Origin of the sequence: Flavobacterium sp. CF108, from assembly GCF_900129795.1 — a bacterium.
Lineage (GTDB): Bacteria > Bacteroidota > Bacteroidia > Flavobacteriales > Flavobacteriaceae > Flavobacterium.
On record NZ_FQWW01000001.1, the window covers coordinates 403700 to 519042 of the forward strand.

98 protein-coding genes (2 of these 98 running past the window's edge) are annotated in these 115343 nt (G+C 34.8%); 55 read left to right on the plus strand and 43 right to left on the minus strand.

Annotated elements, in window-relative coordinates; translation table 11 throughout:
* From BUE10_RS01820 to BUE10_RS01840, 5 genes are all read right to left on the minus strand, one after another.
* A protein-coding gene (locus tag BUE10_RS01820) for a TolC family protein (protein WP_073481674.1) crosses the window boundary here: on the minus strand, positions 1–1172 show its 5' portion. Its footprint begins 82 nt before the window's first position; the window shows 1172 of its 1254 coding nt (coding positions 1–1172); its start codon is at positions 1170–1172; its stop codon lies beyond the left edge, outside the window.
* 102 nt (positions 1173–1274) lie between these two features.
* Positions 1275–2642: a HAMP domain-containing sensor histidine kinase gene (locus tag BUE10_RS01825; RefSeq protein WP_073481677.1), complete on the minus strand. Its 1368-nt coding sequence runs from the start codon at positions 2640–2642 to the stop codon at positions 1275–1277.
* Positions 2632–3318 (minus strand): response regulator transcription factor, encoded by a 687-nt coding sequence (locus tag BUE10_RS01830; RefSeq protein WP_073481679.1) that lies wholly within the window; start codon positions 3316–3318, stop codon positions 2632–2634. Before BUE10_RS01830 ends, BUE10_RS01825 begins: the two co-directional genes overlap by 11 nt.
* A 121-nt stretch (positions 3319–3439) precedes the next feature.
* Positions 3440–3961, minus strand: coding sequence for a hypothetical protein (locus BUE10_RS01835; protein ID WP_073481682.1), 522 nt, complete (start codon positions 3959–3961; stop codon positions 3440–3442).
* A gap of 268 nt (positions 3962–4229) precedes the next feature.
* The gene (locus BUE10_RS01840; RefSeq protein ID WP_073481685.1) at positions 4230–5354 is read right to left on the minus strand and encodes a LytTR family DNA-binding domain-containing protein; all 1125 of its coding nucleotides are present in this window, start codon (positions 5352–5354) and stop codon (positions 4230–4232) included.
* Between the two features lie 190 nt (positions 5355–5544).
* Between BUE10_RS01840 and BUE10_RS01845 the strand changes: the two genes are divergently transcribed.
* Together BUE10_RS01845 and BUE10_RS01850 are read left to right on the plus strand one after the other, a co-directional pair.
* On the plus strand, positions 5545–6525 hold the full coding sequence (locus tag BUE10_RS01845) for a cytochrome P460 family protein (protein WP_073481688.1): 981 nt from the start codon (positions 5545–5547) through the stop codon (positions 6523–6525).
* Between the two features lie 2 nt (positions 6526–6527).
* Positions 6528–6998, plus strand: coding sequence for a hypothetical protein (locus BUE10_RS01850; RefSeq protein WP_073481691.1), 471 nt, complete (start codon positions 6528–6530; stop codon positions 6996–6998).
* Positions 6999–7006: 8 nt separating this feature from the next.
* Here BUE10_RS01850 and BUE10_RS01855 read toward each other — a convergent pair whose 3' ends face one another.
* A complete protein-coding gene (locus BUE10_RS01855; RefSeq protein ID WP_073481695.1) occupies positions 7007–7387 on the minus strand; it encodes a winged helix-turn-helix transcriptional regulator in 381 nt (126 codons plus the stop codon).
* 123 nt (positions 7388–7510) lie between these two features.
* On the opposite strand from BUE10_RS01855, the gene BUE10_RS01860 reads away from it, so the two are divergent.
* Complete coding sequence (locus tag BUE10_RS01860) at positions 7511–8305, plus strand: SDR family oxidoreductase (RefSeq protein ID WP_073481698.1); 795 nt, start codon at positions 7511–7513, stop codon at positions 8303–8305.
* A 495-nt stretch (positions 8306–8800) separates the two neighbouring features.
* Here BUE10_RS01860 and BUE10_RS01870 read toward each other — a convergent pair whose 3' ends face one another.
* Positions 8801–9889 carry an NADH:flavin oxidoreductase gene (locus BUE10_RS01870; protein ID WP_073481705.1) on the minus strand — a complete coding sequence of 363 codons (1089 nt, stop codon included), beginning with the start codon at positions 9887–9889 and terminating at the stop codon, positions 8801–8803.
* A 261-nt stretch (positions 9890–10150) separates the two neighbouring features.
* Between BUE10_RS01870 and BUE10_RS01875 the strand changes: the two genes are divergently transcribed.
* From BUE10_RS01875 to msrA, 4 genes are all read left to right on the plus strand, one after another.
* Positions 10151–10516, plus strand: a complete 366-nt coding sequence (locus BUE10_RS01875; RefSeq protein ID WP_073481708.1) for a DsrE family protein — start codon at positions 10151–10153, stop codon at positions 10514–10516.
* Positions 10517–10660: 144 nt separating this feature from the next.
* Positions 10661–11128, plus strand: a complete 468-nt coding sequence (locus BUE10_RS01880) for a nucleoside deaminase (RefSeq protein WP_073481712.1) — start codon at positions 10661–10663, stop codon at positions 11126–11128.
* A 5-nt stretch (positions 11129–11133) separates the two neighbouring features.
* The gene (locus BUE10_RS01885; RefSeq protein WP_073481713.1) at positions 11134–12015 is read left to right on the plus strand and encodes a helix-turn-helix domain-containing protein; all 882 of its coding nucleotides are present in this window, start codon (positions 11134–11136) and stop codon (positions 12013–12015) included.
* Between the two features lie 134 nt (positions 12016–12149).
* A complete protein-coding gene (gene msrA / locus BUE10_RS01890) occupies positions 12150–12641 on the plus strand; it encodes a peptide-methionine (S)-S-oxide reductase MsrA (RefSeq protein ID WP_073481716.1) in 492 nt (163 codons plus the stop codon).
* A 182-nt stretch (positions 12642–12823) separates the two neighbouring features.
* On the opposite strand, the gene BUE10_RS01895 is transcribed toward msrA, so the two are convergent.
* The 3 genes from BUE10_RS01895 to BUE10_RS01905 all read right to left on the minus strand — a co-directional run bounded on the left by BUE10_RS01895 (position 12824) and on the right by BUE10_RS01905 (position 18427).
* A complete protein-coding gene (locus BUE10_RS01895; RefSeq protein WP_073481719.1) occupies positions 12824–13426 on the minus strand; it encodes a murein L,D-transpeptidase catalytic domain-containing protein in 603 nt (200 codons plus the stop codon).
* A 381-nt stretch (positions 13427–13807) separates the two neighbouring features.
* Entirely contained in the window at positions 13808–15232 is a 1425-nt protein-coding gene (locus tag BUE10_RS01900; RefSeq protein WP_073481721.1) for a SusD/RagB family nutrient-binding outer membrane lipoprotein, read from the minus strand.
* A gap of 12 nt (positions 15233–15244) precedes the next feature.
* Complete coding sequence (locus tag BUE10_RS01905) at positions 15245–18427, minus strand: SusC/RagA family TonB-linked outer membrane protein (protein WP_073481724.1); 3183 nt, start codon at positions 18425–18427, stop codon at positions 15245–15247.
* A gap of 594 nt (positions 18428–19021) precedes the next feature.
* On the opposite strand from BUE10_RS01905, the gene BUE10_RS01910 reads away from it, so the two are divergent.
* From BUE10_RS01910 to BUE10_RS01955, 10 genes are all read left to right on the plus strand, one after another.
* Positions 19022–19714: a response regulator transcription factor gene (locus tag BUE10_RS01910; RefSeq protein ID WP_073481727.1), complete on the plus strand. Its 693-nt coding sequence runs from the start codon at positions 19022–19024 to the stop codon at positions 19712–19714.
* Entirely contained in the window at positions 19704–21071 is a 1368-nt protein-coding gene (locus BUE10_RS01915) for a sensor histidine kinase (RefSeq protein WP_234984695.1), read from the plus strand. The genes BUE10_RS01910 and BUE10_RS01915 overlap by 11 nt, the downstream gene beginning before the upstream one ends.
* A 741-nt stretch (positions 21072–21812) precedes the next feature.
* Positions 21813–25028, plus strand: coding sequence for a TonB-dependent receptor (locus BUE10_RS01920; protein ID WP_073481730.1), 3216 nt, complete (start codon positions 21813–21815; stop codon positions 25026–25028).
* 139 nt (positions 25029–25167) lie between these two features.
* Complete coding sequence (locus tag BUE10_RS01925) at positions 25168–26775, plus strand: class I SAM-dependent methyltransferase (RefSeq protein ID WP_073481732.1); 1608 nt, start codon at positions 25168–25170, stop codon at positions 26773–26775.
* A gap of 40 nt (positions 26776–26815) precedes the next feature.
* Positions 26816–27580 (plus strand): phosphatase PAP2 family protein, encoded by a 765-nt coding sequence (locus tag BUE10_RS01930; RefSeq protein WP_369826608.1) that lies wholly within the window; start codon positions 26816–26818, stop codon positions 27578–27580.
* 55 nt (positions 27581–27635) lie between these two features.
* On the plus strand, positions 27636–28313 hold the full coding sequence (locus BUE10_RS01935) for a response regulator transcription factor (RefSeq protein WP_057119489.1): 678 nt from the start codon (positions 27636–27638) through the stop codon (positions 28311–28313).
* Positions 28306–29571 carry a sensor histidine kinase gene (locus tag BUE10_RS01940; RefSeq protein ID WP_073481735.1) on the plus strand — a complete coding sequence of 422 codons (1266 nt, stop codon included), beginning with the start codon at positions 28306–28308 and terminating at the stop codon, positions 29569–29571. The genes BUE10_RS01935 and BUE10_RS01940 overlap by 8 nt, the downstream gene beginning before the upstream one ends.
* Positions 29572–29634: 63 nt before the next feature.
* The gene (locus BUE10_RS01945) at positions 29635–32046 is read left to right on the plus strand and encodes a TonB-dependent receptor (protein ID WP_073481738.1); all 2412 of its coding nucleotides are present in this window, start codon (positions 29635–29637) and stop codon (positions 32044–32046) included.
* A 75-nt stretch (positions 32047–32121) separates the two neighbouring features.
* Entirely contained in the window at positions 32122–34080 is a 1959-nt protein-coding gene (locus BUE10_RS01950; RefSeq protein ID WP_073481741.1) for an LTA synthase family protein, read from the plus strand.
* Entirely contained in the window at positions 34080–34964 is an 885-nt protein-coding gene (locus BUE10_RS01955) for a diacylglycerol/lipid kinase family protein (protein ID WP_073481744.1), read from the plus strand. The genes BUE10_RS01950 and BUE10_RS01955 overlap by 1 nt, the downstream gene beginning before the upstream one ends.
* A 68-nt stretch (positions 34965–35032) precedes the next feature.
* On the opposite strand, the gene BUE10_RS01960 is transcribed toward BUE10_RS01955, so the two are convergent.
* Both BUE10_RS01960 and BUE10_RS01965 read right to left on the minus strand, forming a co-directional pair.
* Positions 35033–35791 carry a phosphatase PAP2 family protein gene (locus tag BUE10_RS01960; RefSeq protein WP_073481747.1) on the minus strand — a complete coding sequence of 253 codons (759 nt, stop codon included), beginning with the start codon at positions 35789–35791 and terminating at the stop codon, positions 35033–35035.
* A gap of 250 nt (positions 35792–36041) precedes the next feature.
* Positions 36042–38987: an Ig-like domain-containing protein gene (locus BUE10_RS01965; protein WP_073481749.1), complete on the minus strand. Its 2946-nt coding sequence runs from the start codon at positions 38985–38987 to the stop codon at positions 36042–36044.
* Between the two features lie 402 nt (positions 38988–39389).
* Here BUE10_RS01965 and BUE10_RS01970 point away from each other — a divergent pair, with 402 nt between their 5' ends.
* Positions 39390–39947: a GNAT family N-acetyltransferase gene (locus BUE10_RS01970; protein ID WP_073481752.1), complete on the plus strand. Its 558-nt coding sequence runs from the start codon at positions 39390–39392 to the stop codon at positions 39945–39947.
* 98 nt (positions 39948–40045) lie between these two features.
* Here the strand turns inward: BUE10_RS01970 and BUE10_RS01975 are convergent, their stop codons facing one another.
* The 4 genes from BUE10_RS01975 to BUE10_RS01990 form a co-directional block, all read right to left on the minus strand.
* On the minus strand, positions 40046–40498 hold the full coding sequence (locus BUE10_RS01975) for a hypothetical protein (protein ID WP_053470390.1): 453 nt from the start codon (positions 40496–40498) through the stop codon (positions 40046–40048).
* A 108-nt stretch (positions 40499–40606) separates the two neighbouring features.
* Positions 40607–41254 carry a hypothetical protein gene (locus BUE10_RS01980; RefSeq protein ID WP_234984696.1) on the minus strand — a complete coding sequence of 216 codons (648 nt, stop codon included), beginning with the start codon at positions 41252–41254 and terminating at the stop codon, positions 40607–40609.
* A 261-nt stretch (positions 41255–41515) separates the two neighbouring features.
* On the minus strand, positions 41516–41737 hold the full coding sequence (locus tag BUE10_RS01985) for a hypothetical protein (protein ID WP_073481755.1): 222 nt from the start codon (positions 41735–41737) through the stop codon (positions 41516–41518).
* Positions 41738–41809: 72 nt separating this feature from the next.
* Entirely contained in the window at positions 41810–42463 is a 654-nt protein-coding gene (locus BUE10_RS01990) for a GNAT family protein (RefSeq protein ID WP_073481758.1), read from the minus strand.
* A 451-nt stretch (positions 42464–42914) separates the two neighbouring features.
* On the opposite strand from BUE10_RS01990, the gene BUE10_RS01995 reads away from it, so the two are divergent.
* From BUE10_RS01995 to BUE10_RS02005, 3 genes are all read left to right on the plus strand, one after another.
* Complete coding sequence (locus BUE10_RS01995; protein ID WP_073481761.1) at positions 42915–43523, plus strand: Crp/Fnr family transcriptional regulator; 609 nt, start codon at positions 42915–42917, stop codon at positions 43521–43523.
* Positions 43524–43639: 116 nt separating this feature from the next.
* Positions 43640–44239, plus strand: coding sequence for an NADPH-dependent F420 reductase (locus BUE10_RS02000; protein WP_073481762.1), 600 nt, complete (start codon positions 43640–43642; stop codon positions 44237–44239).
* A gap of 45 nt (positions 44240–44284) precedes the next feature.
* Positions 44285–45031, plus strand: coding sequence for an SDR family oxidoreductase (locus BUE10_RS02005; RefSeq protein WP_073481765.1), 747 nt, complete (start codon positions 44285–44287; stop codon positions 45029–45031).
* Between the two features lie 98 nt (positions 45032–45129).
* Here BUE10_RS02005 and BUE10_RS24185 read toward each other — a convergent pair whose 3' ends face one another.
* From BUE10_RS24185 to BUE10_RS02015, 3 genes are all read right to left on the minus strand, one after another.
* Positions 45130–45243 (minus strand): helix-turn-helix domain-containing protein, encoded by a 114-nt coding sequence (locus BUE10_RS24185; RefSeq protein ID WP_234984697.1) that lies wholly within the window; start codon positions 45241–45243, stop codon positions 45130–45132.
* 84 nt (positions 45244–45327) lie between these two features.
* On the minus strand, positions 45328–45708 hold the full coding sequence (locus tag BUE10_RS02010; RefSeq protein WP_234984698.1) for a Crp/Fnr family transcriptional regulator: 381 nt from the start codon (positions 45706–45708) through the stop codon (positions 45328–45330).
* Between the two features lie 72 nt (positions 45709–45780).
* Entirely contained in the window at positions 45781–47415 is a 1635-nt protein-coding gene (locus BUE10_RS02015) for an NADP-dependent glyceraldehyde-3-phosphate dehydrogenase (protein ID WP_073481768.1), read from the minus strand.
* A 355-nt stretch (positions 47416–47770) separates the two neighbouring features.
* Here BUE10_RS02015 and BUE10_RS02020 point away from each other — a divergent pair, with 355 nt between their 5' ends.
* The 3 genes from BUE10_RS02020 to BUE10_RS02030 all read left to right on the plus strand — a co-directional run bounded on the left by BUE10_RS02020 (position 47771) and on the right by BUE10_RS02030 (position 51333).
* Positions 47771–49210 carry an FAD-dependent oxidoreductase gene (locus BUE10_RS02020; protein WP_073481770.1) on the plus strand — a complete coding sequence of 480 codons (1440 nt, stop codon included), beginning with the start codon at positions 47771–47773 and terminating at the stop codon, positions 49208–49210.
* 114 nt (positions 49211–49324) lie between these two features.
* Positions 49325–50104, plus strand: a complete 780-nt coding sequence (locus BUE10_RS02025) for a bestrophin-like domain (protein ID WP_073481773.1) — start codon at positions 49325–49327, stop codon at positions 50102–50104.
* 134 nt (positions 50105–50238) lie between these two features.
* On the plus strand, positions 50239–51333 hold the full coding sequence (locus BUE10_RS02030; RefSeq protein ID WP_073481776.1) for an acyltransferase family protein: 1095 nt from the start codon (positions 50239–50241) through the stop codon (positions 51331–51333).
* A 38-nt stretch (positions 51334–51371) separates the two neighbouring features.
* On the opposite strand, the gene BUE10_RS02035 is transcribed toward BUE10_RS02030, so the two are convergent.
* From BUE10_RS02035 to BUE10_RS02080, 10 genes are all read right to left on the minus strand, one after another.
* On the minus strand, positions 51372–52091 hold the full coding sequence (locus BUE10_RS02035; protein WP_073481779.1) for a hypothetical protein: 720 nt from the start codon (positions 52089–52091) through the stop codon (positions 51372–51374).
* A 45-nt stretch (positions 52092–52136) separates the two neighbouring features.
* A complete protein-coding gene (locus tag BUE10_RS02040; protein WP_073481781.1) occupies positions 52137–52361 on the minus strand; it encodes a DUF2798 domain-containing protein in 225 nt (74 codons plus the stop codon).
* Positions 52362–52416: 55 nt separating this feature from the next.
* The gene (locus BUE10_RS02045; protein ID WP_073481784.1) at positions 52417–53703 is read right to left on the minus strand and encodes an epoxide hydrolase family protein; all 1287 of its coding nucleotides are present in this window, start codon (positions 53701–53703) and stop codon (positions 52417–52419) included.
* A gap of 14 nt (positions 53704–53717) precedes the next feature.
* Positions 53718–54716 carry a nitrilase-related carbon-nitrogen hydrolase gene (locus BUE10_RS02050; RefSeq protein ID WP_073481787.1) on the minus strand — a complete coding sequence of 333 codons (999 nt, stop codon included), beginning with the start codon at positions 54714–54716 and terminating at the stop codon, positions 53718–53720.
* A gap of 122 nt (positions 54717–54838) precedes the next feature.
* Positions 54839–55267 carry an Ohr family peroxiredoxin gene (locus BUE10_RS02055; RefSeq protein ID WP_073481788.1) on the minus strand — a complete coding sequence of 143 codons (429 nt, stop codon included), beginning with the start codon at positions 55265–55267 and terminating at the stop codon, positions 54839–54841.
* 473 nt (positions 55268–55740) lie between these two features.
* Positions 55741–56580, minus strand: coding sequence for a DUF4249 domain-containing protein (locus tag BUE10_RS02060; RefSeq protein WP_073483002.1), 840 nt, complete (start codon positions 56578–56580; stop codon positions 55741–55743).
* Between the two features lie 5 nt (positions 56581–56585).
* On the minus strand, positions 56586–59198 hold the full coding sequence (locus BUE10_RS02065; RefSeq protein WP_073481791.1) for a TonB-dependent receptor: 2613 nt from the start codon (positions 59196–59198) through the stop codon (positions 56586–56588).
* Positions 59199–59300: 102 nt separating this feature from the next.
* The gene (locus BUE10_RS02070) at positions 59301–60149 is read right to left on the minus strand and encodes a FecR family protein (RefSeq protein ID WP_073481794.1); all 849 of its coding nucleotides are present in this window, start codon (positions 60147–60149) and stop codon (positions 59301–59303) included.
* 12 nt (positions 60150–60161) lie between these two features.
* Positions 60162–60371 carry a hypothetical protein gene (locus BUE10_RS02075; protein WP_073481796.1) on the minus strand — a complete coding sequence of 70 codons (210 nt, stop codon included), beginning with the start codon at positions 60369–60371 and terminating at the stop codon, positions 60162–60164.
* Positions 60372–60417: 46 nt separating this feature from the next.
* Positions 60418–60939 carry an RNA polymerase sigma factor gene (locus tag BUE10_RS02080; protein ID WP_073481799.1) on the minus strand — a complete coding sequence of 174 codons (522 nt, stop codon included), beginning with the start codon at positions 60937–60939 and terminating at the stop codon, positions 60418–60420.
* Between the two features lie 507 nt (positions 60940–61446).
* Here BUE10_RS02080 and BUE10_RS02085 point away from each other — a divergent pair.
* Positions 61447–61998 carry a hypothetical protein gene (locus BUE10_RS02085; protein ID WP_073481802.1) on the plus strand — a complete coding sequence of 184 codons (552 nt, stop codon included), beginning with the start codon at positions 61447–61449 and terminating at the stop codon, positions 61996–61998.
* 3 nt (positions 61999–62001) lie between these two features.
* Positions 62002–62910, plus strand: coding sequence for a phytanoyl-CoA dioxygenase family protein (locus BUE10_RS02090; protein WP_073481804.1), 909 nt, complete (start codon positions 62002–62004; stop codon positions 62908–62910).
* 4 nt (positions 62911–62914) lie between these two features.
* Here the strand turns inward: BUE10_RS02090 and BUE10_RS02095 are convergent, their stop codons facing one another.
* Entirely contained in the window at positions 62915–63553 is a 639-nt protein-coding gene (locus tag BUE10_RS02095) for an NAD(P)H-binding protein (RefSeq protein ID WP_073481807.1), read from the minus strand.
* Between the two features lie 158 nt (positions 63554–63711).
* Between BUE10_RS02095 and BUE10_RS02100 the strand changes: the two genes are divergently transcribed.
* The 3 genes from BUE10_RS02100 (at position 63712) to BUE10_RS02110 (ending at position 66429) form a co-directional block, all read left to right on the plus strand.
* A complete protein-coding gene (locus BUE10_RS02100; RefSeq protein WP_073481810.1) occupies positions 63712–64731 on the plus strand; it encodes an SDR family NAD(P)-dependent oxidoreductase in 1020 nt (339 codons plus the stop codon).
* Positions 64732–64812: 81 nt separating this feature from the next.
* Positions 64813–65625: a helix-turn-helix domain-containing protein gene (locus BUE10_RS02105; protein WP_073481812.1), complete on the plus strand. Its 813-nt coding sequence runs from the start codon at positions 64813–64815 to the stop codon at positions 65623–65625.
* A 213-nt stretch (positions 65626–65838) separates the two neighbouring features.
* A complete protein-coding gene (locus BUE10_RS02110) occupies positions 65839–66429 on the plus strand; it encodes a hypothetical protein (protein ID WP_073481815.1) in 591 nt (196 codons plus the stop codon).
* Between the two features lie 97 nt (positions 66430–66526).
* On the opposite strand, the gene BUE10_RS02115 is transcribed toward BUE10_RS02110, so the two are convergent.
* On the minus strand, positions 66527–67294 hold the full coding sequence (locus BUE10_RS02115) for a methyltransferase domain-containing protein (RefSeq protein WP_073481818.1): 768 nt from the start codon (positions 67292–67294) through the stop codon (positions 66527–66529).
* 186 nt (positions 67295–67480) lie between these two features.
* Here BUE10_RS02115 and BUE10_RS02120 point away from each other — a divergent pair, with 186 nt between their 5' ends.
* From BUE10_RS02120 to BUE10_RS02135, 4 genes are all read left to right on the plus strand, one after another.
* Positions 67481–68071, plus strand: a complete 591-nt coding sequence (locus BUE10_RS02120) for a TetR/AcrR family transcriptional regulator (RefSeq protein WP_073481820.1) — start codon at positions 67481–67483, stop codon at positions 68069–68071.
* Between the two features lie 77 nt (positions 68072–68148).
* Entirely contained in the window at positions 68149–68598 is a 450-nt protein-coding gene (locus BUE10_RS02125; RefSeq protein ID WP_073481823.1) for a PaaI family thioesterase, read from the plus strand.
* Between the two features lie 345 nt (positions 68599–68943).
* Entirely contained in the window at positions 68944–70746 is a 1803-nt protein-coding gene (locus tag BUE10_RS02130) for a T9SS type A sorting domain-containing protein (RefSeq protein ID WP_073481826.1), read from the plus strand.
* A gap of 42 nt (positions 70747–70788) precedes the next feature.
* Positions 70789–72279 (plus strand): hypothetical protein, encoded by a 1491-nt coding sequence (locus BUE10_RS02135; RefSeq protein ID WP_073481829.1) that lies wholly within the window; start codon positions 70789–70791, stop codon positions 72277–72279.
* Positions 72280–72412: 133 nt separating this feature from the next.
* Here BUE10_RS02135 and BUE10_RS02140 read toward each other — a convergent pair whose 3' ends face one another.
* The 5 genes from BUE10_RS02140 to BUE10_RS02160 form a co-directional block, all read right to left on the minus strand.
* Entirely contained in the window at positions 72413–73897 is a 1485-nt protein-coding gene (locus BUE10_RS02140; RefSeq protein WP_073481831.1) for a DUF1254 domain-containing protein, read from the minus strand.
* 18 nt (positions 73898–73915) lie between these two features.
* Complete coding sequence (locus BUE10_RS02145; RefSeq protein WP_073481834.1) at positions 73916–76348, minus strand: arylsulfatase; 2433 nt, start codon at positions 76346–76348, stop codon at positions 73916–73918.
* Between the two features lie 157 nt (positions 76349–76505).
* Positions 76506–77735 (minus strand): PQQ-dependent sugar dehydrogenase, encoded by a 1230-nt coding sequence (locus BUE10_RS02150; protein ID WP_073481836.1) that lies wholly within the window; start codon positions 77733–77735, stop codon positions 76506–76508.
* Positions 77736–78114: 379 nt separating this feature from the next.
* The gene (locus BUE10_RS02155; RefSeq protein ID WP_073481839.1) at positions 78115–80319 is read right to left on the minus strand and encodes a TonB-dependent receptor; all 2205 of its coding nucleotides are present in this window, start codon (positions 80317–80319) and stop codon (positions 78115–78117) included.
* 183 nt (positions 80320–80502) lie between these two features.
* Positions 80503–81516: a zinc-binding alcohol dehydrogenase family protein gene (locus BUE10_RS02160; RefSeq protein ID WP_073481841.1), complete on the minus strand. Its 1014-nt coding sequence runs from the start codon at positions 81514–81516 to the stop codon at positions 80503–80505.
* Between the two features lie 256 nt (positions 81517–81772).
* On the opposite strand from BUE10_RS02160, the gene BUE10_RS02165 reads away from it, so the two are divergent.
* The 7 genes from BUE10_RS02165 to BUE10_RS02195 all read left to right on the plus strand — a co-directional run bounded on the left by BUE10_RS02165 (position 81773) and on the right by BUE10_RS02195 (position 87534).
* Positions 81773–82333, plus strand: coding sequence for a GNAT family N-acetyltransferase (locus BUE10_RS02165; RefSeq protein WP_073481844.1), 561 nt, complete (start codon positions 81773–81775; stop codon positions 82331–82333).
* Positions 82334–82384: 51 nt separating this feature from the next.
* Positions 82385–83254 carry a helix-turn-helix domain-containing protein gene (locus BUE10_RS02170; RefSeq protein ID WP_073481847.1) on the plus strand — a complete coding sequence of 290 codons (870 nt, stop codon included), beginning with the start codon at positions 82385–82387 and terminating at the stop codon, positions 83252–83254.
* Positions 83255–83333: 79 nt separating this feature from the next.
* Entirely contained in the window at positions 83334–84383 is a 1050-nt protein-coding gene (locus BUE10_RS02175) for an alpha/beta hydrolase (protein ID WP_091290596.1), read from the plus strand.
* A gap of 182 nt (positions 84384–84565) precedes the next feature.
* Positions 84566–85000, plus strand: a complete 435-nt coding sequence (locus BUE10_RS02180; protein ID WP_073481849.1) for a DoxX family membrane protein — start codon at positions 84566–84568, stop codon at positions 84998–85000.
* 188 nt (positions 85001–85188) lie between these two features.
* Positions 85189–86025 carry a sulfite exporter TauE/SafE family protein gene (locus BUE10_RS02185; RefSeq protein ID WP_073481851.1) on the plus strand — a complete coding sequence of 279 codons (837 nt, stop codon included), beginning with the start codon at positions 85189–85191 and terminating at the stop codon, positions 86023–86025.
* Entirely contained in the window at positions 86012–86419 is a 408-nt protein-coding gene (locus BUE10_RS02190; protein ID WP_083597930.1) for a DUF1634 domain-containing protein, read from the plus strand. Before BUE10_RS02185 ends, BUE10_RS02190 begins: the two co-directional genes overlap by 14 nt.
* A 92-nt stretch (positions 86420–86511) precedes the next feature.
* Positions 86512–87534: an LLM class flavin-dependent oxidoreductase gene (locus BUE10_RS02195; protein WP_073481854.1), complete on the plus strand. Its 1023-nt coding sequence runs from the start codon at positions 86512–86514 to the stop codon at positions 87532–87534.
* A gap of 287 nt (positions 87535–87821) precedes the next feature.
* On the opposite strand, the gene BUE10_RS02200 is transcribed toward BUE10_RS02195, so the two are convergent.
* Complete coding sequence (locus BUE10_RS02200) at positions 87822–90245, minus strand: TonB-dependent receptor (RefSeq protein WP_073481856.1); 2424 nt, start codon at positions 90243–90245, stop codon at positions 87822–87824.
* A gap of 217 nt (positions 90246–90462) precedes the next feature.
* Between BUE10_RS02200 and BUE10_RS02205 the strand changes: the two genes are divergently transcribed.
* Positions 90463–91743, plus strand: coding sequence for an acetyl-CoA C-acetyltransferase (locus BUE10_RS02205; RefSeq protein WP_073481858.1), 1281 nt, complete (start codon positions 90463–90465; stop codon positions 91741–91743).
* A gap of 292 nt (positions 91744–92035) precedes the next feature.
* On the opposite strand, the gene BUE10_RS02210 is transcribed toward BUE10_RS02205, so the two are convergent.
* Positions 92036–92644: an FMN-dependent NADH-azoreductase gene (locus BUE10_RS02210; protein WP_073481861.1), complete on the minus strand. Its 609-nt coding sequence runs from the start codon at positions 92642–92644 to the stop codon at positions 92036–92038.
* A 107-nt stretch (positions 92645–92751) separates the two neighbouring features.
* On the opposite strand from BUE10_RS02210, the gene BUE10_RS02215 reads away from it, so the two are divergent.
* Together BUE10_RS02215 and BUE10_RS02220 are read left to right on the plus strand one after the other, a co-directional pair.
* On the plus strand, positions 92752–93141 hold the full coding sequence (locus tag BUE10_RS02215) for a winged helix-turn-helix transcriptional regulator (protein WP_083597932.1): 390 nt from the start codon (positions 92752–92754) through the stop codon (positions 93139–93141).
* Between the two features lie 468 nt (positions 93142–93609).
* Positions 93610–96528 (plus strand): PQQ-dependent sugar dehydrogenase, encoded by a 2919-nt coding sequence (locus BUE10_RS02220; RefSeq protein WP_073481863.1) that lies wholly within the window; start codon positions 93610–93612, stop codon positions 96526–96528.
* Positions 96529–96634: 106 nt separating this feature from the next.
* Here BUE10_RS02220 and BUE10_RS02225 read toward each other — a convergent pair whose 3' ends face one another.
* Together BUE10_RS02225 and BUE10_RS02230 are read right to left on the minus strand one after the other, a co-directional pair.
* On the minus strand, positions 96635–97954 hold the full coding sequence (locus BUE10_RS02225) for a S41 family peptidase (protein ID WP_073481866.1): 1320 nt from the start codon (positions 97952–97954) through the stop codon (positions 96635–96637).
* A 5-nt stretch (positions 97955–97959) separates the two neighbouring features.
* A complete protein-coding gene (locus BUE10_RS02230; RefSeq protein ID WP_073483010.1) occupies positions 97960–98397 on the minus strand; it encodes a MarR family winged helix-turn-helix transcriptional regulator in 438 nt (145 codons plus the stop codon).
* Between the two features lie 221 nt (positions 98398–98618).
* Here BUE10_RS02230 and BUE10_RS02235 point away from each other — a divergent pair, with 221 nt between their 5' ends.
* From BUE10_RS02235 to BUE10_RS02285, 12 genes are all read left to right on the plus strand, one after another.
* Positions 98619–100076 carry a sulfatase family protein gene (locus BUE10_RS02235; RefSeq protein WP_073481869.1) on the plus strand — a complete coding sequence of 486 codons (1458 nt, stop codon included), beginning with the start codon at positions 98619–98621 and terminating at the stop codon, positions 100074–100076.
* 477 nt (positions 100077–100553) lie between these two features.
* A complete protein-coding gene (locus BUE10_RS02240; protein ID WP_073481871.1) occupies positions 100554–100988 on the plus strand; it encodes a DUF1810 domain-containing protein in 435 nt (144 codons plus the stop codon).
* Positions 100989–101139: 151 nt separating this feature from the next.
* Positions 101140–101490: a hypothetical protein gene (locus BUE10_RS02245; protein WP_073481874.1), complete on the plus strand. Its 351-nt coding sequence runs from the start codon at positions 101140–101142 to the stop codon at positions 101488–101490.
* A 242-nt stretch (positions 101491–101732) separates the two neighbouring features.
* A complete protein-coding gene (locus tag BUE10_RS02250; RefSeq protein ID WP_073481877.1) occupies positions 101733–102428 on the plus strand; it encodes an ABC transporter ATP-binding protein in 696 nt (231 codons plus the stop codon).
* Between the two features lie 30 nt (positions 102429–102458).
* Entirely contained in the window at positions 102459–104750 is a 2292-nt protein-coding gene (locus BUE10_RS02255; protein ID WP_073481879.1) for a TonB-dependent siderophore receptor, read from the plus strand.
* Positions 104751–104755: 5 nt separating this feature from the next.
* On the plus strand, positions 104756–106207 hold the full coding sequence (locus BUE10_RS02260) for an ABC transporter permease (RefSeq protein WP_073481882.1): 1452 nt from the start codon (positions 104756–104758) through the stop codon (positions 106205–106207).
* Position 106208: 1 nt separating this feature from the next.
* Positions 106209–107546 (plus strand): DUF3526 domain-containing protein, encoded by a 1338-nt coding sequence (locus BUE10_RS02265; protein WP_073481884.1) that lies wholly within the window; start codon positions 106209–106211, stop codon positions 107544–107546.
* Between the two features lie 357 nt (positions 107547–107903).
* The gene (locus BUE10_RS02270) at positions 107904–108524 is read left to right on the plus strand and encodes a hypothetical protein (protein WP_143055967.1); all 621 of its coding nucleotides are present in this window, start codon (positions 107904–107906) and stop codon (positions 108522–108524) included.
* 266 nt (positions 108525–108790) lie between these two features.
* Positions 108791–109117, plus strand: coding sequence for an ArsR/SmtB family transcription factor (locus BUE10_RS02275; protein WP_073481890.1), 327 nt, complete (start codon positions 108791–108793; stop codon positions 109115–109117).
* Positions 109118–109173: 56 nt separating this feature from the next.
* Complete coding sequence (locus BUE10_RS02280; protein ID WP_073481892.1) at positions 109174–109647, plus strand: DUF6428 family protein; 474 nt, start codon at positions 109174–109176, stop codon at positions 109645–109647.
* Between the two features lie 2 nt (positions 109648–109649).
* Complete coding sequence (locus tag BUE10_RS24335; protein WP_255369095.1) at positions 109650–109775, plus strand: hypothetical protein; 126 nt, start codon at positions 109650–109652, stop codon at positions 109773–109775.
* Between the two features lie 3 nt (positions 109776–109778).
* On the plus strand, positions 109779–110195 hold the full coding sequence (locus tag BUE10_RS02285) for an arsenate reductase ArsC (protein WP_073481894.1): 417 nt from the start codon (positions 109779–109781) through the stop codon (positions 110193–110195).
* Positions 110196–110597: 402 nt separating this feature from the next.
* On the opposite strand, the gene BUE10_RS02290 is transcribed toward BUE10_RS02285, so the two are convergent.
* The 3 genes from BUE10_RS02290 to BUE10_RS02300 all read right to left on the minus strand — a co-directional run.
* Positions 110598–112673 carry a beta-galactosidase gene (locus BUE10_RS02290; protein ID WP_083597936.1) on the minus strand — a complete coding sequence of 692 codons (2076 nt, stop codon included), beginning with the start codon at positions 112671–112673 and terminating at the stop codon, positions 110598–110600.
* 122 nt (positions 112674–112795) lie between these two features.
* Entirely contained in the window at positions 112796–114787 is a 1992-nt protein-coding gene (locus tag BUE10_RS02295) for a heavy metal translocating P-type ATPase (RefSeq protein ID WP_073481897.1), read from the minus strand.
* A 480-nt stretch (positions 114788–115267) separates the two neighbouring features.
* A protein-coding gene (locus tag BUE10_RS02300) for an efflux RND transporter periplasmic adaptor subunit (RefSeq protein WP_073483013.1) crosses the window boundary here: on the minus strand, positions 115268–115343 show its 3' portion. The gene runs 1166 nt beyond the window's last position; the window shows 76 of its 1242 coding nt (coding positions 1167–1242); its start codon lies off the right edge, out of view — the gene reads right to left on this strand; it ends in the stop codon at positions 115268–115270.

Genomic DNA, 115343 nt, shown 5'->3' on the forward strand with positions numbered 1-115343 from the left:
TATTGCTGCTGTATATCTAACCAGCTTCGTTGTGCTTCCAGAAAATCAATAATTGTGGTTCCGCCTCTCAAATAGGAATATTTTACGCTTTTTAAAATATTTTCGGATTGAGAGAGTAAACTATCAAAATTTTGAACATTCTTCTTTTGAGTTTCAAAAGCATTAAAAGCATTGGTAACTTCGGTTTGAACTTGAAGATTTGTTGTCTGCAGGCTTTGTTCGGCCTGTTGTTTTATGTAATTAGATTTTTTAATTTCTCCCTGGTTCCTTGAAAAAAAAGGCAGTTCTATTGTACCGTACACTCCAACATACGGAATCATGTTTTGCGGATTATAAATAACTCCTAATTCAGGCTGAGGGTATGCTAAAGATTTTTGGAGTTTAATATTTGCATTGGAAGTTTCAATAATGGATTTGGCAGTTAAAACATCACTTCGTTCGATTAAACCTTTCTGTAGAAAAGCTTCTAAATCAGCCGGTATAATAAAAGAAAAATCATCATTTGCATCAATATTTATTTCTTCCTGAGTACCCAGCAGATATTTAAGATTTACTAATTCATTTTTCAAATTTTGTTCTAATGATCTTATTTGTAATCCATATTGATTGGATAATAAAGAAGTACGATTAAAATCGGTTTGTGAAATAACCTGATTTTTAAGACGGACTTTATTGATTATTAGTAGACTATCAATGTTATTATTGGCTTTTTTAATTATTTCTAATTGCTTTTGGGCTGCCCAGACATCAACCCATTTCAAACCTACATCCTGAAAAAGAGTACGTTCTGCTTCTGTATAACTTTTCTGTGCTGCTGTTGTGTTTTGACTGGCAAACTCAATTTTGTTTTTGCGGGTTCCGAAAAGCTGAAAAACTTTACCTACCTGCAAATTCGCCTGAGTATTAGCATTATTAAAAAAACCTGTATTTGGAGCATAATTTTTCTGCCCCGCAATGCCTATATAATTAAATCCAAAAATTGGATTAGGTCTTAATTTTGCCGTTTCAATATCGCTTGCTGCAATAGCAACAGCATAATACTCGCTTTTTAGGGCTTGATTATTTTTTCTTGCGGTCTGCAAGGCGTTTTGAAGATTGTAAGTGGTTTGCGAAATTCCTTTTGCCGAAACCAAAACCAATAAAACATATAAAAAAAAGGGATGTCTTTGCATAACGTTGTTCCATATTTATTGTTATGCAAAAATAGAACAAGCCTGCCGGCGAAGCCATTAGAGACCTTTTAGAAAAAAATTAGAATTTCATTAGAGAAAAATTCAGATGTGTGGTATCTCAACTAAAAAAGTAGATCCGGCATTTATTTTTGATGAAACGGAAATAGTTCCTTTGTGCAGTAAAATGATTTTTTTTGTCAATGAGAGGCCAATACCATTTCCATCTGCGTAAACCCTATTTGCACCTCTATAAAAAGGTGTAAAAATATGTTTTAAATCTTCGGGCAAAATACCAATTCCGTTGTCAGAAAAATTTAAAGCAATTCTATTTTCAATAAATGATATTGAAACCCGGCTCTGATGGTTTTCTGAAAATTTACAGCCATTCTCAAATAAATTAGCAAAGGCTACTTTTAAAAGGTATTCGTTGCCATTTACTAAAATCTGATTGTCATTTTCAAAATCATTTTCAAAATGAATTGCTATATTATAATCGGGATTTGATTTTTGGATTTGCTGTCTTGCATCTAATAATACTTCATCTATGCGGACTGATTTAAAAGCTATTTCTGAAAGATCATAACTTGCTTTAGCAAAATCAAGTAAACTATTAGATAATTTAGCTAGTTTTTTAGCGTCATCCAAGGCATATTGAATAGCTCTTTTATATTCTTCAACGCTGCGGTCTTTATTGGTTGACAATTCTAATTCTGCAATTATTGCAGAAAGCGGCGTTCTTAATTCATGTGAAATATTTGAAACAAAATGCTTTTGAGCATCAAATGAATTTTCTAAACGGTTCAGCATTTCATTAATAGTATTGGCCATCTCAGAAAGTTCATCTTTGCTTTCATTAGTACTTATTCTTAAATCAAGATTAGTAGCTGAAATTTTTTTTGCCTTATTGGTCATTTCAACAATGGGTTCGAATGCTTTTTTTGAGAAAAAACGACCGGCAATATATATAAAGAGAATAGATATTATAAAAACTATAATAATGCTTTGAAGCAGATTCTGCAATTTTTTATATCCATATTCATCATACGCTGCTGCGGTGATAACATAATTTTTTTCCTGAAATTTATACTTTAAACCAACTACCTGCCAGTCTTTTTGATAAAATTGCAATTCTTCTTGCTGAATAATTTTATCAAGCATGGGTTTAGTTTCTTTAACCACGTCAATATTTACCGCATCATGATATAGCAGGTTAAATGATGTGTTATAAATAGCAACTTCAACCTCATTCAAAGTGGCTCTGTTGTTTTTATAGATGTTTTGTAATGTTTTGGAATTAACTTTTGCATTAAGAAACAAATTAGCTTTAGTAATTGCTTCTTTTTTTAAGGAAGCATAAAATTCTTTTTCTCTGTTTTCTTTTGCCGAAAGATAAATTACTGAAGCAAATGCCAATAAAATAGAGGCCGTAATAAAAGTAAATAACAGAGTAAGCTGATTTCTAATTTTCATCTGTTTTTAAAATAAACCCCATTCCTGACTTGGTATGAATAAGTTTTTTATCGAAATTTTTATCAATTTTTTTTCGCAGATAATTGATGTATACATCGATGAAATTTGTTCCGGTGTCAAAGTTTGTATCCCAGACTTTTTCTGCAATTTCTGTTCGGGACAAAACACGCTCCGTATTTTGAAGCATATATTCTAAAAGTTTAAACTCTTTTGGTGTAAGACTTATGTCCAAATTATTTCTTTTTACATCTTTAGTTTGAAGGTTCATTTCAAGATCAGAATATTTTAGAATAAATCCAATGTTATGGATTGTGTTATTGCTTCGTTTCAACAGCGCTCTTATGCGAACCAAAAGTTCTCTCATTTCAAAAGGTTTTGTCAGGTAATCATCTGCACCGGCATCAAATCCTTCCACTTTATCATCTGTTGTACCAAGAGCGGTCAGCATAATGATAGGCAGCTCAGGTTTAATTCTGCTAATTTCTTTGCAGAGATCTAATCCATCAAGCTTAGGTAAAATAATATCTGTGATTATCAAATCATAGTCATTATTAAATGCCAGCTTCTTTCCCGAAAGGCCATCATAAGCTAGTGTAACTATAAATCCCTGCTCTTCAAGTCCTCTTTGAATTAATTCAGCTACTCTTTGGTCGTCTTCTATTACTAAAATTTTCATCTGTGTAAAGTTACAATAATGAAAGTAGAATAGATATTTTTTTTATGCGCTGGAAAATTAAGTTCTAATACGGTAATTAAGTATACCTGTCTTTTTTTGTGAATTCCATTTAATACTTACACTAAGATCCTTTCCTATTAGTAATACGATTAGATAAATTTAAAAGAAGATTAAAAGCAATAAGGAAACAAAGTATACCTAAAATAGCAATCCACAAATTAGCAGTTTCTGTTTTATGTTTCACAATATCATTTTTATTTTTGGCCGCAGTCATATTCAATTCCATAATCTGAAAAATATCCTGACGAATTTGGCTTTTTAAAGCTTCATCTGTCCAGTTCTTTTTTAAAGAATCAAAATTTTTCTGCAGGTTGTTTGTTACTACATCTTCACCAACTTCTGTAATATTTCCTTTTTGTCTGGTAAGATTATCTTGAAATACTGCTATTGTTTTTTCTTTATCCAAATTAGTTTTATCTAACGAAAGAAGCATGTTTCTGGAATATTCGAGAGTGTTATAATTAGCTTTCAAAATATCCTCGGTATCATTTTCGATCGAAAAATTATAGTATGCACTCACCAATGAAAGAAAAATAATCATTAGAAAAAGCAAACCGGCTCTTAAATTAAATATTATTTTCATTTTTAGAATTATTTTAAATCATCCTTTACTGCCTTGTTATTACCTTTTAAATCAGTATAAAAAACTGGATTTCAATAAATTATTAACAAATTCTAATTTACAACTCTTAAATTTTAAATCCTAATTTAAAACTTCTAACTTTTTCTTCTCTATTTTATTTTTACCTGCACTATTTGAGAGATTAGCAAAAGTGTACTATAAAAAACAATGCTAAAAACCATTAAGCAAATGTCCCTCGCTTTTTTACATGTAATTTATGAAGTCTTTTTTACTGGTCAAGCCAGCTCTTAAACTCTGCTACTTTATTCTTACTGATAATAATATCAATCTTGGGATCAGGTTTTATAATTAGTTTCAACTGGTTTTTCCCGTAAAGCAATATACTGCTGATAGAGTTGATATTAATTATAAACTGCCTGTTTGCTCTGTAAAAAGTAGTTGGATCAAGCCATTTCATAACCTCATCAAGGCTGTTATTGCTGTTAAACTGTCGATTGTCAAAAGTATAGATATAAGTAATTCCGGTATCCAGCAAAATATAAGCAATCTCTTCTATATCTAATTTTATGAGTTCATCTTTATGATACGTAAGTATTCTTTTCTTTGGTGTTTCAGACTCTTTTGATGTATCATTTAGAATAGTGCTATCTGTCACATTTTGTAATTTCTGCTGATTTGAATTCAACTGTAAATTCAAGATCTGTAATTCATTTACCCTGTAATTTAAATCCTCTTTTTCAAGATCAAAAACCTTCTCATATTTTCGATAAATAAGACGTATCATTAAGTAACAGCAAACACTTATGAAAACTGTACTTAAAAACAGACTCACAATAAACTGCAGATACAAATCTGATAATTCTTCTTCTAAAACAGCTAAATTAGCATGCGAAGCGACCATCCAGTCTGTTCCTGCAACGGGATTTATATTTATTATTTCTGATTTTCTTTTTGGGTCATTAGGAAATGTTCGCATCCCTCCTATTTTTTCTCCCTGTTCTAAAACGGTGCTTAAAGGTTTAAACTCTTTATTTCCTATTCCGTTGACCTGAGAATTACCTTCTTGAATTTTAAGTCCAATTAAAGCCGGATTAGGATGGCAGAGTTCAATTCCTTTTTGGTTGTACATACAGATAAAATCACTTTTTATATCTGTATTTTCAATACTTACCTGAAGATTATGAATTACCTGATCTTTAGATAATCCGCTGCGAAGCTGTTGTTCCAAAAGACGGGAAATTTCGCGAACTTCCCTCTCGCCCGATTCTAATTTACTATTGCACAACTTTTCTTTGGCAGACAAATAAAGATAACTGGAAGAAATCAAACTAATAATTAGAACAACAATACTAATGCCCGTAAGTGTCAAAGTATAAAGGCGTGCTTTTTTCATGTAAATTTATAGTCCTTAAAATGAAACCCGTTTAGAAAATTTTGCTTAGGCTAAAATAAGCAATTTATTTGGCTTTAAATATTTCGGCTTCAAGGTCAAAAAATCCCCTTTGAACCAATTAAATCTTTTAAACACTGGGATTAGACCTAATTTTGAATTGATTATTTATTTCATCTAAAAAATAAAACAAATGAAAAAAGGACTTAAAATCTTCGCAATATTACTGGTTGTATTTATTGCTTTACAATTTTGGAAACCTGAAGAAATTGAATATAGTACACCAACAAAGGACTTAACAAACGTTCCTGCAGAAGTAAATACTATTTTAAGAAACTCTTGTTTTGACTGTCACTCTAATACTGCAAATCTGGCGTGGTTTGACAAAATAACGCCTGCCAATTTTATAGTAACTTCTCATATTACGGATGGCCGAAAAGCATTGAATTTTTCTGATTGGGATAAATTAGAAAAGCCAAAACAAAGTGCGACACTTTTTTATGCTTTCAATAAAATACTATCGGGCGAAATGCCGCTTAAAAGTTATACAGCCCTTCATCCTTCTGCCCAATTAGACGATCGTTCCATAGGTGTTTTAAAGAATTATTTAACAACAATAGCAGTCCGAAAACCAAATCAGGAAATACCGTCTATTTCTACTGCGAAGGATGTTGAAAAAGTACTTCCAAATAAAAAAATAACAGATTACTCTAAAGTTAAACCTACACTAAATAATATTGCATACATCCCCGATTTTAGAAACTGGAAAGCGGTTAGTACATCAGATCGTTTTGACAATGGCAGTATGCGTATCATTTATGGAAACGAAATCGCCGTAAAAGCTATAGCAGAACATCAAACTAATCCTTGGCCAGATGGTGCTATTTTTGCCAAAACAGCCTGGAAACAAAAAACAGAAGCTGATGGAACTGTATCTGCCGGAGCATTTATTCAGGTTGAATTTATGATAAAAGATTCCAAAAAATATGAAGCTTCAAAAGGATGGGGATGGGCAAGATGGAAAGGAAATGACTTAAAACCATACGGCGATAACGCCAACTTTGATCAGGAATGTATTTCTTGTCATAATCCTGTCAAAAACAATGATTACGTTTTTACTACTCCACTCCATCTTGACATCAATAAATTTAATATCTACAATAAAACCAAATAAATATGAAACCACTTCACTCAATCATAATCGTACTTATCATTTTACTTTCTGGATGTAACGGAAATAATAAAGATAATCTTAATGAAAATGCTTCTGTATCTGCATTAGATGCGCTGCCTGAAAACCCTTTATTATTATCCCCTATCACGTTTTCCATTAATCCAAATAAAGCTGTTATGTCCACTTTATATGGTAATAAAATTGCTTATCAGCACGCCAAAACAAATGCGGATAGTTCTTATCCTAATGGAGCTGTTTTATACGAAGTTAACTGGAAACAAAAAGCAGATTCACTATGGTATGGCGCTAACATTCCTGATCAGATTATTAGTGTAGAAAAAGTGCAATTTACCGGAAATTCTGTTCCGAAATATGAATTGTATGCCGGACATCCGTTAAAAAAAGTTTCTTCTAATGATGAAACCAAAAAAACAGCTTTAATACTATCTAAACGTATGGTAGAAACGCCTTAAAAACAATCTTATTTATCTTCGGGATCGGTTAGTCCAGAGAATTTTTTAATAATTAACTTCTTTAACCGCTCCTGATGTTCATCTCCCCAGCTTCCTAATGTACCTATTACAGGAATCAGGGTTTTCCCAAATTCCGTAAGGCTGTATTCTACTTTTGGCGGTACTACGGGATATATTTTCCTTACAACAAGTTCATGTTCTTCTAATTCGTTCAACTGGATATTCAAAACCCTGCGTGAAGCATCTGGTATTTTTCGCTGCAATTCGCTTGGTCTTTTATGGCCTTCATTAATAAACCAAAGCAAGCGTATTTTCCATTTGCCATACAGTACTTCGCCTATCAGGTCAAGTCCGCAGTTTAAATTTGGTATTGTTTTTCTTTCATACATATTACAAAAGTAAACCTATGTCCTGATTTGTACAATAGGGGAAAAATTTATCCCTATCTGAATCGTAATTCCGTACTTGTGAGAAAGTTACATACTTCTGAAATTTGTACAAAAGAAATCACAATGAAACAACAATTCGATTATCAGAACGAACTATCAGGCAAAATTGCGCTGGTAACAGGAGGAACAAAAGGAGCTGGAAAAGCCATTGCCGAACGTTTAAAAAATGCAGGTGCTAAAGTAATTATCAGTGCCAGAAACCAACCCGAAATACCCAATGAAGATTTATATTTCATTTCGGCAGATTTAAGCAAACCCGAAGGTGTCCATAAAATTGCTGCTGAAATATTGGAAAAATTCAGTAAAGTAGATATTCTCGTAAATAATCTTGGAGGTTCTGAAACTCCGGGCGGAGGATTTGCGGTATTAACTAACATAGATTGGGAAGAAACCATACAAACTAATTTATTAGCTCCCGTCAGACTAGATAAAGCTTTTCTCCCGCAAATGCTTGAAAACAAAAGCGGTGTAATTATTCATATTGCCTCTATTCAGGGAAAACTGCCTTTGTATGATTCTACTCTGCCCTATGCTGCCGCAAAAGCCGGACTGATTAATTACAGTAAAGGTTTATCTAAAGAAATATCTCCAAAAGGCGTTCGTGTGTTAACCGTTTCTCCTGGCTGGATTATGACCGAAGCATCTAAAAGAATGATGGAACGCATTTCTGAAAGCAGCAATATATCTGTCGAAGAAGCGGAGAAAAGTGTAATGAATGCCTTAGGCGGAATTCCTTATGGAAGACCTGCAATGCCAGAGGAAGTTGCCGAACTCGTCGGGTTTCTTGTTTCGCCCAGAGCAGGCTATTTAACAGGAACAGAGTATATAATTGATGGAGGAACAGTTCCAACAATTTAATTTTGATGAAGAACATATAGGATCGCTAAAAATTAGCTGATTTACTAAACATGATTGTATTCCTTTCTTATACTTTTTTAGCATTATACAATAAATGATAAAATTTTATCATTTATTGTATAACCAAAATTTAATATAATCTACACTATTTGAGAGATTAGCAAAAGAGCAATAAAGAAAACAATTGTAAACACCATTAAGTTGATGGTTCTGTCTTTATTCTGCAGGGATTTATTTGACATATATAATTTTGTAATCTCCTTTTTTCTTGTTTTATTTTCTTTCATATTTGTTTTAAATTGGCTGTGTTTTACTTGAATGTTATTGTTATTACGGCAGTAGCGTTCGCAATAAAAACAAACGGTATGCCAAAACATTTAAAAACACTTCAAAACATTGGCTGACAATTAAATACAAAACAGAGTTATTATTTCATTTACAAATACTTATCAAAATGATAGGATTAGCCATTCAAAATGAAAGGCATATAATCTTTTACAGCGAGCCCGCCTTTACAAAAGTCTGCCATCCCCGCATGGTATCGATAAAGCGTTCGCTTAGCCCGCCTTGACGCAGGTAATCTGCCATTACGGGAAGCTGTGGGCTTTCGTACATTGGGTTTGCTTTTACCTGATAAGGAAAGTCTCGTTGAAGAATGGCTGCCCTTGCTATAAGTACAAAATCACAGCCTTCATCGAGAAGTTCTCCGGCGCGCTGGGCGGTCATAATTTTTCCTGCGGTACCTAAACGCACTCCTTTACGCGGAAGTTCGGTAAATACACTTAGCATAGTTTTTCCTTGAAAAGTTCCTTCACGAACAATTTGAGCCGAGTCCCATAAAGCAAGATCCAAATAATCTATCAATTCACGGTCAAAAATATCAGCTGTAACTTCACGTAATTCTTCCAAAAGCAATCCATATCGTTCAATAGATAATCGCCAGCCAATTTGGAAATTAGTACCACAAGCTTTACGAATTCCTTCGATAACTTCAATTGTGAAACGCGCACGGTTTTCTAAGCTTCCTCCATATTTATCCGTTCTATCGTTCAAATTTGAAGACATGAATTCTGAAAGAATCCATCCAAAAGCACCGTGAACGGAGATTCCGTCAAATCCTGCCAATTGTGCTCTTTTTGCTGCAGCGATGAAACTGTCGCGAATTCGTTCGACTTCCTCAGTTGTAATTGCTTTAATTCCTTCTAATGTTTTACTCGAAGCTGGAGACGGTATTCCTCCTATTAATAGCTTTGCACGGTGTCCGGCATGATGCAATTGTACAGCCGACAAGGCACCGCCATCACGAATCGCTGACACCATTTTAGTCAGTCCAGGCAAATGACTATCACTATGAATTCCTAATTGGCGTTCAAATGCTATCCCTCCTGCTTCAACTGTTGAAGCACTGGTTTGGATTAATCCGTAACCACTTTGAGCAAGCTGTTCCATCCAATATTGGTCGTATTCGGATGCAGTGCCGTCAAATTCACTTTGCTGGCTGGTTAATGGTGCCAGCATGAAACGATTTCTCATTGCCGGGCCATGCAGTAACGTAAGGGGTTTAAATAAATCAGAAACAGACATATTGTTTATTTTTTTAAAGTTCTACTTTATGTGAATTATTATTGAATGCAAAATTGCCGAGATAATCAATCGAAAAAAATGGATGATTTTTACTTTATGATGGATGTTTTATTTCTAATACTTCAAGGCACTTTCAATAAGGCTGAATTCAAAAAAGCAGGCAGATTACCCTGAGTAAAATCCTCCATCATAAAGTAAAAATGTTCCATTCTCTGCCAGTCATTACCGTCTGATCTTTGCAGTGTTAATAAATTATTTAAAATGAAAAAAACAGCTATTATTATTCTTTCTGATCCCAAAGCTGGTTCAGAAGAAGCTCTAGGGCGTGTATTCAATGCTTTAGCATCAGCATATGAATTCAAACATGCAAATGAAGATGTAAAAATTATTTTTCAGGGTGCAGGTATAAGATGGCCAGAGCAGCTTGAAAAAGAAGATCATCCGGTTAACGGACTTTATAAAGAAGTAAAAGATCATGTTCATGGCCTTTCTAAAGGTTGTGTTGCTGTATTCGGTACCGAAATATCCGGTTATGATCTTTTAAACGACAATGAAGTACCTGGAACTCCCGGTCTGCCAAGTTTCCTTAATCTTAGAAACGAAGGTTACGATCTTTTGATTTTCTAAACCCGTTTTCAACTGCCCTCATGTTTTCATGTTGGGCAGTTTTTTTAACCTTAAAATCATGAATTTTGAGTATTTTAGCGTAATTCTTAAGACGGAATCTGCTTATAAAAATCAAAAGTAAAAATGAAGATTAATATATAATTTATGCAAGAGAAACCTGAAAATTATATGCACCAATGCCTGAGCCTTGCCAAAGATGCTTTGGAAGCAGGCAACCCGCCTGTAGGCGCGCTACATGTTTTAGATGGAAAAGTAATTGGTACAGGTATTGAATCGGGAAAATCAACTGGAGATATTACCAATCATGCCGAAATAATGGCCGTTAGAGATGCTCTAAAAAATGGTTATTCGGATAAACTCCATCTGGCATCTATGTACACTACTCACGAACCTTGTATTATGTGTTCGTATATAATACGTCATCACAAAATAGCTGAAATTATTTATGGCACATCTGTTCCCTATATTGGAGGATTTACCTCAAAATTTAATCTGCTTGCTACTGAAGATGTACCAAAATGGGGAAATAAACCAAAAGTGACCAGCGGTATCTGTTTTGATGAATGTAATGCGCTTAATGCACAATTTTTAGAACGCTTAAGTAAATCATAAACACAATGTTAGCACAGTCCGTTTACACACTTGTTAATCAGCAGAACGGGAATTTGTCATTCAAAGTTTTTGAATTCGACAACAGCAGTTATTTTGATCATATTCAGCGAAATAATTATTTCACTATAATCATTATTACCGCTGGTGAAGGATTGGCAAAAGTGGATCTTGGTGAGTATAGTTTCCAAGAAAATACCTTATTTGCTTTTTATCCTTATCAGCCATTTATGCTCGCTTCAGAAGGGCCATTATTAGGCGTATGTATTCAGTTTCATCATGATTTTTTCTGTATTTACAGACATCATAAAGAAATTGCGGCCAATGGTATTTTGTTTAATAATATCTATCAGCAGCCTTTTATCTTGCTTGAGGATAGTACAAAAAAATCACTGCTGCACATTGTCATTGAAATAGTCAACGAATTGAAAATGGAGGCTTTAAGAAAAGATGAAGTTATTGTTTCTTACTTAAAGATATTTTTAGTACTCGCCACCAGAATAAAACTTGAGCAGCAAACTATTGATGAAACGAAAACACTTAACGGCAAACAAAAGGCTATTGTACAAAATTTGAGAAATGCAATTGAAGAAAATTTCCGTTTGAAGCATTCTGCAAGTGATTATGCCGATATGCTGCATGTAACGCCAATTGCTCTAGCAAGAATTACAAAAAGCCATTTCAACAAAACGCTTTCGGATCTAATTACAGAGCGTATTATTGTTGAAGCCAAAAGGGAATTATATCTTACCGATAAAACAATCAAAGAAATTGCTTATGAACTTGGCTATGATGACGAATACTATTTTAGCAGGGTATTTAAAGGCAAAGCCGATATATCGCCACAGTTTTACAGAGATACGATAGGTTTTAATCGAGGGGCTTCCTGATTTAATTTATCTTTTGGATTTCAATTTTAGTGTCAATATTTATTAACTTTATCTGGAATTAGTGGTTTATCTTTATACGTATTTTTAAAGAGAAATAACCGCACAGACTAATAACATTATTTGATATATAAAATATGGAAAATTTAAAAAAAGCCTATATCGCAGGAGGTTGCTTTTGGGGAATGGAAGATTTATTTCGAGTACGTCCCGGCGTTAAAGATACTCAGGTTGGCTATTTGGGAGGAAATAATGAAAATCCAACATACGCTAATCATCCCGGACATGCAGAAGGTCTGGAAATTGTATACGATCCAGCCGAAACATCATACAGTGAACTTTTAGATTATTTTTACAGAGTGCATGATCCCAGAACTATGAATCAGCAGGGAAATGACATTGGAGAAAGTTACAGGTCTGCTATATTTATTCAGGACAAGCAGGAAGAAGAAGCTGCGAAAGACATGATTAAAATAGTTGAAGATTCGGGAAGATGGCAGGGAAAAGTCGTTACTACGCTTGAACCTTTTACAAAATTCTGGCCTGCAGAAGAATATCATCAGGATTATTTAGTAAAAAAACCTAATGGCTACACTTGTCATTTTGAAAGGTTTGGTACTTTTTTGTAATAAATAAACAAAAAAAAGGAGGCTGTCTCAAAAGTAAAATCAAGCTGTTGAGAATCGCGTAAATGGAAAATTTCTCCGATAGATATCCGAATAAAAAAGAGGTTGTCTCGACTTTTGAGACAGCCTCCTTTTTTTATTTACGTACTGCAAAACTATGCAGTTCAAAGTTTTATGTTTTTCAATTAATAATAAACGGAAAGCATGATTTTAGAATCAGAACTGTCTATTATTTTTTCAAGTCTTTTAAAGAAAACTTCGCTTACCATTGGGCAGCCGTGGCTGTTTATAATGTAATATTCTTTCTCTTCATCTGGGACTTCTTTATAGCAGTGTAATACAATTGCTCTTTTTAGAGCGTTGCTGTTAGTTTCATCTAAACCAGCAAGTCTGAAAGCTTTTCCAAAAACTCCCTTATAAGGCTTCTCTACAGAATATCGTCCAAGTGAAGTACAGTTAGAATTTGGCATATTACTAAATTGCAGTATATCGCCTTTAATTCCTGTTTCTGAGCCGGAGCCATGTGCAACAAGCCCCTGATCAATGATCTTTTCGTTTTCAAGATCATAAACAAAAAAACGGTTTTTTCCGGATTTGATTTTCATGTCTACAAGGAAAGCTATTTTCCTGCTGTAACCGTAGTTCGAAGCTGTAAAAGATTTAACTTCTTTTACATGATCATTAAGCCTTATTAGTTCAAGCTCTGTTAAAATGTCTTTCTTATCCGTTACGTTGTAGGTAGTAAAGGAACTTAAAGAAAGAAGAAGTGCCACAAAAAATATTCTCATAAACAACAATAAAGTTAGGTTAACAGCAAATTTGGGATTTGTGTTGTCAAAAATTATATTCTTCCTTTTGATTTTTGACTTTACAAAATTATGTACAAATTTTATATAATTCCCATGTTTTGAATGTTAAATATATTATAATTACCTGAAATAATGACACTTATAATAAAAAATTTGATAAAAATATTTCCTTAAAGCACCATTTTAAGAAAACCTATTTTGCCTAAACCTCCCATTTTTACTGCTTTTTTAATGCTTTTTTTGTTTTTCATCATTATTAAAAAATAAAAAACGATTGTAAAGAAAAACTTTACAACCGTTTTATTTTTTTTCAATTTTTATTGAAAATTATTTTTAAAGAATCACTTTTCGTTATTCAGTTTACTTCACATCAAACCAAAGTTTCGTAGTCAATAAGTCTTTTCCTTGTACAGCAATTGCAGCTTGGTAACTAGCACCATTCAATGATTGCTCTGTTCCGGGATAGAAGAAACGAGAAGGAATTTTTCCGTCTAAAACCGTAGCCGGACCAGCAGTTAATACTGGGAAATCCAATCTTCTCCACTCTGTAAAGGCATCAAGACCTTGTCCATAGAACGCAATCCATTTTTGTGTACCTATTGATTTTGCATAATTTGATGCATCGTATTTTACAACCGCCTGATTAAGGTAAGTAGAAATAGTCGCTGCATTTGTAATTCCAAATTGGTTGAACGATGCTGTAATCGCATCATTATAAAGCTGTTCTGCATTTCCTGAAATATATCCACGAGCTACAGCTTCTGCAAGATTAAATAATGTTTCAGAATAAGAAGCAATTACTGCCGGAGATGATGAAGTTAGGAAGTAAGTTCCCGGTTTTGATGTTTTAGCAAAACCCTGGCTGTTAGCATCACTGTTTGATAATCCGTTAGCGCCTCCAACATATTTACCCACAGTTGCATCAGATGGTAATTGAGCATAAACTGGCAAACGCGGATCTGCTAATTCATTTAATTTATCAACTAATGTTTTTGAAATACGGTAATCATCACGAGTTTCAAACCAAGCCGACGCTGGATTTTGCTGCGGCGAACTTATATAAGTAAACTTAAAAGTATCGCTGTTACTGCTTAAAACTCCTGCAGCATCGCTTGTTGCGTCAATTGCAGCTTGTTTTGCTAAAGCAGGTTCTCTGTCTGAAATTCTCAAGGCGATACGCAAACGAAGTGAATTTACCAGTTTTTTCCATTTTGTAATGTCACCTTTGTAAACTAAATCACCTGTTACAGTACCATTTGCAGTATTTAGTAAAGTCTGTGCTTGTTTCAAATCTGCTAGTAATCCTGTGTAAACCTCTTTTTGAGTATCATATGCCGGAGTCACTTTTTGACCTGCTTCTTTATAAGGAATATTTCCGTAAGCATCTGTCAACAATAAAAAGGTCCATGAACGTAACGTCAAAGCAATTCCTTTGTAGTTTGAATTTGCCTGATCTGCCGGGAAATTCAAAATAGTGTTCAAATCTGTAATTAAAGTGGCATAACCAGTATTCCACAAAGTAGTGAAAGAAGCATTAGACACATCATATCTGTCCGGTTCTGTATATTGGATTTTAGCCCAATGCTGCACAAATAATAATGATGAGTCAAAGTTATTTGTTGATCCCCAATATAAGTCAGCTCCCTGCTTTAATGTTCCTGTTAACAAGTAAGGTGCTAGCGGCGTTTCTGTTGCATTTGGATTTTTGTTAATCTCATCCAAATCATCACTGCATGAGGTCAGTGTCAATGCAAATAGAGTTATATAAGCTATTCTTTTTAGCATGATTTCGTGTTTTTAAAATTTAAGATTTAAATTAAGGCTGAAATTTCTGGTTGTTGGCAGCGCTAAACTTTCCAATCCTTGAGCATTTCCTGTATTGAAAGCCGTTTCAGGATCAATATTTGGTGCATCTTTGTAAATAAAAAACAAGTTACGACCTGCAGCAGTAATACTTGCTCCGTCAAATCCAATTTTTCTAGCCAGTTTTTTATCAAGAGTGTAAGTCAATTTTACTTCTCTTAATTTTACAAAAGTTGAACTGTAGATGTAAGCTTCACTGATATTGTATGATGCTTTGTAATATTCCTGTGCACTAAGTACCTGAGTATTTGGAGTTCCGTCAGCATAAACACCGTTAAAAATCATACCATCATCATAAACTTGAGATCCACCCGGAGCAGCTGTACCTGCCGGCAATAAAGTTTTAGTAGTACCTGCTAAATAGTAATTTAATCCGCCATTTGCAGCATCACGTCCCGGAAGCGTTTGAGCTAATACTCCTGTATAATTACCCGTTCTGTTTGTTCCAGAGAAAAGCTCTCCTCCTACACTTGCATCAACCAAGAAAGATAATTCAAGATTTTTATACGTTAATGTATTTGTAATACCACCAATCCAGTCTGGAGTATAATGTCCTAATACTCTTTTTTGCGGATCAGCTTTTGGTAATCCGTTTGCACCAACTACAATATTTCCGTTTGCGTCACGTAAATAAGCAGTTCCATAAAGTGCTCCGTAAGCTTGTCCAACTGATGCTAATACATCAACACCTCCAGAAGAACCAATGGTGTAGTTTTGAATTTGTCTGTCGTAGTCCAAAATCTTTACTTCACTTTTATTCTTAGAATAATTTAAAGCTACATTCCATTTGAAATTTTCAGTTTGAATTGGGTTTCCATCCAATTGAACCTCGATACCACGGTTGTTTATTTTTCCTGCATTGATTAATTGCGTATTATAACCGCTTGAAGTAGTTGTTTTTATCTCTAAAATCTGGTCAAAACTATTTGTGTTATAATAAGCAGCATCAAAGTGAAGTCTGTTTTTCCAGAAAGAAGCCTCTAAACCAACTTCTGTAGAACGAGTAGTTTCTGGTTTCAGGTTCTCATTCAATTTTTTCTGTGAAGAAGTTTGGATTGGATTTCCGTCAAATGCAGTTTGGAAATTGTAAACTGTAGACAATTGATACGGATCTGCATCGTTACCTACTTCAGACCAGCCTCCACGTACTTTTAAGAAATCAAGCGTATTGCTTTTTAAATTTAAAGCCTCAGATAAAATCAAACTTCCGTTAACAGAAGGATAAAAATAAGAACGGTTACTGCTTGGTAATGTAGATGACCAGTCATTACGAGCTGTAAGGTTTAAATAAGCATAGTTTTTATAACCAAACTGAGCCGATGCATAAGCACTGTATACTTTCAATCTTGAATAAGAGTTTGATGCAGTCAACGGATCTCTTGAGTTTGTTATAGTATACAAATCCGGTACCGCTAAACGTGGTGCTTTTTGATAGTTGTTTGCATCACTGTGTGTACGAACGTTGAATCCTCCAAGAGCATCTACAGTAAAGTCATCACCTAGTTTTTTAGTATAAGTAAAAATACCTTCTGTATTTTGTTCGCTTACCGTGTAAGCATCTTCAGCATACGATCCAAAAGGAGTTCCGTTTGTACCATATTTAATCTTGTATTTTCTACGATCGTTATAGTAATCAATTCCGGTACGGAATCTAAAATTAAGTCCTTCCGCAAGCTTCGCATCTAAATGGATATCTCCAATTAAACGGTTACGCTGCTGGCTTGTAGTATTATAATAAGCATTCCAGTAAGGGTTGCTATAGTAACTGTTATTCCAGTTTACGTTTCTGTTATTTTGAAGCTGATTGATATCAACCTGACGTCCGAACCAGATAAACTGCAGCATTACACCAGCAGCACGGTTACCAGATGGACCTCCCGGTAAAGCCGGAGCATCTGTAACAATATAGTTACCCGTTACTCCTACCTTTATACCTTTAGAAATTTGGTAATTAGAATTAATACTAACGTTTGTTTTATTTACTTCACTGTTAGGTACTGTTCCTAATTGTTTTTGATTGTTTACTCCTAAACGAAAATCTGATTTTTCATCTGATTTTGCAACCGAAACACTATTGTCATAAGTAACACCAGTATTAAAGAAATTCTTAACGTTATCAGGATGAGCTACAAAAGGAACTGCTTCTCCATTTGAATAAAATTGAGGAATAAGACGTCCGTCTAGTTTTGGTCCCCAGCTTTCATCAACACCATCATTAATTCCGCCTCCTTTACCATCTACAAAACTGAATTTTCCGTTTGAACCTTGTCCAAATGAATTTTGAAAACGAGGTAAAGTAGTAACCTGAGAAATCGTGATACCAGTACTAAAGCTGATACCAAGTCCTTTTTGATTTTTACCAGATTTTGTAGTGATAAGTACAACACCATGCGCCGCACGAGATCCGTAAAGTGCCGCAGCATTAGGGCCTTTCAACACCGTTAATGATTCAATATCCTGCGGATTTAAATCGGCAATTGCATTTTTAAAATCACGGGTTGCTCCACCAACACTTCCTAACTGAGAGTTATCTACCGGAACTCCATCCACCACAAATAATGGCTGGTTATTTCCTGCAATAGAAGTTTCTCCACGAATAATAATACGTGAAGATCCCATATCTCCTTGTGAATTGGTGATACGCACACCTGCCAGTTTACCTGTAAGGTTGTTTAAAAAGTTAGTTTCTTTAGTATCTACAATTTCCTTATTTTTAAGGGATTGTGTAGTATATCCTAAAGATTTTTTTTCTTTAGAAATACCTAAAGCCGTAACTACAACTTCTGATAATTGATTTTGTTCCTGTTCAAGACCAATCACAACTGCGTTTTGAGTAACTACAGTTTCTGCTTTTTTATATCCAAGGAAACTTACTACTAATGTATAAGGAAATTTTTGTCCGGTTTGGAAGAAGAACTTTCCATCAAAATCTGTCAAAACACCATGTGTAGTACCTTTAATATTTACCGAAGCCCCAATAACAGGCTCCTTTGTAACAGCATCTATTACTGTTCCTTCAAGTTTTGACTGAATTAAAGGTTTCGTTTCCTGAGCCTTAATCCCTATGGAAATCAACAAAATACATATCCATGTATATCTATTTAATTTTTTTTTCATTACTTTGTTTTGGTTTAAAAAATAAGGCGAGCCGAAAACAGATTTATTCTACTTTCGCTTTCCTTATAGAGATGTACAATTTCTTTAAGCTTCACCATTTCTGCTGCAACAGAGATGGTTTTTTTTTATCTGCAACGCATTCGTTTTTTCATTTTTATTTTTTTTGATTATTATTATTTTTAATTGGCCTGTATCGTATTTTGGTTCAACCTTTTAGGTTTCATCTTATAGAAAATTTATGTTAATTTGAGATGAAAATATTTGAAACATCAACAAATACAATAAACTCTACTAATTCGATAGAACAAAAGTAAATTAAAAATTTTAACTGTTCTTTTTGCAAAAAAAATGTTAATTAAATTTTCACATATTTTTAAATACCTAAAAACAAGACAGTTAATAGTTTGAAGTATTTTTTTACCGTGTAAGATTTTTTCTAAATTAATATGGCATTTATTTACATTATGGCATTTTTTAACTCTGGAAATACTAAAACGTTTTACCAAACAGTCAGAAAGGAATAAAAACCCAATGCTGTTTTGCGTGATCTATTATTTTATTACTTTTATGACATAGGTAAGCACATCAATTTGTATGAATAAAATATTATTAGTGGAAGACGATCCAAGAGTTGCTTCTTTCATTACAAGAGGACTTGAAGAACATCTTTATGAAATTAAAACAATTACAAAAGGTTTTGATGCCATAAAAGAAGTTATGGAGAATGAATATAATATTATTATTCTCGATATTATGCTTCCCGATATTACAGGTTTTGAAGTTTGTGAAGTTTTAAGAAGCCGAAAAATAATAGTCCCAATTCTTATTTTGAGCGCGCTCGATACGCCGCAGGAAAAAGTAAAAGGATTACAAGCCGGAGCCGACGATTATCTGGCCAAACCTTTTTTGTTTGAAGAATTACTGGCGAGAATAAATGCGCAGCTTCGTCGTACAGAATTCAGTTCTGGAATTTTAGATTTTCAATCGTATGCCGGAGTCGAAATTAATATGAAAGAACAAAGCGCAACAAGGGACGGAAAAGAATTGAATTTGTCTTCAAGAGAATTAAAGCTTTTGATCTTTTTTATGAAAAACAGAGAAAGGGCTTTATCCCGAATTGCAATTGCACAAGCCGTTTGGAATATTGATTTTGATACAACCTCAAATACCGTAGATGTTTATATTAATTATCTGCGAAATAAATTAGATAAAAACTTCCCTACTCCATTGATTCATACGGTAAAAGGAACGGGTTATATGCTCAAACAAAAGAGTCATGAATCTTAAAAATAAATTAGCCGTAAACTCTACTCTGCTTTTTGCTTTTATAGTCGGGCTTCTTATGGCTGGCGCATTTCTCTTGTTCAAAAGCCACATGAAAGATCTTTACATTGATAATCTTGAAGATCATGCGATGACATCGGCTTTATTTTATTTTGAAAAAGACGAAATCAATGCAATTAACAGCGAACGTTATCGCCAAATTGAAATTCAATATAACAGAATTAACAATGAATCGATACGGGTTTATAATGCTAAAACCAAAAAACTTTTTATACAAGATAATATTGATATCAATTTAAGTGATCAATATTTAGATGCCATTAAAAAAAATAAGATTGAACATTTTACAATAAACAACAGGCAGTTTGTTGGCTTATTTTACAAAGACAATCAGGGAGATTTTATTATTGTAGTTTCCGGAATCGATCGCGCCGGGAATCATCAATTAGAAATTCTGGGTTTAATGTTTATTTTGTTTTATTTGATCGGAATTCCGTTAAATTATCTTTTAGGAACATTTTTAGCCAAGCAGACTTTTCGTCCTTTTACAGATGTTATTGCCAAAGTAAATACGATAACAACCGAAAATCTTCATTCGAGATTAGACGTTCCGCAGACTAAAAGTAAAGATGAAATTAAAGAATTGGTTACTACTTTTAATTATCTTTTGGAAAGACTCGAAAGTGGTATCATGATTCAGAATAATTTTCTAAAAAATGCTTCGCACGAATTAAAAACGCCGCTTACTATTATTATTGGAGATATTGATGTTTCGCTGCGGCAACCGAGAACAAATGAGCAATACGAAGAAATCTTAAAATCCCTTCGAAAAGATACTTTACATCTTAAAGCTACTCTCGAAGGACTTTTAGTTTTATCAGGATTAGAACTTTCTGAACCACAGCAAATGGAAACGGTTAGAATTGATGAAATTCTATGGAATGTTCTCGAAAAGAAAGCTATTGAATATCCGGAATCTAAAATTGCCGTAAATCTGGATGCCATTGCAGATTATGAAGATTTACTTTCTGTTTACGCCAATAAACATATGCTTTTTATTGCGCTATACAATATTTTAGATAATGCGGTTAAATTTTCATTTCCGGCACAAGTTGATGTTTTTGCGCTTTCAAAAAATAATAAACTTGTAATCAAAATCATAGACCAAGGCCCCGGAATTTCAGATGCTGATAAAGATTCTATTTTTGATCTCTTTTTTAGAAGTGATAATACACGTCATATTCAGGGACAAGGATTGGGGCTTTTTATTACCATGCAAATTCTCAAACTTCATAATATTGAATTGATTGTAGATTCTGAACTTGAAAAAGGTACTTCTTTTTCTTTGGTATTTCCTTAAAATGTTTTTTCACGCAGATTTGGCAGATTTATGCAGATTTAAATGGATTTTTATTTTTTGTATGTGTTGAATTTTTCTCTCGCAGATTGAGCAGATATAATTTTGAATTCGTTGGTATTGTTGTTGACGTTTTTATTGTACCGTTAGGTACAAAATATCGGTAGCATTTAATTTTAGATTTCATTTGCGTGCCGTAGGTACGCCACAAATAAGACACGTTATATTTATTCCCGTTATAATTTTGTACCTAACGGCACAAACTCAGCGTGGTATCATTTTTTCTACCGATATATAGTACCTAGCGGTACTCGTTTTTTTTACGCAGATTTGGCAGATTTATGCAGATTTTTTTCTAATTAATTTTATGAAGATTAAAATTTGATCAGCTCAATCTCCAAAATCTGCTAGAGAAAAATTCAACACATACAAAAAATAAAAATCCATTTAAATCTGCATAAATCTGCAAAATCTGCGTGAAACCAAAAACGCTCTTTTTCCAATCGGTAACATTCACTTAACACTCTAATCTTTTTCTAATCTACTTTAAATCCACTTCTAATCCACTATTTTAAAGTATTTTACACAAACAATTGATTTTAAAGGCTTAAATCATTTTTAAGAAAATAACATGCTCATAATTGTACCTTAACAATAAATTGTTTTATGATTTTAAGTTAACAAAAGCATTAAATCTGATCGAAACAAACCGAGTTACTTTGTCAAATAAAAACTAAAAACAACATGACAAAACTCAAACTCTTTTTTTCGGCATTTATGCTTCTTGTTATGGGAAACATTTTTGCTCAAATTACAACCTCCTCATTATCTGCCAAAGTTAGTGATGGTACAAGCCCGGTTACAAACGCAGAAGTTACCTTAACACATTTACCAACAAATGCTGTTTACAGAGCTGTAACAGATAAACAAGGTCGGTTTAGTTTCGAAAATCTAAATGCAGGCGGGCCTTATGAACTAGAAATTAAAAGTGCAGACACTAAAGATTATTCTAACGCACAAATACATTTAGCACTTGGCGATAATGATTTACCTACAATTGTGGTTGGAAAAGCAGACAATACTGTACTAGAAGAAGTTGTAATTACAAGTTCTAAACCATCTTCTAAAAACAACGGAACTAATATTAACGAGAAACAAGTAAATGGACTTCCGTTAATCAACAGAGGAATTCAGGATGTTACAAAACTAGTTCCGCAGAGTTCAAATAACTCTTTTGCAGGAACCAATTTCAGATACAACAACGTAACTATCGATGGTTCTATAAACAATGACGCCATTGGTTTCAGCCCATCTTTAGGAGGACAATCCGGAACCTCAGGAATGCCGGGAAGCAGTACGCGCTCTAACTCTATCAGTTTAGATGCGATACAAGATATTCAGGTTTATATTGCTCCTTATGATATTAAATTAGGAAACTTTTTAGGAGGAAGCGTAAATGCTGTAACTCGCAGCGGTACAAATACAGTAAGCGGATCTATTTACAGCTACGGAAGAAGCGCAGCTATTACAGGCCCAAATAATGCCGGTGATGGTTCAAAAATGCCAAGTTCTTTTGGTGATTATCAAGTAGGTTTCAGGTTGGGATTACCAATTGTAAAAGACAAATTATTCTTCTTTACCAATATGGAATATGCAGAACGAACTGATCCTTTATTTTACAATGCAGGAGAAACTAATTCTGCCGGAAAATTAACTTCATTAGTAGATAACGCTACAGCAGAACAAATTTCGAATTTCGTAAAAACAAACTACGGATTTGATCCTGGAAGCTACGGTTCGTACAACAACTTTTCAAAAAGCCAGAAATTCTTCAATAAATTAGATTGGAAAATTAATGACAAACACTCTCTTTCGTTAAGAAACAACACTGTTATTTCTCAAGCTTCAAATTTGGAACGCGATGCTGCAAATTTCAGGTTTTCAAGTATGGATTTTACGCAAAAAAATCAATCTATTAGTACTGTTTTAGAATTAAAAAGTCATTTTAACAGCCAGTGGTCTAACTCATTTATTGCCAGTTATTCAGCCATTAAAGATTATCGTGATCCAAAATCGAGCAATGTTATGTTTCCCCAAACAGAAATTGGTTATAACGGAGGAACTATTTTCTTAGGAAATGATCGTGAAGCAACTGTTTTCAATATGAAACAGAATACTGCTGAAATCACAGACAACCTTACTTACAAAACAGGAAATCATACTTTATTGTTTGGTACACACAACGAATTCTACGACATTAATTACGGTTTTGTAAACGCTCTTAACGGAAGAGTTGCGTATAAATCTCTTGCTGATTTTTACAACAAACTTCCTACTCGTGTTCGTGGAACGTATCCTTTTGATGGTTCTACAAGAGATGAGATTTTCAATAATCCGTATGCACAATTCAAAGTAAACCTTTACAGCGTTTATGCACAGGACGAAATTAGAATTGGAAGCAAATTGAAAGTTACGCCAGGTGTGAGAGTTGATTATACTGATTTGCCAACAAAACCAAACTTAAGCCCGCAAGTTCAAAATTCTCCAGCAGATCCAAATTATGGTACAACATATTCTTATACGCCTTTAAACCAAATCAAAAACAACTTTTTCAGCACAGCTTTAGTTTCTCCAAGAATAGGATTTACGTATAATGTAGACGAAGACAAAACGCTTGTTTTAAGAGGTGGATCTGGAGTATTTACAGGTAGAATTCCATTTGCATGGTTAGGATATGCATACTACAATGATGGTGTAGGTTATGGAAGTTATGATAAAAACAACTTAACTCCGGCGCAGGTTGCAGCAGCAGGCGATCCTTTGGCAAACAACGGATTAAACGGATATCACGATGCAACACCAAAAGTTCAGGCAGATTTAGTAGACAATAAATTTAAAATGCCGGCTGTTTTAAGAAACTCATTGGCAATTGATAAAATCATCGACGGATATAAATTTACAACTGAGGGTATTTACACAAAAGTAATTCGTGATCTTGAATTTCAACAAGTAAATAAGACTGATAATCCAACTTATTTCTCTTACGATACCAATCATCAAATGCCAATTTACGCAGCTAATATCAATCCAGCGTTTTCAAATGCTTATTTATTGTCAAACACAAATAAAGGATACAGATACAGCATAACTGAAATGATCTCAAAAACATACGATTTTGGTTTCAACTTTATGGTAGCTTATACTTATGGAGATTCAAAAGACGTTACAAACGGAATTCGTAACTCTATGGAAAGTAACTTCCAAATGAACCAATCATTAACACCAAATGATCCTCAATTGGCAACTTCTAACTTTAATATCAAACACAGAATCGTTTCTAATGTAGGATATGCAGTAAAATTAGCTGATAACAATACTTTCTCTGCAAACGTATATTTTAATGCACAATCAGGAAATCCGTTTTCATGGGGATTTGTAAACTCAACAATTGCAGGAACAGGACAAGCAGCAGGATTAGCTTATATCTTTAAAGATGCCACAGAAGCGGCTAAATATATTGGTGTAAATGCAGCAGGAGTTCCATCTGCAACAGCAGCGCAGCAAGTAGCAGATTATGAAGCTTTCATCAACGGAAATTCTTATTTGAAAAGCAGAAGAGGAAACTTCACAGAAAGAAATGGCGACACTACGCCTTGGAACATTCAGGCTGATTTAAAATTAATGGACGAAATTAATGTAGCACACGTTGGTACATTCCAGGTTTCATTCAGCATGGCTAATATCGGAAACCTTATCAATAAAGATTGGGGAAGAAGTTATTTTGTTCCAAACACCTACAATTCAACAGCAAATTTAGGTTTAACAAAATCAGGAAACTTAGGCGGAGTTGCAACTGGCGACCCAACTTACACTTTCCAAAAACCTACAACTGCACCTTATACTATAGATCAATTAGCTTCAAGATTCCAAGGACAACTTGGCGTAAGGTATTCGTTCTAAAGATTGTGTTTTATTTTTTTTACTATCCCCCAGTTTCGAGGAATTTGAAACTGGGGGATTTTTATTTTCTTTCCTAATATAACGATGCGTAAACAGTTAAAAAAAATCACTATTTTTAATACACATTTACTCTCGTACTATGATCGATAAATCACAACTTCGAAGCTCCATTTTCAGACATCTCGACGGATTAGCGACTGCTCCGGTAGCAATAGCATTAAAAAAGCACGCCGTTTTAGAATTTATCTTAAACAAAAAACAAGTTCAATTATCAGAATTGGTGACTGTTTTTAAAGCAAATGAAGGTTATTTGAATGTGGGTTTGAGAATTTTAGCTTCTCAGGGATTTCTGGATTATGAAGTCGATAATAAAACGCAGGAAATTACAATCGCTGTAAATGAAAAAACCGAAACCGCTTTTTCACTGTTTTATCTTTATGAAGATGTTGTCGATTTACTTCAGTTTTCTATTCAGTTTCATCCTCGTCTTTTTGAGGATGTTCCGTTTGAAAAACTCAACCTTATTTTTGAAAAATATAAAAAGAATTACGGAATCGAACCTTCTGATAATCCTTTGAAAAATAGTATTCAGGAGCAAATTTTAAAACATGTTGAAGGCTATTTAATTGGTCCAACAATTGTGCGTTTGGCCATGAACGGAATGTTTCATAAATACTTTATGGAGACTTCTTTCAGACCCGAAGAATTTCATAAATCTCCTGAAAATTTCAAAAAAATATTAGACTTTTTTGTGCATCTTGGTTGGTTTCTGGAAAAAAACGGAAATTACCAATTTACCGAAACAGGTTTGTTTTTTGCAAAACGAGCCAGCGCTTACGGCGTTACGGTTTCTTACCTTCCGACATTTGCTAAAATTGAAGAATTAATTTTTGGCGACCCAGCCGTTTTAAGAATGATTGCCGATGGCGAAAACGAAATTCACGTTGATCGTGAAATGAATGTTTGGGGAAGCGGCGGCGCTCACGACACGTATTTTAAAGTGGTAGACGAAATTATTATTAAACTTTTTAACCTGCCAATTGAACAGCAGCCAAAAGGAATCCTCGATATGGGCTGCGGAAATGGCGCCTTCTTAGAACATATTTTTGAAGTAATCGACAGACAAACCTTGCGTGGCGAAATGCTCGATGAATATCCCCTATTTCTCGTTGGTGCCGATTATAATCAGGCAGCTTTGAAAGTTACAAGAGCTAATCTTATAAAAGCAGATATTTGGGCAAAAGTTATTTGGGGAGATATCGGACGTCCGGATGTTCTTTCGGATGATTTGAGAGAGAATTATAATATTGATTTAAAAGATTTACTTAACGTAAGAACTTTTCTAGATCACAACCGAATTTGGAAAGATCCGCAGCATATTGACGAAAACAGAGTGAGTAAATCTACCGGAGCATTTGCCTACAGAGGAAAAAGAATCAGCAACAATTTGGTCGAAGATAATCTATTGGAGCATTTGCAAAAATGGTCGCCTTATGTGCGCAAATTTGGTTTGCTTTTAATTGAATTACATACCATAAATACAAAACTCGCGTCTCAAAATTTAGGAAAAACTCCCGCAACAGCTTACGACGCTACTCATGGTTTTTCGGATCAATATATTATTGAAATTGATGTTTTTAATGATGTCGCTTCAGAAGCCGGATTATTTCCTGATAAAGCTATTTTTAAAAGATTTCCGGAAGCTGATATTGCTACGGTGAGTATTAATTTATTGAAAGGAAACTAAAAATCAAGACACTAATTTTATAACCATAAAATAAATCATTTTGATAAGAAAAATTATTCTCTTAGTTATATTACCGTTTTTGACTTGTTCTGTCTTTGGGCAAAATACTGTACCAAAAGATTCTATAATAACTGATACTGTAAAAAACATTCGTTTCAATTACAAACAGCTTATCATTCCCGGAATTTTAATTGGATATGGTTTTTGGGGAAATGAAAGCGGACAGATAAAAAGCTTCAATAATCAAATACGTGATGAATTTACAGAGGATATTGATCGTAAAGTTTCGATAGATGATTTTTCCAGATATGTTCCCGCAGTTTCTGTTTATGCACTCAATGCGTTTGGTGTTGAAGGAAAAAATAATATGCGCGACCGTTCTGTAATTTTAATCACTTCAACAATTATAAATGTGGGAACTGTTTTTGCTTTAAAATCATTCAGTAATGTTGAACGTCCGGATGGAACTTCAAACAATTCATTTCCTTCAGGTCATACCGCCATTGCTTTTGCAGGAGCAGAATTTTTATATCAGGAATATAAAGATAAATCAATATGGTACGGCGTTGCCGGTTATGCAATTGCGACTGGAACCGGAATATTTCGTATGTACAATAACAGACACTGGCTTACAGATGTTGCCGCAGGTGCCGGAATTGGAATTTTGAGTACCAAAATTGCTTATTGGGTAAATCCCTATATTACAAAAAAATTATGGCATGGAGAACGAAAAAAATCGATGTCTTTTATAACTCCATCTTATGATGGCAGAAATTTGACAATCTGCTATTTCAAAACATTTTAAGTTTACAGGATACTAATATTCAGATTTTCTTCAAAATTCATTTGTAAATTGCGGCATGAAAATTCTTATTATTGAAGATGAGCAAGAAATTGCACAAAGCATCAAAGAGTACTTTAAAACAAATGGCGTTCAATGCGAAACAGCCGAAAATTATGATTTGGCACTCAGCAAAATCGACAGCTACGATTATGACTGTATTCTGCTGGATTTAATGCTGCCAGATGGTGACGGATTTGATATATTAAAAGAACTAAAAGCGAAGAATAAAACAGAAGGCGTTATCATAATTTCGGCAAAAGAAAATCTGGAAACACGTTTAGAAGGATTTAATCTCGGCGCAGATGATTATCTTACCAAACCTTTTCATCTTGCTGAACTTTTAGTCCGAATGCAGGCACTTATTCGCCGCAAGAATTTTAAAGGAAGTAACAGTATTACATTCAATGAAATTGTCATCGAAATTTTTTCAAAGACAGTCTTTGTAAATGATATAAAACTGGATATTACCAAAAAAGAACTGGATTTACTGCTCTTTTTAATTGGCAACGAAAATAAGGTATTATCTAAATCGTCGATTGCAGAACATCTTTCTGGCGATATGGCAGATATGCTTGACAATCATGATTTTATATATGCACATATTAAAAATCTAAAAAAGAAACTCACACAGGCCGGCAGTGGCGATTATATCAAAACAGTATACGGTTTAGGTTATAAATGGGAAAATGAATAACAAAAAACTACTTCGTAAAACAACGAACAGCTTTCTTTTATATGCCGTTATCATACTATTGATAGCAGCTCCTGTATTTTATTATATCTGTCAATGGCTGTACGTTTATGAAACCGATGAAGTACTGCTTTTTCATAAAGGCGCTTTTGTTAAGGAAAGCCACAACCATTACACTGCAAATGATATCGCCGCATGGAACAAATACAACCATAACGTAACTATTGTTAAAGATATGGGTGTAACGAAAGATTCTATTGTGGGCAAAATGATATTTGAAGCTTTAGCCAATGAAAAAGAACCGTTTAGAATATTGTATGCTCCGGTTGATATCAACGGAAAAAGATACACCTATATAGAAAAGCGAAATCTGGTTGAAATGGAAGGAATGGTTTTTAGTGTAGCCGTTATGTTTCTGTTTATCATCATCATTTTACTTACCGGAATAATCTGGATTTCAAAAAGATCGGCAAAAATAATCTGGAAACCTTTTTACAATACATTAAGCCAGATAGAAGATTTTGAAATTGATAAAAATAATCCGCCTCATTTTATCCCAACTGATATCGACGAATTTGCACGTTTAAATAAAAGTCTTGAAAGTTTAATCGAAAAAAATACGGCCATTTATAAAAGTCAGCGCGAATTTGTAGAAAATGCAGCACATGAACTTCAAACTCCATTGGCACTATTTCAAACCAAAATTGACATTCTGCAGCAATTAGAATTAAACGAAGAACAATCCACATTAGTTGGTTCTTTAAATAAAGATGTATCCAGACTCAACAGACTGAATAAAAATCTTTTATTACTTTCTAAAATTGATAATGAAAGTTATCTCGAAAAAAACACCATTAGCTTAAATGAGTATTTTGAGAAACATCTGGACTTTTTTACAGAGCAGGCAAAAGCTAAAAACCTGACCATTCAAACTGAATTTAAAGATACTTTAAGCGTTCAGGGAAATGCGGCATTGGCAGAAGTGTTATTGAATAATTTATTTCTAAATACTATTCGTCATAATAAAAAGAATGGCAGAATAGAAATTCAAATAGAAAACAATATACTTCGATTTACCAATACAGGCCAGGAAACGGCCTTGGCAGCAGAAAATATTTTCAATCGTTTTTCAAAAGTAAATCCTTCTTCGCAGGGAAATGGACTCGGATTGGCGATCATTAAAAAGATATGCGAAATCAATCACTGGGAAATTCATTATTTTTTTAATGATAATCTGCATATTTTCGAGGTGAAATTTTAAAAATTCAAACTTCCTACAGAATCGGTTATGAGCTTTGTACTATTCTTTTTTTAAATAGTACAAATGAAATCAAAAACAATACTGCTATTATCCTTTCTATTGGTAATAGTACTGCAGTTATCCGCCCAAAAAAAATCGGTAACCATTTCGGGAATCGTAAAAGACAGTAATTCTAAAACTGTAATACCTTATGCTAATGTAGTTTTAAAATCTTCAAAAGATTCTAAAATTTTCTTTGGCACCGTAAGCGGCGAAGACGGACGTTTTACAATTGCAGCCGTAAATTCTGGAAACTACATTTTAGAAGTAAGCGTTGTTGGTTTTAAAACCAAATCCCAAACTTTATTTGTGGGCAGTCTTTCTGATTATTTAGATCTCGGAAACATTGAAATTCAGGAAGATATCAATACTTTATCTGAAGTTGTTGTCAGTTCAAAAACACAACAAAATCCTGTAACATTAGATAAAAAAGTTTTTGCTGTTGCAGATAATATTACGCAAAGCGGAGGTTCTGTTTTACAATCGATGCAGAATTTACCCGGAGTTACCGTTCAAAACGGAAAAGTACAATTGAGAGGAAATGATAAAGTCACCATTTTGATTGATGGCAAACAAACCGCTTTAACAGGATTTGGAAATCAGTCCGGACTGGATAATATTCCGGCTTCTGCCATCGAAAAAATTGAAATTATAAACAATCCATCTTCTAAATATGATGCCAACGGAAATGCCGGAATCATCAATATTATTTACAAAAAAAACAAACAAGACGGATTAAACGGAAAAATAGGAATTAGCTCGGGATACGGAGCTTTGTGGGAGCGTCAGGCGAATCTGCCAACCATAAGACCGCAATATAAAGTGACACCTAAAATTAATCCGAGCCTTTCACTAAACTACAGAAAAGATAAAATAAATGCTTATTTACAAGCCGATTATCTCTACACAGAAACACTCAACAAAAATGAATTTGTTACCAGAACTTATGATGACGGCAGCATAATTAATCAGCAGACAAAGCGAAATAGGGATACGCATTTTACTACGCTTAAAACCGGAATCGACTGGAATTATAATGACCGAAATACTTTTTCTTTTTCTGGTCTTTATGGACGTGAAAAAATTATCGATCACGGAGACGAACCCTTCTTTAATCAGGATAATACGGAACGTTTGCGTTTGTGGCAGTTTTTAGAAGACGAGCTTAAAACAACCGTTATGGTAAGCGGTTCTTATCAGCATAAATTCAAACAAGCAGGCCGCAAATTAAATGCAGGAATTAATTATACGTATCATCAGGAAGATGAAAAATATTTCTTTGATAATATCTTGCCTGCTTCTAGAGGACAAGATGCTTTTAAACTGCTTTCGGATGAAAAAGTAATCGACCTTAATTTAGATTACGTACAGCCATTAAAACATGGACGTTTTGAAACCGGAATTAAATTTAGAAACAGAGAGATTCCTACCAATATGCAGTTTTTTCCGGGAGAAAATTCTCCAATTGATGCAAATGCCGGAGGCTGGGCGACTTATAAAGAAATCATTCCGGCTGTTTACGGCAGTTATATTTATGAAAGTGAAAGAATTGAAGCAGAATTGGGGCTTCGTTATGAATATGTGGATCTTAAGTACGATGTCAATCCAAATCATCCTACTTATAAAAGCAACGGATACAATTATACAGAACCATTTCCGAGCGTTAAACTGGCTTATAAAATCGATGATAAAAACAAATTCACCGCTTTTTATAACCGTCGTGTCGACAGACCAAATGAAGTCGATATTCGTATTTTTCCAAAATACGATGATGCCGAAATTATTAAAGTAGGAAACCCTGCCCTGCGTCCTCAATATACAAGTGCCTTTGAAGTAGGTTATAAAACCGATTTTAATAAAGGTTATTTTTTAACCTCTTTGTATTACCGCGTTATCAACGGAACTATTACCAGAATTGCGACTACAGTTCCCGGCAGTTCGTTGATTTATAACGTATTTCAAAATGCTCTGGAAAGTTCCTCTTTTGGTGCCGAGATTGTGTACGCAAAAGAAATCAATTCGTGGTACTCTTTCAACATCAATGGAAACATATATAAAAATACAATAGACGCCTTTACGGTCACCAATTTATATCCAGTTCCATCAACTTATACGAGCAGTCTTCAGGAAATAACTTCGGGAAATGTAAAATGGAACAATACCTTTTTATTCAATAAAACCCTTTCCGGGCAGGTTTCTATGGTATATCTCGCGCCAGACATAATTCCGCAGGGAAAAATGGATTCCCGCTTTTCTACAGATTTGGGTGTAAAAAAGATTGTTCAAAAAGGAAAAGGCGAAATCTTTCTAAATGCCACAGATATTTTCAATACGCTGGTAATCAAAAAAGAAATTCAAGGCGAAGGATTTCGCTATACGAGCAAGGATTATTATGAAACACAAGTAGTTCGTTTTGGGTACAGTTACAAGTTTTAACGGTATCCAAAATGAAATTCAAAATTAATTCAGAATTGCAATATAAAATTTGCACACGAATGTTAAATAATAATTATGAATAAGTTATCTTCAAAGTACGGCAGATATTCACTGTTGATACATTTTATTTTTTGGTTTTTAATACTATCTCAATTTTTAAGAATTTCCTTTTTTATATGGCAGTATAGTGAAGTTTCGTGGCATATTATCGATCTTTTAAGAACCCTGATAACAGGCCTTTTCTTTGATTTTGGTACTGTTGCTTTCATCTGCATTTGCAGTGTATTATATTATACTGTAATGCCTAATAGATGGATTGGATCTTTTTTAGATAAAATCTTAATTTACTTTTTTACATCCTTAACCGTTTTTATTCTTGTTTTTACCTTTTTTGCCGAATTGACATTTTGGGATGAATTTAAAACAAGATTTAATTTCATAGCCGTTGATTATCTTATATATACGCATGAAGTTGTAGCTAACATTCAACAGTCGTATCCCCTGCCCGTTTTAATTGGCGGCGTATTACTGCTTACTTTTGTATTTCTGTTTATTTTTTATAAAAGAGGTGCTTTTACAACTACGTTTACGTCTAAAGCGAGTTTAAAAACGAGGCTTTCAGTTCTGTTATCTACCATTGTCGTTGCTTTATTTTTTGGTTTCTTTATTACCAATAATCAGGCAGAATGGTCTTCAAATAGATATAATTCAGAAATATCAAAATCAGGTATTTATTCCTTTTTTGCAGCTTTTAGAAACAACCAAATGAAATATGTTGATTTCTATACTTCCATTCATAATGATAAAGCTTTTGGTCTTATTAAAAAGAAATTAGCCGATCCTAATTCTAGTTTTTTCAGAAACGATTATTCTATTCATAGAAAAATTACAGACAGCATTCCATCTCTTGAAAATAAAAATGTTGTTTTTGTTTTGGTAGAAAGTCTGAGCGGCAGTTTTTTGAAGGAATTTGGAAATAAAGAAAATATCACTCCTTTTCTGGACAGTCTTGCCCAAAAGAGCATCTTTTTTGAAAATTTATATGCCACAGGAACCAGAACCGTGAGAGGTATGGAAGCCGTTACTTTGTGTATTCCTCCTACGCCGGGTCAAAGTATTGTAAAAAGACCTAATAATCAAAATTTATATACCGTTTGCAGTATTTTCAAAACCAGAAAATACGATTGTAATTTTTTCTACGGCGGCGATGGTTATTTTGATAATATGAATGCTTATTTTGGAGGAAACGGATTTAATATTTACGATCGCGGGCGCGGCAGTGTATTGAGCGATGAGATCAAAACGGTTCGTAATAATATCAACGACAATGAAGTAACTTTTGAAAATGCGTGGGGAATTTGCGACGAAGACATTTTTAATAAAATGCTAAAAGTAGCCGATTCACAATATAAAACCGGAAAGCCGTTTTTCAATTTTGTAATGACAACATCTAATCACAGGCCATTTACTTATCCTTCTGGAAAAATTGATATTCCTTCTGGAACAAGTCGTGAAGGCGCTGTAAAATATACTGATTTTGCCCTAAAAGAATTATTCAAAAAAGCCCAGACAAAACCTTGGTTTAAAAATACCGTTTTTGTAATAATTGCAGATCATTGTGCCAGCAGTGCCGGAAAAGATGAAATTGATGTGGCAAACTATCATATTCCTGCCTTCATTGTTAATTTACCCGAAAAACAAAATCAGAAAATAGCGCAGCAATGCTCTCAAATTGATTTATGGCCTACTCTTTTTTCGTTGTTTCATTGGAATTATGAATCTGATTTTTTTGGAAAAAACGTTTTGAATACCAATTTCGAACAGCGCGCTTTGATGGGAACCTATCGAAAATTGGTTCTGATGAAAAAGGATAAAGTAATGATTTTATCCGATCAGAAAAAGCAGGCGTTTTATTCCTGGAATAAAAAAGACAATAGTTTGAAATCACTTCCGATAGATCAGTCTTTTTTAGAAGAAACAATTTCGTGGTACCAAACCGCCGATTTCCTTTTTACAAATAAACTTTTACAATAATGATTTACATTCATTTTATAATCAACCCAATTTCCGGAAGCGGCAAACACAATTTGTCGGCGTCTTATATCTTAAGCCAGTTTCCTAAAGATAAATATAAAATTGAGGTTGATTATACAAACCAAAAAAAACATGCAATTGAACTTACAAAAGCTGCTATTGCACAAAATCCAGATTATATAATAGCATGCGGCGGAGACGGAACTATAAATGAAGTTGCTTCTTCACTTATAGGGACTTCCATAAAATTAGGAATTGTTCCTGTAGGTTCAGGAAACGGATTGGCCTCTAATTTGAATATTCCAAGAGATTTTGATAAAGCAATTTCTATCATTAAAAAAGGCGATGCTACAGCAATGGATGTGGGACAAGTAAATGACAAATACTTTTTTAGTAATATGGGGATCGGCATCGATGCGCTTATTATCAAAAAATACGAACGAGCAGGAAAAAGAACGCTTCCGGCTTATATTAAAGCGGCATTGTCTTCGAATTTAGAATTTAAGACTCAAAAAACAATTGTACATTTTGACAATCAAACCCTTGAAATAAATCCGTTGATGTTGTTTATATCCAATTCTAACGAAATGGGTTACAATATGAGCCTTACCCCAAAAGCAAGTCTACAAGACGGATTATTAGATATGATTGTAATTCCGAAATTGTCTTTTTTAGAAAAAATAATGCTGGGATTTAATGTACTTCGAAATTCAATCGAAAAATTCAAAAAAGCACAACACTTTTTAGTAAAAGAAATTCAAATTGAAATGCCGTCAAAGATTTTTATCGATTCTCAAATTGACGGAGAACAGCATAATTTAAAAACAAATAAATTAAACATAAAAATACTGTCAGGAGCGCTGAACGTTTTAGTAGATTTATAAAATATAATTCCATAGAAAGAACCTTTTTAATTCTCTCTATGGAATATTTTTTTGTTTTAAAGTCAGATTTAAAATTGTCTCACAAAGCTGCAGCCCAATTCTTTTCCGTTATAAAAAGGCATAATCATCGATATGGTTTTGTTTTCTTTTGAAGATTTAAAAACTTTATTCTGCAAATACGGATACATCCAATAGGCCGCTTTGGTACTTAAAATTCCAATTCCCGCGCCTGCAACTACATCTGTAAGCCAGTGTCTGTCATTGTACATTCTAAAAAGTCCCGTTCCTGTCGCTACAGCATATCCAGCAATTCCATACCAAATCGATTGGTCTTTGTATTCCTGATACATAAATTCTGCTCCGGCAAAAGCGGTGGCAGTATGTCCTGAAGGAAAAGAATTGTTAGACGATCCATCCGGTCTTTCTACTTTAGTAATATTTTTTAGAGCAAATACCGAAGCACTCATCATTAAATAAGAACTCGCTAAAATAATAGAACGGTCTTTCAAATTATTTTTTCCTTTTATACCAAAAGCGTTTAATCCGTATACAGAAGCCGCAGGAGCCCATTGCGAGAAATCATCAATAGAGATTTTGTGATCAATATCTTCATTTACTTCTTCCTTAATTTGTGCATTATAAGTTTTAAGCTGGTCACTTTCTAAGCCAATAAAACCATAACCAAGAAGAACGCCGGGAATGATCAATTGTTTGTAATTAAACTTTAAATTGTGTACAGTGTCTTGTACTGCAATTGTATCACTTACTGTGTTTTGCGCACACATAGAAGCCATACCAAAAATAAATAAGAGGAACGATTTTCCCATTTTAAATGAAAATTAGAAATTAATAATTACGCTTGGTGATTAAAATAAACGTAGTTTTTCCTCATAGAAAACAATTAAATTATGGAGCAAAGTTGAACACCAATTTTGAAGAAATTCTGTATTTTGAAAGTAACAGGAAAAATATTTAGAGAAAACAAAAAACGACCAGATATAAAACATATCTGATCGTTTTTAAAATGAAGAATTTGAACTGTAAAAGTTGAAAACCTTTACATAAAATTCTAATTTATTATTTAATAATCAACTTTTTAGAAACATTAAAAGCATTAGAATTAATGGTAACCACATAAATTCCAGAAGCTAAATGATGATTGATTTTTGCTGAAGAATTGATTTTGTTTACCAAAACTTTTCTTCCGTTAATATCTGTAACCGTTACAGTTGCCGAATCACCCGATTCTAATTCCGGTAAAACAACATTAAATTCATTGTTAATCGACGGATTTGGATAAATACTAACTACAGAATTTTCAACTGTTACTGCTGCTTCAACATTAGCTTTTTTTAATGTAGAAGTAGATTGAAACTGCCATTGCGCACTTTCCCAATTGTTTTGACCTCCGTTATATTGAGCAGAACCGTTTAAGTTTTCAATGTGAATCATAGCCCCTGTCTGCCATCTGTTTTTAATTCTTACGTAAGTTCCGTCCACATTTTCACTTGACCATTGTGCGCTCCACCAGCCATTTGATCCCGCAGTACATTGCACCGCTCCGGTTAAGTTTTCAATATGCATTATATCTCCCGTACCTACATTTTTCAGGATATAAAAAGTAGCATCAACCGCAACTTTTTCCCATTTGTAATTGTTGTTGACAACCGTTGCTCCGTAGCCAACATTTCCTCCGGCATCATATAAATAATTACCAGTCCATCTGTTTTTAATCGTAAAATAATTTCCAGTTGCAGCATTAACCGTAATCGATGCTGTACTTGTTTTATTTCCGTCTACAGTTGTAACTGTAATCGTAGCGGTTCCTGCTGCAACCGCTGTAACTAAACCTGAACCATTTACAGTTGCAACGCCCGTATTATTAGAACTATACGTTACGTTTTTATTTGTTGCATTTGATGGTAAAACTGTTGGCGTTAATTGCTGCGTTCCGCCTACAGATAATGTTGCAGATGTTGGACTCAAACTCACACTTGTTACCGCTACATTTGATGAATTTACTGTAATTACAGCTGTTGCTGTTTTATTTCCATCCTGTGTTGTAACCGTAATCGTTGCCGTTCCCGAAGCAACCGCAGTAACTAAACCTGAACCATTTACCGTTGCAACACCCGTATTGTTTGAACTATACGTTACGTTTTTGTTCGTCGCATTTGCCGGAGCAACAGTTGGCGTTAATTGCTGTGTTGCTCCAACGCCTAAAGTCGCTGTTGTTGGTGTGATTGTAACGCCAGTAACAGGAACATTTACAGTAGAACAATTAGAACTTTGTGTCCAAGAAAATGAACCGATAGCACTGATTTCTTCATTTGCAGCAGCATTTCCGCCTCTGTTAGAATAATTCATATTACAATACGTACCATTTCCGCTAGGCGAACCTGCAATAAGTACAAAGTAACCTCTGCCCCAGTTTCTGTTTAATGCATTGTTGTTTGGATATTCTTTACCTGTTCCGTTAACGGTAATGTCTTTAAATGAAAGGTTATAAATTCCATCTCCCGATCTTTTACTGATAGAAATTGCATCATTTCTTGAATCATTAATATCGATATTATAAAACTGTACATTTTTAACCTGAGATCCTGCATTTGTAGCACTAAAAATATCTACAGCCGCTACAGGATTATTGTACGTATCATTAAAAGTTCCGCAGGTTGATACCGTAATATCGTGAATTTCGTGCATTCCGTCATTGTTAAATGGCGCTCCCGGAAAGTTGTTACTCACTCTGATACCCGCTTCAAGATTGTCTTTAATAATCAAATTGTAACCTTTGTTATTTTTTCCGCCATAAATAGCAAGACCACAAGCACGCCAGCAGTTTTCTGAAGTATTGTATCGAAACGTATTATTGATACATTCCAATCCATCAGCAGACCAAATCGCCTGATCGTCGTCACCGTTATTTCTGAAGTTACAATGCTCTACAACAGAGTTTGCAGTTCCTTTACAAAGATTAATTCCATCCGCATAATTGTTTCTAAAACGACAATGAGATAATGTAAATCCGTCGGCAATTGCAGGACCTCCCGTATTGTATTGTGCAATCCAGGCACCGCATTCAAAATGTTCTGCCCAAATATTTTTTACGATTGAACCGCTTGTAAAAACGCCATTTATACCTTTATAAGAGTTACTTCTCGAAGCCGAGTTTGTCGTCAAATAAAGATCGGTAAATGAAATATTACTCGCATTGGCACGCAATCCGCCGTTTAAACTGCTTGTGTTGGTAAAATTAATTTGAGTATACCACATTCCCGCACCAATTAAGGAAGTGTTTGCCGAACCAAAATACAATTCTCGGTTTACGTTATAAACTCCAGTTGGAACAAAGATTTTTTTACCACCGTTTGCATCGATAAAAGTTTGAAGATCACTTCCGTTTCCGCTATACGTTACAGCACCTGACGGAGCCGTTACCGCTGTTGGAATTGGTTCCATTTCTGCAAAATCCAAATGGATATTTCCTGATTCTCTCACAATTTTTAAAGTTCCCGAAACGGCAATTTTAGCAGGAAGTTTGTAACGCACTTCATCAAAACGCATTCTTGGATTTTGATTTGTGATTCCGTTATTATTAGGATTTCCATTGCTCCACAAATATTCCCAAGACCAGGTTGAAGTCAAAGTAAGCGTTGCAAGCTTTGTGTTTCCGTTATACACACCTACAGTTCCCGATTGTCCGTCAGGAACGCTGTAACGAATTACAAGTCCGTCTGCGGCTTCTGTAAGTGTCCATTGAACCGTAGCATTTGTTGCAGAGAGATTCACACATTGCTGATCTGAAGCTTCAGATTGAAGATCAGACTGCACATATGATTTTGAAGTAACTGAAGCTCCATTTGACAATTGGCCTAAGTTGGCTTCGTATCTTTTATACGGCGCATCATAATAACCGCGCTGCGCATAAGAACCTGAAGTGAAGAGAACGAAAAAAATCCATAGTATAATATGGCAGTATTTGTCTCTTTTAAAAAAAATAGCATGTAATTTGTTTCTCATAAGTTTTGGTTTTTAAATAGTTAGTGCCTTAAAAAAGGTTATAACGAAACTATACTTAAAAAATAAATTAAGGAAAAGGTTGGTAAAAAATCAAGACTTATATAACGATTTCGTTTACGTAAAAACCTAATAATCAGTCATATATAGTTTTTAAGGAAATAAAAAATCAAGAAGAAGTATAGATGCAAACTTGATAATTTAAGGCTCTGAAAATGAGAATATAGAAAAAATCGACCTTATTTATAATGACATTCGCTTTTTGTAATTAAAATAAATATTTACTTACATAAGATTGCGAAAAAGAAAAAGTCAGGAAACTTTAATTTTTTCAATTTGTAAATTCAATGAAATTGGTCTACTTTCATTTAACCAAAATTCATTTTTAAAACTTTAGATAACTAAATGACCGATAAACCTTTACATATAGAAACTGCACAGCTTATTATTCGACATTTAACATTATCTGACTTATCAGACTTTATTATCTATCGTTCCAATCCAGAAGTCACAAAATATCAGGGTTTTGATGTTATGACAATAGAACAGGCAGAAGATTTTATTAAAGATAATTCCAATAAATATTTTGGTAAAGCCGGAGAATGGGTACAATACGGAATTGAAAATCGCGCAACTGGAAAACTTATTGGTGACTGCGCCATTAAACTTGACAAATATGATCCAAGAATTGCCGAAATAGGAATTACTATTTCGCATTTGGAACAACAAAAGGGTTATGCTAAAGAAGTTCTTTTGGGGATTTTGGCATTTTTGTTTGATGAAATAAAAATACATCGTGTAGTCGAAATAGTTGATGCAGAAAATATTGCTTCAATTAATCTGCTAAAAAGCATTGATTTCAGGCAAGAAGGACATTTTATTGAAAATATTTTTTTTAAAGGAAAATGGGGAAGCGAATTTCAATATGCAATGCTTAAAAAAGAATGGGACGATAAAAAGTAGTTCTTCAATTTTAAGATTTTAATTTAAAAACAGCATAAAAAAAACTCCAAAATCAAATGACTTTGGAGTTTTTAAGTTTTTACAAACTTGTATGTTTGTTACATTTCGTTCAAGTCGTTGAATTCGTGTAAAGATTTTAATGTGTTTTCGTAGAATAAAATTGCTGCGATAAGGTTTCCTTTATCAGAGTAAGGCATCATTTTTCTTTGAAACTCTACTGTGGTATCTAAGAAAGTAGAAGTTCCAATTGCTTGGTTATCTAAGATTTTTTTGTGGTCTCCATCGTCTGGAATACCTAAATCTGCCATAGTAACTCCTGGTTTTGTAACCAAAGCGATGTAAGGAAGAGTTTTTACTAAAACTTTAATACGCTCGATGTACAATTCTAAAAGTTCACCTTTTTGCATACCGCTTAATTCTTTTTGATCGTGGTATTTACGAATTAAGGCTGTTGTACTGATGATACTTCTTGGGGCATTTTTTGCTTGTGCCATGATAGCGCCAGTCGTCAAGAAGAAAAGGGCACATAATAGTATAATTTTGCTCTTCATTTTATAGATGTAAATTAGTTGTTGGTTGTGACAAAAATATATAAATTAAGTTAAATCACAACTTATTTCATTTCTTTTTTTTAGAAAACTTTAACAATGAGTATTATATCATTCAATTTCGTCGTCGTAACTCAGCGTATCTTTAGGAATTTCGGCTATTTGATGGCTGTTTCTTATATCGTCTGGCGACTTAATAATTCTAAATCTTCCCGGATATTTTATCCAAATACTCTTTTTATTGCCGTAATAATCCATAAATTCTTCACAAACAAACACGGCATGTGCTGTTGACCAAGCCACAACACCGCAAAATTCATTTCCGGATTGTCGCTTTAATTTTTGAATTTGCTTGCCTTTTTCGAATCCCAGATATTTATAAATAGTTGGTGTATACACTTCACCATCTTCTAAATCTTCTAATGCTTTATCAAAAGTGGCATCCTTATCAATAATCTGTTTGTATTTTGCCATTACTGCGTAGGCCAGTATTGCATAATCTGTAATGGCTTCGGCCTCACAATTATCTTTAATAAGAACAAACCCTGCAGAAAATCTGGCTTTATCAAGTTCAGCGCTTTTTAGATTAAAGGAAGCATTATTTTTTAGTATAATTTTTTGCTCGTTGTCGCTTATTTTTTGAGTTACAAAAAGATTGTCTAATCCATAAATATTTAAAGCGGCTTTGATTAAAGCAATCGATGAGCAGTTGGTGCGTTCTCCTTGTTTAAAGCTTTCCCATATTTGATCTGAGCTCAATTGAGAGTAACAATTTGAATAACCGAATATTAAAAATAAAAATATTGAGGTAACGGATTTCATTGTCTTTGGCTTTTATAATTGTTTCCAAAAAACTAATTTTTAGAAATTATAGATTTGCAAATCTATAAAAATCAACCCATAGTTTTTTTTACTTCGCAAAATTTATTAACAATTATAAACTGCTCTCTAGTTGAATACTTAGCAAAGTATTGTCATTATTGTTTTCAACAACTAAAATTAATTCAAAATAAAAACGTCTCAAATAGGAATTTGAGACGTTTTAAAATTATTTTTTTCTTCGTTATTCAACTTATCGTCAAAATCAGGTTCTTTATCTTTAAATTTATGAGTATCAACATCATATTTTTCATCGTTTGTTAAAACTTCATCATGATCTTTATATTGATGTTTTCTCATGTCACTTCGATTATCAGAACCACTCTTTGGAATGTTATTCGGATTTGGATTTTTTGTGTTCATAACTCTAATTTTTAAATTTTATTAAAATTACTTAAACTCAAAATCAAACACTTATATAATCATTTTTAAAAGTTATAGGATATTTTGTTTCTTCGGATCAAATAACATTGCTGTACATAAACAGTTTTTTCTTTCCTTATTCAGTAATATGGGGCAATTGACACAGGATTTACAGTTTTCCCAAAAAACCTCATCGGTAGTTAATTCGGAATAAGTAACAGGTTCAAAACCGAGTTCGTGGTTCATTTTCATTACTGCCAAACCTGTTGTAAGACTAAAAATACTGGCTTCGGGATATTTTTGACGGCTTAATTCAAAAATTTTTCTTTTAATGTTTTTAGCAAGTCCCGTATGTCTGAATTCAGGAGCCACTATTAATCCGGAATTTGAAACATAACGGCCATTATCCCAAGAAGAAATAAAAGAAAAACCTGCCCATCTTCCGTCTAATGCAAAAGCAATAACAGCTTCACCCTTTTCTATTTTTTCCTTAAGAAGTTCTGGTGACCGTCCGGAAATACCAGTTCCCCGGGCTAAAGCAGATGATAATGTCATGTCACAAATTTCCTGTACCCAAAAAATATGATCAGAATTGGCAGTTTCAACCCAAAATTCAATTGGATCTTCAGGGTTTTGATTATGGCAGAATAAGTTGGTTTTATCTAAAATGGAGGCAGACAGAAAATCTTTGTCTGAAAAATCTACGGGCGGTTCTTGGGTTTTCATATTTGATTTATCGCATTTTAATTTAGTAATAAAGCGTAATTCTATAATTCAAACACGTTTTCCAAATTAGAGACCAATTGTAACATTATAATTCCCTTTTAAACATTAAATACTGTTTATCAACAATTTACACAAAACAACAAAACAGTACAGCTAATCCATATACCTATCAAAATGATACGTTTTTATCATTTTGATTAACACATCATAATTTAATTTTCTTCCTGATATAGATCGATTTACGAACAAGCTGCCAAATTTTATTTAATCTTCTATTGCTTTAAAAGCAAAGTTATCTTATAGCACTCATGGTCACTTACAAAGTTCTTGTTTCTAACTTTGGAAAACATTGATATATAATATCAAACAAATTGACTTTAATCAAGATTTTTAGCTCTTAAATTATCTTTTTTTGAAGTAACTTAGCTCATCAAAAAGTCTGCATACGATTATGAAAAATACTGAGGAAACTCAAAATAGCGCTTTCGAATTTTTTAAAACCTATATTAATAGTAAAGTCACTATTTCTGATAGTGATTTTGAAAAGATTCGTGAAGTTGGAAAAATTAAAAAACTGCGCAAAAAACAATATTTGCTTCAGGAAGGCGATCTTTGGCAGCATTATGCTTTTGTATGTTCCGGCTGTCTGCGAACGTATACTGTAGACGAAAAAAGTGCCGAACATATTATAAAATTCTCTATTGAAAACTGGTGGGCGGGCGATCGCGAAGCTTTACTAAATATCACGCCATCTAAATATAATATTGACGCTCTCGAAGAATCAATTTTGATAATGATCAAAAGAGAAGATATGGATAACTTATTTATTGCGATTCCTGAATTTCTCTCGATGATTAATAATCTTATAAACAGAACGTATATCGCGGCACAAAACAGAGTAAATGATGCGATGACGTTTAGTACAGAAGAACGATACAATCAGTTTATTCAAAAATTTCCTGATATTTTTAATCGCGTTCCCCTGCATATGATTGCTTCTTATTTGGGCGTTTCCGCCGAAAGATTAAGCAGAATCAGAAGTTTATCTGCCAAAAAATAACAAAAGCCTTGACCTATGTCAAGGCTTTTTTGCTTTAAAGGTCATTGGTCTGCCCCTCGCTCCTGCTATAACTTTGTCTTATTAAAATCAATATCAACAATATAATAATAAACGATATGAAAATAGGAATTATAGGAGCCGGAGCTATAGGTTTAGCTTTTGCTCAAAGAGCAGCTCAATCCGGACATGAAGTTTTTATCAGCAACAGCCGTGGAGCAGATTCATTAAAAGATACAGCACAAAGAATAGGTAATAATGTAAAAGCAGTCAGCAAACAAGAAGCTGCAGAAGCTGATATTATTTTGCTTTCTATTCCGTGGCAAAAACTGGAAGATTCCATTCAGGATTTACCAGATATGACAGGAAAAATTATTCTTGATGCCAACAATCCCATTATTAATCCTGGATTTATTCTTCCTGATTTGGGCGGAAAAACTTCAAGCGAAATCGTGGCTTCACTTTTACCAAATGCACATATTGTAAAAGCATTCAATACTTTACAGCCTGCGGTGATTGGACCAAATAATAAAAATAGTGCCAGAACTGTCATCTTTTATTCTGGCGACAATTCAAAAGCTAAAAACAGCGTCAAAGTACTTTTAGAAACCTTAAACTTTTCTGGAGTTGATCTTGGAAGCTTGGTTCGCGGCGGCGCCATGCAGCAATTTCCAGGCGGACCGCTTGCGGGACTGCATTTATTAAACACTTCAAATTAAAACAATTAATACATTAATAAAATTCACAAATTAAAAAATTAGATCATGGAAAAATTAGCAAATAAAGTAGCATTAGTAACTGGTGGAAGTCGTGGAATTGGTGCTGCAATCGTAAAAAAATTAGCAGCAGATGGAGCTGCTGTAGCTTTTACTTATGTAAGTTCTGAAGAAAAAGCACAGGCATTAGCCAATGAAATTATAAATAACGGCGGTAAAGCATTTGCCATAAAAGCAAACAGCGGAGATCCTGTTTCTGTTAAAAATGCGGTAGACCAAACAGCAGAAAAATTTGGAAAATTAAACATTTTAGTAAACAGCGCCGGAGTTTCTGTTTACAGCGTTGTGGACAATGCAGATGAAACACTGGATGCTTTAAAAGAATTACATGCTGTAAATACGGCTGGAGTTGCTGCAGGTGTAAGAGCTGCAACTAAATATTTAGGAGAAGGCGGACGCATCATCAACATTGGTTCTACGTTTGCAGACCGTTTACCATTTGCTGGATTTGCAGATTATGCGGCTTCAAAAGCTGCTCTTGCTGCTTATTCAAGAGGTTGGGCTTGGGATTTAGGAAAAAAAGGAATTACGGTAAACACAATTCATCCTGGGCCAACAGCTACAGATATGAATCCTGATAATACTGATTTCTCAGATGTTGTAAAAGCAAGCGTAGCTTTAGGTCGTTATGCTGATCCTTCTGAAATTGCAAATGTGGTTGCATTTATCGCAAGTCCTGAAGCTTCTTTTGTAACCGGAACAACCATCACAGTTGACGGCGGACAAAACGCATAATTCAGTTTAATTCAAATAAAAAAGGTTAGAAAACAATGTTTTCTAACCTTTTTGTATTCAGATTAATAATTAACCATTCACAATTATCAATTATCAACTCATTTCTTCAAAGTCTGCTTTCGAATCCTGCTTAAAGTTTCAGGCGTTATTCCCAAATAAGAGGCGACCATATGCTGCGGAACTCTTAAGGCAATATGAGCCTGTTTTTCCATAAAGTTTTTATACTTTTCTTCGGCAGAATGGCTGATACTGCTGTTAATTCTGTTTTGACTTGCGCCAAAGCTTCTTTCGATAATCTAGTTTACCAAATCCTGAAATTGAGGAATACTTTTGTTAAGCATTGCAAAATTATCTTTGCTGATTAATAATACTTCGCTGTCTTCAATCGCATCTATATTAAAACGTAAAGGCGTTCCGTTTAGAAGGCTTTCCCGGTCTCCTATCCACCAATTTTCAATCGCAAAATTAATAATATGCTCGTTTGATTTATCATTTACGCTATACGTTCGCAAACAGCCTCTTGTAATAAAAGCATTAAAACGCCAGATATCGCCTTCCTGAAGCAGGTATTGATTTTTTCTAAGTTTACGTACAACGGTAACTTCCCGAATCATTTCTAATTCTTCATCACTCAATTGTATCTGATTCAGTAAATATTTGGAAAAAACTTCAAACATATCTTGGGTATAAAAACTTTAAAAAGCTAATTTTTCTAGCTAAACAAAGATAATACAATTGCTCACTTTCCATTAAAATATATAATCGGTACTTAAAAAGTTAGAATCGTGATCTCTTACAATCGAATTGAACAATTTCTTATTGGCATCTGTAGCTTTGGTAGCAACAAGTGAACGAATTGAAAACGAACGCAATGCATCAGATATGGATAAAGTTCCTTCTGCGCTGTCTTTTCTTCCGGTAAACGGAAAAACGTCTGGTCCGCGTTGTGATTGGCAGTTGATATTTACTCGGCTTACCAAATTCACAAACGGATCAATTAAATTGGCCACTTCTCTCGAATCTTCACTAAAAATACTCACCTGCATTCCGTGCGACGCGTTGATTTGGTAATTAATGGGTTCATCTATAGAATCAAAAGGAACAACCGGAATAATTGGGCCAAATTGTTCTTCGTGATACAATTTCATTTTATCGTTTACAGGATAAACGACAGACGGAAATACAAATGAATTATTGGTATAGCCTCCGTTTTCATTTATAATTTTTGCTCCGTTTGCCAATGCATCATCCAGGCAATTTTTAAGATAAGCCGGTTTATCAAATTCCGGAAGCGGTGTAATTTTTACGTCTTTATCCCAAGGAAGTCCCGGTTTTAAGGCGGCGACAGCTTCACTCAATTTTTGGACAAATTCATCGGCAACATCTTTCTGTACAAAAATTAATTTTAATGCCGTACAGCGCTGTCCATTAAAAGATAATGCGCCCAGTAAACATTCATTTACAGCCACATTTATGTCGGCGTGTTTGGTTACAATGGCCGCATTTTTAGCATCAAGACTTAAAATAGAACGCAGTCTGTTCGCTTTTGGGTGTAGTTTCTTTAATCCATTTGCTACATTACTTGATCCAATAAAAGCCAGTACATTTACTTTTCCGCTTTCCATTAATGGAGAAATAATCTCTGCTCCTCGTCCATAAAGTGTATTTACCGTTCCCGGAGGAAATGCTTCTTTAAAGGCATTCAATAAAGGATAATGTGCTAAAACGCCATGTTTAGGCAGTTTAAATAAAATGGTATTTCCCATTATTAAGGCCGGAATCAGCGTGGTAAAAATTTCATTTAAAGGATAATTAAATGGTCCCATACTTAAAACAACGCCCAGAGAAGATCGTCTAACTTGTGCCAAAACACCTTCTGCTTCTTCAAATCGTGAAGATTGTCTGTCCAGATCTTTTAAGGCATCAATTGTAGCGTTGATGTATTCTACGGTTCGGTCAAATTCTTTGGTTGAATCAGGAAGACTTTTTCCAATTTCCCACATCAAAAGTTTGATCACCAGTTCACGCTGCTGAATCATTAAATACACAAATTTCTGCATGCATTTAATTCTGTCTTCAACGCTCATTGTTGGCCAAACGCCTTGTCCGTCGTCGTAAGCTGCAACCGCTGCGTCTAACGATTCTAATGCTTCTTTGGCAGAAGTATGCGGAATTGTTCCAACGAGTTTGCGTTTAAGTCCGTCTGCTCCATTTACAAAAACGGGAGAAAAAACTTCTGTAACGTCTCCGTTCCATGGAACTAATTTACCATTTAAGAGATATTCTCTTTGATGAATTTCTGAAATCTGATATTCTTGGGGGATTAGATTTTCTTCTGTAAAAAGGCCGTCAATAGCCGTTAGGGATGCTTTTAAATTTTCCATATACAAATGTTTAATTGGTAATTAAAATTCTAATAAAATTCGTTTTTGGTTTTAACTTATTTCCCTAACAAATTAAGGAATGTTAAACAGAACTATGTTAAAATTCTGTTATCAGTTTCAATTGATAAGCAATGAGTATACCTTTCTTGTAAAACCAAAGAATTCAAGACATTATAGCTATAGAAAAAATCTTATTTATTTTATTTCGCTAATTTGGTATTGAAAATTATTGATATTTAAAAAATAAGATAGCGATTGTACTTCAATAAAAAATTGAATTTGTGTATATACTAATTTCGCTCTAAATTTGCCCATTCTAAATTTGGTACAAAAATTTAGTTTTAAACAAACGAATATGTGGACTACTTGCCAGGAATGTCAGGGTCGCGGTAAAAAAAGTCGAAGGCTTAGTAAAAAAGTACGGCTTAATTACCAAATGGCATTCGAAGAATTTGAAAAAACACAAGGCAATGGAACTCCTCCTGTTCGTCCTAAGGCTAACTTATACAAATGTTTGAACTGCAACGGATCTGGATTAATCCAATCAGCCAGTTATCCCGAACCAGATACAGAAAATTACCCTCATGTTGCTATTATTGGTGCCGGAATTGGCGGAGCTGCACTTGCTGTGGCCTGCTTACACCGCGGAATTCCTTTTACTATTTATGAGCGTGATAACAACTTCTCTGCCCGATCTCAGGGCTACGGACTTACTTTGCAGCAAGCCAGTAAAGCGATTGAAGGATTAGGTATTTTTTCATTAAAAGATGGCGTAGTTTCTACGCGACATTTGGTTCATACTCCAGAAGGAAAAGTGGTTGGCGAATGGGGAATTAGAAAATGGCTGCAGACTGATGCTAAAGTAGCTGCAAAACGTTCTAATGTGCATATCGCAAGACAATCGCTGCGTTTGGAATTACTGGAACAACTTGGCGGACATGATGTTGTAAAATGGGGACATCAATTAATTGATTTTAAAGAATGTGAGGATGAAAGTCTCGACATAAACTTTTTGGCAAATGGTGAAATAAAAAGCACCAAAGCTGATCTTATTGTGGGTGCCGATGGTATTCGCAGTTCGGTGCGAAAGCTTTTAATTGGCGATACTATTACACCTTTACGTTATTTGGATTGTATCGTGATATTGGGGATTTGCCCTTTGAGCGCGCTTGAAAGTGTTAATAGTTCTTTACTGGATTCGGCAACTGTATTTCAAACCGCAAATGGCAATGAACGAATCTATATCATGCCGTATACTTCAGATTCTGTGATGTGGCAATTGAGTTTTCCAATGTCCGAAGAAAAAGCAAAATCTTTAAGTGCTCAAGGACCTTTAGCTTTAAAAGAAGAAGCCTGCCGCAGAACACAATGGCACGATCCTATTCCGCAGATTTTAGAGGCAACTTTAGCCGCTCAGATTTCGGGTTATCCTGTTTATGACCGTCAATTACTCGATTCTGAATTATTAGATAAAGGAGGTTCATCAACATTAATTGGAGATGCAGCACATCCAATGAGTCCGTTTAAAGGACAAGGTGCCAATCAAGCTTTGCTGGATGCATTGTCGCTTGCCAGAGCCATTGCAAAAGGATGTAAACCTTTATCACAATGGAGAAAATCAGGAATTAGGAAAAGTGTATTAACGGAGTTTGAAGCAGAAATGTTAGAACGCAGCGCAGCTAAAGTAAAAGATTCTGCCGATGCCGCACAATTTTTACATTCTGAAATTGTCCTTCATGAAGGTGATGAACCCAGAGGGCGATGTTTGAAAAAAAAAAGAAGCCTGATAGACTAACTGCAAATTATAACTTACTGCATCATAATTAAATCCTACATTTTTTTCTTTATATTTGAGAGTCTTTTTCTGTTAATTCAGTCATTTCATTATTTCTAAAAAACCGTTAATCGTATGGATACAGATATTCTCTATCAAACTGAAGCGTGGGTAATTGCGCTGTTACTTTTTGTTTTAATGCTTATTTCAAGCTTTATCGGAAAAATTGCAGGAAATCATATTCGAAAGAAAAAGTCTAAAGAAGAAAAAACGACAGAAACATCTTCACTTATTGCATTGCTTTTTTTCTTACTGGCATTTACATTTAGCATGAGCAGTGATCGTTACGATTCCCGAAGAAAAATTGTGGTTGAGGAAGCCAATATCGTTGGTACAGCAATATTGAGAAGTGATTTATATCCTGATTCAACCCGAACATTGTTCCGAAAAGATTTTAAGGATTATGTAGAAACAAGAATTTCATACTATGAAGTGGGGCCTGATGTAAAAGGAATTTTAAAGGCCGATAGTTTATCCCAAGTTATTTCTTCGAAACTATGGAAACGTGCAACTAAACTGTCTAAAGATCCGGCTAATCTTGCCGCAACACAGCAAATGATTCCTGCACTTAACGATTTGATTGATGTTACTACTTCCCGCCTATCTGGAGAAAAAGCAAAAGTTCCTGAAAGCATTTTAGTCATGCTGTTTTTTCTGTCTATGATAATTGCGTTCTATAGCGGATATTCTGAAGGGCTTAAAGGCAAAATTGACTGGCTGGTTCAAATTGGTTTTTGTCTTTTAGTATCGTTAGTTATTTTATTTACACTCGATTTAGACAGACCCCGCAGAGGTTTTGTAAATCTTGACGTACCCAACCAAACCATAATTGATTTGAGGAAAAATTTTGAGTAATTTTTTCTAACAATTATCATCATTTTTTTGTCTTTTTCTGGTTACTTGGCAAGCTAATTTTATATATCTTGCCATGTAAGCAAATTATATGCTTTGTCGACGCCTTTAATTTAATATGACCGGATATACATACAATGAATACGAATACTATTACCGAATCAAACCTGCAAACCAAGCAACATTTTGAAATTCTCGACGGACTAAGAGGCATTGCTGCCATTGCTGTTGTCATTTTTCATTTTATGGAATGGGTTTTTACTCATCCTACTCAAAATTTTATTGGACATGGATTTTTAGCGGTCGATTTTTTCTTCTGTCTTTCAGGATTTGTAATTGGGTATGCTTATGACGATCGCATAGCAAAAATGGGGCTTCGTAAGTTTTTTATATCGAGAATTATTAGGCTTCATCCGCTCGTTATTATAGGATCTATATTAGGTTTGCTGGCCTTTTTGTTCGACCCTTTTGGCGGTCATCCTGAATTGTACAGTACTGGAAAAATCGTTCTAACTTTTATCTGTTCCCTATTTCTTATTCCGCTGCCTGTAATTGCTGACCGCGGTTTCAATTTGTTCAGTTTTAATGCTCCGGCCTGGTCGCTGTTTTGGGAATATATGGCAAACATTGTGTATGCTTTTGTATTGTACCGTATTGGCCGGCTTTATCTTCAAATTCTAACGATTCTGGCTGCTGCGGCTATTTGTTATGTGGCTTATAATTCAGATAATTTACTGGGAGGCTGGAGCGGTCCAACATTTTGGGACGGCTGTGCAAGAATCTCCTATTCGTTTTTAGTGGGTTTGCTTATTTATCGCTGCAACTGGGTTATTAAAAACAAACTCGGTTTTATCAGCCTGACTATATTTTTGCTTATGGCTTTTTTAATGCCGTCTTCAGAATGGAACTGGTTGTCAGAAACTTTGGTTGTATTGTTTTATTTTCCTTTGTTAATCGCTTTCGGAGCTGGCGCAAAGTTGACGCCAAACCTTAAAAAAATCTGCGTATTTTCCGGAAAGATTTCTTATCCATTGTACATGACGCATTATGCCGCATTGTGGATGTTTGGCAATTATTATACTTCTCATAAACCAGATACTTTACAGCTGACGATAATTACTATTTCGGGAACAATTTTGTTAATCGCATTTGCGTATCTGGTAATGGTGTTTTATGATATTCCGCTTCGAAAATATTTGAGTGATAAATGGAATGGCAAAGCTGTTAAATAGTTTTCTTCCAATAAACAATTCTAAATAAATTCAGGCCATCATTTTAATACTATCTCGCTTAAATCTATAGATACTAAAAGAGGCTCAGGAAGAACTGAATTGTCTTCTAATCTAATATATACTCTTCTTTTTGTTGGAATTTTTATGCCTTGCACTTCTATATAATCTGACAAATAATGTGCTGCGGCTGCTCCGGCAGAGATATCTACATTATAATCGTGTCTTTTAATGAGTCCTTCTTTATCAATATAAAATGTTTGTACACCGCTGTGTGCAGCAACTTCATCAGGAAAGGTTACTTCTAGTCTTCTGTATAATTCTCCATTTTCATTCCAAGGTTCTAACTCCGTAACTTTGTAATCGGGATTTTTAAAAATAAATGGAAGATTAAAATAAGTCCACATCGCATAACCTGCAAAATAAGCCAGTTGAAGTTGTGTCCATGGAGTTTCTAAAACATGATTTGAAAAGGAATCTCTCGGTGCAGACATTTCTTCAATTATTTCTCCATTTTTTTTCTGAATTGCTATTCTTCCGGGCTCAAATGAAGTTGACCAATCTTCGTTTATAAATGGATAGTGTGATGTCATCTGTTTTCGTGTATTTGATGTGACATAAATATCCTGCATTACGCCCGACTGCTGTTTTAAATCCCAAAGAACTCCTCCGCATAAAAGCCTTGCTGTAATGCTTTCAAACTTGTTCCAATTTTCGATGCCTCCGTGGGCATTTATCGTGTATTCTAATAAGTTTTCCATAATCTTTTAATTAATTATTATTTAATGATTGTAACCGAGTCTATTTTATTTTTTTTGTTCTTTCTTAAATAAATAAGAAGCAAATTGCTGCACTTTAGGGCCAATGAAAAAGATAACAGGAACTATGATCGTATATGCCATACCCCATGATTTAAGCCATATTCCTAAAAAATTTCCTTTATAACCTACATTAATACTTATTAATATGAAGGATATAATACCTGTTGTAATGAATCCCATTAAAAAGGCTGTAATAATTCTTTGTTTCATAACTAAAAATAATTCAAAAAAGGGCAGCCAATAAATTAGCTGCCTTTCTTACTATTTAACGTAATGATTTAAATGCTGCACGAACTTCCTGTGCAAACAACTGTGGCTGTTCCCAAGCTGCAAAATGTCCGCCTCTGTCTACTTCATTAAAATAAATTAAGTTTTTATAAGCACGACGCGCCCAGGTTTCTGGTGATGCATAAACATCTTTAGGAAACGTTGTAACTGCAACAGGAATAGTAATATTTTCAGACTTCATTAAACCTGCACTAATAATACTCATGTTTCTGTTTTCCCAATAAATTTGTGCCGCAGAAGAAGCCGAATTGGTTAACCAGTACAATGAAATATCATCCAGTACCTGATCTTTTGTTGGCAATTGTTTTGCATCACTGCCATAAGACCAATCTGCAAATCCCGGATGCAGGAAAATCCATGATGCAAGTCCTACCGGTGAATCATTTATACCGTAACTTACTCCTTGAGGTCTTCCCTCCATTGTTGTTTTATAAATAAAACCGCCGCTTTTGATTGCATTATTCAGCTGTTGAAAAGCTGCACTTTCTTTTTCAGAGAAACCTGCCGGTACTGTATTTCCTCCCAAAGCCATTGCCGCTTCGTTTGGCAGTGTTGCCGGTAAATTACTGTGAATACCAAGAAGTCCTTTTGGTGCCATTAATGCCATTGAATGAACAATTCCTGCGCCCCAATCTCCTCCTTGTGCTACGTAACGTTTGTACCCAAGTCTGTCCATAAGAACAATCCAGGCTTTTGCAATGCGGTCATTATTCCAGCCTTCTGCTGTTGGTTTACCAGAAAAACCAAAACCGGGTAAAGAAGGTATAATGACATCAAAAGCATCTTCTGCTTTACCGCCATAAGCTGCTGGGTTGGTCAATGGTTCAATCACGCCCATAAATTCAAATACAGAACCCGGCCAGCCATGACTTAAAATTAACGGCATAGCATTTTTATTTTTTGATTTTATATGAATAAAGTGAATATCAATACCGTCAATTTTAGTGATAAATTGTGGATACGAATTCAATTTAGCTTCTGCTTTTCTCCAATCGTAACTGGTTCCCCAATATTTTGCAAGCTCCTGCATCTTAACCAGCTTTGCTCCTTGTGATGCATCATTTACTAATTCTTTCTCAGGCCATTTTGCAGCCATAATACGCTGACGAAGATCTTTAATCGCGGCATCAGAAATTTGTACTTTAAAAGGCCTGATGCTCTCATCATTCTTTACATTTGATTTGTCTTGTGCTTCGGCAAACGTAAATTGCATTATTAATAATCCTGAAAATACTATTCGGATTATATCATTTATTCTTCTCATTTTTCTTTTTATTATTATTCTGTTATAATCTGTGTTTCTGAAATTGTTGATCCAGATAATTTATATTCGTGAACGTGTGAAGCCGGAGTACGGTCTATCCTTAAACTAATTAGTTCGGGGCGGCTGTAGTGGCCGCTGGCATCCATTAATCGCTTACGGGCATCTATTTGTGTAAAATCGATATCAGCAATTACTTCGCCTTCTCCAGATCTTAAAGCTTCTCCAATAATTTGCCCGTCGGGACCAATTATTGCCGTAAAACATCCTCCAGAAATTGGACCAATAGGACCGCCTGTATCTTTTGCAATCTGTTCTTGTTGTTCGGTATCAAGCCAGCCTGTTGCGCAAACAACAAAGCAGGCAGATTCAAGAGCATGCTGGCGTACATTTATTTCTGTCTGCTCGCTGAATAAAGGTCCAAAAATAGATCCCGGATACATTGCTGAGTGAATTTGTTCTCCATCAGCTATAAGCGCATATCGAAACAACGGGTTGTAATGTTCCCAACAAGCAAGCTGTCCTATGCGTCCAACTGTACTATCAATTGCCTGCAAACCTGATGCATCTCCCTGACCCCAAAGCATTTTTTCGTGATAAGTTGGGGTTAATTTACGGCGGCGTTGTATAAGTGTTCCATCTGCATCAAAAAGCAATTGTGTATTATAAATTGTTCCTCCATCTCGTTCGTTAACACCAATGGAAACAACCATGTTGGCTTCTTTAGCCGCTTTTCCTATAGCATCTGTATCTGCAGAAGGCACAATAATGGACTCATCTAATAGTTTTTGATGTTCTTTTCCCATTGTATAGGGTGCCTGAATAAATGAGAAATAAGGATAATACGGAATTATCGTTTCTGGAAAAGTAGCAAATTGAACTCCTTGTTTTCCAAGTTCCTGTATTTTATTGACTACTTTTTCAACGGTTCCTTTTTTACTGTATAGAACCGGACTGATTTGTACGGCGGCAACTTTTACAATTTTGCTGTCTGCCGTATTATTTGAATTTTTCATTTTAAAAATATTACGTTAATAATATTTGGGGCTGATGATAACCATCAGTCTTTTCAAAAATATATCTTACGTTATTTGATAGTAAACTGATGGTTTTTAAGCTTAATTTTTGAAACTTTTATTTATAAAATATTGGTTTCAACTTTTATACCTCCTGTTAGCGCTTTAGAATAAGGACAGATAAGGTGTGAAGCTTCTGCAATTGCTTTTGCTGTTTCGCGTTCTATTCCCGGAAGGGTAATATTAAGTCGTGCCTGTAAAGTGTATCCTTCTGTTTCAGACAATACCAAATCTATTTCGGTATGAATACTTGAGTCTGCCGGAAGTTTTAAATTTAGACTTGCTGCAGATTTGCTCATTGCTCCTAAAAAACATGCTGACCATCCTGCTGCAAGCAGTTGTTCTGGATTAGTACCTTCTCCTTTTGCTCCCGGCGAAGTAAGTTTAATATCTAAACGTCCATCTGAGCTTTTTGAAAAGCCTTCGCGCCCACCTGTAGTTACTGTTGATCCACTGTAAACCACTTTTCCTTGTTGAATTGAATTTTCCATTTGATTAAAAAAATTTAGTTATAAATATGAAATCATTTCTAATTTCCTGGTCAAAGGTAGAATAGGTATACATCCTTAGAAATTACAAACAATGCGAATCGTGCAAAATAAACCCTGAAGTGGACATTTGTAAATGTGAAAAATTTACTGAGCTGTTTTATTCAATGAATAGGTAAAACCATTCTTTATTAAAAAATAAACACAGGCAGATTTGAAAAGATTAAGCTGATGTAATCTAAGGTGTTAAAGGGGCTTTTTACAGAAAGGGCAGCTAATAGTTTTGCAACTATAAAAGTTCGATGTATTAATACTTTGTATATTAATAAATGTGTGGGGATATTTTTTTATAAAGTTACTAAATAACACCTATAATGATCTGGTTATCAGAAACAAAATAAGAATATAAAAGAACATCTGACACTAAATTTCTTTAATGCCAGATGCTCGCATACAAATCAACCTAATTAAAATCTTTATTTTACCACATAGGAAACTTTATCTGCTTCACAAAGCCTAAAATAACCAAAGGCAAAATTATTGGCATCGGTAGTGTTTACAATGTTTCCGCGGATATTGCCCGGAGGAATTGAAAACGGGCTTCCGCCATATATTTCTAAAAGTAAATTCATATAGTTGTAAAAGTTTTTAGAAATACCGCGATTTGTAATATCAACTGTATTTCCTGCTTTCATATCTTTATGATTGAACCTATTACTTATTTCATTTCCGTTAAAGAAATCATCATCTGTAAGGTCATATTCCGGGTAAATCAGGAAACTGCTTTTAAAATCTGAAAGATAATAGTTCACCTGATCGGCAGGGTCTTTATAATAAAAAGTTAGTTCTATTATATCCTTTCCGTCAAAATCAGGAACAGTCTCCTGCTCTACTCTTTCAATAGGTGTTACAGAAGTCAGCTTTTCAGTAGCGGTAAGACTCTGACCTTCTGCTTGTACATAAAGTGTATAATCTGCATTTAGAACCGGAACAAAATTAGTACACACATAAATACCCGGTTCTGTTTCATTAAAAGTAAAAACAGTTCCGGTACTGTTTTCAACTCTTACCTGTGCTCCCGAAACTTTTGGTGTTGTATTATTGTAATACGGAGCTGTTTTACTAATTTTTATAGTTTGCTCGTTACCAGCGGTTCCTTTAAACCATAAAATCTCAGCATCGACAACTATTCTTGTCTGTCCTGTTTCTAAATCAAGATTTACTACATCTTCACAAGATGACAAAAACAGCACACAAAATAAGCTGAATAAAACTAGTGCTTTACTTTTAAAATTATATTTATTAATCCTTTGCATACTCATTAAAATTTAAAATTATAAGAAATTCCAGGTACTACTCCAAAAATTGAAAGTCTTCTGGTTTCATTCGCTCCCGTGTCTTCATTTGTTGCAAACGTCATAGATGCTGCATTTTTTCTGTTGTAAACATTATAAAGACTGAATACCCAATAGCTTTGCCATCCTTTCTTTTTATCTGGTTTAGGCGTGTAAGTTGCTGCCAAATCTAAATGGTGAAAAAGCGGCAGCCTGTTTTCATTTCGAAGTGAAAAGTTTGGGATATTGATTCCGCCAAATTCATAATAGCCATTTGCATATGTTACCGGCTGGCCAGACTGTAGGGTGAAATTCGCATTAAATGACCATTTTGGGTTGTATTCATAACTTCCTACAATGTTCAGATTATGCAGTTTATCATATCCTGATAAATACCAGTCACCATTTGCAATTCCAGGTTCATCAGGAGTTCTTCCCGGTGTTTTTTGTTCTGCTCTTGATAAGGTGTATGAAACCCATCCTGTAAAATTTCCTGTATTTTTTCTAAATGATAATTCCATACCGTATGATCTGGCTTTACCATTTAAGATAACTTGTTCGATATTGTTATTAGCCAATATATCGGCACCGTCGATGTAATCAATACGATTTTGGATCTTCTTATAAAATAACTCTCCTTCAAAAGAATAATCGCCGTCTTTAAAATTTCTAAAATATCCGGCCGCATATTGATCCAGCAATTGTGGTTTTGTAAACGGGCCGCTTGGTGTCCAGATACTTGTAGGCAATGGCGATTGTGTATTAGATAAAATATGAATATACTGCGCCATTCTGTTATAACTTGCTTTTACAGAAGCATCATCACTAAAAGCATACGATAATGCCACACGCGGTTCAAGGTTATCAAAACTGCTTATTTTATCTCCTTTTCCGTATGTTATAGATCCTGTTGGAGTGCCTTCCTGATAAATATGATACAACGGATTAAATACTACTGCTTTTCCATCTTGATATGTATTGATCGTTTCATTACCTAAACGGTAAAACAAACTATAACGAAGTCCGTAACGAAGGTTTAATTTTGGAGTGATTTGATTTTCAAAATCAAGATAAGCAGACGTTTCTAACGAATATTTTTTATCCAGCTGTTTGTAATTAAAGTCCGAATCTAAACTTGTAGGCTGTACTGTTCCCGGATTAAAATTATAATACTGACCGTCGATTCCGTAGTTTAATTTAAACTTATCCGTTACAATATGATTCCAACCATACTTAAGTCCGTAAGTTCGAATATTATTATTCCAGTCAAAATCTTCCTGCTGCAAGCCAAGGTTAAACTTATAATCGCTGTAGAAAACAGCTAAATTCGTATTCAGATTTTCAGAAAATTTATGTTTCCAGCTTAAAATTCCCATCGTGTTTCCGTAAGTACTCGAAAAACGGTCATTTATATCAAAAACATCATTTCCAAGATATCCAGAAAAAGCAAGTGAATTATTAGCTCCCAATCTATAATTGAACTTAGCATTGATATCATAAAACATAGCCGAGTTATTATTATCAGCCAGTTTTAAAAATAAATGTGCATAAGAGGCACGACCTGCAATAAGAAACGAACCAACATCTTTTTTTATTGGTCCCTGCACTAAAAGACGGCTTGAGATTAAACCAATTCCTCCGTTAACCTTGTAATTTTCAAAATCTCCGGTTTGCTGCGTTACATCCAAAACAGATGATACACGTCCGCCAAATTTAGACGGAATTCCACCTTTATATAAGTCTAGTCCGTTTACAACATCGGCATTAAAAATAGAGAAAAATCCAAACATATGTGAGTCACCGTATACCGGCGCACCATCCAGCAGAATTAAATTTTGATCTGCAGCACCACCACGCACGTTAAAACCAGAAGAAGCTTCTCCTGCATTTGTAACTCCCGGCAGTGTTAATAGTGATTTTAAAGGATCAGGCTCACCCATTGCAACAGGAATACGCTTAATTTCTGCCATCGAAAGTTTGTTTACACTCATTTGAGTATTCCTTACATCAACAGCTTTACTATTAGTTACAATTACCTGCTCTAACTCCTGACTGTCTGATTCCATGTTAAATTTTATTCTTTCATCACTATCAACTGCAATCTGTCTTTCTTTGTTTTTTAAACCCACATAACTTACAACAAGATTGTAAATACCTCTGTCCAGATCTATGCTAAATGTTCCATTAATATCTGTTGTAACACCGGTAGAAAGTTCTATGATGAAAACATTCGCTCCTATTACGGGTTCTTTGTTTTCATCAAGAACCTGTCCTGTCAGTTTATTTTTTTTTTTAGCCGTTTTTACAGCTTTTTGTTTTACAAAAATATTACTGCCTACAATCGAAAATTGAATCGATGTGTTTTTATTTAATTCATTAATAAGCTGTTTGATTTCGATATTATTGTACACGCTTTTTTGCGTAAAATATCTTTGGCTTGTATTAATTTGATCTGTAAAGGCAAATTTAAAATCAGATTGATTTTCAATTTGTTTAAAGAATTCCTTTAATGTTACCGTTTGATCTACAGTTACTGTTACGTTTTGAGAAAAAACCCCCCAACTGAATAAAAAAAAGCACGCTGAAATTATATGCTTCATGAAATTTTGTATTTTTGAATATTATTAAATGGAATAGTTTTATACTATCCTGACTATAGGAAGGATGTTTTTAGTTTCGCGGCTAGTGCATCCTTTTCTTTTCTATTGAAAAGTAACTTGTTTTAATTTTTCATTTACTTCATAGTTTAGGTTATACATTTCTGATATTAATTGGATAATCGTATTTAAATCTTCTTTTTTATTGATACGAACCGTGATTCGCTGATTCTCGTATTCCTGCGGCATAATTACTTTATAACTGTAATTTGATTCAATATAAGTGCTTACATCTGTTAGCTTTTGATTGTCAAAATCTATAAATCTGTTGAATTCTGTAACCGATGGAGTTTGGTTTCCGTATGTGAATTTTTCGCCCGGTTTTAGTATCCATTTTCCCTCCAGATCTTTTACATTCATCTGAACACTTCCTTCATAAAGTTCAACCGTTACTCCTTTTTGAGTATATCCTTTTACTGTAAAAGAAGTTCCTAAAACAGTAGTTGTTGTTTCGTTACAAAATACCTGAAACGGATGTTTTTTATCTTTTGTTACCTTAAAATAAACTTCTCCCGAAACTTCAACTTTTCTGTTTGCAGCAAAATTACTGGCATACGCAATTTTAGAATTCGGACTCAACTCTACTCTTGAACTATCAGGCAAGACTGCTGTTTTTATTATCGAAGTTGTATTTTCAATTACATTTTCGGTAAGTTGAATATTATTGCTTACAGGATTGCTGCCATTAAAATAAAGTCCTGTCCCAATAAGAACAAAAATTAAAACAGCCGCTGCTGCCGTAAAATAACGCCAAGAGTTATTTTTTTGCTTTTTTGGAGAAAATGCCTTTGCCTGGAATTGTTCCCAAGACATCTCTTTTTCATGATCAGAATGTGAAACAGGGATTTTGTCCCATATTTTTTTCAATTCTTCTTCTATTTTCTTTTCGTCCATGTCTTTAGAGCGTTAAAGTTTTTTACAATAAAATCCTTGTTTATTAAAAACACCATACACCATTTCTTTAATCTCTCTGTTTGTTTCGATTTTTAAAATATGATTACTATCATCTACCTCAAAATTCATTGAACAGTCAGAAATGATAAACCGAAGAAGCACTACAATAAAGGTTGCATCTTCCTTGGTTTTAACATCAGTTTTATAAGATTCAATATGCATTTTTTGTTTCTGTTTATTAGTATAACAAACGAAAACAAAAAAGTTCCTAATGATCTTCGATTTTTTTTCGAATAAATTTACTGGCAAGGTAAATATGATTGGCAATTGTTTTTTCAGAAAGGTCTGTCATTGCCGCAATCTCCTTATAGCTAAGGTTTTCCAGTTTGTGTAAAGTAAATATTTTTTGCTGCTGCTCCGGAAGTAAATTTATGAAAGCATACAGTTTTTCTTTTCTTTCTTCGAAAATTACGTCATCATAATCTTCATTTTCGATTTCAAACTCCGAAGTGTTGAGCTGAATTATTTTATTTTCCCTGTTAACGTGATTGATGATAATGTTCTTGCAGATAACAAACAGCTGTTTGTCAAATAAAACATCTTCGTTTAATAATTCTCTTTTATTATAAAGTCTTAAAAAGGTTTCCTGAACAAAATCCTGAGGCGTAAGGACTGTAAAATTAAAACGTCTGGCAATACCAATAAGTTTATCGTAGTAATTTAGGTAAGCTTCTTTGAAAGAAGCCTCATTACCTTTTTTTAAACTTAATATAAACTTTTTATTGTCCATAACGTAAATATGATCCTTAGTCTTAACTCAATGTTCAAAATAATATTGTACACGAATTTTTACAGTAAAGACTGTATTTATTATTTATAACTGCAAAGAACAGAAATTTATTCTAAAATTATTTAACAGAAAAAATATAGTTTTAAACAAGAGGTTATGAAATTGGATGTTTTCTGTTAAATTATACTTAAATAACCGTAAACCGAATTGAAATCCGTCTTTACAATTATTTTTAAACTGGATTGAAATCCAGCCCTACAATATAATCCGTTCCTTCGGAACTCATATGGATGGCGATTAAATTTTTAACGGATTAAAATCCGCTGCTACAATATAATTTATTCCTTCTAAATTTTAAAAAAGAACCTCAAAAAACACAGCATTTTTTTGTTTTTTCACCTACAAAAAACACAAAAACAGGTATTTATACTTAAGAAAAATAAAATTTAATAGCTTAAATTTGAATAGGAATTACGTATAAGCAGGTTTAACTAAATATCACACAATATGAAAACAAACCCAAATCAATCTGTAAAAAACTTAAATAGTAATGATTTAGCTTATTCTGCAAAAATCTCAACTCCCAACGGAGAAAAAGATATCCAATCCTTTCAAATAGGAGATTCAATTTTAGCCTTTTCGGCAAAATTAGAATCGGGTACAGTTAAACTGACAGCCTCTCAGGCAAAAGTTTCGTTTAGCAATGATATCGAATGCGGAAAACAAACCCGCATGATTTATTTGAATTTGATGGATCCACAAGGTTCATCAAAAAATATTACCTGCAGCGCAGATCAGCTTTTTTTACTTAGCAACGGAAAATATGCACCGGCTTCGCAATTACATCCGGGGCAAGAACTTGTAAATAAAGAAGGCAATCCCATCCATATAAAATCTGTTAAAGCAGGTTCTTTTCGAGGCTGTATTCATAGTATTTCGACAAATGCAGCGTTTGGCGACATTCCGAATGGGCATTTATTCGTGGCAAATGACATTATAATGGGAGATTTTTCGTTTCAACTGTATTTTGACAATCTTCCTGACGAGTTTAAACAATAAAATATGCCCTGGAATATTCTTGAAAATTTATGGAACCGCACCATAAATACATCTCATGTTATAACTGATTCGCAATGGGATCAGGAAATTAAAACCTTGTACCAATTAGGCATCAGTATGGAAGATACGGTACAATTTTTATATTTTGAAAAACCTGATTTTGAAACTTTTAAAGTCTGGATCAACCATCAAAAGAAAAACGAAAATACTGTCGCAAATGCTGTAAACAATGTACTCTCAAAACAAGATCTTAAGTTTTGGAATAAAAATGGTTATGTAATCGTAAAAAATGCCGTTTCAAAAAAAAACTGCGAAGATACGGTTAAGGCCATTTGGAATTATTTAGAAATGGATTCTGATAAAAGCGAAACCTGGTATACAAGACATAAAGATCAAAAAGGTTTAATGCTTAATTTCTCAGATCACGAAACATTAAATAAAAACCGTTTTTCGCCAAGAATAAAAAAAGCATACGAACAGCTTTATAATTCCGCCAAAATTTATAAAACGATTGATAAAGTCAGTTTTAATCCGCCTGAAACTAACAATTTTACTTTTTTAGGAAGTCCGCTGCATTGGGATATTAGTTTGAAACAGCCCATTACTTTTGGGTTTCAGGGGTTGCTCTATCTTACAGACTGCAGTATTGATGACGGCGCTTTTCATTGCGTTCCGGGATTTCATAATAAAATAAATAACTGGCTCGATAGTCTTGAGCCAAATGAAAATCCAAGAAACAAAGCCATTGAAACCTTAAAACCAGAACCTATAACAGGCAATGCAGGCGATTTTATAATTTGGAACAATACTTTACCGCATTGCGCATCACCTAACAAAGGCTTAAGCCCAAGAATGGTGCAATATCTTACCTATCTGCCAGACGATTATGATGCATCTGGAGAATGGATTTGATGCACTAAAACTCGAAAATTTCTTTAAGTTCGATTATTTTCTTTCCGGTTGGAAGTATTTTTGGAGCCTTTACTAATTTCTGAGCCAAAAGCTGTGTTTCAAGCGGTTTAAATTTGGTAAGAATACCTATTGAATTCAGGATATTGAAAAGTTTAACCGAAATTTTTTCGCTAAGTCGGTCAGTATCTTCACGTACCAAAGGCCCCGGTCTAAAAATAATATATTGTTCAAAATTAAGTTCGGCGATATAATCTTCCAGCTTTCCTTTCATTTTAGAATAAAAAACACTGCTGTTGGCAGAAGCTCCGTAAGAAGAAACCAGTACAAAAGATTTTACTTCATTTTGTTTGGCAGCCGTTGCAAATGCAGCCGGGATATCAAAATCTATCTTCCATTGTTTTTCTTTTGATCCCGCAGCTTTTAAAGTTGTTCCGAGACAGGAAAACAAAACGCCTCCATTTATTTGATCCTTAAAAGATTCAATAGCATCAAAATTGACAATGTATTCTGTTAATTTAGAATGTTCCTTTCCCGAAGGTTTCCTAACAAAAGTTACGACAGAAGTATAATCATTATCCTTAAGCAGCTCGTCTACCAAAAATTTTCCGGTTGAGCCCGTAGCCCCAATTACCAATGCTTTCATAAATTCAAGTTTAATTGACTGGTTATAGCAGCGTTAAAGATACTTAAAACCAATGAATTTAAAATGACGTTTTAAACAAAGTAAATTGGCGTTTTAAACAAAATCGAAAGTTTTGCTTCTCTATAATTTTGCTTCATAACAATTAAACATTTATAAAAATGAAAACAAATAATTATCAGGGAGCATTACAAATCCCTTTACAATCAGGATTTAATGCAAAATCAACTGCTGCAGATGTAATTAAAGGAATTGACCTAACAGGAAAAATTGCTATTGTAACGGGCGGACACACGGGCATTGGTTTAGAAACTACTAAAACACTTGTAAATGCCGGAGCAACTGTAATTGTGGCGGCGAGAGATATTGCAAAAGCGCAAAAAAATCTTGACGGAATTGCCAATGTAGAGTTAGAAGCTTTAGATTTTATGAATCCGGATGCTATAGATTCGTTTGCATCAAAATTCCTTTCTTCAGGAAGACCGCTTCATCTTCTTATTAATAATGCAGGAATTATGTGGGTTCCGTTACGCAGAGACGAGCGCGGTTACGAATCGCAATTGGTAACCAATTATTTGGGGCAGTTTCAGCTTACAGCTAAATTATTTCCGGCATTAAAAAAAGCAAACGGAGCAAGAGTAATAAATGTATCTTCTTACGGACATCAAATGGCGCCGTTTAATTTTGATGATCCTAATTTTCTTCACCGTGAGTATCATACTTTACAAGGTTACGGGCAATCAAAAACGGCCTGTAATTTGTTTGCTTTAGAATTAGATAATCGTGCGAAAGACTTTAATGTAAGAGCCTATTCCGTACATCCGGGAAGTGTTTTGGGAACTGATTTAGGAAGAGACGAACCTATTGAATTATTCAAACAAATAGGAACGCATGATGAAGATGGAAATTTAAAACCAGAGGTTGCTGCTTTATTAAAAACGGTTCCTGAAGGCGCAGCAACTACAGTTTGGTGCGCTGTAAGCCCTTTATTGAACAATATTGGCGGTGTTTATTGTGAAGATGCTGATGTTGCCCGTTTAGATCTGGGAGATGTCGAACACAAATTTGATGATCCTTCAACCATATTTGGCGTTCAGCCTTATTCTGTAGATCAGGATAATGCAAAAAGGCTTTGGGATTTAAGCGAACGTTTGTTAGGAATGTCATTTGACGTTATTTAATCCATATTAGAAAATAATATACCGTCAGGATTTTTATCTTTGATATTCGAAGAAAAACCTGGCGGTTAAAACAGTTGTAAAATGGAACATATATCAAAATATTTAACTCCTGAAATCAAACTCTCTTGTTATGAAGATAAGTTCTTCAAATCTGATTTGGTTTTTGATGATCATATGTTGATTTGGTTTATTTCCGGAGAAACCAAAATCATACAAACCGATACCGTTTTTACTTTTAAAGCCGGAGATATTTTCCTTATTCCCAGAAATTTACTGGCAACTATTATCAATTATCCCAAAAATGGGCAGCCGCACAAAACAGTTGTCATGCATCTTTCGGTAAAACGTTTAAAAGAGTTTTATAAGAATGTTGATTTAAGTGCCAAAACAGGTTCTGAGCAAAAAATCATTTCTTATAGCAATCATCCGTTATTAGAAAGCTGTCTGGCGTCTTTAATGCCTTATTTTGATATTGAAGGCGATTTTCCCGAAGATATTGCGTCTTTAAAAATAACCGAAGCCATTACTATTTTAAGAACAATCGACAAACGAATAGATACTATTTTAGCGAGCTTTGATGAACCGGGCAAAATTGATTTAATTGATTTTATGCAGCGTAATTTTATGTTTAATATGCCAATGGAAAAATTGGGCTATTTAACAGGCCGCAGTTTATCTACTTTTAATCGGGATTTTAAGAAATACTTTAATACAACGCCTCAAAAGTGGCTTACCCAAAAAAGACTTGAATTAGCGCATTATCATATGGCAGAGAACAAAAAAAAGCCAACCGAAATTTATTACGAAGTGGGCTTTGAAAATCTGTCTCATTTCTCTTTTGCGTTTAAAAAACAATTTGGTTATTCGCCAACAGCATTGGCACATATTGAGTAACTTATTTTTTTGTTTTTGACTAAACAATTCTAATTTTTAAATCATCCTGATATGTAAACAAATCTTTACACTATTTTGATATGGTTATTACAAAACTTCTACTTCTGGCGATTTAATTGCTTTTTGAGGCAATAAATGGCTTAATCGATTGTTATAAATAGATATTTAGAAGTTAAAAAATGACTTCAAATGCATTTCAAAATAAATTTAAGTATGAAAAGAATATTGTTTTTAATGATAATTGGAGCTTCGCTGCACGTTGCTGCGCAGCAAGAAGTTAAAGGAAAATACCAGCCTATACAATCTAAAACTCCGGAAACTAAAGAAGTTATTCCGCCAACAGAGACGCCGCCGCCAAATGAACCTACTCTTGCAAAAGATCCGATCGTTTTAAAAATAAATCCAGAGGAACTTTTTAAGGATAACACGCTTTACAAAAGAGCAGCCAATGTTGAAGGCATTTTTTACAGACGAAATGAGTATTTAGGAGGATTTGTAACTAAATCAACAACCTCAACAATTCGTTATCGTGATGCCGCTTTTGTTGACGGCGATAAAATTAGAGTATATCTTAACGATAAAGTTATCGAACCAGAAGTGAGTTTGGTAGGAGAATTTAAAGGATTTAAAATAAATCTGGTGAAAGGAATGAACAAAATTGATTTTGAAGCCTTAAACGAAGGTTCGGCATCACCAAATACGGCCGAATTTCAGGTTTATGATGACAACGGAAAAGTGATTGAAGCCAGCCAATGGAATGTTGGTACAGGCTACAAGGCTGTAATTATTTTATATAAAGACTAAATTTTGACTATTAATTCAAAAAGCCTGTAGAGATAATCTACAGGCTTTTTACATTTCACTATTCACTTAGTACTAATCACTAATTACTATTCACTAATCACTCTTTTCTCCCATACATCAAAATCCTCTTAAAAGAATAAATAGCCGGAAGTTTAGGAAAATTTACTACTATTCTCTCTTTATATGTTTTAATAAAAAGTTCCTTTTGTTCTCCTTCAAGCCTTTCGATATAGGGAATTAATGCCGAACCCGAAATAAAATTATAAAGTGTTTCGTGATCGTCAGCAATAATTGGATACACTTTCTGTAGTATCTCAATATCCTTAAGGCCGCCCTCAAAAAGTATTTGTGCATATTCGTCAAGACCTAAAACAGGAGAATCTCTTTTATAACCTTTTAAATACGATTTAAACGGTTCTTCATCAACAAAGTCAGAAAGGATTTTATTGAGTTTATTTTCTGGCTGAACCGGCATTTGTACTGCAAACTGTCCATCTTTATGGAGTAATTTTAATAAATTCGAAAATAAACTTTCATGATCATTTGACCATTGCAGCGCGGCATTACTAAAAATCAAATCCCATTTTTCTCCTGAATTTATGGTTTCTTCTGTCGTTGCTTTTTTAAAATGCAGATTATTAGTTTCTAAGGATTTTGATTTCTCCAGCATTTCTGCAGAAGAATCTACGCCAAGAAAATGGGCCTCTTTAAATTTATCTGCCAAAATAGAAGTTTGCTCTCCCGTACCGCATCCCAAATCAATAGCCTTCATTCCGTTTTGGGGTTTTATGAATTCTATTAAATCATAAAACGGTTTGTACCGAATATCTTTAAACTTATTATAAACATCTGGATTCCAAGGCATATTTTACTATTTTTAATTGAAAATAATCATAACTGCAAACTCCCATTTTGCAAGAAATACTAAGATACTAAATTTCAATTTTTAGGGATTGAATCCAAATCACAATAATCTCATAAAAAATAATTTCATAAATCGATTCAAAATTATACCGATTGGTATATATTTGTGTAACTAAATCATTTCACGATGAGTAAAGCAGAAAAAACCAAGCAATTTATAATAGAAAAAACTGCTCCCATCTTTAATACAAAGGGTTACAGCGGTACATCTATTAATGATATGACCACAGCAACGGGTCTTACAAAAGGAAGTATTTACGGAAATTTTGAAAATAAAGATGAAGTAGCCATCGCTTCTTTTAAGTTTAATGTGAAAAAGCTCCATGATGTTTTAAGTCGGGAAATTGAAAAGCAAAGAACTTTTAAAGAAAAATTGTTGGTTTATCCTCGTGTTTATGCTAAATACAAAAGTCTGGACGTAACACTTGGCGGATGCCCAATTTTAAATACTGCCATAGAATCTGATGACACACATCCGGTTCTTAAAAAATATGCAGAGAGAACGCTGCTTTATTGGAAAGAAAAATTAATGTACCTCGTCAATCAAGGTATAAATGCAGGAGAATTTAAAGCAAAGTCAATTAATGCAGAAAATACAGCTTTAACTATAATTGCTTTAATTGAAGGTGGGATGATGATAAGCAAGTTAACGGGAAATGATACCGATTTATCTGCCATAATGCTTTCGCTTTATAAAATTATCGAAGGCTTAGAATAATGTAATAATCAACGATTGCTTTTTTTACACAAAAAAATATACCGATTGGTATAATTGCTAATTTTAAATTTAAAATAATGAAAACAAAAACAAGATTAGAAGTATTGCAAGATCACATTGGCGGCGAATTTGTGCTTTCGCCTTCTCCATTTATGCTTTGGATGAAACCCATTGTTGTTGTGGCTGAACCTGGAACGGTGACTTTTAAATATTTAGTTAGAGAGGAAATGACCAACCCAATTAAGTCTTTACACGGCGGAGTAACGGCAGCAATTGTGGATGATTGCATTGGGGCGACTTTATTTTCGCTTGACGAGGAACATTTTTATACCACAATAAACCTAACTATTGATTACTTCGCTCCTGCTCATTCTGGAGATAATATTCTTGCCAAAACGTCTATAATAAAAAAAGGAAAACAATTCGTGAATGCCCAATGTGAAATTTGGAATGAAACTGAAACAAGGCTGATTGCGAGAGGATATTCTAATCTTTTTAAAACCAATGTAATCAAAAAAGTTCTTTGATATCGATTCACTTTTATAAGATATGGGGCGTAAAAATGGAAATTATATAACATCTGCAGGAAATTATATAAAAAACTGAATTGCATACCACTTAAATTTGAGTATAGTAAATTTCTTAAATATTTGATTTATTACAACTAATAAGTAAGTATTTTTCTAGTTAGTAAACTAATTCACGCAGCTTTTTTTTACAATTAAATTAGTTTACAATCGTACTTTACTTTCCGTTTTTCATAAAAGTGAATTCTTAATCATGCGGGTAAGGAAACAGCAACTATTTGCTGCAGGCAGAAATATATAATTAAGGGTTTCAAGAGCATCTAATTTTTAACTAAACTAAAGATTATGAAAAAGTTTGCCTTATTAATTTATATGATTTCTATTCAAAGTTTTGGACAGATTTATGTTGGTGCAAGTACTCCCGTATATGTAAAAAGTCAAGTTCTTTACGTGCAGCAGGATATAAACTTAGCCGCAAATTCAAACTTATATCTGCGTAATTTATCTCAACTGGTTCAGGGTACAACAGGAACTTCAACTAATGTAGGAACCGGAATCGTGTCTGTGTATCAGGAAGGAAGCGCAGATAATTTTGACTACAATTACTGGTGTTCTCCCGTAGGCACTAATGTAGCGGCAGGTGGCAACCAGAATTTTGGCATTACCCTGTTAAACAGGCCAACGACTTCGACTGCTTCGACTGCTGCAACAATTCTTCCGTTAGCTAGTTTGGACGGAACTGCAAATCCGCTGGCTATTGCTTCACGATGGATTTATAAATTGACCAACGCCAATAGTTATTCGCAATGGGTTCAGGTTGGAACTACAACCACGCTGGCACCCGGTGAAGGTTTTACGATGAAAGGAACCAGCGGGACTGATGCTGTAGATCCTGAAGGAACTGGAGCAAATAATCCCGGAGGAACTGGCGCACAGCGTTATGATTTTAGAGGAAAACCTAATGACGGAAATATTACTGTTACAGTTGGCGCAGCCAATGCCTCTACTTTAACTGGAAATCCGTACCCGTCTGCACTGCATTTAAATGCTTTTTTATTAGATCCTTTAAATAATGCCTGTACCGGAATTGCTTATTTCTGGGAACAGGACAAAACCGTAAACTCTCATTTAATTCGTGCTTACAGAGGCGGATACGCCACTTATTCTCCCGGAAGTTTAGGTTCAAACGGTATTTATGTTCCTGGTACTTTTAACAGTTATAATGGCGATGGTTCGTTGAATACTGTTGGTACTTCATCAGGACTTATGCGCCAGCGTAAATACGCGCCTATTGGGCAGGGTTTTGTGATTAAAGGAGTTGCAAACGGAACGGTAACATTTAGAAATTCGTACCGAATATTTTATAAAGAAGGCGAAAGTTTGTCGGAATTTGAAAAACCAGCAAAAGACAAAACTACGAATAAAACTGAAGAAAAGGAAACATCAGAAAAAGCATCAAATGATATTCCGCACATCAGGATAAATGCTATTATCAACAACGAATTTACAAGACAGCTGGCTCTTGCTTTTTTACCCGAAGCTACTGACGGTGTTGACAGAGGTCTTGACGCTGTAAGCATGGATAACTTTCCCAGCGATACTTTCTTTTTGATGGAAGGAAAAAATTATATTATTACAGGCACTAATTTTGACGTTACCAAACAAATTCCTTTAACCGTAAAGGCCGAAGCCAGCACGACTCTTAAATTTTATATTCCTGAAGTTATAAACTTCGACCCTGCACAAAAAATATTTATATATGATGCCGTAGATGCATCGTATCACAATATTAAAACCGGAAATTATGAAGTTACAATTCCGCCCGGCGTATTTCCTGATCGTTTCAAAATTACTTTTACAGATAAATCACTGGGCACTAATGAAGAAACTAAAAGTAATTTTTTCATTATGCAGGACAATTCACACCGATTATTAAAAGCTTCAAATCCGGATTTCATTGCATTTAAATCATTTTACCTTTATGATATTGCTGGTAAAACAGTACAATCTAAAGAGAATTTGGGTGCTGAAGAAAATTATAGTTTCTCTACTTCCGGTTTAAGTTCCGGGGTTTATATTGCGACCTTCATAACTGTCGATAATGAAAAAATTGCCCAAAAAGTAATCATTTCTAATGCAGGAAATTAATAATGTTTTTTATTGCTTTTCAACTCTCTAAAACCTGAAATTATGAAAAATATAGCCTCAACAAATTGCAGAACACTATTAATATTTACTTTTTTCTTTTTATCATATATTGCAAATGCACAAATAGGGATTGGAACAGTTACACCTGATGCCAGTTCTGTTTTAGATATTGCATCGACAAGTCAGGGAATGCTGGCTCCCAGAATGACAACAGTACAAAGAAATGCAATAACTTCTCCTGCTGACGGATTAATTGTTTATGATACTGATTTAAAAGCTTTTTACCATTATTCTTCAGGTTCAACATCATGGTTAGTTATCAGCAGTGGTACAAGTCCAAGAATAAATTTTAAACGTATAAAATCTACAGATAATTTAGCAACCGTTCTCGCAACTGAGCTGTCAAACGGCGGAGGAACTAAATACCTTTTAACCTCCAACACATTATATGAAATAAATGGTCTTGTTATATTCAATTTACCAATTGAAATCAATAATGCATACGTTCAAGGATTAGATTCTAATGAGGATATTATACTTAGAACATCAGGAAATATTTTTGAAGGTGCTACAGGCGGAAATATAAAAAATGTTACACTTAGAGCCGTAACCGGGAGTATTTTTAACCTGAGTGGAACAGCAGCTCAAAATTTAGTTTTTAGGGACTGTGTCGTTGCCAACTCAGCCAGTGTGGGGACAATATCTGGTTTTGGATTGGTGTTTTTTAGTATTGTTCAATTTTCAGGAAATACAACCGGTATCACTTACAATAATATAACGCAGCTGTTACTAAGTAACATGGGCTGGTTTGGCAATAATACAGGAACCTACGAAAAACTAACCGGAACATTTACATTGGTAGAAAAACAAGGCGGTTTTAGTCAGGTTGACGGTACTGCGATAGGATTTGATGTTTCTACATCCGGACTTACCATCTCTGGAGATGCAGTATTAGAATCTGTAGTATTTACGGGTACAAACACAACAGGATATGTAAAACCCTATACAACGGGAACGTATACGGGATTTAATTTTAATAATAGCTGGAGTGTAAGATCAGCAGGAATACCAACAGAAACAGACGCAAATGCTACAGCCGATTTTGCGATGGATTATGCTGTTGGATTAGGCCTTTCAGTCAGTTTTACAAATGGTGCTAATCCAAGTAATATAGTAAAAGTAGGCTCAGGAACGCCTACTACAACATATTCAAATCTATTTAGATTTTCAACTGATGCTGCAAATCGTTTACGTTATCTGGGGAAAAAGAAAAGAATTTTCCAGGTTGGAGGATCTATCTCTTTTCAGGTACCTGCTGCCGGTATATACATCATTTATATTGCTAAAAATGGAACTGCCATAAGTCAATATAAAGTTTACGGAAGAGGACTGGCTGCAAATGATATTATTGTACTGCCATTAAATGCAACCACAGAATTAGTTAACAATGATTATATCGAAGTTTTTGCCCAGCGATACAGCGGAAGCAACGGAGATATTATTGTACCCAATATGACAGTTACAATTGAATAGTATTGTTAGTGATTAGTGAAAAGTAATTAGTGATTAGTTACTATATAGATATAAAAAAGCTCAATTTTTAAATTGAGCTTTTATTGTTATTTCGCTTTTCTCTAATCATTCTTCACTAATTACTTTTCACTAATCACTCAACAAGTTCAAAATCCCCAGGTTTCCAACTTCCGTTAAAAGCACCCGCCTCTGGGCCGTAAATTCTAAAATAAGCAAACCAGCCTCTGTCAGGCAGTGTTTTTATCCATTGTCCTTCTTTTCCCTGAGGAGCTTTAGGGCCAAAATACAAATCGATACTCTTTCCTCCTATTTTATCTTTCAATTCAAATAAAGAGCGCAGGGCCGCTTTATTTTGATCTGTTATAACCTGACTTCTCGTAAGAGCATCATAAATAGTTACCGACCAAAAAAGCTTTGCAGGAACAGGCGTAGGAATAGTTAATTTATATGTTTTTCCACCATCAACATATTTTCCTGTGCCGTCTTTAAGCCCAAGCCAGTATAACGACCCAGAGCCTTCTTTTCTGCGAAACATTGAAGGAGAGGCTCCAATAGCCTGATAAAACCATGTTTCGCGACCATCAAGATCAACATAGTTTTGGGTATTGAAGTCTCCGTCTTCAAATCTTAAGCCAACCCATTCCCATTTTCTGTCATTCCATACTACTTTATCAGGGCGGCGGTCGGCAAACGATTGTACTCTCATTTGCGCATTAGCTATTTTCGCCGCTTTTTCGAGTATTCCTTTCAAACGTGCATCGGGTTTAAAAGGTTTTCCTTTTATAATGCCTAATACAGCAAGTTCTCCGTAATAATTTCGATACCCATCATAAGCAGGTTCACGCTGAATTACATCATTTAGCGCTTCCCAGTATTTAATATTATTTTCCCATGCAACAGGCGTTGTATTTTGAGGTTTATCTGTAAGTTCCAGCCAGGTTGGTTCTTTCCAGTCTGCTGCTTTGTTTAACGGATATACTTTTACCGTTTTAATGCGTTCCATTGCCGCTTTTACATCACCGCCTACAGGAAGTGACCGTATTCCAACCGTAAGATTGTTGGATGAAGATTTCCATACATGATAACCAGAACCCGGAACAGAACCTTTATAAGCAGGTGGCAGTAATAAATGTTTTCCGCCATTTCCAGCATCGGGACCCGGAATTCCCATATCGGCAACCCATCGCTGATTTACGTCCATAGCAACCACAATAAGCGGCCCTTTAGGAACATCAATTATCATAGGCCCTTTAGACAAATCGATTGGAATTGGCCCATAAGGAGTATCAGAATTTAATGTAAATCCTATTTGTCCCGGTTTTGTATCTAATGTTCCAAATGAACTGTTTGGTATGATTTTAATAGAGTCATTCCCTTTTACCAAACCTTCACCCGAAACTGTTGGATAGAAAAATTTATAAGCTTGTACAGCACGGCTTAAATCAGCATCATCGTATGCTTTTTGTATTGTTTTTTCGGTTGGATAACCTCCAACAAATTCATAACCGTCTGAACTGGAAGCTGACGAATTACTGCCTGAATCTACAGCGTCAGATTCTTTTTTACAGCTGCTTAAAACAAGAAGAAGCAGACTCAGATATAGAAATAGCTTTTTCATAAAAAATGGTTTTATTAATTATTTCGCTTTCACAGATTTTCCTGTTTTTGACCCTTTATCTTCACTCAGGTTATAGGTCACTTTTTCAATTTTTCCGGTAAACTCAAAAGGAAGTTTATAATTAAAATCGACTGGAGAACCTACATCCATCCCCACATCTAAACCTTCATTAAGAGATATTTGAAGCGGAATTGTTCTTTCCAGATGTTCTTCCCCTACTTTTTTGCCATTAACAAGCAGCGTAACTGTTGCGCCTTTTCCTCTTTCTTCTCCTTTACCTTCGTATTTAAAATCAACAACCAGTTTTACTTTTCCTTTTGGCAGCACTTCATTTCCTGAAACTGTTGGGCGTTCCAGAGCAAGATTATTGTAAACAAAGTTTGGTTTTCCGTTTTGCACATACAGTCCGTATCCGCCCACTAAACCTCCGTGTGTTACAATCATTCCTTCTGCTCCATTGTCAGGAACATCAATATCTGCCGTAATCGACCATGATTTATTGAGAATACGCGGCGCGGCTTCGTTTGGCAAACCCACTTGTCCGGAATAATAAGTAAAAGTATTCGTGTCTCCGGCCAGCGTTGGTCTTCCCATTAATTCACCGTTAAGTCTTTCAACAGCACGCCAATCCAGCGGAAGTACATTATATTTCGCCGCTTCGACCCACCATAAATCCTGCAGTTCTCTTAATTTCTGCGGATTTTTTGCTGCCAAATCATTTGCCTGACTAAAATCTTCATCGACTTTATAAAGTTCCCATTTTTGTTTATCGGGATCAAATGCACCACGATTTGGGTTCCAAGGCGCAAATGATAATGCCGAAGCCATCCAGCCATTATGATAAATCCCTCTGTTTACGGCCAGTTCAAAATATTGGGTCGTATGTTTTTCTTTTGCTTTGGCATCATTAAAAGTATAAGCAAAACTGATTCCTTCAATAGGCTTTTGAGTAATACCGTTTACAACTTGCGGAGGTGTGATCCCAATAACATCATAAATTGTTGGCACAACATCAATGGTATGCGTAAACTGGCTTCTTAAACCTCCTTTGTCTTTAATTTTTGCCGGCCATGAAATAATCATCGGATTTCTTGTTCCTCCAAAATGACTGGCAACCTGTTTTGTCCATTGAAATGGCGTATCCATTGCCCACGCCCATTCTGCCGTAAAATGATTAAAATGTTTTGGTCCGCCCAATTCGTCTATCACTTTAAGGTTATCCTGCCATTTTTCGGGAATTCCGTTAAAAAACAAATTTTCATTTACAGATCCTTCAATTCCACCTTCGGCACTTGCTCCGTTATCTCCGGCAATGTAAATGATAATGGTATTATCTGCATCCGGCAGTTGTTTTACAGCATCGACCACTCTTCCCATTTCATAATCACAATGCGAACCGTAGGCTGCAAATACTTCCATCATTCTGGCATACAAACGTTTTTGATCGGCATTGAGTGAACTCCACGCAGGCAGGCTCTCCGGTCTTGTCGTAAGTTTTGCATCAGCAGGAATAACACCCAGCTTTTTCTGTCTTTCAAAAGTCTGCTCTCTGTAAGCATCCCATCCCATATCAAATTTACCCTTGAACTTGTCTATCCATTCTTGCGGAGCATGATGCGGTGAATGTGCCGCGCCTGGCGCAACGTATAAAAAATAAGGTTTATCTGGTGCGATCGATTTTACTTTTTGAACCCAGGCAATAGCATGGTCTGCAAGATCGACCGTCATATGGTAGTTTGGGTCCTGAGAAGCCGGAACAAGATTTCGGTTCTCAAACAAAACCGGGTTCCAATGGTTCATATCTCCCGAATTAAATCCGTAAAAATATTCAAAGCCCAAACCATTTGCCCAGCGGTCAAAAGGCCCTGCTTCGCTGGTTTCCCAAGCGGGTGTATTGTGATTTTTACCAATCCATGCTGTCATGTAACCATTTTGACGTAAAACTTCGGCAATAGTTGCTGCATTTTTGGGCAGTATGCAAACTGCACCATCATAACCTGTAGCCGCTTCTGTAATTCCTGAAAAAGAAACCGAATGATGATTTCGTCCTGTTATTAAGGCTGCACGCGTTGGACTGCAGAGCGCTGTGGTATGAAATTTATTGTAACGAATTCCTTCTGCCGCCAGTTTATCCATTGTTGGCGAAGGTACGCCTCCGCCAAAAGTGCTAAACTGTCCAAATCCCGAATCATCTAATAAAATTAACACCACGTTTGGAGCGCCTTTTGGTGCTTTTACAGGCTGAGGGAATTGCGGCGGATCTGAATCCAGATAAGTTCTGCCTACATATCCCGAAAAGTGAAAATCGGGTTGTGGTAAAACTTTTGGAGTTTCTGGTTTGTCATTTTCTTGGCTAAAAGTAAACTGCGTACCAAGAATTACAAATAATAGAAGTGCTGCCTTATTTTTTATGAAAATTAAGGCAGTATCCCAAATGAGATTTGTTTTCATGATTTGTTGTTTTAAAGGATAACTAAGTTACAACTTACTAACAACCAAAATCTTACAAACACGTTTCATATTATAACTTGAAACCTTTTTCTCAAATCATTTCAAAAAAAATGGCGCATATAGCGCCATTTTATAATTTATAATTAACAATTGATAATTACTTCTTATCTATTTTATAAAGTCTTCCCTGATCTGTTACCGCATACAAAGCACCATCTGCACCTTGCGTAATATCTCTAAAACGCTGGCCTTCGCTGGCCAATAATCTTTCTTCTCCAACTACTTTATTATCTCTAATAACAAGTCGGGCAATATGCGTAGCGCTTAATGAACCAATAAAAAGATTATTTTGCCATTCCGGCACACGATTTCCTGAATAGAAAGTCATGCCGCTAGGAGAAATCACAGGATCCCAGTAATAAACCGGCTGTTCCATTCCCGCTTTTTGTTGAATAGCGTCGCCAATTGGCTGTCCGCTGTATTCAATTCCGTAGGTAATCGTTGGCCATCCATAATTTGTTCCCGCTTTCAAACGATTGATTTCGTCACCACCTCTTGGTCCGTGTTCACTCTCCCAAATTTCTTTCGTAACCGGATGTATAGCAAGCCCCTGCGGATTTCTATGTCCGTATGTGTATATTTCTGGCAAAGCATTTGCGCCGCCAAAAGTTGGATTTCCGGGTGCAGCCTGTCCGTCTTTTGTAATTCTGACTACTTTACCAAGACTTGCCGTTAAGGATTGTGCCAAAGGTCGGGTTTGCAATACAGAACGTTCTCCCGTACTTACCACAAGATTTCCGGTTTGATCAAACAGAATTCTTCCTCCATAATGCAAATCGCTAGGATTTGCAGGACTTGAACGATAAATTATGGTTGCGTTTTCGATAGTTTTTTCGTCGTTTGCCAGTTTTCCTTTTGCAACAGCTGAAATATTTCCGCCTGTTACGGCTTCAGAAAATACCCAATAAATCATTTTGTTTGTTGTATAATCAGGATCAAGGCATAAACCTAATAAACCTCCCTGATTCGCAGGATTTACAGCTGGTAAACCTGTAATTGGCGCGCTGACCACTCCGGCAGTTGTCACGATACGTAATGTTCCCGTTGTTTTTTGAGTAACCAAAAGTCGGCCGTCAGGAAGCACTTTCACGCCCCACGGACTTGTAAGTGCCGATGTAATGATTTCTGTTTTAAATTCTGTATTGGTAGTCATACCGTTAATTCTGGTCTGGCCAGAAAAAGCAGGTTTATATTGTGTATTTGCAGGATTAGTTTCTACAGGATCGGTTACGGTTCCGCCTCCATTTTCAGGATCATCATCGTTGTTGTTGCAGTTAAAGGCAAATAATGCACTCGAAAGAATCAAAATGTACTTTAAATTTTTCATAGTAGATATTTATTAAATTAATTTGGGTTATAGCTTCAAATATCCAAAATAAAAATTCAAAAATTTTATATAATTTAAGGAAAGGCTTACAGAATTCTTATTGTAAAAACTTTGTATTTAGCTATCACTATCATTCCATAGGAATGTTTCGTTGGTAGAAAAAACAATAATTGTCTGGGTTTACGTTCCATAGGAACGTTTGACACATTCAGATAATTAAAAAATGACATTAAAACCAAACGTTCCTACGGAACGTAAAATAATAATAACATATTTTTTTCTACCGACGAGATGTCCCTCTGGAACATAGAAATATTATACAAAAAATAAGGGCTGTCTCAACTTTTGAGACAACCTTCCTTCTATTTTTTTGGATCCTCTACCAGCTGTATTTCAATATCAATCTGGCATTAAATGGTGTTCCTGCCGTAAGGTGAATTTCTTCTACAGGATCCGTTTCATTTGCTAAACGGGATTCTGTTAAAAATTGCGTTTCCTTCCATTTTGTATTAAAAATATTGTCGATGTTTACCCCTATCGAAACTTTTTTAATTTGATAATTTACAGAGAAATCTGTGATGCAATATCCTTTTGCCACAACCGAATTATCTTCATTCGCCGGACGATCACCCAAAAATCGTGTTCTTAAACTTCCCGAAAACCCTTTTAAATCCTTCACCGAAAATCCGTTCATTAAAGTATGAACCGGAGCAAGCGGTAAATAATCATTTCCTTTTGGTTCGTCAATTGATCTGGCGTGTGTATACGTATAATCGGTATTCCAAAATAACCAGTTTGTTAATTGGTATCTAAAACCAAAATCAAAACCTTTACGTTCTGTTTTTCCGCTTGGTTCAACAACCGCTTCGTCGCCCACATACACAAATTCTTGCGCTAAATACAAATACCAAATTGCTGAGTTTACAATCATTCTTGGAAACGGTTTCCAGTTAATTCCTAAATCGGCACCGTAGGTTTCAGGCAGGATTTTTTCGCCTTTCTGCGCCACAACTACGCGTGTATCATTACTGTGAAATCCTTTTCCTAATTTTAAAAAATACTGAAGTTTATCATTTTGAGTATATAGGAAATTTAGTTTTGGGCTTACAATCGCTTTTGTCTGCGTTTGATTTGTATAAGTTGAAGCCAGTTGATCTTCATATCCAAACTTGAAATAATCCAAGCGAACACCTGAATTAATCAGCCATTTTCCTGATGTAAAATCAAAACTGGTGTAACTAAAAAGGTTAGTTTGGTTTACGCTTCCTAAACTCAAATATTCTAAAACCGTTTTTCGGCTTAAAGTATGCGACAATTCTACATCTTTATTGTTGTCGTTTCTTAATCCTGCACCTAATTTAAAAAGCCATTTTTCGTTTAGCTTCTCATTATACTCCGACTGAAAACCAACAATGGTTCTGTTTTCTTTTTGTTTGATTTGGTCGCCGTTTACAGGATCATTCAGGAAAAAAGTAAAATTCGAATACAATTCAAAATCATATTTACTCAAATATGCCGTGTTTTTAATATGTGCGTTTTCGTCAATTTTGGCATCATATTGCAGGTTGAAATTGGTTCTTCCCGTATTTCCGCCTTCATTTGGATCAATTGCTCCATAGTGCGAAATTGTTCCGTCGTTTACTGCACGGTCCGGAATTTGTCCGCTGGCATCCCATTGACTTTTAAAATGCGAAACAGCAATTGCCAGTTTATCTCCGTTATTCATTTTTGCAGCATATTTTCCAAACAAATTAATTCGGTTAAAGTTTTGCGGCGCATCAAAATAACCATCGGTCATCATGTATTCTCCCGCAAAATATGCCGACTGATTTTCCTTATTCAGTAAATTGAACAAAGCCACAGTACGAAAAGTATCAAACTGTCCGCCCTCAAAAGACAGTGAACTGTTTTGCAAAGCATTTTTAGTATTAAAACCAACATATCCCGCCGTTGTAAAATCACCTTTATCTGCAAAATAAGAACCTTTATCAAAATCGATATTATCTACCGTTTCCGGAATCACAAAATGAAGATCGGCGTAACCTTGTCCGTGTGCGTGCGAAACCATATTAACCGGCATCCCGTCTACCGTAACATTAATATCCGTACCGTGATCGCAGTCAAAACCACGCAGAAAAATCTGCTCTGCTTTTCCCCCGCCCGCGTGCTGGCCAATAAAAAGCCCCGGAACTTTACGCAATAAATCCTGCGAGTTAGATACTGGCTGAATTTCTAAATCTATTTTTGAAATTGTATTAAGATATTTCAAATTGTTGGTAATCGTAACTTCTTCCAGTAAAAAAGGTTTTTCTTCTAATTGAATTGAAAGTAAATCAGTTGCAGAAATTTTTATTTTCTGTGTAATAAATCCTTGTTTTGAAATTTGAAGGCTGTCGTCGATTTTAGTTTCTTCTAAAGTGAATTTTCCGTTTATGTCTGTGTGAGCGTGTGTTTTAGAAATCAAATTCCGAATCAAAACATCAGATAATGGTTTTCCGTTTGCACCATTTACAGTCCCAGAAACTGCTTGTGATTTTGCCGAAAAAGAGAGGATAAAAACAGAGAAAACGAATAAGAATCGCATGTAGTAAGTTTTGGTATTGGATCGCAAAAATACTATTCTAGCTTTTGGAATGCAATTAATTTTAAATACATAACTGTGCGTGTAAAGCTTTGTCAAAGTTTAAAACTTTGACAAAGCTGCTGAGTTTTTAAACAAAAAAATCCCATTATAAAATGGGATTTCTTTAATTTTCTAAAAATGCAATTAATATTTAATAGCAATTTTACCAATCGTTTTTCCGGATTCTAAAAGCTGATGCGCTTTTTTAAGATTCTCTGCAGAAAGTCCTTTATAGGTTTCTTTTAAAGTTGTTTTTAAAACACCTTCGTCTAATAAATCGGCGATTTTATTTAAAATATGATGCTGTTCGATCATATCTTCCGTTTGAAACATCGAACGTGTGTACATCAATTCCCATGAAAAGGAAACACTTTTACTTTTCAATTTATTTAAAACAACAGGTTCTGCACTTCCGGTAATCGAAGCAATATGTCCTTGTGGTTTAATTAATTCCGACATAATATCCCAATATGCATTGGTATCAACAAAATCTAAAATAAAATCTACTTGCTGAAAACCAGCTTCTCTAACCGAAGCAATTAAATCTTTATGATCTACAACAAAATCGGCTCCTTGCTGTTTGCACCATTTTATTGTTTCCGGACGCGAAGCTGTAGCAATTACATTTAAACCAGCGATTTTCTTTGATAGCTGAATGGCGATAGAACCAACACCGCCGGCACCTCCGATAATTAAGATTGATTTTCCTTTGTCTTTCTCAGGATTGATTCTGATTCTGTCAAAAAGGATTTCCCAGGCTGTTAAACCGGTTAACGGAATCACGGCAGCTTCTGCATTCGTTAATGATGTTGGTTTATTACCTACAATTCTTTCGTCAACAATTTGAAATTCGGCGTTACTTCCTTGTTTTGTTAAATCTCCGGCGTAATAAACCGGATCGCCAACTTCAAATAAAGTTACTTTTTCTCCAACTGCCTGTACAATTCCTACGGCATCCCAGCCAATAATTTTTGGGTTTTCCAGAACGGTATCTTTTGCAGCACTCTGGCGAATTTTAAAATCAACCGGATTTACGGAGATTGCATCAATTTTTACTAATAAATCGTGCGCTCCGGGTATGGGTTTTGCAGTTTCAAATTCTATAAAACTGTCTTTTTCTTCTATGGGTAATGATGATTTGAATCCTATTGCTTTCATCGTTTTTTTTATTTTTGGTTTAAAATATACTAACAAAGATACGAGTCGTTTGATTCTTAAAACTGGTATATTTTTATTTTATATTGGTACAAATTCAGCAATTTGAAAAGGTTCTGAGATGCTAAGTTTTTTATTTCACGCAGATTTTACAGATTTAGGCAGATTAAAAAGATCTGCGTTTATCTGCTTAAATCTCTTTTAAATCTGCGTGAAAAAACATTTTTAAAAAGTAAATTTGCTTAAAAATCTCTTCAAAATGAATATCCGCAAAGCCAATATATCCGATTCAAAATACATTGCTCCTATTTTATTATTGGCAATGGAGGACATCATTTATAAATATATGGGCAAGAAAGATCATGACAGCGCACTCGAATTGGTTTCTTATTTTACTGAAAGAGAAGGTAATCAATATTCGTATGAGAATTGTTTTGTAGCCGAGTCTGAAAATGAAATTATTGGCGCAGTAAGCGTTTATAATGGTGCCGATTTACGCGAATTGCGCGCCCCTATTATTCATTATGTACATCTCAATTTTAATCCTGATTTTTATCTTGAAGAAGAAACACAGGCTGGTGAATATTATATTGATTCGGTGGGAATAAACCCGAAACATCAGGGAAAAGGAATTGGTTCTAAAATACTTCAGTTTCTAATTGATGAATATGTACATAAAAATAAACAGACTTTGGGATTATTGGTTGATGAAAATAATCCGCTGGCGAAAAACCTTTATTTAAAACTTGGATTTAAAGTTGTGGGTAAAAAAACTTTGGTTGAAAAAAAACTGGATCATCTTCAAATAAGTCCGAATTAAAATTCGGCTCTGCCAAAGAAAATTAGTATTTTTAAACCAAAACCGCTTGTAATGAACCACCAAATATTTGAATCTAATTATAAAAAACTGGGATTTTTAATTCTGAATCCCGAAACTGTTGAGGAAATTAATGGTGATGATTACAAAGCTTATATTAAGGTATTGTATTTACCGGAAGGTTACGAAATAACAATTGACTTTAAACAATACAAAACTTCAAGCCCTTCTCTGTTTTTTATAAACAGCAATCAATATTTACAGATTAATAAGGAAGGAAAAAAGCAGGGCTATTTTATGTATTATAACCGCGACTTTTATTGTGTACAGATTCATGATGCCGAAGTTGCCTGCGACGGTTTGTTATTCAATAATATTTTTGAAATGCCAATGACAACTTTGCCTGATAAGGAAGTTTTATTTGTTGAAGGCATTTACAATCAGATTCAGCAGGAATTTGACGCTCCCGATTCTTCGCAGGAAGAAATGATCCGCACCTATTTAAAACAGCTTATTATTAAAGCTACCCGAATTTGGAAAATACAGCAATTGGGTGTTTTAAATGATGAACCTTCAAAAGAAATGGATTTCTTTAGAGATTTCAGCCGATTGGTCGAAATTCATTTCAGAACCAAACATACCGTTGCAGATTATGCTGATATATTGGGTCTTGCGCCCAAAACACTTTCGAATAAATTCAATCGCTTAGAGCTTTCTCAGCCTAACGATATTATTAAAGATCGTATTATTCTGGAAGCTAAAAGACTTTTGGGCTATTCTTCATTAAGTGTAAAAGAGATTGCTTACCAGCTTGGTTATGAAGATCCAGCTTATTTTAACCGACTTTTTACCAATAAAGTTGGCGACACTCCATCTAATTTCAAGAAAAAATACCTTCAAGGGAAAAATGTACAATTAGAATAGACTTTTGTCTATTTTTACAGCCTTATTGCCGCCATATCTTTGTCCTATCAAATTATAAATAATTAAAAAGACAAATGATATGAAAACTATTAATGTATTACAACAGGGTTTATTTATTGCAGCATTGTTAATCGTAAATACAATTGCTTCAGCACAAGAAAGACAATTTAAAGGGCAAAATGACCCTGAAATTTTTACAGAAGTCAGAGGGTTTTTAAATGCCTTAAATTCTGGTGACGGAAAACCTTTGGAACAATTATCTGTAGCAGATGCCAGAAACGTTTTGGTTGGTGCGCAAAAATCAGTTGAAGTTGATTATTCTGGTATCGAAGAATCTGAAAGAGTAATTTCTCAAAACGGTTTAAAAGTAAAAATTCATATTACAAAACCTAAAGGTGCTAAAGCAAATGCTCCGGTATTTATCTTTATTCACGGCGGTGGATGGGTTTTAGGGGATTATCCAACTCACAGAAGACTGGTTAGAGATTTGGTTGTAGAAAGTGGTGCTGTTGCGGTTTTCCCAGATTATACTCCTTCTCCGGAAGCTCAATATCCGGTAGCGATTAATGAAATTTATGCAGCGACTCAATGGGTAGCCGAAAACGGAAAAGAAATTGGTGTAAACGGTAAAAACCTTGCTGTTGTGGGAAATAGTGTGGGTGGAAATATGTCTGCAGCGATTACTTTAATGGCAAAAGATAAAAAAGGGCCACACATTAAATTACAAGTTTTATTATGGCCGGTAACCGATGCTAATTTTGAAACTGAATCTTATAATTTATATGCTAACGGGCGTTTCTTAACTAAAAATATGATGAAATGGTTTTGGGATAATTACCTGCCAGATGCTTCAAAAAGAACAGAAAAATATGCTTCTCCATTGCAAGCAAGTTTAGAAGATTTGAAAGGCTTACCTCCTGCACTAGTTCAAACTGCTGAAAATGATGTTTTAAGAGATGAAGGTGAAGCTTATGCAAGAAAATTAAACGAAGCCGGAGTTCCTGTAACTTTAACAAGATACAACGGATTGATTCACGATTACGGACTTTTAAATCCAATTGCAAATGTTCCGGCCATACAAACTGCGATTCAACAGGCTGCAGTTGTAATTAAAACAACATTGAAATAAGAATCTACATATTTGAAAATAAAAGGGATAGAATTAATTTTCTATCCCTTTTTGGTATTTTATCGTTTATTTTAAACAATTTGACGATCATTATGTCGTTATTAAAAAATAACCAGACGATTTTTCTTTAATTCTTAAAAGGAATTCGTTTAATGACATTGAAATAAAAATTAATAATTAGAATGAAAAACATAACCATATTAGAAGCAGGTTTAATTTTAAGAATAGTTTTAGCAATCACGATGCTTTCAGCCGTAGCTGATCGTTTTGGACTTTGGGGCGCACCCGGTTCAAATGGCGTTGCATGGGGAAACTGGGAAAATTTTGTTGTTTATACCCAAACTCTTAATTCTTTTGCAAACAAGGCCACAGCAGAAATTTTAGGCAGTATTGCAACTTTTTTCGAAGTTTTACTAAGCTTGTTATTATTGTTTGGTTTTAAAACCAGAATTGCCGCTTTAGGAACTGCCCTTTTATTGTTTCTTTTTGCATTTTCAATGGCTGTTTCAATTTCAGTAAAAGCACCTCTTGATTATTCGGTTTGGACAAGTGTTGCCGCTGCTTTATTACTTGCTAATATTGGAAAAACTTCTTTTGCGGTCGATAATAGGATATAGGTTGTAGTTTTCAGCCGCAGTTTTCAGTCGCAGTCGCTATAACTTTGACAAAGTTTCTGAGCACCAAGACTGAAAACTGAGACTGCGACTGAAAACTCATAACTCATAATTCATAACTTTTTTAAGGTATATTTAAGGTCACGAACAAATTTGTATTCGTAAATTAGCAAATACAAAAACATATCTTAATGACAGTACTTACTTTTACCCTGATAATGCTGCTTGGTGCTTTTTTAGCTGGCTTTATTGGTTCATTATCAGGCTTGGGCGGAGGTATAATTATTATTCCGCTTCTCACTATTATTCTTGGTGTTGATATTCATTATGCAATTGGGGCCGCTTTAGTTTCGGTAATTGCAACTTCTTCGGGTTCTGCGGCGGCTTATGTTAAGGAAGGAATTACCAATATGCGCCTTGGGATTTTTCTGGAAATCGCTACAACAATCGGAGCCGTTTGCGGTGCTTTACTTTCTACCATTGCTCCTACTTCATTTATAGCAGTTTTATTCGGACTTACATTAATTTTTTCGGCTATAAATTCGCTTCGCAAAAAAGAAGAACATATTGTATTAGAATCTAGTCCGCTGGCTAAAAGCTTAAAACTTCAGGGAACTTATCCTACGCATGACGGACAAGTGGTAAGCTACGGAACTAAAAATGTTATTGGCGGTTTCAGTATGATGGGAATTGCCGGAATGATGTCTGGTTTACTGGGGATTGGTTCTGGTGCTTTTAAAGTTATTGCGATGGATAATATTATGCGAATTCCGTTTAAGGTTTCTACCACAACCAGTAATTTTATGATGGGCGTTACGGCAATGGCGAGTTCTGTTATTTACATTCAAAAAGGATATATCGAACCGGGAATTTGTATGCCGGTTGTTATTGGTGTTTTATTTGGCGCAATGGCAGGGGCAAAAATTTTGGTTAGAACAAATCCTAAAAAACTTAGAATATTTTTCGCTTGTTTAATTTTTGTGTTAGCAGTTAATATGATTTATAATGGACTTAATGGGAAAATCTAAAGTTATGACGCACGAAAAATTTGGAGAAAAAGATTTTCAAACCATTATTGGAAACTTATTACGCTATGGTGTTTGGATTTCATTATCGGTAGCTTTTATTGGCGGAATCGTTTATTTAATGCACCACGGAAATGACATCGAAGATTATTCTGTTTTTAAAGAAAATGACCTAAATATATTTGAAGTAATTGCGTCGGTTGTGAATGGTGTAATTTCTGGAAGCGGTGAATTTTTGATCTTCTTCGGAATTATATTATTGTTTTTAACACCCGTTTTTAGGGTTTTACTTTCTCTTTTCTCTTTTTTGATTGAGAAAGATTATTTATATGTAGTTATCACGCTAATTGTTATTCTGATTATTATAACCAGTATTTCATTTGGATTCTCGCATTAGAATTTTAGATTGTAGAGTTCAGATTGTAGATTTTTGGAATTTGGAATTTAAAAATTGGGATTTGATATTGATATTGAAATTTAGAAAAATTTATGGAAATAGGAATCGATAGTTTTGCTTCGGCAATGTACGGCGACAACAACACTTTGAGCAGTGTTGACGCGATGGAGCAACTGCTGCAGAGAATTGAATTTGCAGATCAGGTTGGATTGGATGTTTTCGGGATTGGCGAACATCATAAAAAAGAATTTCTGGATTCGGCAACAGCGGTAATTTTGAGTGCCGCTGCGGCAAGAACAAAAAATATTCGTTTGGCAAGTGCAGTAACGGTTTTAAGTGCTGCAGACCCTGTTAGGATTTACCAAAGTTTTGCAACCTTAGATTTAATTTCAAAAGGAAGAGCCGAAATTGTTGTTGGGCGCGGATCTGCTATTGAAGCTTATCCTCTTTTTGGATATGATCTTAAGGATTATGATGCGCTTTTTAAGGAAAAACTCGAATTGCTTTTGCAGGTTAGAGATAATGAATTTATAACGTGGTACGGAAAATTTCGTCCGGAACTAAATAATTTACCCGTTTACCCGAGGGCTTTACAGGAAAAAATGCCGATTTGGCTTGGCGTTGGCGGAACTCCGGAGTCTTTTGTAAGAGCCGGAAGTTTAGGTTTGCCTTTAATGGTTGCCGTTATTGGCGGGCAAACGCATCGTTTTAGACCTTTGATTGATTTATATCGTGAAGCCGGAAAAGTGGCAGGTTTTAAACCACATGAATTAAAAGTTGGATTGCATTCGCCGGGATATGTTTCGAATACAACTGAAAAAGCTATCGAAGAATATTATCCGGGTTATGCAGAATTGTGGACAAAATTAGGATATGAGAGAGGCTGGCCACCAGTAACAAAAGGCAAATTTGATGGATTAATTGATGATTTAGGTGTTTTAATTGTGGGAAGTCCGGAAAGAGCTGCAGAGAAAATCTTACGTCACAGCGAAGCGCTTGGAGGTGTTGAAAGATTTACTTTCCAAATGGATAATGCAGGATTAACACATTCACAATTAATGAACGCCATAGAACTTATTGGAACAAAACTAATTCCTTTGATTAAGAAAGGATAATACTTTGTGTTTTTTGGGCCACAGATTACACAGATTAAACGGATTTATGCTGGTATTTTATCTTATGTTTAAAATAAAACTGTGTAAATCTGTTTGCCACGTTAAATCAGTCGGCATTTTTTTTAGCCACAGATTAAACAGATTAAACAGATTTACGTTGGTATTTTTTATCTTATGTTTAAAATAAAGCTGTGTAAATCCGTTTAACCCGCCAAATCCGTGGGCAAATTTTCAAAAAAACTTTGAACCTTTGCTCCTCTGAACCTTTGAACCTTTGAACCTAAAAATTAGAATAATTTGTACGTAACTCCAATTCTAAAGTTAATTGGCTGTTCTGTCTGCCAGTAGTAAGCATTTAACCATTGATAGTAAGAACCGCTGTAAAGGTATTTGTCTAAGATATTAAATACGTTTCCGGTAACTTTAAATTTACCCGTTTCGTATGATAAACCTCCATCAAGTCTGAAATAATTTGGAAGTTTTTCTAAACCTTCACTCCACGTATCTGTTTGGCGTCCAGCAAGGAAAGAACCTCCAATAGAAGCACCAAAACCTTTAAGTGCGCCGCCTTGAACTGTGTAATTTAACCACGCATTTGCAGTATGTTTTGCATAACCCGGAACAATAGAACCTGTTTTAATACTTGGTACATTAGAATCAAGAACGATAGATTCTGTAAAAGCATAGTTGGCAATAAGATTAAGGCCGTCAAATAGTTTTCCTCTTACATCAAATTCAACACCTTCTGCTCTCTTTCTTCCTAAAATAACTTTATATACATCATTTGGTCCGTTAGTTGGGTCAGCAGTAAGCTCGTTTTCTTTTAAAATCCTGTATGCTGAAAGTGAAGTGTTCCATGATCCATCAAACCAATCTCTCTTAATACCAAACTCGATATTATTACCTGTAAGAGGTTTTATTGGATCTCCATTTTGTGTAATACCAGATTGAGGTGTAAAAGCCTGATCGTATAATCCATAAACAGCCGTGTTTGGATCTATAGAAAAACTAAGTCCGGCACGTGGTGTAATGTGGCTGTCTTCCTGAACTTCTCCCCAAGCTGACTGGCTTATCCAGGTATATCTTGCTGCAAGAGTCAATCTTAGTTTATTTTCAAAAAAACCAACTTCATCCTGAACATAACCCGCAGCATATTCAGAACTCATAAGTCCGCCCGCTCTTTTACTAAGAGGCGTTTCGTGATCAAAAGCTGGCAGTCCGTTTGCTGGCGTACCATAATTTGGATTATAAACATTAAAAGGTTTATCAAGTGTATCAAGGTCATGAGATTGTCCCCAATCTGCCATATAATCTTTGCTTCCTAAATCTACTCCACCTAATACTTTATGAGTAATAGGTCCTGTATTAAATTTTCCGTTAACAAAAATCTGACCTAAATACATATTGCTTTCAGCATCCCAAATACCAACATTTCTGATGATATCACCTTCTCCAATAGTTCCTTCAGGTATTCCGTTAAAATCTCTGTCAACGTCACCAGGACCAACAACACCCGGCCAAGAACTGTAACCTTGCTGAATGTATTTAAAATAAGAAGTCTGTGCAGTAAGTTTCCAGTTATCATCAAATTTGTGTTCAAATGTCAGGTAACCGCTGTGATCCTGAATATTGGTATCAGGCAATCCCGGCTGCGTCATTGTAAATCCTACCGGAAGCGTTCCGTATCCGCCAGATGCAGGGCCAAATACATAATAAGAACCCACTTCGGTCATATTTGCATATTGGAAATTATACTCTGCCGAAATTTTTGTTTTATCGTCAATTTGGTATGAAATAACCGGAGCAATTGCATAACGGTTATTGTGTTCAAAAGCACGGTGAGAACCTTTGTTTTGAGCAGCTCCGTTAAATCTGTACAATAATTTTCCTTTTTTATCTAATTTTCCGTCAAGATCAAGACTTACTCGGTAAAAATCATAGCTTCCACCAATGGCAGTAACTTCCCCTTTAGTAATTCCTGTTGGTTTTTTAGTAACCACATTATAAAGTCCGCTTGGATCTCCGCTGGAAAGCATAAATCCTGCAGGCCCTTTTACAAATTCGATATGGTCAACAAAGCTCATATCTTCTGTTAACGGTCCCCAGAAAGAAGACACTACGTTAAATCCGTTACGGAAAGCCTGAATCTGCGAGCCGCGCATGGTAATATTCGTATATAAATCTCCCCAATGCTCTAAACGTACAGCACCACTCACGTTACGAATAACACCATCACTCATACTTGTAATCTGCTGATCTTTTAAAGTCTGAGCACTTACAATTTGTACGTTTTGCGGAATTTCTAATACCGGAGTCTGAAGACGTAATGACAATGAAGGTTTGTCTTGTTTGTATTTATTTTTTGTAATAACAACTTCATCAAGATCTTCCTGGCTTTCAGAAAGTACAAAATTTTTTGTTGTAGTTTGCTTAGCCGTTACTACGATCGTGTTTTCAACAGCGTGAATTCCAACTGCACGAACACTAATGGTGTAAGAACCCGGCTTAACATTTTTAATTTCATACTGACCGTTGTCATTTGTAACAGCCGAATATCTTGTTCCTTTAAGAACTATTGAAACACCCGGTACTGGTTCGTTACCGCTTAAAGAAATCTTTCCGTTTACTTTTCCTAATTCCTGACTTATTGCATTTAGTGAAGTCAAAAGAACCATCAAAAAACAAACTTTCTTAATAATATTTATACTCATTTTAGTACTATTTTAAGTTTTGTTTGGCAAAAGTAAACGGTAATACTGGGTTTTCCAAATTATTTTTAATTATTCTAAATTAATATAATATATTAAGGTCGTTTAGTTATATTTTTACACTTGTAACTTTTTAAACTTCAAGAGAAAGCAAATAATTAAGGAAGTATACTTATCTTTAATCCGCAAAATAAATTTCCACAACAAAAAACATAAATCAATGAATACCACAAAAACAGTTAGAAAAGTTGCTATTGTAGGTTATAATCGAATTCCGTTTGCAAGGGCCAATACCGCTTATGTAAATGTTGGAAATCAGGAAATGATGACCGCAGCCTTAAACGGGCTTATTGATAAATATAATTTAAAGGGACAATTATTAGGTGAAGTTGCCGGAGGTGCCGTAATAAAACATTCTTATGACATGAATATGATAAGAGAATGTGTTATGAAAACCGCTCTCGATCCCGCTACCCCAGCCTGCGATTTGCAGCAAGCCTGCGATACGGGAATTGAAAGTGCTGTTTATATTGCCAATAAAATTGCGCTTGGTCAAATAGAATCCGGAATTGCCGGCGGAGTAGATTCTATCAGCGATATGCCAATTGCTGTAAGTGAAAATTTGAGAAAAACATTGCTTAAAGCCAGACAGGCAAAATCATTGGGAGAAAAAATTAAGGTGTTTTTAAAGCTTCGTCCAAAAGATTTTTCTCCATTAGTTCCAAGAAATGAAGAATCCCAAACCGGACTTTCGATGGGCGGGCATACAGAGATTACGGCAAAATATTATAAAATTTCAAGAGAAGATCAGGATAATCTTGCGCTTAAAAGTCACTTGAATATGGCAAAAGCTTATGACGAAAGTTTTTTTGATGATATGATTACGCCTTTTAACGGACTTGAAAGAGATAATAATCTGAGAAAAGACAGCAGTATAGAAAAACTTGCGAAACTAAACCCTGCTTTTGATAAAGCAAACGGAACTTTAACTGCAGGAAATTCAACTCCTTTAACTGACGGTGCGTCATGCGTACTTTTAGCCAGCGAAGAATGGGCAAAAGAACGCGGATTACCAATCCTGGCTTATATTACTTTTGCAGAAATTGCGGCGATTGAATATGTCAAAAATCAGCAGAATCTTTTATTGGCACCTTTATTTGCGGCCAGTAGAATGCTTGAAAAAGCCGAATTAAATCTACAGGATTTTGATTATTATGAAATTCACGAAGCTTTTGCTGCTCAGGTTTTAGCGACTTTAAAAATTTGGGAAAGCCCGGAATTGAGTGCCGAATTAGGTTTGAAGAAAAACCTTGGTGCAATTGACCGAGAAAAACTAAATGTAAAAGGAAGCAGTCTTGCAGCTGCGCATCCTTTTGCCGCAACCGGAGGAAGAATAATTGGCGTTATGGCAAAATTATTAAATGAAAAAGGTTCAGGAAGAGGTTTTGTTTCTATTTGCGCTGCGGGCGGACAAGGCGTTACGATGATTATTGAAAAATAATAAATTCAATATTTACACTTTACAACAAACCCGACAGGTTTTTAAAACCCGTCGGGTTTACTTATAAGATCAAATAAAACTTTTGAATTCCATTTTATAAATTCGCTGAATCTGCTAAATCTGCGGGAGTAATTTTTGCACGCAGATTTAGCAGATTTGGCAGATTTTTTAATTTCTCCCTTTTTAAAAGCAAATTCTAAAATTTCAGAATTAAACTATGCGACAAACCCGACAGGTTTTAAAAACCTGTCGGGTTTACTTTTAAGATCAGAATAGATAATTTTACATCTAATTAAAAAGCAAATTCTTCAACAGAAGATAAAGCTTTTGGTAAAGCGTTTTCTGCAAAATCTGGGATTGCAGTTCCTTCAACTCGGAAAGTCGTAACATCAGTCATTCCTAAAAAACCTAATACCGTTCTAAGATACGACTCCGAAAAATCGTAACTTTTGTATGGTCCTTCAGAAAATATAGCGCCGGAAGCGATTGATAAATATACTTTTTTATCGGTAACTAAACCTTTAGCCCCTTCTGCACTATAGCTAAAAGTTTTTCCTGCTCTGGCAACCTGGTCAATCCATCCTTTTAAAACTGCCGGAATTCCGAAGTTGTATAAAGGCACACCAATTACGATTACATCAGATTCTAATAGTGTTTTTATTGCTGCATCAGAATATTTCAATGCGTCTGTTTGTTCTGGCGTATGTGCTTCTGCAGGCGTATAAACAGCATTAATATGCGAACCCGTTAAATAAGGTAAAGGTGTTTTAGTAAGGTCTAGTGTCTGCACTTCTGTTTCTGTTTGTGATGCTAGTTTTTCGATAATAGCATTTGATAATTGGTTACTAAACGAAGTATCTCCGTTTGTACTTGTAATTATGCGTAGAATTTTTTGGCTCATGATTTAAATTATTTGTTTTGCAATACAAACTTATCTACATTTGCTATCTCTTTTATAGTACTATCTTCAAGGATAGCGCTATCCTTAAGGATAGTAATGTGATAAATATGGAAACAGAAGTAAAAGCACCGGCAAGAACACATCAAAAAGACGACAAAGACTGCAGACCACAAGAATGCATGGCGGCACTATTACCTGTAAGAGATGCATTAGAGGTTTTAAGCGGAAGATGGAAATTACCCATTTTAATTGCTTTGTCTGACAGACCAAAACGTTTTAAAGAAATTTCTAAAGACATCAACGGGATTACAGATAAAATGCTTTCTAAAGAATTAAAAGATCTCGAAATAAATAAGCTTGTTACCAGAACAGTTTATGATACTTTTCCGCCAACGGTCGAATATTCAAGAACAGAACACAGTCAATCGCTTACAGATGTTATTATGGCCTTAAAAGACTGGGGAACTTTGCACAGAAAAGAAATTATCGGAAAATAAAAGATTTAAATTTTCAGCAAACTTTTTTTGCCACAGATTAAAGGATTAAAATGATTTTTGAATTGCCTCCTGCTTTAGCTGGAGGTTAAAAGGTAAAAGTAAAAGGCTTTGGCCAAACTATTGATTGTTTGGCTAAAGCCTTTTGTTCGTTAATTATTTTTCCATCCAGCTAAAGCTGGAAGCTATTGATTTAAAAACTTTGAGCCTTAGCTTTCGATACTAAAACATAAAAATCTAAATTGCTATTTTTCACGCAGATTCAGCAGATTTTTTTTATTCCTCTAATTCTTTATTAATACCCTGCATATAAAACCTATGTTCCTCTGCACCTTTGAACCTTTGTACCTTTGTACCTTTGTACCTTTCTAAAATCTCAATCGATATCGTAAAGAAATTTTAGTAAACAAAACAATTATACAGAAAAAGTTTAAATTTGGTTGCCCAAATCACTAAAAATTCTGAATAATCATGAGAAAAAATCTACAATTTAACATTAAAAATAAATTGCTTAGTTGTTTAATATTAGCTTTTGCATTATTGATTTCTTCGCAATCCTATTCGCAGTACATCACGCAAAACATTGCTCCCACTGCAGTTATCAAAGAAGGACTTTCGCTGGAACAATCTTCTGACGGAAGAATTTTTATAGCAGAAAGAGGCGGTATTGTAAAAGTGTTTCAAAACAATACGGTTACAAATGTATTTACCGTTCCTACCGTAACAGATAACGAACAAGGGTTACTGGGGTTAACCCTTCACCCTGACTTTGCCACAAACGGTTATGTTTATGTTTTTTATTCTATAGAACCAGTAATTGGAACTGTTAGACATAGAATTGAAAGAATCCAGATAGATAATACTAATCAAGTAGTAAGCAGACAGGAAATTTTGCTTTTAGAACCTATTGGAAACGGATTTCATAATGGCGGGGATTTAAAGTTTTTTAACGGTTTTCTTTATGTAACTGTTGGAGATAGTCAGGATAATACCAATTCGCAGAATTTAGACACTTATAAAGGAAAAATTCTTCGTCTTACAGAAGACGGACTGCCTGCACCGGGAAATCCATTTTACGGAAGCGGTTCTGTACAAAGACAAAGTATTTGGGTTTACGGGTTTAGAAATCCGTGGAGATTGGTTCCAAATGCAAAAGTCAATAAATTATTTGTTTTAGATGTTGGAACTTCATGGGAAGAAATTAATGAAATAAGCAATCCAACTATCCGCAATTATGCCTGGGGACATCCGCAGGGAGGCGACGGAATGAAAACCCAAACGGATTTATTTACAAATCCAATATTTACCTACGCCACCGGAAGTATCGGAAATGCTTTAACCAATGGAGTTTTGTATAATCCAACAATCTCACGTTATCCTAATTTAGAGGGAAAATTTATTATTAAAGACTTTGTCCGAAATGCAATTCGCTGGTTTGATCCTAATGTTGCCAATCCCGTTTCTACTGAATTTTATTCGGCACCAGAGTTTCAGGTATTGGGTATGATGTTAGGCAATGATGGCTACATTTATTATTGTGAATACGGAAATAACGGTTCTTTAATTAAATTAGACTATATAGCAACCGCTGCACCAACAATTGTAAATCATCCGGTTTCTCAAACCATAATGGAAACAGATCCGGTAACTTTTACAGTTTCGGCAAGCGGAATAGGTTTAACGTATCAATGGCAGTTTAACAATGTCGATATTAACGGAGCAACTGGATCAACTTATACAATTCCTAATGTAACAAATGCAAATGCTGGTGATTACAAAGTTATTGTAACCAATACAGCTGGAAATGTAACGAGTAATCCGGCAACATTAACGGTAAAACCATTCAGTAATAAACCAACAGTAACAATTGTTTCTCCACTTCCATCATTAAAATGGAATGCTGAAGATGTCGTTCATTTTGAAGCTGCAGCAACAGATGTTGAAGACGGAACTTTACCTGCAAGTGCCTTTTCATGGAGTATTGATCTTTTTCACGAAGACATTCCGGGAGCTGGACACTCGCATCCGGGCGCAAGTCCGCAAGGTGTAAAATCAGGAGACTTTACAGCCTCTAATCAAGGTGAAAAAACGCCAAATGTTTGGTACAGATTTACTGTAAAAGTAACCGACAGCGATGGTTTAACAGCTACTACTTTTGTTGACATTAAACCTAATTTAGTTGATGTTACTGTGACAAGTTCACCAGTTCCTCTTAATTTAGAATTCAATCAAAAACCAGTTACGGCACCTTCTACAAAACAAGTTGTGGCAAATGCAGCGGTACAAACTTTAAACGCGCCAACGCCGCAGTATATTGAAAATATTCGTTACGATTTTGACCATTGGAGTCAGGGCGGAGCTGCAAATCAAACTTTTAAAGCTCCGGCAACGGGAACGATTACTTATACGGCATTTTATACGGCAACTGAACTTCAAAATGCACCATATCTGGGATTAGTTGCTCAGATTCCGGGAACTATTGAAGCAGAAAATTATGATGTTGGTCCAGGTGCTTTTTTGGATAAAAACGGCGGCGGAGATAATGTTTACAGAGCTGGCGACGGCGTAGGAACTGAAGCTTGTAATGAAGGCGGATTTAATCTTGCTTATGTAGCAAAAGACGAATGGCTGAAATATTCTGCAAGAGTAAGTACCAGCGGAAATTATACCATCAATTTAAGAGTATCTACACCTTATGCTAACCGAAAATTACATCTTGAGGTAGACGGTGTAAACGTTACCGGAATTCTTAATATACCAAATACAGGAGGTTTCCAAGCATGGCAGACTCTTGCTGTTCCTAATATTCCTTTAACGCAGGGTAATCATGTTATTACTTTATATTTTGATGAAAATGACACCAATGTAAACAAAATAGAATTTGTATTGTCTGGAATTACCAGCCCAGTGGCCGATTTTGAATTTACACCACAAATGGGATGCGAAAATGAACCTGTTACTTTCACTTCTGTTTCTATTGGTACAATTGATAATTATTTATGGAATTTTGGAGCTGGCGCACAGCCTGCAACAGCAACCGGAGTTGGCCCTCACACTGTAACTTATTCTACAGAAGGTGATAGTGAAGTTTCACTTACCGTAAGCAATTCTGAAGGAAGCAACACGAAAACAGTTACATATATGGTTCACGACTGCCACCTTGGAGTTGAAAATCCAAATGCAGAACCAAATGCAATTGTAGTTTATCCAAATCCGTCAAAAGGAATATTCCATTTGTCAAAAGAGTTAGAATGGACTGTGTTTTCTGCTGCGGGAAGTAAAATTAAACAAGGAAAAGGAAATGTAATTTCAATCTCTGAACAAGCAACGGGAATTTATTTTATAAAAACTAATGCTTCGAGTAAAGCAATCCCAGTAAGTAAACAATAATTTATTTTATAAGTTTAGAGAATAATCTAAATAATAAACCCCAATAGATTTTATCCTCTATTGGGGTTTTTAATTATTGGAATAAAAACTTCGCGTCTTTACAAGATTAAACTTTATCTTTTTTATAGACTCTCTCCTGCCCGTTTTGATAAATTCTCTTTATCGCTGTCAAAGATTTTTTTTCGAAAACAATTTTTATGCGATAATCATCTGTCCCATCAACCAGAAATAAATCTTTTTCAATTGGAGTCAGTAAAAGAGTAACGATATTATTCCATCTGTAATATAGATTACCTCCTTCATAAACCAGTTCAGATTTTCCATATTTGCCTTGATACGATTTTAAAACAGAACTGTCAACATGCAATGGCTTTTGTCTGTTTTTAATAACCGGAGTAAACCAATTAAGATTGTTTAATGAATCTTTGTTTTTTAATGACAAATTTTTCAAAGCTAATAAATGAGAAGTACTTATTGCTTCTTCGCTCTTACACAAAACATCGGGCATAACACCTTTTCCTTCAAAATCAAGATTGGTAACCGGATCTTTCACTTCGCCAAAAGGTATATTTACAGAGAAACCATTTGATATTCCTACTCGGTTTATTGGGTGTGCCCCTCCAGCCGTTTTTTCGCCCACAATAGTAACGCGTTTTAAATTTTGAAGCGAATAACTCATCCATTCAGCAGCAGAAAATGTAACTGAACTTGTTAAAATATAGATATCTATATCAGCCAGACGTTTACCGGGAACAGACGGAAGAAGCCACATTTCTCTTTCGATTTTTTTCCTGTTTTTCTCGTAATAATAATATTTATAAAGCGGTAATTCTTTATTAGAATAGAAATAACTGCTAATAAACTGCCCCATTTCCATTGCGCCGCCATTATTTTTACGCAAATCAATAATCAGTGCATCTGTATTATTTAAAAACTGCATAACTGATGCGGCTGTTTCGCTGCCAATTGCAGGATCTTCAAAATAATCAAATGCTAAATAACCAATATTTCCCTCTAAAATACGTGCTTGCTGAAATCCGAAATTCCTATTTTTTGCCTCAACTAATTCTGCAGCTTTGATTTTTTCCTGTGCCTTTTTATCTTCATTTTTTTGCTGGCCATCTGACCATTCCGGATCATACATTACTCTAAAATGTAAATCTTTACTAACCTCTAAAAGGTCCATAGTCAATTTTAAAGCAAATTCATTTGGCGTTACACTGTTTTTATAAACACCTGCATTATAATTCTCTTTCAATTTTTTCTGAATACTTTCAATCGCATTAGGTCTAATGTAAAATTCTTCAAGTTCTTTACCCAGCGAATCGATAACTTGTTTTTTATTTAACTCAGTAAAGTCAGGTTCTTTTTGCGCGTATACAGCAATTGATAATAACAGCAATATTAGATTTATAAGTTGTTTCATGTTTATTATTTTTTACAATTTGAAATTATTTTATGCAGTAATTTGTCCAGTAATTCAATTTCGTCGAGTGATAATCCGTCAAGAGCTGTTTTGCGGTTTAGATTAAAAACAGGCGTCAGTAAAACAATTGTTTCCCTGCCTTTTTCAGTAATTACAAGCTTTGATTTTCTTTTATCAATTTCATTTGTTTCTCTTGTCAAATAATCTTTTTTAACCATCAATTCAATAATTCTTGTAATAGAAGCATTATCCTTAAAAATTAATCTGGCAATTTCAATTTGAGAAATCTTCGCATTCTCATTTAAAATAATTAATACCAAACATTGATCAACCGTAATATCACTTACTACTTTTTCTATATTTTTTTGGCAAATTTTCCTGTATTCTTTTATAGCCTGTTCAATGGTATAAAGAACTGTTCCAGTTGGGTTTTTCTGTTTCATTTTAAGCAAGTTATCTTTAAATTTATTTGACATATCAAATATATACAATTATTTGATATGTCAAATAAAATATTTTATGCAATAAACACTTTTGACTTTAATTCTCAGGAAATAACAATTTTCTATTTATTTGGAACAAAAGAGTTTACGTAAGAAGAATACTTTTCATTTTTTGCGGGTTATATTTGTAGTTAACTATCCTGATAAATACCACGCAAATTATGAGAAAAAGTCTAATGCTGCTTTTATTAGTAATTCCTTTCATTAGCAGTAAAATAACCGCCCAAAGCAAAAATCAAAAACCCAATATCGTTATTATCAATATGGATGATATGGGCTACGGAGATACAGAACCGTACGGGATGACAGGAATCCCTACTCCGCACTTTAATCAGGTGGCGAAAGAAGGAATGCGTTTGACTAATTTTAACTCGGCTCAAGCTATTTGTACAGCATCGAGAGCCGCACTATTGACAGGATGTTACCCAAACCGAATTGGAATGTCGGGCGTACTGCTTCCGGGAGCAAAACATGCCCTTAATCCAAAAGAAGAAACGATAGCTTCACTTTTGAAAAAATCAGGATATAAAACCGCTAATTATGGAAAATGGCATTTGGGAAATAATTTGCCGTACTGGCCAACAAATTATGGATTTGATGAGTTTTTCGGAATTCCATATTCTCATGATGTATGGCCAATTGATTACGACGGCTATTCATTGGTAACAGATCCCAAAGATCTGCGTTCTACCTTTCCTCCTCTTCCATTAATCAGCAATACAACTGTTATAGATACGATTAGAAACATTAAAGAAGCTTCTAAATTAACCACACTTTTTACCGAGAAAGCAGTGGGGTTTATCAAAAAAAATAAAAAACAGCCGTTCTTTTTATATCTCACACATCCGCTTCCGCACGCACCTTTGGCCGTTTCTGATAAATTTAAAGGCAAAAGTGATTTAGGTTTATTTGGAGATGTTATTATGGAAATTGACTGGTCTATTGGCGAAATATTAAAAACATTAGACCAAGAAGGACTTACTAAAAATACGGTTGTAATTATAACGAGTGATAACGGCCCGTGGCTCTTTTTTGGTGACAATGCAGGATCGTCAGGAGGTTTTAGAGAAGGAAAATCAACCACTTGGGAAGGCGGAACCAGAGTTCCGTTTTTGATTCGCTGGCCCGGAAAAATAAAAGCCGGAACTGTAAATGGATCTCTTATGACTAATATGGATCTTTTACCAACAATTGCAGACATAACCGGAGCTGCTTTACCCGAAAATAAAATTGACGGCTTGGATTTTCTTTCTTTATTGACAGGAAAAACGAACAATGGACCTAGAGATACTTTCTATTATTATTTTGGCGTAGGAAGCAATAATCTTGAAGCGATTCGCTACAAACACTGGAAACTGGTTTTCCCGCATAAAAGCACATCATACAACAAAAATCTTCCCGGAAAAGGCGGCTTTAGAGGTAAAGGTGCTGTAGTCGAAGTTCCGCTTGCTTTATATGATTTGGCGCATGATCCCGGTGAAGCTCGCGATGTTCAGGAATTATATCCTGAAATTGTAGCACAAATTCAAAAAATTGCCGAAACAGCCAGAGAAGATCTTGGTGATGATTTGACTAATAAAACCGGAAAGAATGTTAGGAAACCTGCGATTGTGAATTAAGTTTTTTGGTAAAACCTTAGAAGTGAAACCTCTCGCAAAGTCGCAGAGCCGCAAAGTTTTTGTTTAAAGAAAAGTATTCAATAGCGTCCAGCTTTAGCTGGATGTAAAATATAGGCGAAGAAAATGGCTTTAGCTGAACTAGTAAAGTTCGGCTAAAGCCATTTTGCTATCTAAATAAAAACCTCCAGCTAAAGCTGGAGGCAATTAATCCTTAAATTAAAACCTTTGCGGCTCTGCGACTTTGCGAGATTAAAAAAATAGTGCCTTCGCACCTTCGTAGCATAAACATTTACTCATCAACAGAAATACTTTGTTATTTGAATCTTTTTGCAGCTAAATTTTTACGGTATTTTTTTCAACAATTTTTGTTCGTAATATTCAAAAAAAATAGCAGTAAAAAAAGGATTTAGTAATGTACAACTAAACATATTTTCTGTAGTTTTATGACCTGATACCCCCAAATCAATAAAGTAAATAATGGCTTACAATAACACAGAATTACTTCGGTTTTTAGATGCTCAAAATAAATTGTATCTAACTGCTCTTGATGAAATTAAGAAAGGTAAAAAGGAATCTCCGTGGATGTGGTGCATTTTTCCGCAGATAAAAGGAATGGGTTCCAATGATACATCAAAATTCTACGAAATTAAAAATGCCGACGAAGCAATCGCTTTCCTTGAGCATCCAATTTTAGGAAAACACCTTATTGAAATAACAGAAGAATTGGTCAAAAAAGACGAATTAGAAGCTGTAGATATATTTGGTACGCCCGATGTTGAAAATTTGCAATCGTGTATGACGCTTTTTGCAAGCATTCAAAATTCAGAGCCGGTTTTTCAGGAAGTATTGCATAAATATTTCGACGGATCTTCTGATTTTCATACGCTGCAACTATTGTACAGCAACTTGTAAAATCAATAAATTCAGATGGTTTACTGGTATTTCATTAAAAATATAATGTTGCATTAGTGTATTTCTAAATTAAGATATTTATATTTGCAACACTGTTGCGTTTATTTACTTCATAATTAAACGGTTAATATCGCAGCAGAAATACCACCGAATGAAAAAGAAAATCGTAGTTGTAAATTTACTGATGTCTTTTGCAGTATTGTTCGCCATGCTGTTTCAGACAGTTCACTCCTACGAGCATATTTTAAGGCAGGCTTCAGAAAAACACTGTGAGCATAAAACTACCGCCGGACAAAAGCAAATAACGCACAGCCATTCGGTCGATGCTAATTGTCATATTTGCCATTTTGCCTTTAGTACCTTTATTCCGAATTCTTTTCAGGCATTATCATTTCAGAAAATAACGGTCGAAACCTCTTACAAATTCTTTTATTCGAAGGTTTATACAGCATTTTTTAAAGGCAGTCTCTTTGCACTGCGTGCGCCTCCCACATTTATTTAATTTACTACATTTTACTTCTTTAAATAAAAACAGCTTTTTACCTATTCAATAAATGGGTAAAAAGAAATACTGTTTTACAACTGTTTTGGTTCCTTTATTGGAACTCAAATCAGTCTTTTTATCCTTGTAGTAAATTACCACTTCTCAAAATTAGACAATCATAATCAAGCCTTTACCAATCAAGTAAAAGCCTGAGATTTCTATATCTGCTTTAAAATCAATTTACCAAATACATAAAAACTATGCTTACAGCAAAAAACCTCAGCAAGAAATATGGTGATCATACGGCTTTGAATTCCTTAAATTTAACCATAAACGAAGGCGAAATTTTTGCGCTTTTAGGACAAAACGGTGCCGGAAAAACAACTACAATTAATCTTTTTTTAGGCTTTATCGAACCAACATCGGGAGAATTAGAAATCAATAACATTTCGGTTACTCAAAACAATCAGGAAACCAAAAAACATGTCGCTTACATTCCCGAAACTGTAATGCTTTATCCCAATTTAACGGGTTTAGAAAATCTGAAATTCTTTTCGTCTCTGGCCGGATTCAAATATTCTGCGGGAGAATTAACTTATTTCCTGAATAAAGCCGGTTTGCAGGCCGCAGCGCACGATCAAAACTTAGGTGGATATTCTAAAGGAATGCGCCAGAAAGTGGGAATTGCCATTGCGATTGCCAAAAAAGCAAAAGTCCTTTTATTAGACGAGCCTACGAGTGGTTTAGATCCAAAAGCTTCCAACGAATTTTCGCAGATTTTAAAAGAGCTTTCTGCCGACGGAACAGCAATTTTAATGGCAACGCATGACATTTTTAGAGCTAGAGAAGTCGCTTCGCACATTGGCATTATGAAGCAGGGAAATTTAGTTACTGTGATCGAAGCCGATAAAATCTCAGCAAACGAACTCGAAGACTTGTATTTACAAACCGTTTAAAGGAAAAAGTATTTCCAACCAAAATATAAAATGAAACCTATAATTCTCTTTTTATTTTTAATAATCGCTGCGCATTCCGTACAATCACAAACTAACAAAAGAAATACAGACAGTATTGTTCAGGATTCTGTTAAAATGACCAGAAACGAATTGCAAACCGTTGAAATCGTGGGGCGTTCGACAAAAAAGTACACCAGCGATTATTCGTTTGCAGCCACAAAAACAGCCGCTTTAAACAAAGATATTCCGCAGTCTATCTCAACCATAACCAAAGAACTCATTACAGATAAAGGTGCATTTTATCTCGCCGATGCCGTAAAAATGGCAAGCGGTGTAATTCCCGCCAGTTATTACAATCAATATACGATTCGAGGCATCAGCCAGAATGAAGAAGGCCAGATTATCAACGGAATGCGAACACGTCAGTATTATTTTTTACAGCCTTTAACGAGCAATATCGAGCGTGTTGAAGTGATTAAAGGCCCGTCGAGTGCGACATTTTCATCTGTAGATCCGGGCGGGAGTATCAATATGGTAACCAAAAAACCTTTGGCAGTTGACAGAAAAGAAATCAGCATGAGCGTTGGGAGTTTCAGCACTTTACGCGGAACACTTGATTTTACAGGTCCTTTAAACAAATCCAAAACACTTTTATATCGTGTAAACGGTGCATATCAGCAGGCAAAATCATTTCGTGATTTAGTAAATAATAAATCGTTTTTGATTTCACCTTCATTCAGTTATATCCCAAATGAAAAAACAGCAATTAATACCGAATTGATTTTGAGTGATATGAATGGAAATCTAGACAGAGGCCAGCCCATTTTTGGTGCCGTTGCCGGAAAAACAAGTTTAAATAAAACCCCAATCAGCTTAAATCTGGGCGCTCCGAGTGATTTTTTTAAGTCGAAAGAAATGATTTTGATGACCAATTTTGCCCATAAATTCAGTTCTAAAATTGGTTTTAATGCATCATACATGAAACAAACCTGGACAGAAGATCTTCAGGAACACAGAACTACAAATGCATTTGCGGTCGATATAAACAATCAGCCTGTAACAAGTCTGGCGATGATGCAGTTTGTGCAGCGTCAGCAAAATTGGGATATCGATAATTTGAATGCTTTTTTAAACTTCGATTTCAAAACCGGAAAACTCAATCATAAATTATTAACGGGTTACGATTTAAGCAGCTGGAATAAAAATAAAGGCGGCGGACAAAATGCGGCGAGAGGTTATTTATTAAAAGATGGTACAGTTGCCAGTTCTTTTGTTTTGGCGAATGCCTCAAATTACCAAACCATTACGGTTGACGGCGTTGTATTACCAAAACCAAATGTCGAATATTTCAACTTGAATAATCCCATTTATAAAATTACAAGTCCCGAAGATTATACGCTGAATGTTCGAACTGCACTACCATCGGCATTGACGACTACAAATGCAATTTATATTCAGGATCAGATTCAATGGGAAAAATTTACTTTTTTATTGGGTTTACGAAACGAATGGTTTGAGGATATTACGAACTACGAAACCAGCAATGAATTAAAAGTTAAAAAATCGGCTTTACTGCCAAGAGTTGGGATTACTTATGCCGTAAATAATGCGATAAATGTCTACACGACCTATCTCGAAGGATATCAGCCGCAATCGAATACGGTTACTTTAATGCCTCAAACGGGTTCATTGCCAGCGGGAAGTTTGTTTGATCCGCTTAAAAGTGATTTAAAAGAAGTTGGTATAAAAACGTCTTTTTTAGACAACTCAATGAGCTTTAACGCGGCAATTTATGAAATCAGACAGCGTAATATTTTAATGAATGCGAATGATCCTTTAAATCCTGATTTATTGGTTACAAGAGGTGCAGAACGAAGCCGAGGTTTTGAATGCGATTTAGCAGGTTATATTACGCCTGACTGGCAGATAAATGCTTCCTACAGTTATATTGATGCCGAAATTATAAAAGACAATAATCCGGCTTTAATTGGCGCCAGAAAACAAAACACGCCAAAAAACAGCGCCAACTTATGGACGAGATACAACTTTGCCTCAGATTCTGCTTTGCAGGATTTAGGAATTGGAATTGGAATGCAGTATCAAAGCTCAAAAGTGCCTTGGTTTACAAGAGATTTCACACTTCCTGATTTTACCATTTTTGATGCTGCTTTATTTTACAAACCAAGCAAAAGTAATGTGCAGATTGCTGTAAATGCCGGCAATTTATTAAACAAAACATACTGGCTTGGCGCACAGAATTACTTGCGTTTGTTTCCCGGAAGTCCACGAAACGTAAGCCTTACCGTAACTTATAAATTTTAATTTATATGAAATTATTACATGCAGAAATCCTTATAGCCAGACATTTTAAAAATTCAGTTTTTAAAAATTCGGCGATTTATATTATTACGCTTTTTATTGGTGCATTGCTTTTATTTGCTGCATTTTCGGGTTGGGATAATTACAAAAGTCAAAACGAAACGAGCGAAAAATACCAGCGTGAATCTCGCGAAGACTGGTTGAAAAATCCAGATAAAAATCCGCATAGAATGGCGCATTACGGGAATTTTGCTTTTAGAAAAAGTACTTCTTTAAGCGTTTTTGAATTCGGGATGGAACCCTTTTTTGGAAATGCCATTTTTCTGGAAGCACACAAACAAAATACAGCCAATTTCTCTGAAGCTGGATTCTCTAATAGTATGCTTCGTTTTGGCGAAATCAGTATTGCTATGGTTTTGCAGGTTTTACTGCCTTTATTGATCTTTTTTGTTGGCTTTAATTCAGTCGCTTCCGAAAGAGAAAACGGAACTTTAAAAATTCTTTTAAGTCAGGGAATCAACTGGAAACAGCTTTTGTTTGGTAAAATTCTTGGAATTGCAAGTGTTGTTATGCTGCTTTTCGTTCCAACAATAATTGTGTTGGTTTTGATTTGGTTACTGCTTCAGAACTTATCCATTTCGGCAGATGAAACGATTAAAATGCTATTGTTTATTGGGTTTCATTTTATTTATCTGATGTTCTTTTGTGTCGTTGCCGTTTTGGTTTCGGCATCAAGCAAAACTTCAAAAAAAGCGTTGGTTTCTTTAATCGGAATCTGGCTGATTTTAACCATTATTCTGCCAAGAACAATGCAGGCAATTGGAGCTTATTTGTATGAAGCACCTTCGAAAATCCGTTTTAACAGCGATATTGAAAAAGACATCCTGAAACAAGGTGACAGTCATAACCCGAATGATGTGCATTATAAAGCCATAAAAGATTCTTTGTTACGTGTTTACAAAATCGATTCGGTACAAAAACTTCCTTTCAATTATTCCGGATTTATTATGACCGAAGGTGAAAGAATCAGTTCAGATATTTATAATAAACATTTAGAAGATCTGCTGAAAATTTACGACAGACAAAACAGTTTTTCTAAAGCCGTTTCGTTCGTAAATCCATATATCGCTATGAAAAACTTATCGATGGGATTATCAAATACAGATTATGATTCCTATATCGATTTTCAAAAGCAAGCTGAGAAATACCGTTACAATATGGCGCAGAAAATGAATGGTTTACAGATAAAATACATCAGCAATAAAAAACCCGGACCAAACGATAAACCGCTCACAATTGACAAAAAACACTGGGCTGATATTGAAGAATTTCATTATGAACCCAAAACAGTCTGGGAAGTCTTAAAGTCCGAAATCATTGCTGTCATCTCCATATTACTATGGATAATTCTGTTATTAGTTTTAATCAAAATTGCTGCTAAAAACCTAAAAGCCATTTAATATGTTAGTACTCTTATTTAAAAATTTCATACGCTCAAAAGGTACCAAAATTGGCTTACTTTTTTTATTAACAATTGGTTTTATAAGCTTTTTAATTGGCCGTCAATTTCAGGAAAAACAGCAAAATAATATTGACGAAGCTGTTATTTATCAAAAAGAACATATTGCCAGAAATGCCGCTTTTCATAAAGACGAAATTGGACTCCTTCTCTATTACATCAAGTTTTCATTGGTCAATAACACTTTACCAATTAGCAGTTTAGCAATTGGGCAGCGTGATGTAAATCCGTCCATTCAAAGTGTTACGATTCGTGGATTAGAAGCGCAGAAATACGATTCGGAACTCAATAATCCGAGTAATCTTTTATCTGGAAATATCGATTTTAGTTTCGTGCTTTTGTATCTGTTTCCGCTTTTGATTATTGCTTTTTCGTATAATATTATTTCCGAAGAAAAAGAATCAGGAACCTGGAAAATTGTGGCAACACAGAGTCCGAATACCTTTTTATATATTTTAAAACTGTTTTATATTCGCATTTTAAGTTTAATTGCCCTTTTGTCTTTTCTACTTTTTATTGCTGCTTTTCTTTTGAAAATTCCTATTGATAAAGCATTTATCTTATTTTACGGAATTGCCGTTTTATATGTTTTGTTTTGGTATGCGGTTTGTTTTTTTATTGTTTCGCTTCAAAAGAATTCGAGCTTCAATGCGGTTATTTTATTAACAATATGGCTGTTTCTGATTATCATTCTTCCGGCTGGAATCAATACGTATATTATCAACAAATACAAAGTTCCTGAAGCTTTAGAATTAACGCTTACACAGCGAAATGCCTATCACGAAAAATGGGATATGGATAAACAGAAAACGCTGGATAAATTCTACAAACATTATCCGCAGTTTAAACATTATACTTTACCAGAATCTGAATTCAGCTGGCTTTGGTATTATGCCATGCAGCAAATGGGAGATGATGAATCTGCTGTGCAATCTAAAGAATTAGAGTCGAAATTAGAACAGCGAAATAATACCAGCGAATGGATTGCACAATTTATTCCAACGCTGCATACGCAGATTCAACTGAATGAAATTGCAAAATCTGATTTGCGAAACCAGCTTTTGTTTCTAAAAGAAACGAATCAATTTCATGAAAAACTAAGACTGCATTTTTATCCGAAGATATTTAATAATGCTCCGGTTAATCAGCAAAAATGGGAGACTTTTAAAGTAGAAACATTTGATAATAAATCAGAAACTAATTATGTAAAAGCGTTTTTACCGTTGCTTGTTTTCAATTTAGTATTAATTGGTTTTGGATGGAGGAATTTTAAACGTTGATTTTTTTCAATGCTGAATTTTTTAACCGCAAAGAACGCTAAGTTTTTTACGCAAAGTTCGCTAAGGTTTGGGTAGATTTTTTTAACGCAAAGAGCGCTAAGTTTTTTACGCAAAGTTCGCTAAGATTAGAAAAAGAAAAAGTTTTTTTGCAAAGTTCACAAAGCTATACGTATAGCTTTGTGAACTTCGAGTTTACAAAACTCTCTTATACAAAATCTTTGTACTCTTTGCGTAAAACTTTGCGCTCTTTGCGGTAAAATTTCGTTTTTATTTATTTGAAGAAATACAATCTATTTTATTACTTTTAACGAAAATTTAGAAATAAAACTGTTAAATATAAGCCCCAAATTATAATTAATGAAAAAACTACTTTTAATAAGTATATTAGTTCTTGCTGTTTTTTATGCCTTTAAAGAGATCGTTTACAAACCCTATATGTGGAAAAAAGCGATGAATACCCCAGAACATAGATTGCAAATGGGAAGTTTTCTTTTTAGCAAACAAACGGGTTCAAATGGAAGCCAGAGTACACAAACCAACTATCTAATTTTTAAAGTAGTTGAAATAAACGGCGATTATGTTCGTCTTTCTGCCATTCGGCAATTGTCTGAAAAAGGGCAAAACGAATCTTCAGACTTTTCCTTTACAAGGAACACTTATCACAGTTTAAAACAAAACATTAATAAGCTTACAATAACAGGAATTCCTGGTAACGACTTGTATAAAGAAGGTGCAAATTATACTGTAAACGATTATCTGTTAAACAAATATCCTTCCTTAAAAAAATCTCGTTATTATTACGAAGAGCTTTCTAATTCAGAAAAAAATATCCTTTCACCAACAGAGTATTTTAGTCTGGTTTATTCTAAAGAAAAAATTATAGAAAAGAGAAAATTAATTCCCTGGATTAGCAATAACAATGGCAGCCCCGAATTAGTGAAAAGCTTATCTCAAAAAGTAAGTTTGATTCTTAATTAGTTTTTAACCGCTGATTTTTTACCGCAAAGTTCGCTAAGTTTTTTCGCAAAGTTCGCTAAGGTTAAAATTAAAGAAAAAGTTTTTTTTCAAAGTTCACAAAGTTTTACGTCTAGCTTTGTGAACTTTGAGTTTATAAAACTCTCTCAAAATCTTCGTGAACTTTGCGTAAAAAACTTAGCGCTCTTTGCGGTAAAAAAATATTCTTAGAAGCATTTGTTCCTTACAAAACTTTATCGTAATATTGCTATATTAAAATTTAAAATAAAATGGGAGCTACTAAAACAGAACATTTTACAGATAAACAAAATCAGATTGCAACAATAGCAAAAGCCTTGGGACATCCTGCCAGAATTGCTATTATCGAATATCTTTTAAAAGTAAATGAATGTATTTGCGGAGATATTGTAAATGAGCTTCCACTTGCTCAGCCTACTGTTTCTCAGCATTTAAAAGAATTAAAAAACGCCGGGCTTATAAAAGGAAATATTGAAGGAAATGCTATTTGCTACTGCATTGACGAAAATACTTTTGATATTATTAAAGCTTATTTCTCTAATATCATTACTGTTACTAAAGAACAGAAATGTTGTTAAACCTTTTTTTGAATAACTATATCGCAATATTGCATTATAACTATAAATAAAAAACAATGAAACTATCAGACATTAAAAACATTCTTCCTAATCTGGAAAATGTTGTATTTCAATTAGAAAACGGAGCTTTTGTTCCTGAGCACTTTCATGTAACCGAAATTGGAACTACCAATAAAAAATTTATTGACTGCGGCGGCGTAATTCGCGACGAAAGTGCCGTTAATTTTCAGTTGTGGAATGCAAATGATTTTGAACACCGATTGAAACCGAACAAACTTCTGCACATTATCAAACTCTCTGAAGAAAAATTAAATATTCAAGATTTTGAAATTGAAGTTGAATATCAAAACGAAACCATCGGAAGATATGATTTAGAATTTAACGGAACTCATTTTATTCTAAAAAACAAAACTACTGCCTGTCTGGCGCAAGAAGCATGCGGCGTTCCTGCATCAAAAGAAAAAATAGGGTTGACTGAACTCTACAAAAACGAAGCAAATAGCTGCTCGCCAAATTCGGGTTGCTGCTAATCATGAAGCAAACAATTATTAAATACAAGAAACCCATTATCATCACAACATCTGTAATTGTGCTGCAGCTTATTTTTGGTTTTGATCCAAAATTCTGCATTATCAATATCATTTGGTTATTAGTTTAAATTATGACAAAAAACATTTTAGTACTCTGTACAGGAAACAGCTGCAGAAGTCAAATTGCCGAAGGTTATTTAAAACACTTTTTAGGCGATAAAGCCAAAGTTTACAGTGCCGGAATTGAAACTCACGGAGTTAACCCGAGGGCTGTTATAACCATGAAAGAAGATCAGATTGACATTTCTGATCATACTTCAAATCATGTTGACGAATACCAAAATATAGAGTTTGATTTTGTTATTACGGTTTGTGATAATGCAAAAGAACGCTGCCCCTTCTTTCCTTCAAAAGCTCTAAAAATACATCAAAACTTTGATGATCCTGCTAAAGCAGCAGGAACTGAAGAAGAAATTTCACAGGAGTTTAGAAGAGTAAGACAAACTATAAAGAAGTTTTGTGAACAGTTTTCTAGGGATAACTTCTAATTATAATTCAACAAAAATGAGGCTGTCTCAAAAGTCAAGGCAGCTCTTTTACTATAATTATTTGTTTGTTTTTAATGCAAACTTAACTACCAATGAAATGTTCCCACGGAACAAAGAAATATAACTTGTTATTTTTTGATATCCGGTTTCATTCCATTAGGAATGTTTCATAGGTAGAAAAAAGAGGTCGGACACATTTGTTTCGCAGGAACGTTTGGTATGCCAGATTATTAAAAACGATGTCAAAATCAAACGTTCCTACGGAACGTAAACGATGATAACAATATAATTTCTACCTATGAAATGTTCCTGCGGAACAAAGAAATATGTAAAATAAAAAGGGGCTGCTCCGACTTTTGAAACAGCCTCATTTTTTAATTAATCGGTAAACGTCTCATTTCTCTATAACTCTTCAATTATTGTAAATCCCCATGCAGGAAGCGAAATTTTACTTTGTGATGCCAATTTTTCTTCTGTCAATAAAACATTTCCTTTTTTATGCGGATATATAAATGAGACCTCTTGGCTTGAATAATTGAAATAGTAATGAATTATTTTTCCTAATTGATTGGTGCCTGATTTAACAATAATTGGAAACTTCAATTCCTGATCTTTTCCCCAAAGTCCGGCATTTTTAACAGCCCCTTCCAGAATTTTATCATTTAAGGCTGGATTTGCCCCAAAACCAATATAAGCTGCTGTACCTTTTCCATAATTATTCTGAGTCACTGCAGCGTAAATTCCCCATTGAGGATGGTCATAATAAGCCAAAACTTTTGCAGTAACAGGAACTAAAAGTTCCATCCATTTTTCGGCTTTATTATACTCCTTCCCTACATTAAATGGATCATTTTTAAGGCCGACTTTTTCAGGAACCGTAAATTCGCTGTACGTAATACCGCAGGCTTCACTAATAATTCCCGGCTGGCGCACCGTTCTTACTTTATTGTGTTCATCAGAAAAACCACTTTTGAAAGTATAAACAATATGTCCACCATTTTTTACAAAATTGTTTAAGCGTATCAATAAACTATCTGGCGCAGCATATAAGGCGGGTACTACAATTAATTTATACTTCTCAATATCAATACTTGACGGATCAATAAAATCAACACCAACATTCATCTTATAAAGCGCATCATACATAGGTCTTAAAATTCCGTTGTAATTTCCCGGGCCAAAAGAATTATAGGCAGTCAAAGCTTCATTACTAAATAAAACAGCAACATCATTTTTCTTTTGCAGATGTATTAAATGCGGGCTGAGTTTTTTAAAATCAGCTCCAATTGTTTTTGCTTCTTCATAAGTTGGATTAGGCTCAAAATCATGGCTTAATAATCCTTTCCAATACGTTTCTGCAGAATTATGAATTGAATGCCAATGCCAATATGAAACCATATCTGCCCCAGATGCTAAATGACTGAATGCCTGTAATCGCAATTGAGCTGGATAAGGCACCCATTCTGCAAATCCCTGAGCTTCTGTTTCGATTACAAAATAATTCTGTCCGCCTTTCATAGAACGTGCAACATCACCGCCAAAAGAGATTTCAAGCCCCGTAAGTTTGTCCTGTGATGGATGGTAAATATCTACACCCGAAATATCCAGCACTTTTGAAGCTGCAAAATGATCAACTTCGGGCTGAATTCCATAAGTATGTCCCCACCAGTCAAAATCAAAATTCTGGGTTACAAACTGATTTGTTTTTTTATATTCACGCACCATTTTAGACTGCCAGCTTAAATATTCTGTAACCAGTGAACGCTGAAACTTAGCAAACTCGGCGTTTAAACTTGCATTAATACTTCCGTTTACAGACGGGAAATCATCCCAATTGTTAATTCGGTTACTCCAATAATCCAGACCAAAAATCTTGTTTAAATCATCAAGTGAGGGATATTTGGATTTCATATACGCAACAAACTGTGCCTGTACATTTGGTCCGCTCGTACCATACGACTTAGTTTCGTTATCAATTTGATAGCCTATAATAGCAGGATGATCTTTGATATGTTCTAACATTTTACGAATCGCCTTTTCGGCATAATTTCTAAAATGGATATTAGTAATATCCATATTTTGGCGAGGGCCATATTGGTTAGGGCCCCTATTTGTAATGGCCAAAACATCCGGATGCTTTTTTACCAGCCAGGTAGGCACAGCATAAGTCGGCGTGCCAATTATAACACTAATTCCTGCTTTGTGCATTGCGTTAAGAACACGATCTATATGGCTAAAATCAAAAACCCCTTCTTGCGGTTCCATTGTACTCCAGGTAGATTCTGCAATACGGACTACATTGATACCTGTTTCCTTCATCATTTTTATATCCTTATCCAAACGTTCATAAGGCATATATTCATCATAATAAGCAACTCCAAATAATAGTTTATCTTGCTTAATTTGTGCAGAAACTGAATTAATGCTTAATATAAATGTAAAAATAACACTTATAAAAACAGGCAAATTTTTTTTCATGAATTTGTTTTTTTACGAATATAGAAAAAAATAGGGTTGTTTTATAAATGCATAGAAATTAAAAAATATCAATTCAGCAAAAAAAATCCTAACTGCTGTAAAATTAGGATTTCTTCTAAAATTTAAAACTTCATTCTCTGAATTCTAACGGCATTTAGAATCGCCAGTAAAGCCACACCAACATCTGCAAAAACAGCTTCCCACATTGTGGCAAGTCCGCCCGCGCCTAGAATCAATACAAAAGCTTTTACGACAAAAGCCAAACCAATATTCTGCCAGACAATTTTTTTGGTTTGTTTTCCAATATTAATTGCCATCGCGATTTTACTCGGTTTGTCGTCCTGAATTACAACGTCGGCAGTTTCGATTGCGGCGTCGCTTCCTAAACCTCCCATTGCAATTCCTACGGTACTTAAGGCGATAACAGGCGCATCGTTTACACCATCACCCACAAAAGCTACGGTTTCGTTTTTGGCTTTGATTTCGTTTACTTTATTGACTTTGTCTTCTGGGAGTAAATCTCCAAAAGCTTTTGTAATTCCAAGTTTATCAGCCACAAACTGAACCACATTTGTTTTATCTCCGCTCAGCATGGTTACTTTTACACCTAAAGCTTTTAGCTTAGAAACTGTTTCTGGAGCATCTTCTTTAATTTCATCAGCAATGGTTAAATAACCAGCAAACTTATTATCGTAAGCAATGGCAATTGTGGTATAAACTACTGAATTTGGGTCAATATCATAAGGTATATTAAACTTATCCAGCAATTTGAAATTTCCAACATGCAATTCTTTTCCCTTTACTTCAGCTTTTAATCCGTGTCCGGAAATTTCTTCAACGTTTTTTAATTCGATAGAAAAATCAATCGCACCAGCATAATTATGAATTGCCGTTGCCACCGGATGTGTACTGTGACTTTCCAAAACATTTACCAATTTCAGAATTTCCTCTTTATCAAAATCAGGTTTTATAATCACTTCCTGAACTTTAAAAACACCTTCGGTCATGGTTCCGGTTTTGTCCATAACCACATTCTGAATCTTCGAAATACTATCCAGATAATTACTTCCTTTAAATAGAATTCCATTTTTACTCGCCGCACCAATTCCGCCAAAATAACCAAGCGGAATACTAATTACCAAAGCACACGGACAAGAAATAACCAGAAAAACCAAAGCTCGATACAACCAGTCGCTAAAAACATAATTATCGACAAAAAGCATTGGCAGTAAACAAATTGCAATTGCCAGATACACTACAATTGGCGTGTAAATTTTGGCAAATTTGCGGATAAACAATTCGGCTGGCGCTTTTTTAGTTGTGGCATTTTGAACCAATTCCAGAATTTTAGAAAGTTTACTATCGTTGTAAGCGGTTGTCACTCTTACTTGTGCAATGGTATTTCCATTTATCATTCCGGCCAAGACCGTATCACCTTTCTTTTTCGTGTCAGGTTTACTTTCTCCCGTTAAAGCTGCGGTATTAAACGAAGCCGAATCTGATAATAATTCGCCGTCTAATCCTAGTTTCTCTCCCGCTTTCAGCTGAATAATATCGCCTATTTTAGCATCTTTAGCTTTTATTTTTACTGCAATATTATTTTCTAAAATACTAACCTCATCAGGTCGCTGATCTAATAAACCTTTAATATTATATTTTGCTTTACTCACCGCCATTCCCTGAAAGGTTTCGCCAATAGTATAAAACAACATAACGGCAACACCTTCTGGATATTCGCCAATTGCAAAAGCTCCAATTGTAGCAATACACATCAGGAAAAACTCTGAAAAAACATCGCCTTTTATAATGCTTTCGTAAGCTTCTTTTAAAACCGGAAGTCCAACGGGAAGATACGCAATAGCATACCAAGCGATTCGAACATATCCTGAAAACCAATTTTGAGGGAAATAATGATCAAAACCAATTCCTATAAGTAATATAATTAGCGATATAATGGATGGCAGGAATAGTTTAAACAAACTGCTTTCGGCTCCATGTTCATGGCCGTGATCATGTACGTCATTATCAGAATGTACAGGTTCGTCGTGTGAACAACAGCAGGATGGTTTGGTTTTATTTTTAGTATTTTTTACTTCTAAATCTTGATGTATCATGGAGGAAAAGTTTCAAGTTTTATTTGTTTGCTTCGCCAATTCGGCTTTCAGCCTCGGGTCAAGTTACAAGTTCAAACTTTGTCTAAATAATGCTCTAAATTTACAGCTTTGTGGCAAATGTTCCTAAGCAAAGTTTGTTTTTTAATCTTGCTTTTTTTGCCACAAAGGCACTAAGGCGCAGAGTCGCAAAGTTTTTTAAGTCTTTGGCTTGATTTAATTGCCTCCAGCTTTAGCTGGAGGTCATAAAAAGGTCAATTTCAAGGGCTTTAGCCAAACTTGCGCATTTTTGGCTAAAGCCTTTTCTTACTCCTGCTTAGAACCTCCAGCTAAAGCTGGAGGCAATTGAAAATAAACTTTGCGACTCTGCACCTTTGCGAGATTATTTCACCCCCTTCTTTAGATAAATCTTCGCGACTTTCCGAGATTATTTCACCCCAGCTTAAAAAACCTTAGCGCCTTAGTGCCTTCGTGGCAAATAACCTAGTGCTCATGCTCACCTCCGCCCTTCATTGCAGACAGCAAATAAAAAGCGCCTTTGGTAACGATTTTTGCACCT

Bases quoted from the DNA above. Each gene is read 5' to 3' on its own strand.
- BUE10_RS02080 (WP_073481799.1), bottom strand. From the start codon at position 60,939: ATGGACAATAAAAAGTTTATATTAAGTTTAAAAAAAGGTAATGAGGCT.
- BUE10_RS01880 (WP_073481712.1), top strand. From the start codon at position 10,661: ATGCAAGAGAAACCTGAAAATTATATGCACCAATGCCTGAGCCTTGCC.
- BUE10_RS01855 (WP_073481695.1), bottom strand. From the start codon at position 7,387: ATGTATGAAAGAAAAACAATACCAAATTTAAACTGCGGACTTGACCTG.
- BUE10_RS01860 (WP_073481698.1), top strand. From the start codon at position 7,511: ATGAAACAACAATTCGATTATCAGAACGAACTATCAGGCAAAATTGCG.
- BUE10_RS02230 (WP_073483010.1), bottom strand. From the start codon at position 98,397: ATGAAACAGAAAAACCCAACTGGAACAGTTCTTTATACCATTGAACAG.
- BUE10_RS02290 (WP_083597936.1), bottom strand. From the start codon at position 112,673: ATGAAAAAAAATTTGCCTGTTTTTATAAGTGTTATTTTTACATTTATA.
- BUE10_RS01885 (WP_073481713.1), top strand. From the start codon at position 11,134: ATGTTAGCACAGTCCGTTTACACACTTGTTAATCAGCAGAACGGGAAT.
- BUE10_RS02135 (WP_073481829.1), top strand. From the start codon at position 70,789: ATGAAAAATATAGCCTCAACAAATTGCAGAACACTATTAATATTTACT.
- BUE10_RS01895 (WP_073481719.1), bottom strand. From the start codon at position 13,426: ATGAGAATATTTTTTGTGGCACTTCTTCTTTCTTTAAGTTCCTTTACT.
- BUE10_RS02260 (WP_073481882.1), top strand. From the start codon at position 104,756: ATGAAATTATTACATGCAGAAATCCTTATAGCCAGACATTTTAAAAAT.
- BUE10_RS02010 (WP_234984698.1), bottom strand. From the start codon at position 45,708: ATGTTTGAAGTTTTTTCCAAATATTTACTGAATCAGATACAATTGAGT.
- BUE10_RS02005 (WP_073481765.1), top strand. From the start codon at position 44,285: ATGGAAAAATTAGCAAATAAAGTAGCATTAGTAACTGGTGGAAGTCGT.
- BUE10_RS02065 (WP_073481791.1), bottom strand. From the start codon at position 59,198: ATGAAGCATATAATTTCAGCGTGCTTTTTTTTATTCAGTTGGGGGGTT.
- BUE10_RS02175 (WP_091290596.1), top strand. From the start codon at position 83,334: ATGAAAACTATTAATGTATTACAACAGGGTTTATTTATTGCAGCATTG.
- BUE10_RS01985 (WP_073481755.1), bottom strand. From the start codon at position 41,737: ATGAACACAAAAAATCCAAATCCGAATAACATTCCAAAGAGTGGTTCT.
- BUE10_RS01970 (WP_073481752.1), top strand. From the start codon at position 39,390: ATGACCGATAAACCTTTACATATAGAAACTGCACAGCTTATTATTCGA.
- BUE10_RS01925 (WP_073481732.1), top strand. From the start codon at position 25,168: ATGATCGATAAATCACAACTTCGAAGCTCCATTTTCAGACATCTCGAC.
- BUE10_RS01950 (WP_073481741.1), top strand. From the start codon at position 32,122: ATGAATAAGTTATCTTCAAAGTACGGCAGATATTCACTGTTGATACAT.
- BUE10_RS01915 (WP_234984695.1), top strand. From the start codon at position 19,704: ATGAATCTTAAAAATAAATTAGCCGTAAACTCTACTCTGCTTTTTGCT.
- BUE10_RS02090 (WP_073481804.1), top strand. From the start codon at position 62,002: ATGCCCTGGAATATTCTTGAAAATTTATGGAACCGCACCATAAATACA.
- BUE10_RS02240 (WP_073481871.1), top strand. From the start codon at position 100,554: ATGGCTTACAATAACACAGAATTACTTCGGTTTTTAGATGCTCAAAAT.
- BUE10_RS01995 (WP_073481761.1), top strand. From the start codon at position 42,915: ATGAAAAATACTGAGGAAACTCAAAATAGCGCTTTCGAATTTTTTAAA.
- BUE10_RS24335 (WP_255369095.1), top strand. From the start codon at position 109,650: ATGAAGCAAACAATTATTAAATACAAGAAACCCATTATCATCACAACA.
- BUE10_RS01975 (WP_053470390.1), bottom strand. From the start codon at position 40,498: ATGAAGAGCAAAATTATACTATTATGTGCCCTTTTCTTCTTGACGACT.
- BUE10_RS01905 (WP_073481724.1), bottom strand. From the start codon at position 18,427: ATGAAAAAAAAATTAAATAGATATACATGGATATGTATTTTGTTGATT.
- BUE10_RS02020 (WP_073481770.1), top strand. From the start codon at position 47,771: ATGTGGACTACTTGCCAGGAATGTCAGGGTCGCGGTAAAAAAAGTCGA.
- BUE10_RS02280 (WP_073481892.1), top strand. From the start codon at position 109,174: ATGAAACTATCAGACATTAAAAACATTCTTCCTAATCTGGAAAATGTT.
- BUE10_RS02120 (WP_073481820.1), top strand. From the start codon at position 67,481: ATGAGTAAAGCAGAAAAAACCAAGCAATTTATAATAGAAAAAACTGCT.
- msrA (WP_073481716.1), top strand. From the start codon at position 12,150: ATGGAAAATTTAAAAAAAGCCTATATCGCAGGAGGTTGCTTTTGGGGA.
- BUE10_RS24185 (WP_234984697.1), bottom strand. From the start codon at position 45,243: ATGGAAAAACAGGCTCATATTGCCTTAAGAGTTCCGCAGCATATGGTC.
- BUE10_RS02045 (WP_073481784.1), bottom strand. From the start codon at position 53,703: ATGAGAAGAATAAATGATATAATCCGAATAGTATTTTCAGGATTATTA.
- BUE10_RS02295 (WP_073481897.1), bottom strand. From the start codon at position 114,787: ATGATACATCAAGATTTAGAAGTAAAAAATACTAAAAATAAAACCAAA.
- BUE10_RS01910 (WP_073481727.1), top strand. From the start codon at position 19,022: ATGAATAAAATATTATTAGTGGAAGACGATCCAAGAGTTGCTTCTTTC.
- BUE10_RS02245 (WP_073481874.1), top strand. From the start codon at position 101,140: ATGAAAAAGAAAATCGTAGTTGTAAATTTACTGATGTCTTTTGCAGTA.
- BUE10_RS02200 (WP_073481856.1), bottom strand. From the start codon at position 90,245: ATGAGTATAAATATTATTAAGAAAGTTTGTTTTTTGATGGTTCTTTTG.
- BUE10_RS02170 (WP_073481847.1), top strand. From the start codon at position 82,385: ATGAACCACCAAATATTTGAATCTAATTATAAAAAACTGGGATTTTTA.
- BUE10_RS02050 (WP_073481787.1), bottom strand. From the start codon at position 54,716: ATGAAAAATTCAAATAATACGGCAGACAGCAAAATTGTAAAAGTTGCC.
- BUE10_RS01870 (WP_073481705.1), bottom strand. From the start codon at position 9,889: ATGTCTGTTTCTGATTTATTTAAACCCCTTACGTTACTGCATGGCCCG.
- BUE10_RS02205 (WP_073481858.1), top strand. From the start codon at position 90,463: ATGAATACCACAAAAACAGTTAGAAAAGTTGCTATTGTAGGTTATAAT.
- BUE10_RS02215 (WP_083597932.1), top strand. From the start codon at position 92,752: ATGGAAACAGAAGTAAAAGCACCGGCAAGAACACATCAAAAAGACGAC.
- BUE10_RS02225 (WP_073481866.1), bottom strand. From the start codon at position 97,954: ATGAAACAACTTATAAATCTAATATTGCTGTTATTATCAATTGCTGTA.
- BUE10_RS02275 (WP_073481890.1), top strand. From the start codon at position 108,791: ATGGGAGCTACTAAAACAGAACATTTTACAGATAAACAAAATCAGATT.
- BUE10_RS01830 (WP_073481679.1), bottom strand. From the start codon at position 3,318: ATGAAAATTTTAGTAATAGAAGACGACCAAAGAGTAGCTGAATTAATT.
- BUE10_RS01940 (WP_073481735.1), top strand. From the start codon at position 28,306: ATGAATAACAAAAAACTACTTCGTAAAACAACGAACAGCTTTCTTTTA.
- BUE10_RS02165 (WP_073481844.1), top strand. From the start codon at position 81,773: ATGAATATCCGCAAAGCCAATATATCCGATTCAAAATACATTGCTCCT.
- BUE10_RS02235 (WP_073481869.1), top strand. From the start codon at position 98,619: ATGAGAAAAAGTCTAATGCTGCTTTTATTAGTAATTCCTTTCATTAGC.
- BUE10_RS02160 (WP_073481841.1), bottom strand. From the start codon at position 81,516: ATGAAAGCAATAGGATTCAAATCATCATTACCCATAGAAGAAAAAGAC.
- BUE10_RS01935 (WP_057119489.1), top strand. From the start codon at position 27,636: ATGAAAATTCTTATTATTGAAGATGAGCAAGAAATTGCACAAAGCATC.
- BUE10_RS02015 (WP_073481768.1), bottom strand. From the start codon at position 47,415: ATGGAAAATTTAAAAGCATCCCTAACGGCTATTGACGGCCTTTTTACA.
- BUE10_RS02180 (WP_073481849.1), top strand. From the start codon at position 84,566: ATGAAAAACATAACCATATTAGAAGCAGGTTTAATTTTAAGAATAGTT.
- BUE10_RS02190 (WP_083597930.1), top strand. From the start codon at position 86,012: ATGGGAAAATCTAAAGTTATGACGCACGAAAAATTTGGAGAAAAAGAT.
- BUE10_RS01920 (WP_073481730.1), top strand. From the start codon at position 21,813: ATGACAAAACTCAAACTCTTTTTTTCGGCATTTATGCTTCTTGTTATG.
- BUE10_RS02185 (WP_073481851.1), top strand. From the start codon at position 85,189: ATGACAGTACTTACTTTTACCCTGATAATGCTGCTTGGTGCTTTTTTA.
- BUE10_RS02250 (WP_073481877.1), top strand. From the start codon at position 101,733: ATGCTTACAGCAAAAAACCTCAGCAAGAAATATGGTGATCATACGGCT.
- BUE10_RS01965 (WP_073481749.1), bottom strand. From the start codon at position 38,987: ATGAGAAACAAATTACATGCTATTTTTTTTAAAAGAGACAAATACTGC.
- BUE10_RS01835 (WP_073481682.1), bottom strand. From the start codon at position 3,961: ATGAAAATAATATTTAATTTAAGAGCCGGTTTGCTTTTTCTAATGATT.
- BUE10_RS02025 (WP_073481773.1), top strand. From the start codon at position 49,325: ATGGATACAGATATTCTCTATCAAACTGAAGCGTGGGTAATTGCGCTG.
- BUE10_RS02105 (WP_073481812.1), top strand. From the start codon at position 64,813: ATGGAACATATATCAAAATATTTAACTCCTGAAATCAAACTCTCTTGT.
- BUE10_RS02100 (WP_073481810.1), top strand. From the start codon at position 63,712: ATGAAAACAAATAATTATCAGGGAGCATTACAAATCCCTTTACAATCA.
- BUE10_RS02085 (WP_073481802.1), top strand. From the start codon at position 61,447: ATGAAAACAAACCCAAATCAATCTGTAAAAAACTTAAATAGTAATGAT.
- BUE10_RS02195 (WP_073481854.1), top strand. From the start codon at position 86,512: ATGGAAATAGGAATCGATAGTTTTGCTTCGGCAATGTACGGCGACAAC.
- BUE10_RS02140 (WP_073481831.1), bottom strand. From the start codon at position 73,897: ATGAAAAAGCTATTTCTATATCTGAGTCTGCTTCTTCTTGTTTTAAGC.
- BUE10_RS02270 (WP_143055967.1), top strand. From the start codon at position 107,904: ATGAAAAAACTACTTTTAATAAGTATATTAGTTCTTGCTGTTTTTTAT.
- BUE10_RS01955 (WP_073481744.1), top strand. From the start codon at position 34,080: ATGATTTACATTCATTTTATAATCAACCCAATTTCCGGAAGCGGCAAA.
- BUE10_RS02055 (WP_073481788.1), bottom strand. From the start codon at position 55,267: ATGGAAAATTCAATTCAACAAGGAAAAGTGGTTTACAGTGGATCAACA.
- BUE10_RS02150 (WP_073481836.1), bottom strand. From the start codon at position 77,735: ATGAAAAATTTAAAGTACATTTTGATTCTTTCGAGTGCATTATTTGCC.
- BUE10_RS02000 (WP_073481762.1), top strand. From the start codon at position 43,640: ATGAAAATAGGAATTATAGGAGCCGGAGCTATAGGTTTAGCTTTTGCT.
- BUE10_RS02030 (WP_073481776.1), top strand. From the start codon at position 50,239: ATGAATACGAATACTATTACCGAATCAAACCTGCAAACCAAGCAACAT.
- BUE10_RS02285 (WP_073481894.1), top strand. From the start codon at position 109,779: ATGACAAAAAACATTTTAGTACTCTGTACAGGAAACAGCTGCAGAAGT.
- BUE10_RS02115 (WP_073481818.1), bottom strand. From the start codon at position 67,294: ATGCCTTGGAATCCAGATGTTTATAATAAGTTTAAAGATATTCGGTAC.
- BUE10_RS01960 (WP_073481747.1), bottom strand. From the start codon at position 35,791: ATGGGAAAATCGTTCCTCTTATTTATTTTTGGTATGGCTTCTATGTGT.
- BUE10_RS02095 (WP_073481807.1), bottom strand. From the start codon at position 63,553: ATGAAAGCATTGGTAATTGGGGCTACGGGCTCAACCGGAAAATTTTTG.
- BUE10_RS02265 (WP_073481884.1), top strand. From the start codon at position 106,209: ATGTTAGTACTCTTATTTAAAAATTTCATACGCTCAAAAGGTACCAAA.
- BUE10_RS01875 (WP_073481708.1), top strand. From the start codon at position 10,151: ATGAAAAAAACAGCTATTATTATTCTTTCTGATCCCAAAGCTGGTTCA.
- BUE10_RS02040 (WP_073481781.1), bottom strand. From the start codon at position 52,361: ATGAAACAAAGAATTATTACAGCCTTTTTAATGGGATTCATTACAACA.
- BUE10_RS02060 (WP_073483002.1), bottom strand. From the start codon at position 56,580: ATGCAAAGGATTAATAAATATAATTTTAAAAGTAAAGCACTAGTTTTA.
- BUE10_RS01825 (WP_073481677.1), bottom strand. From the start codon at position 2,642: ATGAAAATTAGAAATCAGCTTACTCTGTTATTTACTTTTATTACGGCC.
- BUE10_RS01900 (WP_073481721.1), bottom strand. From the start codon at position 15,232: ATGCTAAAAAGAATAGCTTATATAACTCTATTTGCATTGACACTGACC.
- BUE10_RS02145 (WP_073481834.1), bottom strand. From the start codon at position 76,348: ATGAAAACAAATCTCATTTGGGATACTGCCTTAATTTTCATAAAAAAT.
- BUE10_RS01990 (WP_073481758.1), bottom strand. From the start codon at position 42,463: ATGAAAACCCAAGAACCGCCCGTAGATTTTTCAGACAAAGATTTTCTG.
- BUE10_RS02110 (WP_073481815.1), top strand. From the start codon at position 65,839: ATGAAAAGAATATTGTTTTTAATGATAATTGGAGCTTCGCTGCACGTT.
- BUE10_RS02130 (WP_073481826.1), top strand. From the start codon at position 68,944: ATGAAAAAGTTTGCCTTATTAATTTATATGATTTCTATTCAAAGTTTT.
- BUE10_RS02035 (WP_073481779.1), bottom strand. From the start codon at position 52,091: ATGGAAAACTTATTAGAATACACGATAAATGCCCACGGAGGCATCGAA.
- BUE10_RS02255 (WP_073481879.1), top strand. From the start codon at position 102,459: ATGAAACCTATAATTCTCTTTTTATTTTTAATAATCGCTGCGCATTCC.
- BUE10_RS02075 (WP_073481796.1), bottom strand. From the start codon at position 60,371: ATGCATATTGAATCTTATAAAACTGATGTTAAAACCAAGGAAGATGCA.
- BUE10_RS01840 (WP_073481685.1), bottom strand. From the start codon at position 5,354: ATGAAAAAAGCACGCCTTTATACTTTGACACTTACGGGCATTAGTATT.
- BUE10_RS01945 (WP_073481738.1), top strand. From the start codon at position 29,635: ATGAAATCAAAAACAATACTGCTATTATCCTTTCTATTGGTAATAGTA.
- BUE10_RS02125 (WP_073481823.1), top strand. From the start codon at position 68,149: ATGAAAACAAAAACAAGATTAGAAGTATTGCAAGATCACATTGGCGGC.
- BUE10_RS02220 (WP_073481863.1), top strand. From the start codon at position 93,610: ATGAGAAAAAATCTACAATTTAACATTAAAAATAAATTGCTTAGTTGT.
- BUE10_RS02155 (WP_073481839.1), bottom strand. From the start codon at position 80,319: ATGCGATTCTTATTCGTTTTCTCTGTTTTTATCCTCTCTTTTTCGGCA.
- BUE10_RS01845 (WP_073481688.1), top strand. From the start codon at position 5,545: ATGAAAAAAGGACTTAAAATCTTCGCAATATTACTGGTTGTATTTATT.
- BUE10_RS02210 (WP_073481861.1), bottom strand. From the start codon at position 92,644: ATGAGCCAAAAAATTCTACGCATAATTACAAGTACAAACGGAGATACT.
- BUE10_RS02070 (WP_073481794.1), bottom strand. From the start codon at position 60,149: ATGGACGAAAAGAAAATAGAAGAAGAATTGAAAAAAATATGGGACAAA.
- BUE10_RS01850 (WP_073481691.1), top strand. From the start codon at position 6,528: ATGAAACCACTTCACTCAATCATAATCGTACTTATCATTTTACTTTCT.